The organism is Pseudomonas fluorescens (assembly GCF_000967965.1).
Classification (GTDB): domain Bacteria; phylum Pseudomonadota; class Gammaproteobacteria; order Pseudomonadales; family Pseudomonadaceae; genus Aquipseudomonas; species Aquipseudomonas grandcourensis.
The window spans coordinates 1-115,343 of record NZ_LACC01000017.1 but is presented as its reverse complement, the minus strand read 5'-3'; the positions used below and the strand labels follow the sequence as shown (position 1 = coordinate 115,343).

Here is a 115,343-nt window from a genome sequence, read left to right as displayed (position 1 = left end):
TCACCGATGTGCAGGTGCAGATCGACCAGACCCGCCTGGAGCAGATTCTGGTCAACCTGATTGGCAACGCCCTCGACGCCATGCAAGCGCAGCCGCAACCCGAGCTGTGGCTCGAAGGCGAAGCGTTCGATGGCAAATACCGCCTGCGCGTACGTGACAACGGCCACGGCATCGACGCCGAAGCGCGCAAGCACCTGTTCGAACCGTTCTTCACCACCAAACCCGGCGAACAGGGCCTGGGCCTGGGCCTGACCCTGTCCGCCAGCCTGGCCGCCGCCACCGGCGGTCATCTGGGTGTCGAGCACCCGGCCAGCGGTGGTACCGCATTCGTCCTCAGTTTACCGTTGGTAAGCCCCACTCCCGCCGAGCCAATATGAACAACGACCTTAGTGTATTGATCGTCGAAGACGACCCCCATGTGCTGCTCGGCTGCCAACAGGCGCTGACCCTGGAAGACATTCCCTGCATTGGCGTGGGCAGCGCCGAAGAAGCCCTGGAGCGGGTCGGCGACAACTTCGCCGGCATCGTCGTCAGCGACATCCGCCTGCCGGGCATCGATGGCCTGGAATTGCTGACGCGACTCAAGGAGCGCGACCGCAGCCTGCCGGTGGTACTGATTACCGGGCACGGCGACATTTCCATGGCCGTCGGCGCGATGCAGAAAGGCGCCTACGACTTCATGGAAAAGCCGTTCTCCCCAGAGCGTCTGGTGGATGTCGCCCGCCGCGCCCTGGAGCAACGTAGCCTGGCGCGGGAAGTCTCGTCGTTGCGTCGGCAACTGGCCGAGCGTGATTCCCTCGAAGGACGGATCATCGGTCGCTCGCCGGCCATGCAGAACCTGCGGGAACTGATCGCCAACGTTGCCGATACCTCGGCCAATGTGCTGATCGAAGGCGAGACCGGCACCGGCAAGGAATTGGTTGCGCGTTGCCTGCACGATTTCAGTCGGCGGCACACCAAGCAGTTCGTCGCCTTGAACTGCGGTGGCCTGCCGGAGAACCTGTTCGAAAGTGAAATATTCGGCCACGAAGCCAACGCCTTTACCGGCGCAGGCAAACGGCGGATCGGCAAGATCGAACACGCCGACGGCGGCACGCTGTTCCTCGACGAAGTGGAAAGCATGCCCCTGCCCTTGCAGATCAAATTGTTGCGGGTATTACAGGAACGCACCCTCGAGCGCCTCGGTTCGAACCAGAGCGTAGCGGTGGATTGCCGCGTCATCGCAGCGACCAAATCCGACCTCGCCGAGTCAAGCAAGGCCGGCGAGTTCCGCAGCGACCTGTATTACCGCCTCAACGTGGTGACCCTGGAACTGCCGCCGCTGCGTGAGCGCCGCGAGGACATCCTGCAACTGTTCGAACACTTTTTGCAGCAATCGTCCCTACGCTTCGACCGCACGGTGCCGGAACTGGACAACCAGACCGTTTCGAACCTGATGAGCCACGACTGGCCGGGTAACGTGCGTGAACTGCGCAACGTTGCCGAGCGCTTTGCCCTGGGCCTGCCGGCGTTCAAGAAAACCGGTGCCGGCGCCAGCAATCAGGGCTTGGCCTTTGCCGAAGCGGTGGAAGCGTTCGAGCGCAACCTGCTCAGCGACGCCTTGCAACGCAGCGGCGGCAACCTGACACAGGCCAGCCAGGAACTGGGCATGGCCAAAACCACGCTGTTCGACAAGGTAAAGAAGTACGGGTTGAGCCACTGATGGACCATGCATTCTCCTGTGTGCGAGCTTGCTCGCGATAGCGCCGGGTCAGTCGATATCATCGTTGGCTGAAACACCGCTTTCGCGAGCAGGCTCGCTCCTACAGGTGATCGGGGGTTAGAGGAGATTGCGATCGGCCACAGGCTCGATCTGCGCCCAGTGCGAAGTGTCTTCACGGTGCTCGCGCAAGTACGGCAACACCGCCGCCAGTAATGGCGCCTTGAACGCCTCCTGGAAACGATGGGCCAGGCCCGGAATCAGGATCAACTGACTGCCACGCAGATGCGCCGCCAGATGCACCCCGTGCATCACCGGCAGCAGCGGGTCGGCCGTGCCATGCACCACCAGCGCCGGCACCCGCAACTGGTTGAGCAGGGTCACCCGGCTCGGTTCGGCGAGAATGGCCATGATCTGGCGTTTCACGCCCTCGGGATTGAACGCCCGGTCATAGGACAGTGCCGCCTGATGCAGCAGCGCCTGACGATCATCGGTGACCATCGGGCTGCCCAGCGCCGCCAGCAAGTCGGCCTGTTGCTCCAGGGCCACTTCGCGGTTCGGTGCGCCGCGCCGGGCCAACAACTGCACCAGCGCCGCACTCGGCGCCGGCAAGCCTTCGGCGCCGGAGGAGGTCATGATCAGGGTCAGGCTCTCGACCCTTTGCGGTGCCATGGCCGCCATGTGCTGGGCGATCATCCCGCCCATGCTGGCGCCCAACACGTGGAATTGGTCGATGTGCAAGGCGTCCATCAAGCCCAGGCCATCCTCGGCCATGTCGGTCAGCGAATACGGTGACGACACTGGCAATCCGAGTTTGTAGCGCAGCACTTCGAAGGTCAGGTTGGCTTCAGCCGGTGCTTGCCGCCAGGTCGACAGGCCGACATCGCGGTTGTCATAGCGGATCACCCGGAACCCCTGCTGGCATAGGGCAACCACCACCTCGTCCGGCCAGTGAATCAACTGCCCGCCCAGGCCCATCACCAGCAGCAATGCCGGATCCGACGCACGGCCGATGCTCTGGTACGCCAGGCTTACCTGGGCCAGATCCACCCGTTCGGTAGGAACATTGACGTCACAACGCGAAGCCGCCAGGGACGGCAGGCCGAACAACAGCGCGGCCAACAATACGATTCGTGAAAGGAATGAAGCACCCATGAAAAAACACCAAAACGCAGAACCCCAGTAGAGCGCGAGTCTGATGAAGTTTGTTCAAGCGCGCTGCCACAGTTCCATGACAGTTTGATGAAGAGTGCCGAGCGGTCATCAGGCGTCAAATTCGGCCTCGCGATAACTATGTACCACCCGCCCTTTTGACGACTGCCTCCTAATGCCCGTACCGCCGGCACGGCCCGGCCTTCTGGAGATTCATCGTCATGGTTGACGAAACCACCCCCCTAACGGCCGATTTCGGCCTTGTCTTTCCTTTGCCCGCAAACCCGGATCAAAGCCTGACCCTGAGCGCCTCGGAACGCTGGAATGAATGCTGTGAACAGTGGCGGGCGCTTATGGCGCAAAACCCGCAGTCGCCGCTCGCCAGCACTTGGTGGAATGCCCGTGCGCGCGGTACGGATCAGTCGCGCAAGGCACAGGCCAACCGCTTGTACCGTCAGCATTTCGAGGCATCGAGCCAATGGGCTTTTGCCCAGGGCATTCTGCAAACCGAACAGATCGAGACATTACAGGCGATCCTCGACCCACCCGTGCAGACAGCAACGCCTGCCACTCCACGGGTTTACGTCGAGCAAATGCAGTTCATGGATGACATAGGCCTGTCAGTCAAGCTATCGGGCGCCTTGGTCATCACCCGGGACACGAAGCAACCGGTCGCTCAACTGCTGTACTTGCCTTCCCGGCCATCCGCCTGGATGACCTTTGAGAACCGTGTCGATATGGAAAGCTGGCTGATCGAACATCAGCCGCAGATGTTCGATCAGCCCCGGCTACCGCCAGGCACCCTCAGGGTCGAGTACACAGCGCTTGAGCAGAAGGTGCTGCAGACCAGCGCCGAATCCCTGTGGTCGCGCTTGCACGTCGCACCTGAGGACCGGTCGCGTAACGAATCGATCCTGGCCCTGCCCGCCGACCCGCCAGACGTGGAGACCAACGACGACGGTGTCCTGTTCGGCCAGTTGAGCCCCGATATTCCACTGGGCATCCGTCACCAGGCACTGGCGCAACAGCGCACGGCACTGGATACCTTGTTGGGCGAGAACTTTCAGGGTGACCACACTGACCCGCGCCTGCAACGCCTGCAACAGCAAATGGACGCCCTCACGACGGCCGAGCAGGCCAGCACCCGCGCTGCAACCGCGCTGCTGCACAGCGACAGTGCGCAGAAAATGCTGGAATTGCGCCACAAAAACCGTCCGCACTACGCCACCCTTTACCAGGCACGCCTGGACGGCCTGCGCGCCGAAGCCGAGCTGCAATTGAGCCTGAGCCAGATCAGCCACGAGGAACATCAATGGCTGACCAGCGTGCTGGATGCACCGGATCAACCACCCCCGGACGGAGTGGTGGTAGCGCGCCTGGTGTTGTCGATGACGGACACTGAAGGTGACACCACCGGCACACAATCCCGGGAACTGGACGGTGTATTGCTGTTTTCCCGGCCGTCGGCCTTGCTGCCGACCTCGACCGAAAGCCTGTTGCTCTACTGGCCCGGACGCTTCGGTGGCCTGCAACGGTTCGCGTCTCGACAGGCTCTGGAACAGACGCTGTTCAAACTTTCGGCCAATGTCGGCAGTCAAGCGCTGCATATCCTGCCACTGACTGCGAACCCGTTCGAATACGCCTTGCAGAATCAGCTTCACAGCTGTGAACAACAAGTGGCCCGGCTGCTGACCGCCAACCCGGTTCCATCTCGCGCCAGTCAACGCGAGACGGAACTGGAAAAGCTGCGCGAACAGACCCTCGCCTGCCTGACGGTTCCTGTCCCCGCAGCCCGTGAACTGGCTCATCAGCACATTGTCGAGCAAGTTCACAGCAGTGCGCTGGCCGCACGTTTGCCGGCGTGGCACAGCGCCTTGCCCGCCGCACAACGTGAGCGGATCAAGACGCTGTTCAAGTCCTACATCAAGGCCATGAATCGCTCCCATGAATGGCTGGAGCGCGAGTTGCCGCCCCGCGACACCTTCAGCAAAAAGGCCATCGATGCCCACCTGCGCCAGGCGTTCGGCCTGACCCGCAACGTTGACGTGCTACTGGACGTGCCGGACTCAACCACCTGGTGCAAGGTCGTCACCGAAGGTGCGGCACCGGGAACCCCCCAGGAAAATGTGCTGGTCGCCAGCGAGCAGCGCAGCAAGCTATCCCTCGGCGACCTGGCGCAAAGCAACATTGATCAGGCGATGTCGTGGCGACTGTCGTTCATGCAAGTGGAGATCAGCGGCAGCGACGCGACGGATCAACAGAAGCTGAAAACCGGCATCACCCCGGCCTGGCTGCGCAAGATGGTCACCGAACTGGACCTGGCCGGACAGTATGAAACGTTGATTCGTGAAACCTTCCTCGGCACCTCGACCGCTCCGGCCTTCAGCAATGAATACCGCCACGAATGCCTGAGCGAACCCTGGCGCCTGATGCTGCGCCTGCAAGGCGAGTTCGCCGTGCTCGCCAAAGACATCAATGCCGATGGCCAACAGGTCCTGGAGATCGCCATCGATGCCAGCAGCCGTGAAGCCTTCAGCGCCCATGGCCAACGCATCGAACTGCTGCCGACGCACCTGACAGTAGGCGGCATCGACACCCCTGGCCAGGGGTCGAGCACCCTGTCCGGTGTGACCTTCATTGTCGAGCGGATCAGTGGCCTGACCCTGCTCTACCTGCCGGACAGCCCGGACGGTGTGTTTATGCGCCAGTTCGACAGCCTTGAGCAGGCGCGGATACGGCTATTCAACGATTGCCTGCGCAGCTCGATGGTCACCTATCTCGCCGGACGGGCCTTGACCGGAGAGTTCGCCCATCACGTCAGCCGAATCAACGAGGCGAGAGTGAGAAACTTCGACGGCCTGATCGGCGTCGGTACGCCTTGGCCATCCAGCACCTCCCTGGCGGCGCATCTGCTGAACGTGCACATGGGCCGCTTGCTCGAAGCCCATCGGATGACATCGCGCTCCAACGATGCCTTGTACCTGGAGCAAGTCGCCCTGAAGTCCGGCGCGATGTTCAACTACCTGAAAATGGCCGTGGGCATGCTGCCTTTCGTCGGTGCGACCATTGCCCTGTACGACGCCTGGAACAGCGCCAACCTGGCGGTGGCGGCCTTCCTGCGCGGTGATGTCGGTCATGGCCTGGCCGAGGTGGAAGCGGTGCTGTTGTCGCTGATCGATGCGGCCATGGACATTCTCCCGGGTGCCAGCGCTGCGCCCGTTGCGGCCCGCGCCGTCACGCGCAATCGTCAGTGGCGGGCGCTGGGCAAAAGCCCGCGCGCCTTGCAGGTATCGACGCGACATCAGGCACGACGTGCCCTGGAACGCTTCAACGGTTACGAATATGAAAAGCCGATTTCCCTCGCGGGCCTGCAACCGGGCACCGAAGGCATTTATCGCAACGTGTATCGCCACACTGACGGCCATTTTATGGTCAGCCAGGGGCGAATCTATCGCATCGAGCTGGAAGGCAAACCACCCCGCTGGCGCTTGAGCGGCACCAGCAGCCGGACCTACAAACAGCCGGTTGCCCTGGATGAGTCCGGCCACTGGAACACCCACTACGCGGTGTACGGCGCCGTGATCGAAGGCGGCGGCGTGGGGGGTGGCGCGGTGCTTGGGCACATGGCCGATGGATTGGACCCGCTCTGGCCGGTCGCCATTCGCCGCTGGCTGCCACGCTGGTGGACGGATCGGGCCTTGCGTCGGCAGTTGACCCTGACTAATAGCGCCGACGCCTACTCGCGACGGCTTGATACCCAGACCCGCAGCAGCAACGTCACGCTGGAGCACTACTTCGGCCTCGAACCCCGGCAGCGCCCGACCCTTCGCGCCCGTGCCGATATCACCTGCGCGAACGATATCGACCTTGCCCAGGCCCAATACCTGAATCTCGATGAGCTGATGCTGTACAGCCATGGCCGCAAACGCGTGCAGATCGAGGATATTCAAAGCCGCTGCGCCTGGATCATCGTCGACCGTTCGTTACGGCGGATCGCCCTGGTCAAGGAACGGCTGCTGGAGCACCTCGACCGTATCGATCAGTTGATCGCCCGTTCAGACACCACACCGGTCACCGATACCGCCGCGCACTTGCAGCTCATGGCGCAGCGCAAGGAAGTCCGCAAAGGCTTTCTCAAAGACTTCGATCAGCTCCATACGACGGTCGAGGAAGCCAATCGATGGAACCGCCGGATCACCAACCGGATGCAAAAATCGAAGATGGCGCAGGACATGACGACCGTGAATGAAAAATTCAGCGACGCCAATCACTTCTACCTGAAAACGGCACATACCCTGGAAATCATCACCCATTATGACGCGGTAACCGACCTGTCCTGGATGTACTTCCACACGCAATTGAAAACAGCCCGCAACAAGGTCGGCCGCGTGTTACTGACACAACATCACCTGCCCCAGGTGAGCGCCACCGTCAGTCAGCGCAACAAAGTCCTCGAAGACTGCCTGGCCGCCTATAGCGAGTTCCGCCGTCAGTTGGGCGCCTGGACCATCGGCTATTCGCAGCACCTGGATCTGGAGCAAGTCAGCGCATTTCTGGACAATCTGGACAGGGTCGAAGACTTCGCGCGCAATGCCATCAAGACCCGCCCGTCAGTGGTTCCCAAGGAAGGACGGCCCGGACAGCAGTTGTTCGAGACCGAAGACAACCAGTTGTTGATCGGCATCGCCAGCACCGACGCAGTCACCCGGCAAAAGCGCTTCACCATTGAAGGTGTCGATGGCCGTACGGAAACCTGGCTGCCCCGCTCCACCGGTAAATATCACCTCAGTGAACCAGCTGTCTCCGCGCAACCGATGCTGCCGACCGATGTCAGGCCGCTGCTGACAGAGGCCGGAAAAAGGCTGGGGGCTGCGGACGCCTATACCAACAAAGTCAAAGGCTATGCGCAGCAAAACATGCTGCCCCTCGACCTTGAACACATGATGAGCAGCGAGGCCACAGAGTTGATCACGCGCGCCCAGGCCATCGAACGGTTGTCCCCCGCCGAGACCGTAGCGCCGCAATTGCGCAATCGGGCGGATGAGATGTTGCGCACGGGGCGCACCCTGCGCATCGATCAAAGCATGAACAGCAAAACCCCGACCGAAGGTTATCTGGACTATCTGCTAGAACAGCACGTGGTGGATATCCGCAAGGAAGGCGGTTTGCGCGACCTGGGCAAACGCGCAGACGGACGACGGGATTTCCTCCAGGAGTACGAGGTGCGCGACCTGCGCAGCGAACCGGCGCAAACCCTATGGTACGCACACTTCCATTACACCTCGGCCAAGCCTCAGTTCAGCGACTTCGTCAAAGGCCATCTGAAACGGCCGGAACAACGCAACCTGGGCCTGCAATGGCAGAAGGACGTGGCCGCCAGTGGCGGTACGATCGAGGCGATCTGGCGCGGCGACATCGGCAAACCGCTGGGCAACAAACACTTTTCCACACTGTGAAGCAGCAACGGCGGGGCACGCAATGTGCTCCGCCGTGCTGGTGGTCGACAGCGGCACCAACATGAGACAAACTCAACCTTTTCGATTTATCGACAAGTTTTCCTCATGGAGCCCCCGGTGCTTGAAATCCGTCATCTCAAGACCCTGCACGCCCTGCGCGAAGCCGACAGCCTGGTGGATGCGGCCGATCGCCTGCACCTGACACAGTCAGCCCTGTCCCACCAGTTCAAAGAGCTGGAGGAGCGCATGGGCATGCAGCTGTTCGTGCGCAAGACCAAACCGGTGCGTTTCACCAGCGCCGGTTTGCGCCTGCTGCAACTGGCCGACGCCACCCTGCCGCTGCTGCGCGCCGCCGAGCGCGACATCAGTCGCCTGGCCGGGGGCACCGCCGGTCGCTTGCACATGGCCATCGAATGCCACAGTTGCTTCCAGTGGCTGATGCCGACCATCGACCAGTTCCGCGACGCCTGGCCAGAGGTCGAGCTGGACCTGGCCTCGGGGTTCTCCTTCGCACCGCTGCCGGCCCTGGCCCGTGGCGATCTGGACCTGGTGGTGACCTCCGATCCGGTGGATCTGGCCGGGATCACCTATGTCCCGCTGTTCACTTATGAAGCGATGCTCGCGGTGGCCAACCAGCACCGCCTGGCCAGCAAGGCCTATATCGTCCCCGAAGACTTGCTCCCGGAAACCCTGATCACCTACCCGGTGGAACGGGACCGACTGGACATCTTCACCCGCTTCCTCGAACCCGCCGACATCGAGCCGGCCCAGGTCCGCACCTCGGAACTGACGGTGATGATGATGCAACTGGTGGCCAGCGGTCGCGGCGTGTGCGGCATGCCCCATTGGGCACTGCATGAATACAGCTCGCGGGGCTATGTGAAAGCCAAGCGGCTGGGGGAGAAAGGTTTGTTCGCCACACTGTATGCGGCAATCCGCGCCGACATGCTTGATGCGCCGTACATGCGCGACTTCTTGCTGACGGCCAAGGACACGTCGTTTTCGACGCTGGATGGGGTTAGTGCAGTTCGCTGAGAAGTCAGATGCTGTCCACTGTGGCGAGGGAGCTTGCTCCCGCTCGGCTGCGCAGCAGTCGTAAATGTTCTTGAGTGTTGACTGAAAGTCCGTGGCGGATGGTATCGGGACTGCTTCGAAGTCCAACGGGAGCAAGCTCCCTCGCCACAAATACCGGCTCCTACAGGGGGATCTGCGGTGATTTCAGAGCTCGCGCCACATGTGGATCTTGTCGAAGTAATCCTCTTCCACCCGCACGGCCATCGGTTCCAGGCCGAACTGGACGAAACCGCAGCGCTGGTAGAGGTTGAACGCGGCATCGTTGCCGGCGGTGACGGTCAACTGGATCAGGCGCAAACCCCCATGGTTCCGCGCCTCGGCCAATGCCGCCTGAATCAGTTGATGGCCGAGCCCGCGCTGGCGGACCGTCGGTGAAACATACATGCCAAACAGCGTCACCTTGTGCCGGGCCTTTTCCCGAGGCTCGAGCGCAAGGCCGACGATGCCGGCCAACCGGCCTTCTTCGAACGCCCCGAGTACCACGTCCAGCTTGCCGCTCAGGCGCGACTCCCACCAGCTCAGCGGCATCGCCGCCCGCTCACGCACGCTCGATGTGAAGGCCTGCGGGTGCAGGTCGTAGGCTTCGAGCATCAGCGCCCGGTAGTCCAGGGCATGGCTGGCATCCAGTCGTTCGATCCACATCCTCAGACCATCCGTTTTTGCTCAAGCATCAGCCGCAGCGCCAGCGCCGACAACACGAAGCCCATGAAATAGCGCTGCATCGCCAGCCAGGTCGGATTGCTGACGAACCACGAGGCGATGCCCGCGGCAAACATGGCGATCAGCAGGTTGACGCAGAAACTGACGCTGATCTGGGTCAGGCCGAGGATGATGCTCTGGCTGAACACCGAACCGTGCTCCGGCGTGATGAACTGCGGAAACACCGACAGATAGAACACCGCGATTTTCGGGTTCAGGGCGCTGGTCAGAAAGCCCATGGTGATCAGCTTGCGCGACGAATCCGGGGGCAACTGCTGCGCCTCGAACGGCGAACGCGCACCGGGTTTGACCGCCTGCCAGGCCAGCCACAACAGGTACAGCGCACCGGCCCACTTCAACAGCTCATAGGCCATCGGCACCGCCAGGAACACCGCGGTCAAACCGGCGGCGGCAGCAAACAGGTGCACGAAAAAACCCGCAACCACCCCGAGCAGCGAGATCACCCCGGCCTTGCGGCCCTGGCAGATCGAACGGGAGATCAGGTAGATCATGTTCGGCCCCGGCGTCAGTACCATCAGCAACGCGGCAGCAGCAAAAATCAGCAGGTCTTGAAGCGGGATCATGGGCGAAGTCCTTTGCGTGATGATCAGGCGATCGCGGTCAGCGATGCTCGATAAAACGGCAGGATCAGGTCCCGTGTCAATGGCGCCAAGGTGACATCGCCGTCGGTGGCCGGGTCGATCCAGATCACTTCTTCGATCTCTGCCTCCGGGGTGACATCTGAATCTATGTTCAGCTGAAAAAGCTCGGCATGTACGACAAAACCCGGCTCGTTGGCGGCCGGTGCCGAGAAGTGACCGAGGTAAACGGCCTGCGCCGGGTCGATGTCCAGACCCAGCTCTTCTTCCAGCTCCCGGGCCAGGGCGTGGACCGGCAATTCATGGGGCTCGATCTTGCCACCCGGCTGCATGAACGCCGTGGTGCCGCGCTTGCGCACCAGCAGCGTGCGGCCGTCGGGGCCGATCAACAGGGCGGCGGCGATGCGGATAATCCCGGAGGCTGGCGAGGAGTACGTCGACATAAACAAAAGGCCTTTGACTCAAAAACGCTAAGGATCACATGTCCGCCGCTCGTGAGCAAAGGCCTCAGGTTCAGGCAGAAAGACTTATGCAGCTTCCTGGAAATCCATCTCTGGCGGCTGCCGACGGAAACCGCCGGTCAACACTGCCAGGTACACCACGCCAATCGCCAGCCAGCTCAACCCCAGGTACACCGCCAGATGATCGAGGCTGACCATCAGCCACAAATCCGCTGCCAGGCCGATGAACGGGAACAGCAGGAACAGCACGAACTCACGCGGGCCTTTTTTCTCGCCACCGATCCAGTAATGGAAAATCACCGACAGGTTGACCAGGCTGAAGGCCAGGAACGCGCCGAAGTTGATGAACGAGGTCGAGGTGGTGACGTCCAGTTTCAGTGCCAGCAACGCCACCACCGCGCACAGCAGGATGCTGTTGATCGGCGTGCCGAAGCGTTCGTGCAAGGTGCCGAAAAACGCTTTCGGCAACACGCCGTCGCGACCCATGGCGTACAGCAGCCGCGAACCGCTGGCCTGGGCCGACAACCCCGAGGCGAATTGGCCGACGATCAGGCCGATCAGGAAGATCGACACGAACAGGTCGCCACCGATGTTGCGGGCAATTTCATAGGCCGCCGAGTCGACGTTGTCGAACTGGAACGACGGATGAGCAATCTGCACGAAGTACGACACGCCGACGAAAATCAGCCCGCCGATCAAGGTGATCAGCATGATCGCCCGGGGAATGGTGCGGCGTGGATCGCGGGTTTCTTCGGTCAGGGTGCTGACCGCGTCGAAGCCCAGGAACGAGTAGCAGGCGATGGCCGCGCCACTCATGATCAGCGGCATCTGCATGTCGCCGTTGAAGAACGGTTTGATCGACCACAACGGCGTGCTCGCATCGCCGCCGACGTAATGCACGCACAACGCGACGAAGGCGATCAGCACCAGGAACTGCACCAGCATCAGCAAGGCGTTGATGCCATTGGCCAGTTTCAGGCCGACGATGTTGATCGCGCTGGTGATACCGATGAACGCCAGCACCCAGATCCACTGTGGCACTGCCGGGAATGCGGAGTTGAGGTAAGCCGCGCCGATCAGCCAGATCGCCATGGGCAGGAACAGGTAATCGAGCAGCACCGCCCAACCGGCGATGAACCCGAGTTTCGGGCTGATGGCCTTGCGCACATAGCTGTAGGCCGAGCCGGCCACCGGGAACGCCGAGGCCATGCGCCCGTAGCTCATGGCGGTGAAAAACATCGCCACCAGCGCCGCGAGGTACGCGGCCGGCACCATGCCGGCGGTGGATTGGGCGAGGATGCCAAAGGTGCCGAGCACAATGATCGGCGTCATGTAGGCGATGCCAAACAGCACCACCGACCCCAGTGACAGGGTGCGTTGCAAACGAGCCATGAGCGACTACTCCGGATTTTATTGGATTTATGGCAGAGCCGAGTTCGGCGCAAATTACGGGTGTTGCGTTGTTGTTCTTGGGTCAGGCAGGTGTGTTGTCCGGGAGGACCTCATCGCGAGCAGGCTCGCTCCTACAGGGTTTTGTGTCGGTTACAAAATCTGAATCCACTGCAGATCCCTGTGGGAGCGAGCCTGCTCGCGATGGCGTCATCCTGGTCGACAAGAAATCAGGATCAGCGCACAGGAATCAGCAGCTCCCGCAATCCGGACGCATGCTCAACTACCTCCCCCGGCAACTTCAGCCGCTGATCATCCAGATAGCGATAATCCTGGCGCGCCGTCGTCAGTTGGTTCAGGTCCAGTTCAACGGCAAACTGCCCTTCCTCGCGTCCGGCTTCGAATAACAGGGTGCCCAGCGGATCAACCAGTGCACTGCCGCCGGCGAACAGCAGATTGTCATCGCCGGTTTCCACACGGTTGACCATCAGCGCAAACGCCTGGTTTTCCTGGGCCCGGGCCATGATCGCGGTGCGATGGGTCGGGCCGTACGGGTCCATGTTGCCGTTGGTGACGATCAGCAGCTCGGCGCCCAGTTGGGCCAGGGCGCGGGCGCTTTCGGGGAATTCGATGTCGTAGCAAATCAGCAGGCCCACGCGCACGCCGTTCCACAGGCAGGTGGCGTAGCGATCGCCCGCCTCGTAGACACCGCGATCCGAGGCCCACAAGTGAGTCTTGCGGTACTTCAGCGCGATGCCTTCAGGAGTGATCAGCAACGTGGTGTTGTAGAAACGGCCGTTGTCGTTCTCGGCCATGCCGATGGCCACGGCAATATTGCGCTGGCGGGCGGCGGCGATTACCGCACTAACGGACGGGCCGTCCAGCGCCTCGGCCACCTCGGCCACGGACTCGGCCGAAGGGAAGCCCATCAAGTGGCCTTCGGGGAACAGGATCAGCTGCGTGTCGGCTGCGCACGCAGCCATCGCCGCCAGGGTGCGTTCGAGGTTGTAAGCCGTATCGTTGTCACGGCCTGCCAGTTGGGCGAGTTCGACCTTCATGGGTATTCCTTGTTATGGGCCGGACGGCAGAAAGATTGCCCGGTCGGTGTCTGTGCGCCAGTATGCGCAGCAAGCAACCGGGCGGGGAATTACGCCGCTGGGGTAACACGATAGGGGTAGATGCATGACACTCTCGTTGGACGACATCGCCTGGCACCGCTCGGTGGGGCAACTGATCGACGCCCTGGACAAGCCCAACTTCTGGACCCAGCTTGTGCGCTTGCTGGACCAGTACGTGCCCTTCGACAGCTGGGTGGCGCTGCTTTTCAGCGCCGATCAGCGCCCCCAGGTGTTCGCCGAATGCCCCGGCGAGGACGGCAGCCCCGACCAGTTGTTCCAGGATTACCTGCGCGGCCTGTACCTGCTCGACCCCTTCTACATCGCCTGCCGCGAGCAGTCGCGCACCGGGCTGTATCGCCTGTCGGAGGTGGCCCCGGAGCACTTCGAGCTGACCGAGTATTACCAGCGCTACTTTCGTCTGAATGTGGTGGCCGACGAAATCCAGTTCAATTGTCAGCTCGAAGGCGACCGCACGCTGTGCCTGTCCCTGGGCAGCACCCAGCGCTTCAGCGGCCAGCAGATCGCCTTGTTGTCGTTGATCCAGCCGTGGGTGCTCGGTTTGTTGCGCCAGCGTCTACCCTATGAAATCAACGAAGTCGTGGCCCTGGCCCCCGCACCGCCGCAAGCCGACTGGCGGGTACAGCTGGAGGCCTCTGTGCAGCAACTCAAAGGCGCGCAGTTGACCGCCCGGGAGCTGGATGTCGGGCGCTTGATGCTTAGCGGTTGCTCCAGTAAAGAAATCGCCCGTAAGCTGGAAATCTCTGCCGAAACCGTGAAAGTCCACAAGAAACACATGTACAGCAAGCTGGGGATCAAATCCCAGTCCGAGCTGTTTTCGATTTTTCTCCAGGCACAAAATGCCTGACAGCTTTTCTGTAGGAGCGAGCCTGCTCGCGATAGCGGTATGTCAGCCAACATCGATGTCGACTGCACCGCCGCCTTCGCGAGCAGGCTCGCTCCTACAGTGTTTTGTGTTTTAGCCACAATATTGAGTCCGAACCCAAGGAAACCGTATGAGCCTGTCACTCCTGAGCCGCTACGCCTTCTTTGCCGTCTGCGTGATCTTCTCCCTCGCCAGCCTGCCTTTTCTTGACTATGACTGGCTCTGGCCGATCACCGCCGTCACGGCTGTCCTCAGCCTGATCGGTGTGTTCGATCTGCTGCAAAGCCCCCACGCGGTGCGCCGCAATTACCCGATCCTCGGCAATATCCGTTACCTGGTCGAAGGCATCCGCCCGGAAATCCGCCAGTACCTGCTCGAATCCGACAGCGACGCCCTGCCCTTCTCCCGGGCCCAGCGCTCGTTGGTCTATTCCCGGGCCAAGAATGAAACCGCCGACAAACCCTTCGGCACACTGATTGACGTGTATCAGTCGGGTTTCGAATTCATCGGCCACTCCATGCGCCCCGCGCCGTTGAGCGACCCGAGCAGTTTCCGGGTCACCGTCGGCGGCCCGCAGTGCACCCAGCCGTATTCGGCGTCGGTGTTCAACATTTCGGCCATGAGTTTCGGTTCCCTCAGCGCCAACGCCATCCGCGCGTTGAACCAGGGTGCCAAGCTCGGCAACTTCGCCCATGACACCGGCGAAGGCAGCATCAGCCCCTATCACCGGGAGAACGGCGGCGACCTGACCTGGGAACTGGGCAGCGGCTACTTTGGCTGCCGCACCAGCGACGGTCTCTTCGACCCGGAACGCTTCGCGGCGCAAGCCCGGACGCCGCAGGTGCGGATGATCGAAATCAAGATGAGCCAGGGCGCCAAGCCCGGCCACGGCGGCATCCTGCCCAAACACAAGGTCACCCGGGAAATCGCCGAAACCCGCGGCATCCTGATGGGCGAGGACTGCGTGTCACCGTCGCGCCACACTGCGTTTTCCACGCCGATCGAAATGATGCATTTCATCGCACAGTTGCGTGAGTTGTCCGGCGGTAAACCGGTGGGCTTCAAGTTCTGCCTCGGCCATCCGTGGGAGTTCATGGGCATCGCCAAAGCCATGCTGGAAACGGGCATCCTCCCGGACTTCATCGTCGTCGACGGCAAGGAAGGCGGCACTGGCGCCGCGCCCGTGGAGTTCACCGACCACATCGGTGTGCCGATGCGCGAAGGCCTGCTGTTCGTGCACAACACCCTGGTGGGCCTGAACCTGCGGGACAAGATCAAACTCGGCGCCAGCGGCAAGATCGTCAGCGCCTTCGACATCGCCAGCGTGCTGGCCATCGGCGCCGACTGGGCCAACTCGGCACGCGGCTTCATGTTCGCCATCGGCTGCATCCAGTCGCAGAGTTGCCACACCAACAAATGCCCGACCGGCGTCGCCACCCAGGACACCCTGCGCCAGCGCGCGCTGGTGGTGCCGGACAAGGCCCAGCGTGTATTCAACTTCCACCGCAACACCCTCAAGGCCCTGGCGGAAATGCTCGCCGCCGCCGGCCTCGAACACCCGTCGCAGTTGTCGGCCAAGCATCTGGTGCGACGCATGTCGGCGACCGAGATCAAGCTGTTCTCGCAGTTGCACGTATTCCTCAAACCGGGGGAGTTGCTGACCGGCGAGGTGAACGGCGAGTTCTACTCGCGGATGTGGCAGATGGCCCGGGCCGACAGTTTCGAGCCCCATGACATAGCGGCGGCATGACCTCGCCACCCCGATCAAAATCGCGCCTCACCAACGCAGTGTTTTGCTCGGGGTCGGTTCCTTCATCACGATGAAACCGTAATCACCGATCAGGTAAATCCGGTAGTACTGGCTGTCCACCAGTGCCGGATAACCCTGATAACCCACCCGTGTCGCGTTGCGCCGCTCCCGCTCCGCCACCACGTTGGTGATCCCCGCTTTCGGCAGATTCTCGGCCAGCATGTAAAAGTCGGTATTGAGCAGGTAGTGCAGCACCGGCAGCTGCTTGAATGAGCCTGACGCCGCCACTAACCAATAGTCGGAATAACTCACCGAGATGTAGATCCGCCTGGCCTCGCGCAGCGACTGGTGGCTGGCGATGTCGTACGCAAGACCGGCCAGCGCCGTGGACGCAAAGGTTTTCTGCACCGTCAGCACCCGGCCGTAGGCGAACGACAGCGACAACATGGCCAGCAGGGGAATCATCAACAACAGTGGCAGGCGCTCATGGATCGACGCCAGCGCCAGATGACCCAGGTAGAACAGCAATACCAGCAGCACGGCGAAGCCCATCAAGGTGCGAGCGCCTTCGTTGAAGTCGCGGAAAAACAGAGCCACACCGGACACCAGCAGCGTCACCACCGGAAAAGTCAGCAAACACATCAGGCCGATCAACAGCTTCTTCGGCCCGCTGTCCTGGCGCGCCGCTACGTTCAATCCCAACCGCACCGCCCCGGCTATCGCGAGCAACAGCAACCCGCCGAACACCCAGAGCCATCCGCCATGGAACAGCAGCACGACCTTTTCCAGGACCCGGCCAATGTTGATCTGGATCTGCAATGAAGGATGCGCCGTCCAATCGAGCATCGATGTGCGATTGGAGTCCATGAACGGACCCGCACTGACGCTGTAGATCAACCCGCCGAGGATGACCTGGGCGGCTTTCCAGCCCAGCAGGTCGCGCCATGGCACCGGGGCCGTTTTATCGTTGGCGGCCCTGAGCAACTCCAGGCAACACAGGCCCAGGAACACATTCAGGCTGATCTGATACAACCCCAGCGCCAGTGCTATCAGGAACGCCGGCACCAGCCATTGCACGCCGCGCCACGGGTGACGAAAGGTTATGGCGTAGATCACCGTCACCAGGCTCAGGGCCGTGGCGGGACCGTCGTATTGATAGGACAGGTTTTGCAGGAAGAACGGGTTGTACCAGAGCGGCAACAGCACCAGGCAACAAGCGACGGTGGGCTGGCGGAAGTAATGGAACGTCAGGCTGGTCAGCGCCGACGCCATGGCCAGCGTGGCAATCAACAAGGGCAAGGGAAAGATGTTCGGCGCGGCATGGCTGAAGGACAGCGCGTTGTAGAACAGCTGGGCGAAGAGTCGGCCCTGTTCGGCCCAGGCCATACCCGCCGACAGCGAGCGCCAGTTGTCATCGATGTAGGGAAAATCCGCGAGGATCAACGGCAGGACATACACCAAGGTGGCGAACAGAAAAAACTTCCAGACCTGATGCCGGCTGAGCTCGCGAACGAAGAAGTCGCTGAACCGGCCCATGCTAGCGCCCGCCCCGGTTTTTACCGCCGACGATGTCCTTGATCACATAGCGCGGCCGGTGCTTGGCCTCGATGTAGATGCGCCCGATGTACTCGCCGAGGATGCCGATGCCGATCAGTTGCACGCCGCCGAGAAACAGGATCGCGGTCATCAGCGACGGATAACCGGGGACGCTGTTGCCGAAGAAAATCTTGTCCAGCACCATGTACACCGCATAGAGCACCGCGAAAATCGATATGCCGCCACCGACGTAAGTCCACAAGCGCAGCGGCACGGTGCTGAACGAGGTCACGCCTTCCAGTGCCAGGTTCCACAGCTTCCAGCCGTTGAACTTGCTGCTCCCCGCCACTCGCCCCGCCCGCTCGAACTCCACCACCACGGTATTGAACCCGGCCCACGACAACACGCCTTTCATGAACAACTGGTGCTCGGGCAGGGAACGGATCACATCGACCACCTTGCGATCCATCAGCCGGAAGTCCCCGACGTTTTCCTCGATGCGGGTGTAGGCGATGCGATTGAGCACATGGTAGAAAATCGACGCGCTGTGGCGCCTGAGGTAGCCGTCGGCGGCCCGGCTGCGGCGCTTGGCGAGCACCACGTCGGCACCCTTTTGCCATTGCTCGACCAATAACGGAATGACGTTGATCGGGTCCTGCAGGTCGACATCCATCGGGATCACGGCATCGCCGCTGGCGTGTTCCAGGCCGGCAAACAATGCCGGCTCCTTGCCGAAGTTTCGCGAAAAATTGATCAGCATGACCTGATCATCCGCCAGGGCCAGTGCCGTAGCCTGTTCGGCCGTGCGGTCGGAGCTGCCGTCGTTGATGAACACGATCTCGACGTCGGTGCCGCTGAGCTTCAATTCCCGTCGTACCGCCTGATAAAACAGGTCGATCGCCTGTTCTTCGTTGAACACAGGGACAATGAGCGACACTTTCATTGATCACGCTCGCGAAACACCACGTATTTGGAATATAGGAAGCCGAATACCAGGCTCAACGCCGAGAACAAGGCCACGGTGAGCAAACCATGCAATCGCCAGACATCGCCGAGATGACCGACCCCCAGGCTCAATGCCCCCATGCCCAAAAGAAACAGCAGGTAACCTGCGACCGTCGCATTGGCGGCAAAGGTAAATTGCGCGTTCATGTAGAAAGAAAACGACGCAGCCACGCAGAAGGCCGCCAGGTTGCTGATTGCCTGGCTGAGGCCGGCCGCCACGCTCAGCAGGAAAAAGATCTGCCAGTGGATCAGGGTGTTGGCGACCCCGATCACCGTGTAACTGGACAGCCCTTTCCACAACAGTCTCATTGGAGGCTCCCGTTTCAAGAACGTTGCACTCATTAGTATTTGATGACTGTCTGCTGTCAGAAATCGCAGGTTGACGGACCTTTCAGACCAGCGGTTGAGCCTTGGGGCAACCCCCGAGACATCCGGCAATATCCCGACTTTGCAATTGCCCGCGAATCAGTCCACCCTGCGCGCCGCCGATCGGGCGCGTGGCCTTCGCGCCCGCGGCCAATCCCATTTTTACCCGCTGTTACGAGCCTGCTGTCATGACGTTAGCACGCGATCACCGGATCGACTTTTTTCGTGGTCTGGCACTGATCTTCATCTTTTGGGATCACGTGCCCCACAACCCCTTGGGGCAAATCACCCTGCGTAACTTCGGTTTCAGCGATGCGGCCGAGGTTTTCGTGTTTCTGGCAGGTTACGCGGCCGTACTGGCGTACGGCAAAGTCCTGGCGCGCGAAGGCTTTCTGATCGCCTGCGTGAAAATCCTGCGCCGGGCCTGGGTGCTCTACGTGGTGCATATCTTCCTGCTGGCGATGCTGATGGGCATTGTGTTTTTCGCCAACAGCCACGTGGAAACACGGGACCTGGTGGAGGAAATGGGCATGCATCACTTCATCAGCAACCCGCAGCAGGCGCTGATCGATGAACTGCTGTTGCGCTTCAAGCCGAACCTGATGGACCCGTTGCCGCTGTACATCGTGCTGTTGGCGGGCTTGCCCCTGGTGCTGCCGCTGCTGGTGCGCAAGGCCTGGGTGGTGGTCGCGATGTCCTTGGCGCTGTACCTGATGGTGCCGCTGGCTGGCTGGAACCTGACGGCCATCAAGGACGGCGTGTGGTATTTCAACCCGGTCGCCTGGCAGTTGCTGTTCGTACTCGGCGGTGCCGCTGCGATTCACAGCCAGCGCCCGCGCTTGCCCGAGTCCCGCCCATTGCTACGCCAGCCGCTGTTTGTCAGTGCGGCGCTGTATGTAGTAGCCGCCGGTGTGTTGACCGTTCTGTGGCGTTGGCCGGACATTCACGATGCCGTGGTGCCGGCGAGCCTGCGAAACTTCCTGTACCCCATCAGCAAGACCGATCTGTCCCCCGTGCGCCTGCTGCACTTCCTGGCACTGGCCTATGTCACGGCGAAACTGATTCCCGACAGTGGATGGACGCAAAACTGGCTCGCGCAGCAAAGTTGCCGCATGGGCCGTTTCTCGCTGGAGATTTTCTGTCTGGGCGTGCTGCTGGCGCCATTGGCGGACATGGTCAATGCGTTGACCAACGATGCTTTTGCCATGCAGATCTTCACGGCGCTGGTGGGTGCCGGGTTGATGGCGTTGCTGGCGGCGTGGCTGGAGTTCAACAAGTGGTTGACCCGGTCACCGCAAACCGTCGCCGTCCGTTGACTGCTTCTGTGGCGAGGGAGCTTGCTCCCGCTCGGCTGCGAAGCAGACGTAAACCGGATAGCGTGGTGCACCTGAAGGATCACGATTGCAGCGTTCAGGGCCGCTACGCGCCCCAGCGCGAGCAAGCTCGCTCGCCACAAAAGCCCCTGCTCACAGATAAATGTCCTTCAACAAAAAGCCCCGATCATTTCGACCGGGGCTTTTGTCTTTCAGGCATTACGACTTACGAAGCCGAACGCGCCGCACCTTGCGAAACATTGGTCGGTTGCAACTTGAACACGTAGAACAACACCGTCAGCAGCACCAGGAACGCAGGGCCCACATACAGCGCCACGCGGGTGTCCGGGAAGTACGCCATCAGGCCGACCACCAGCACCAGGAACGCCAGCGCCAGATAAGAGCTGATCGGGTACAGCCACATGCGGTATTTCAGGCCGGCCGCTTCGCTGGCGCTCAGGCCCTTGCGGAATTTCAGCTGGGCCAGCAGGATCATCGCCCAGGTCCAGATCGCGCCGAAGGTGGCAATCGCCGTCACCCAGACAAACACCTTTTCCGGCACCAGATAGTTGAGCAGTACGCCCAGCAGCAACGCGCCAATCGACAGCAGCAATGCACGACGCGGCACGCCATTGTTCGAGGTCTTGGCAAAGCCCGCCGGGGCCTGGCCGTTCTGCGCCAGGCTGTAGAGCATGCGCCCGGTACTGAAGATGCCGCCGTTGCAGGACGACAGCGCAGCGGTAATCACCACGAAGTTGATGATGCCCGCCGCTGTCTTGATGCCCAGCCGCTCGAAAGTCATCACGAACGGACTGCCCTGAGTACCGATTTCGTTCCACGGGTAGATCGACAGGATCACGAACAACGCGCCGACGTAGAACAGCAGAATCCGCCAGAACACCGAGCCGATGGCGTTGGGGATGGTCTTTTGCGGGTTCTTCGCTTCACCGGCGGTCAGGCCGATCATCTCCACGCCAAGGTAGGCGAACATCACCATTTGCAGGGACATCAACACGCCTTGCACGCCGTTGGGCATGAAGCCGCCGTGGGTCCACAGGTTGGAAATCCCCAGGGCCACGCCGTCGTTGCCGAAACCGAAGGCGATGATGCCGATGCCGCCGAACACCATCGCAATGATGGTGACGATCTTGATCAGGGCAAACCAGAACTCGAACTCACCGAAGGCCTTGACCGCGATCAGGTTGATCGAGCCCATGCTGATCAACGCGGCGAGCGCCCAGATCCAGCGCGGCACATCGGGGAACCAGATCCCCATGTACACCGCCACGGCCGTGATTTCCGCGACGCAGGTCACCAGCCACAGGAACCAGTAGTTCCAGCCGGTCAGGAAGCCCGCCAGCGGGCCGAGGTAGTCTTGGGCGTAACGGCTGAACGAGCCAGCGACCGGATTGTGCACGGCCATCTCGCCGAGGGCGCGCATGATCACCAGGATCGCCAGACCGCCGATGATGTAAGACAGCATGATGGCCGGGCCGGCCATTTCGATGGCCTTGGCCGAGCCCAGGAACAGGCCGACACCGATACAGGCACCGAGTGCCATCAGGCGAATATGCCGCTCGCCGAGTTCACGTTTAAGCGGACCACCCTGAGCGGTCTCGCCTTGGGGCAGGTGATTGCCTACGGGCATGGGGACATCCTCGTCTTGTTATTGGATATGACCACCGAGTGGCGAAGCGCTGACCGATAAGCCATCGCCTCCCGAACCGGTTCTGCTTCGTGGGCAGAGTCGTCTTGTAGGAAATACCCGCAAGATCAGTGGGAAAACGGCGCCGAGTATTGCACAACAATGGTGCATCGTCATGCCCAGACAAAAGCCTATAAAGCTCTAGCTCAAGTGTTTCAGCCCACCGTCCTACTGTGGCGAGGGAGCTTGCTCCCGCTCGACTGCGCAGCAGTCGCAAAACCAAAAAACCAGATATTCCAGACAGAGCAGAGTTGCTGATAAGGGGACCGCTTCGCAGTCCAGCGGGAGCAAGCTCCCTCGCCACAAAGGCGCTGCGTGGATCCGAATCTTTCAATTCGCAGGGAAGTTTCATTCAGCAATCGCAGCCACGAGTAGGAAAACAAGGCGCTAGCGTTTAACCAAACGCTAAAGGGAGCAACGGAATGCCTCCACATCCAAATTCGCAACTATTGCGCCGCGGACGTTACTCAGAATCAGGACGGGGATATTTAATAACCGCAGTCGTACATCAGCGCCGCCGATTATTCGCGGATTGGCGGCTTGGACGCCTGTTGGTTGAGGAGCTCAGGCGAGCCCATGATCAAAAATGGGTCAACTCAATGGCCTGGGTCATCATGCCGGACCACTTCCACTGGTTAATACAGCTTGAGCGGCACACGCTGCCGCAACTCATGCAGGCCATAAAATCTCGCAGCACTCTCACGATCAACCGGGAATTGAACGAAAGAGGAGCCTTCTGGCAAACCGGCTACCACGACCGGGCCATCCGCGACGGAGAAGATCTTCTACCGTTCGCTCGCTACATCGTTGCCAATCCACTCAGGGCGGGGCTTGTGGATAAAATTGGCGACTACCCGCTCTGGGATGCGTGCTGGCCCTGAGTACAAATGGCTGGCTGATCCTCTTGTGGCGAGGGAGCTTGCTCCCGCTAGACTGCGCAGCAGTCGTAAAGCCGGTGAAACATATCATCCAGACAAATCGCATTTGCCTGCCTGGGGGCCGCTGCGCAGCCCAGCGGGAGCAAGCTCCCTCGCCACAAAAAGAGGCCATTACCCGACATTTTGCCCTTCACATTTTTTTCACCTTCGCCAACCACCGTCTAAGCTTCAGTGAAGTCCGATCAATCTGCGTGAATGGATCAGTCGACTATGGGCGCTTTGTGGCAAACCGATTCGAGTAAAACCGTGGTTCCGAATGAACGTGAGGATGAAGCGCCTATTCCTGAAAAACCCCGTCGCTCCAGGCACGGATGGGGAGCGTTCTGGCTATTGCTGTTGATAATCGCGATTGTTGTGGGGCTGGCGGCTGCGAGGGAAATGCGTACCTCGAAGTTCCAGGCTCGGGAAGTCAGCAAATACGCCGCGTCCCTGAACTATGAACTCAAGCCCGGCCCCAGCGATGCTATTCGCTATCCGGGGGACGGCCCGTTCGATCGGCGCCTGGGCTACAGCTCGCTGGATGAGTTCCTGCCGCGCCTGATCAAGCGCGATTTCGTCGTCGAAGCACAAACCCGCTTTTCCCCGGCGCTGTTGAAGTACAGCGACAAGGGCCTGTTCGTGCCTTATGCCGAGAAAATCCAGGCCGGGCTGTCGATCACCGATTGCCGTGCAGCGCCGCTGTACCAGTACAACTATCCACAGCAGCTTTACTCGACCTTTGCCTCGATCCCGCCGGTGGTGGTCAACAGCCTTCTGTTCATCGAAAACCGCTTCCTGCTGGATCCAAAAGAACCGCTGGCCAACCCGGCGGTGGACTGGCCGCGGTTCGGCATGGCGGCATGGTCCCAGGTGGCCAAGCTGTTGCACGTTCCCGGCCAATCCGCCGGTGGCAGTACCCTGGCCACGCAGTTGGAGAAGTACCGGCATTCCCCCGATGGCTTGACGGTCAATGGCGCGGAAAAGATTCGCCAGATGATTTCCGCCACCGTACGCGCCTACCAGGCCGGGCCACAAACCCTCGAAGCCCGGCAGAACGTGGTTCGCGACTACCTCAACAGCGTGCCGCTGTCAGCCGTACCGGGCCACGGTGAAGTGCACGGCATGGCTGAAGGGTTGCGAGTGTGGTACGGCTCCGACTTCAATCAGGCCAACGAAGCGCTGTCCAGCACCGCGACGGATCCAAAAACCATGGCGGAAAAAGGCCTGGCCCTGCGCGAAATGCTGTCGTTGATGATTGCCCAGCGCCGCCCGTCGCATTACCTGACCAAGGGTCACGATGAACTGGCCGACCTCACCGACAGCCATATTCGCCTGCTGGCGCAAAACAATGTGATCGACGCCGAGTTCGCCGCCGCCGCCCTGGCCAGCAAAGTGACCTACCGCGACTGGGCCACCCAGCCGACCATTCAACCGATTGAAACCAACAAGGGCATCAGTGTTGCGCGCAGCCGTCTGGCCGGCATGCTCAATCGCCCGCTGTATGACCTCGACCGCCTTGACCTCTCCGCCACCAGCACCCTGCAAGGCGAGTTGCAAACCCAAGCCACCGCGTACCTGAAAAAACTCGCCGACCCGGAGTTTGCCACGCAAATCGGCCTGATCGGCGAACGCCTCCTGACCACCACCAGCACCACCCAGGTGCGCTACAGCTTCACCTTGTTCGAACTGACCCCGGACGGTTCGCGGGTTCGGGTACAGACCGACAGCACCGACCAGCCATTCGACATCAACGAAGGCAGCAAACTGGAACTGGGCTCCACCGCGAAAATGCGCGTGCTGACCACCTACCTGCAAATCATCGCCGAGCTGCACGACAAATACGCCGGCATGACCGTTCCGGAACTGAAGAAAGTCGACGTGCCGGACCAGGACCGCCTGAGCCGCTGGGCGGTCGATTACCTGATCGAGAACAAGGACCGCGACCTGCAAAAAATGCTCGGTGCCGCTCTGGACCGTAAATACTCCGCCAGCCCTGGCGAGGCATTCTTCACCGGGGGCGGCCTGCACGTGTTCCACAACTTCCGCAAGGAAGACAACGGCCGGATACCGCCCATACGCGACGCCCTGCGCGAATCGATCAACCTGCCGTTCATTCGCCTGATGCGAGACCTGGTGCGCTACACCATCTACTCCGGCCCGAACAGCAGTGCCGAACTGCTCAAGGACGACCGAGACCCACGGCGTCAGGAGTACCTGGCCGATTTCGCCGACCGCGAGGGCACTTCGTTCCTGCTCAAGTTCTGGAAGAGGTACAAGAACAAGGACACCCAGGACCGCCTCGATACCTTCCTCGACAGCATGCGCCCCACCCCGATCCGCATGGCCGCCGTGCACCGCTACCTGCTGCCGCAGGCCAGCCAGGAAAGCTTCAACGCCTTCGTGCGCTCACACCTCAAGGGCGCCACGCTCACGGAAAAACTCACTGACGAACGTCTTGTGCGGCTCTACGAGGCCTACGCTCCCGGCTCCTACGACTTGCCGGATCAAGGCTTCATCGCCAAGGTCCACCCGCTGGACCTGTGGCTGATGGGCTACCTGCTCAATCACCCCGACGCCAAGTGGAGCGAGATCGTCAAAGCCAGCCAGTTCGAGCGCCAGGAGGTCTACAGCTGGCTGTTCAAAAGCCGGCACAAGGGTGCCCGCGACAGTCGCATCCGCACCATGCTGGAGATCGAAGCGTTCCTCGATATTCACCAGCGCTGGCAGAAAGTCGGCTATCCGTTCGACCACCTGGTGCCGTCGCTGGCCACCGCCATCGGCAGCTCCGGCGACCGCCCCGCCGCCCTGGCCGAATTGATCGGTACCATCCTCAACGATGGCGTACGCATGCCGACCCTGCGTATCGACAGCCTGCATTTCGCTGCGAACACACCCTATGAAACCCAACTGATCAATGACCCGGACGTCGGCAAACGGGTGATGCCATCCGAGGTGGCGACCGCCATGCGCGAAGCCCTTTCACAGGTGGTGGATGCCGGTACGGCCAAGCGCGTGGCCGGCAGTTTCAAACTGCCGGATGGCAGCCCACTGGCCATGGGCGGCAAGACCGGTACTGGCGACAACCGTATCGAAGCCATTGGTTCCGGCGGACGGATCCTGAGTTCGAAATCGCTCAACCGCACGGCCACGTTCGTGTTCTACATTGGCGATTCCCACTTCGGCACCCTGACGGCGTTCGTGCCGGGCCGCTCGGCGGAAAACTTCACCTTCACTTCAGCGTTGCCGGTGCAGGTGCTCAAGGGCATGGCACCGATTCTGACGCCGTACCTGCAACCGGGCACCCACACGATGTGCCAGCCAACCCAGGCAACGGCTGTGCGCTAACCAGTACCAAAACCGGGGCCGGGGTGGCGGTAACTATGTATTTTTCACTCTTTGATTTTGGGAAGATCGGGGCAAAACAGGCATCCTTTCAAACCAGTTTTTGAGCTTTTTTCGGGGGCCACGCGTACCTAGTCTGTCCGTTCCATTATTGATCAACGGACGATCAGACAATGCCCAATCCGTATATTCCAGACTCGCTCGCCAATGATCTGGCCGATAAAAGTATCCATTTTGAACGGGTCAAACAGGCTATCCCTTACTGGCTGAAAGACACCTCCATCGCTCGTGTCAACGAACTGAAAGCCGACAGAGTGATCCTTCCAGACCCGTTGCGGAAAGCCACCCAGGTGCTGCAGCAACGACTGAAGCACGGCATCAAGCTCAGCTGGACGGCGCAAAACGAGGTAGATCGCGCACTGAGCGAACTGCAGGATGTCTACGCATTTGCCCGGCCCATCCTGCAACAGGCGCTGAAGGACCGCTTCGGCGTCGATGACGATGTCGAGCAGACCTGGCTACATTTGTATGCACCGGTGAAAACATCCTGGTGGGTGCATGACTTTTCAGACGGTACCACCAGCCGAACTGTTTCGCTGCTGGACGCCGCCCTGCATAATTTTTCGCTCGACGAGTCGTTTCACCAAGACTCCGAGTTCATCACCCGCCCCGACGCTCGTGGGCATTTTGGGGTCAAACACCTCAAGCACAAACTGAGCATCGATCAGTTCAAATCACTGTGCCGCGAACTGAACATCGGTGCCAGATACCAACAGCATCTGAACGATTTTTTGCTGTCGACCAACAGAGTGGCGAGCAATTACCTGCGCTACATCGTTATCCGCAGTCAGAAAAGTGCGTTGAACGTTGCGGCGCAAATGGCCCTGATGAAAAAGGACATCGACCAGGAGGCCTATGACGTCGTGCAAGGTATGCTCGACGATCGCTCAAAAATGCAATGGCGCGGGCAGCCCGTCGGTTATTACAACCTGTCGATGATGGACACGCGCCTGGTTGGCATTGTGCTGATCGCCCCTGATGTATCCACCGCCACAGGCACCGTCCCGGTCATGGCGTATGTTCCCCATGACCCGGAGCATCCGCTCAAACTGTACCCGTCGACGCTCGATTTCATGGCGCAACTGACACGCCAGCTGCGCGGTGGCACCTCCAGCAAAAGTTATCAACAGTACTTCAGCCAGTTCGTGCCCCATCAGCAACGCGGGCATTTCTTTGCCGGCCTCAATGACCGCCTGAGCACAATCGAATGGCAGCCGGTCCCACCTGGCTCCAACTTGCCCAGTTGGCGTGAAACACCCGTGGCCAACCCTGACTTGAAGTTCAGCCTGTCGAGCGTCAAGACCGACCGAGAGACGGTGTTCAAGAATGATCTTTGGGGCTACTACTACCGCCAGAAGCTCAACAAGATTCTCAACGATGGGCGGGAAATCGCGATTTCCACCGAGTACGCCGATCGCATGGCCCGCTGGGCCTGGTGGGATAACCTGGAAAAAATGCTGTCGGACATTCTCAACGTCGCGCTGCTGGTGGCGACGCCACTTGTCCCTGGCCTTGGCGAGCTGATGCTGGCGTACACCGCCTATCAACTGACCGATGAAGTGGTCGAGGGTATCGTCGACCTGGCCGAAGGTCATTTTGCCGAGGCGGCAGAACAGACCATCAGCGTGCTGGAAAGCGTCGTCCAACTGGGCGCATTTGCGGCGGGCGGCGCAATCGGTAATGTCGCGCGGGCGAAGCTCTCGCCGTTTTTCGAAAGTCTGAAACCGGTGCAGTTGGCAAATGGTGAGACACGGCTGTGGAACCCTGACCTAAGCCCTTATCAACGAGCCGACGTGGTTTTGCCGGCGGATGCACGGCCTGATCGACAGGGTATTCACCAGCATAACGGCCGGCGAATTTTGCACCTGAACAATCAACACTTCGAAGTGCTGGACGACCCGGTTACCGGGCAACAGCGCATTCGCCATCCGCAGCGGTTCGATGCCTATGCACCGACCCTGCGACACAACGGCCAGGGTGCCTGGGTCTGCGAAACGGAGAACCCGCGCGAGTGGGAAGGCACGACCCTGATGCGCCGCCTGGGCCATACGACCGATGCCTTCAGCGACACGCAACTGGAGCAGATCCGTCAAATCAGCGGCACTGAAGAGGCCGCGCTGCGCAGGATGCACGTCGAGCACGCCCCACCGCCGCCTTTGCTAACCGACACCCTGCAACGCCTGGGGGCACCGGTGAATCCGCCTCCTGTGTTGTCCCCCGAAATGGCTGCTCTATTCAGCGGTTTTCCCGAACTGCCCGACCCCGTCGCGGAAAAAATCTTCGCCGGCGCCACCCATTCGGAACGACAGCAGACTACCCGGCACAAGCGCCTGCCCTTGCGCCTGAAAAGCCAGGCCAGGGAACTTCAGTTCGAAACCCAGGCGGTGCGCGCCGCCCACGGTCTGTACGACAACGCGCTGGTCAGTGGCGATACCGAACGCCTGGTGCTGGGCACCTTGCGGATGCAAACCGATACCTTCGGCAACCTGCGCATCGAAATTCGCCAGGGCGTGCTCGACGGCGAACTGCGATGCAGCGCCGGGCCGGAAGATGCAGCACAAGTAAGGATCATGATTCGCGACGAATCTGGAAAATACGAAGTGCGTGACGCCGAGGATCAGCAGATCCACGCAGCCGATGATTTTCTTCCTGCCCTGCTCCAGGCCATGGGCCGGGATGGGCGCAGAGCGGTGGGATATCGAGCGGGGGATGTCGGGTTCTTCAAGCACTGGATCATTGCCAAAACCGAAACACCGAGCGAGCGCCGCGCGGTTCTGGCCACTCCACCTATTCGTGCTGTGGCCGAGCACGAAACCATGCTGTTGGTACGTGGTCCCGTTATCAGCAGGTCCGGCGAAACACTGCACGAGCGGATTCACGACCTGCATCCTCACTTTAGCGACAACGAGGTCGACACCTTTGCCCAGGCTCTGATCGAAAAGGGCGAACCGATGACACGTCTGGAGGAACAGAAAAATGAACTCGACGAACTACGCAGGACTGTCGAACTCTGGGAGCACCAATTCGCCGGGCTGGATGCCGATAATCCGATTCCTTTGCGTGGCGTCCGGCAACACATTGCCCTGGGCTTGCTCGACTGTTTTGAGCGAAAAAACACCAATCTCGGTAGCCGTACCGATCCGCACTGTTATGCGCTGGATCTGTCAGAGGACCTGCTGCCACTGGACCTGGAATCCGGGTGGCCGGAACGACCGCAGCTAGAAAGGTTTCTGGACAAGGTCACGATCCTGAAACTCGACAACACGCGCTTTTCCGGCAAGGCGAACGGTTTGTTGAAAGACTTCCCCAACCTTCGTGAACTCAGCGCCAGCCGGTGCGAGCTGACAAGCCTGCCGGAACACATTGGCACCATGCATCGGCTGGAACGCCTGCGCTTGAGTGACAACGAGATCGTTCTGGACGCCCCCGCAGTGGAGAAGCTAAAGCACCTGACCTATCTGGAAATACTCAAGCTCGATGAAAATCCGTTGGGACGATCTGTGGACATCTCACTTATGCCCCGGCTGAAAGTCGTAGGGTTGAGAGACACCGTGATCATGACCTGGCCCAAAGGCGTTTTGAGCAATCCCAGACCCCGCGGCTTACTGCTGGACCTTCGAGACAACCCGATCAGCCTCATTCCCAACGTGGTCCCCGGCACCCCACAAGCCTGGGTAGTGGGGCGTACACGGCTGGATGTCGGCAATCTGTCGGAACCGAACCAGTTGCTCTACCAGGAAATCCGCCGCTCAATGGCGCTGCCTCCGGAGCCTATCGTGCCCTCTAACACTCAGGCAGAGCTGATGATCAGCTCGAACTACAGCGCTGACCACTGGAATGATGTGCCTGGCTGGGGCGTCGATCGGGCCAACCTTTGGTCTGAACTGATCGACGAGCCCAAGGCCGAGCGGTTCATGACTGTACTGCTCAACACCAAAGACACTGCCGACTACCGGGCCGGCGGCCGGGCTCAGGATCAATTGCTACAAAGGGTCTGGCGCATGCTTGATGCCGTGCATGTCGACACCCGCTTGCGGGAAAAGCTGTTCACCATGGCAATCGCACCCGTGGACTGTGCTGATGCCGGCGCACAGCTGTTCAACCACATGGGCATCAACGTGCTCGCCTCCGAGGCCTACTCGTACTCCATCGATGCGGCAGAGCTTGAGCAGAAACTGGTGACCCTGGCCAAAGGTGCGGCACGACTGGAACAAGTGAACGACATTGCCCGGGCCGACGTCGCCAGCCGTGGCGGCAATCCTGACGAGGTCGAAATCTATCTGGCTTATCAGACCGGGTTGGCACAACGCCTGGGCTTGCCCTGGCAATCGGAAGGCATGCTCTACCGGCCAGTCTCGGGCGTCACCGACAGCATGATCGATCAAGCCTATGACACGGTGCTGGCCCTGGGCGAAGTCGATGGTCTGGTGAACAGAATGCTCGAGCAAGACTTTTGGGAAAACTACCTGGTTGAACGCTACTCGGTTGAAGTGGAGGCGAACAAACGCCACTATCAGAGCCTGTTCGACCAGTTGGAAACCTTGCGCACCACGCAGCGCGAATGGCTCGAATCGACGTCGGACATTGAGAAAGCCGACCTGCGCAACCGGCTCAGGGAACTCATCAACGATCTTCCCGTTCCAGAGACCGTGGTCTTTGCCGATGAGCCCATCAGCGAAACTGACTTCGATCGTTTTCTCGTCGACCTGGGTGACGAGGAGAAACAGATGGCGAGACAACTGACCCGAGAGGCTCTGCGCAAAGCCGGCCAATAAAGTCCACAAAGCAAGTCAAAGGCAGCCTGACGCATCAGGCTGCCGCACATCAAGGCGCAGCGGCGATGAATATCAGTTGCACATTGCCGTAATAAACACCCGGTTTGTATCCGCCGACAGGCACTTTCGGCACGATCTCCAAGGGAAAGCGGCCACCGGCGATTGCTTGCGCGGCGGTCAGTACTTCCCGCGGTTGTGGGTCATGGCTCAACTCCTTGCCATTGAAGCTGACGCGCAAATAAATGTTCTGATCGTCACGCCCGTTGGACAGATAAGGTTCTGCCTCCAACCGTGCTTCGATTGCGCTGGTGTCGTGCTTGACGTCGAAATTCTTGCGCAGCCCCTCCAATGTCTTGGTATGGATGTTCCACGCTAACGTCTGTTCAAGGTGTATCCAGTTCGACTCGGCCGGAATGATGTAAAACCCCAACGTCGGGATATTCACCGACACTTCGAACGTGCGCTCTTCCCGGGCCGCAAAAGCCTGGGTACTTATCAGCGCCATCACGCTCATCCACACGGCGATGGTCGATTGCTTGATCATGTCAGGTACCTGTTGCGACAAAAAATACCGCGAGCCAGCCAAGGTGACTCGCCCCTCCCGGTATTACTGGCTGGCGATGCGCAGCGTTTTTTTCGATGCGCCTTCCACCAGATTGAAGCGATATTCGCGGCCGGGCTTCTTCTCGAACTCAAAGGTTTTACCGGCCAGAACGTGGTGTTTGGTGGTCGGCTCACACTCGGTTTCGTTTTTCAGCGAGCAGTTGCGAAACTCATCGATCAGCACCACGGTATTGCCGTTGTTGCGCAGCCGGTAAACGCCGGGACTGTCATCGATCACACTGTCGAAGCGACTGTTTTTCGGTCGGACAAAAAACACCGTGCCAAACCCGGTCATCACGTTGACCCCCGCCGACAGGTTCTGTTTGTAGGCATCGCGCTCTTCACTCGACACCGCGAATTCGTCTTCTTTCTCCGGCACCACCGGCACGAAGCGCACGCGGAAATAACGCTCGGTGTCACGTTCGCCCATGTGCAACAAGCGCGTGCCCTGCATACCTTTGGCCGGCACGATCAGTCGCGCGGGGCTGGCCATCAAGCCATCCCGACCACTGCCGTCCGCCTGGGTCTTGACCGGAATTTCACGATGGCTGCCATCGGCGTCGTAGACGATTTCCAGGATGTTGACCTTGACGAACGCCGTGCTGTCTCCACTGTTGAACACGCGCTTGAGGTAGGTGCTCTTGTCGCTGTCGAGGTAGTCGTAAACCGTTCCGACATTGATTTGTGGTCCGGCCTGAATACCCAAGGAAAACCCGCTCAAAACCAACAGTGCCCATAGACGTTTCATACCCTTGAATCTCCTGACATTGAATACAACCCCGGACCGAACCATCGATACGAGGCCCATCAGACTTCCGAATCCCAGATCACGGTAACTTTGCCGCGATAGGTGGACGCCACACCGGGTTGAATCATGAATTCCATCTGATGTGGCGGGATCTCGAAGTGCAGAATTCCCGGTGCTCGATCTACATAAAAACCAGGTTGAAATTGCTGCGCATTGGCAGCCCCTGTTCTGAGTCGCTGGCGCTTGACCGGTTGCCCCGCGAGATTGGTCAACCCGTTTGGCAGACTGACGCTGACTTGCAATTCGACCGAGCGTTTCGACACCGGATCAAGAATCAGGCAGTCATAGGGGAAACCAGTGATTTCACACTCCAGCAGCATCTTGAACCGCGAAGACGCGGAGATATTGAACGTCTGGTCCCGAAACAAACGCACAGGTCTACGCCCCGCCTGCAACCAGCTTTGCCAGCCCCCCGCCGGGACCAGTTGGACTTTTTCGCCGCCAGGGGGGATGTCGACCTTGAGGGTGTGTTGCACATCCAGATTGAAGTTCAGGGTCAACGCCGAATCGCTCGGCAACATGACGTCGCCGAAATCGAAATCGCCGTTGGGTCCGATGCTGTAGGTCAACGAGCCTCTGTATTGCCCTGAAGACATGCCCAAGGGGTTGGGGGTTTCCAGTTCGTAGGCAAAATCCAGATACTCAAGGCGTAACCACGGCACATCAAACTTTGCCTGTTTGGAACACACGGCCTCTATCGGGGTTTTCCAGAAAAAGCTGTAGCTCGTATTCGTGAACCAGCCTACCCCGCTGTAGTGACAAGGTAGCGGCGCATATACCCAACTAGCCCCCCATAACAAGTTATGCGCAATCCTGTAGTCATCAGCCTCGCCCACCAACTGCATTACGTCGTCGGTCCTGTAACGCGATCCAATGCCGGCAATCCGGACCCTGACCGTTTCTGGCTCACCGGTAGTTTCGTGAATGACCGTCAGTGGTCGCCATTGGGCCGGTGCTTTCAACATAGCGCCTTGGCGTTCGGAAGCATGATTGGCCCGAATAGGAGCACGGGAGTCGAACTGGATCGGCACCTGCAGGCTGAACATCTCCTGCTGTTCACACTGTTCCGGGTAACTCGCGCAGTAACCGCTGGGCGGCGTGGTGTTCAGAAACTTGTTGCGATGTGGGAAGGCCGAATCCGGCTTGAATACAGCGGTAATTGAGACCTCTTCAGCCTTGACTGGATAAGCCACTGCGCAGGTGATCAAAGCGCCGGCCAACCACCAATGCCGACGTGTAACGAAAGAACGCGAGACGTTCATTTAGACATAACCTCCTATTAGCCCTGGCCGATGTCAGCCCGCCGTTTCAACCTTGTGGGTGGCATCCGCCAACGTGTCCGGCGAACAACGCAGATCACCGATCATCAGCACGTTGTTTTCACTGCGGTGCTTGTCGATATCAAGGCGGAACTGACACAACAACTGGTCCGCGTAACGCACTTCCAGGGTTGGCGAGCCGGCATTCATTTCCATGGAGAAGAAGCCATCGACTTCGCTGACCCCACGGCTGGCGTGGTTGATCACGTGATGGCCCTTGAGCGGCTGTCCTTGCGGGTCGAGCAAGCGGCCGAGCACGGTCAGGGTTTTCATGACCCGGATCTTGCGGTACTCCACCCCCCCCTTGTTCAGGTGATAGCGCGTGCGTGCCGGCTCAATGCTCGCCGCCGGGACGTCGTTGCCTTCGAAATCGAAGCTCACCGAGCTGTTTTTGTAAGCAGTGAGCGGTATGAAATTGCGTCCGGGACGCAAGGCCGCGCTGCCGCCGCTGAGGTCGTCGGCACGCAGGGCGATGCCGTCGATGTCGGACTCGACATCGACAATCATCCCGGCGCCGCGGCCTTGATGCTGACTGGTCAACGCCATGCGCTGCGCTCCAACGACAAGCGTGCTGTCGAGGTTCAAACCACCGGTGAAATTGTCGTTGAAGGACGAACGCTGGATGAACCCGTCACCATTGATGGCATCGGTGCGAAAGTTCGCCAGACTCGACAATCCGACACCGTAGGTATCGGTCAACGCGGTCACCGATACGCTCTGCAACACATGGTCTTGCAGGTCCTTGCGCCAACCCAGGGAGGCGTTGTTGTCACGGCTGCCATCACGGGCGGTGCGGCTGCCAATGCTGCCGGAAACCTGCTGCCCCGGGCCACCGAGCGCCATGTTGATGCTCAGATCGACCCCGCGATTACGCGCATCACCACTGCTGTAACTGCCCGGACGATCAAACAGCGAGAGCCGCCAGTTGGCATCGCTGCCGAACAGAACGGTGCGTTGCGTCCAGCCCAGGTCCACCCCCATGCCTTCGACGTTGCCCTCGCTGTGGGACACCCGTGCGTTGAGCGAGCTTTTGCGGCTGATCCGGTGGTTCAGCGCCAATGAAGAATTGCTGGTCTGGCCGGTGAACACATTGCGCTGACGCACTCGGGTACCGTCGGGCAATGTGTCGAAGGTGTTGGTGGTGTCGAGCCAGCTGCGGTTGTGGCTGACCACCAGACTGCCGGCGCCATAGTTGTACAGGCCTTGAAAATCGGCACCGGTGCCGTGGTCTTCGGTCTGGTACAGGTTGGCGTAGAGGCTGACGCTGTTGGCCAGGCTCCAGTCGATGGAGCTGCCGTACTGCAGCTTGTCACTGACCTGGCGTGCCGACAGCCCGAAAATCACCCGTGGGTGCAGCAAGTAGTTGAATGACGCCCCCAGCGTCGCATCGCCGCTCTCTTGATCATTCCAATTACTCAGCAACTTGCTTTCCTGTCCGGCAAACAGGTTGTAGCGCCAACGCTCATCGTGGTTGCGCCAATTGTTCGGCTTGTAAATCAACTCCTGGGTGGTCGATGTGATTTGACCGTCTTCGATCAACCGCACTTCCACCTCGTAAATGCCACCAGGCAACGGACGGGTGTCGAGGGTTTGCAAACCGGCCGGGACCGACTGGGTATTGATCAGCAAGCCATCGCGGTAAATTTCCACGGAACCCTGTCGGTTGGCCGTGACATAGACCGGATAGACGCTGGGTTTCGGGCTGTCGATCGCCAGGCTGTCGGAACTGCCGAACATCACGCCCACCGCCGTATCGGGGCTGTTGCCGAACGAACGGGGTTCGCGCGTCAGGCCTTCGGAGTTGGGGGTGAAGTAGCCCAGGCGGAAAAAACGGCCCTCCAGTTCGCGCTGGCTATAGAGCTCGTGCACCGCGTGGTAGGTCTTGTTGTCCGGACCGCCAAGACGGGACAGTTGCATGTTGAAGGTCTGGCTCCAGTTGCCCAGGCTGCCGCTGGCCTCCAGACCGAAACGACCGCCCAGGTCCTGACCCTGGCCGCCATTGAGATTGAGCTGGTTACGTACCATCAGGCCGTTGCTGCCGCCTTCGGGCTGATCGTAGAAACGCTTGGCTTCGCTGTCGCGCTCGGCATTTTCAGTGACGATCGACAGCAATGAATTTTCGAGGTTGTAGTGAACCGCCAGCATCTGCTCCGGGCATTGGCTTGTGCAGGTGCCCAGTGTCACACCGGGTTTGAGAATATCGGCCCAGGTATCACGCTCACTTGCGCTGAAGCGGCTTTCGCTGGTGTCAGTGAAATCGAGCAGCGTTACCCGGTCATCCCGGGACAACACAATCATCGCCTCCCCCAGCGGTTGTTGATCGAGTTCGACCCGAACCGCCAAGGGAACATCGAAAAAATGCTCCTCGAACTCGGCCGGCAAGCCCTTGGCCTGTGCCAGCAAACTTCGCGGCGAGTTATCAACGGAAGTGGGCGCCGCAAATGCACTGCTACATAACAGCAGCGCAAGCGCCGCCGCGATGGGCGTCATCGGGAACATGAACGAGTTCTCTAATTACGAAGGAGTTCAAGCACGGCCGACAAACCGGAAAGTTTGCCGACCGAGAACGTTACTTAAAACAAGTAAACGGTTTGCCGTCGCCGATACTACTTAGACGGAAGGCTCGACAACCAACATCACGACGCCGGTGTAATCGCCTGCATCAGGTTTTTGCGTGGTGACCGCACTGATTTTGAATGGCGCGCGATAACGGGTATTGGACTCTTCATCTCCAACAACTTCCTGTGAAGTGGTTGTCAGCGTCTTGCCATTGAGTTCGACTTTCAAGTCGATGCTTTTGTTACCGGCAATCAGCTTGGGGACGCCTTCAAGTCGTGCGTTTACCTTGCCGGCGGTATGAAGCACATCAAAGTGCCCATCGACAGATCTCATGGAGTCGGTAGAAGGGTTGTAGCTCATGTCCTGATCCTTGTTGACCAGATCAAAGTCAACCGGCACCGCATAGAAGTCGTCAGCATTGACAGTAGCAACCAGACTGATGGTGTGCCTGGCTTCGGTAGCGGCAAACGCCATCGAAGAACTCAGAGCCAGAACAGCCAGGGGAGCAGCGAACGCGATTTTCTTGAACATCTTTCAGTACCTGTGTTTTTAAAAGGATGAAGGGCTGAAAGTTCATGCCGAGCAAAAACTGTCACGAGCAGCTATTGGCTCAGCCGAACTTTCAACGCCGAAAGATGATCGATCAATTGTTCTTGAAAGTAAGCAAGAAAGTTCCTGCAAGTGCGTAGCCGGAGTGCCATGACAGCAGAAAGAAAAAAACGGAAATAACTACAGAAGCGATGTTTGGCTGTAAGAGACAGACTACAAGCAGCTCCTGCTCGCCATGACACTCGAGAGATTAACAAAGTAACTTCTGTAAGACCAATACCACAACCCAAGTAAACAAAGGTGCAAACTAACCTATTAGAGAGTTAACACTAATTCTGGAGATTTTACCTGTCCTAACAAGCACTATTTTTTCGATATGACCCTCAAGCCAGGGCCGATATGGGGAGTGCCGTTGGTCGGGAGTCATTGCCATCTCATTAAGATATATCTTAAGTTGTATCTAAAGACGACGAGAGAAAGCAGAAAATGAGAGACCATCATTCCCCCCACCGCGAGCACGGCGATGGCCGCGACGGCTTCGAAAAACGTCCCGCCCGCGAACGCGGAAGCCGTGGGCCCCGGGTCTTTGCCCCCGGCGATCTGAAGTTGTTGCTGCCGGCATTGATCGCCGAGCAGCCGTGCCATGGCTACGACCTGATCCGCCAGATCGAAGGCATGTTCGAGGGCGCCTACTGCCCCAGCCCCGGTGTGATCTACCCGACCCTGACATTCCTGGAAGAAAGCGAACTGATCCTGGGCGACGCCGAAGGCGGAAAAAAACGCTACACCATCACCGATGCCGGACGTCTGTTCCTGCAAGAGCAAGCCGTTGCACTGGATGGCGTGCGGATGCGCATCGACGTCAGCAAGCGTTCGCTGCGCGGCCATGATCGCCCGGCGGAAATCCATGAGGCTGTGCATAACCTGCGCCACGCCCTGCAAATGCACCATGGACGCTGGAGCCCGGACGAAATCCTGCGGGTACGTGACCTGCTCAATGACACCGCCAAAGCCATCGTCGACGGCCCTGCCGTTCAACCCGTTCAGGAGAACGCCGAATGACTGAAGTCATCGCCTCAACCATTCACCGTGTCATGCACGAAATCAAACGCCGTCGCCTGGAAGTGTTGCGCGTGGTCGACCTGACCCCGCGCATGCGCCGAATTACCCTGGGCGGCCCTGAATTGGCGGGTTTCGTCAGCCAGGGCACGGACGATCACGTCAAGTTGTTGTTCCCGCAGAATGCCGAACAGGCCGCGGCGCTGGAAACCCTGGTACTGGGCGCCGGCAAGGACAACGGTCCGCTGCCTGAGATGCGTGACTACACCCCGCGCCGCTATGACCTCGATACCCTGGAGTTGGACATCGACTTCGTACTGCACGGCGACGGCCCTGCCTCGACCTGGGCGGCGCAGGCCCAGCCCGGGCAGTTCCTGCACATCGGCGGGCCACGGGGCTCGATGATCGTGCCGGACATCTTCGACAGCTATTTGCTGATCGGCGACGAAACCGCCCTGCCCGCCATCGCCCGGCGTCTGGAAGGCCTGGCGGCCAACCGCCGTGCGCTGGTGATCGTCGAAGTGGAAAACGGCAAGGAGCAGCAGGTGCTGCACAGTGCGGCCGAGGTCAATGTGATCTGGGTGCTGCGCGAAGGTGGCAAGGACAATCTGCTGGCTACCGTGCGCCAGATCCAGATGCCATCCGGCAGCCTGTATGCGTGGGTGGCGACCGAGAGCAAAGTGTCGCGGCAGATTCGTCGGGTATTGCTCGATGAGCATGGGCTGGATGAGCAGTTCGTCAAGGTGGTTGGGTACTGGAAATTGGGGGACAGCGGCGAGGAGTGACCGGAATCACCATGTGGCGAGGGGGCTTGCCCCCTCACCACATAAAGCATTCCAAACCGCCATATCCGCGCTCACCTTCGAGCCCGCCACCGATCCAGCCCGATCACCAGCAACGCAATCACCACAAACCCCGCCAACAACCCACCGGCATTGATGAACACCTGTGGATAACCCAGTTTGTCCACATCCACGAAGGGATACGGGTAAACCGCCAGCAGATGCCCGCGCAACAGCGCATAGGCGAAATACAGCAGTGGATAAATCACCCACAGCGCGATATGCCACACGCGCAATGTGCCCTTGGGCACACACCACCACCAATACCCCAGGAACAGCAACGGCATGATGTCGTGCAACAGTTCATCGGCCAGCCATTGCCAGCCCTCGGGATGCCACAAGTGGCGCAGCAGCAGGTTGTAGGCGAGGCTCACCACGGCGATGCTCACGGCAATCGCACTGCTGACCCAAGGCTGCAGGAACCAGCGGCGCGCGGCTGACTCGCGGGATGTCCATTCACAGGTCAGCACGGTCGCCACCAAGGTGTTGCTCAGCACGGTGAAATAGCTGAAAAAACTCATCAGCCCGCCGATCAGGCTCGCGCCCAGCGTCCAGCGTGAATGGAGAATCAGGTACATCTGGATGCTCAATCCCGCCCAGCCAAGCATGGCAGCCATGGCCACCAAACGACGGCGTAACGCAGACGGGTCGGCCATGTTCAAAGCGGTCGTTTGGTGCGCATCAACTTCACATACAGGCGTTCGACCTTCTCCCGCGCCCACGGGGTCTTGCGCAGGAACGTCAGGCTCGACTTGATGCTCGGCTCGCTCTTGAAGCAGCGGATATCGATGCGCTCGGCCAGCCCCGACCACTCGTAGTGTTCAACCAGTGCGTTGAGGATCTGTTCCAGCGTCACGCCATGCAGCGGATCGGTGTTGTGTTCGGTCATGCCGGGCCTTCGAGCAGAGTGGGAATTGGAAGCCGCGCACCTTACGTTAAATGTAGGTGAAACGGAAAAGATCGTCCGGACAAGTCCCGTGCCTGTGCAGGAACACGCGCGGATGGAGTCACTCAAGACTGCGATCTTTTGTCACTGTTACCAAATCCGAAACGATGCATGTCAGCAAAAGCACTTTCTCTATTTGTAACAGAACATTATCCTTGCGCCCCGCTGCCTGCTGAAACGCTTCTGCTTTCGCTTCACGCCTGCTGCTTTCCGTTTATCCCCCAGAAAAAGATCAAGAACTCCGTCTCTATGCCTGACTTTAAATCTTTGCAAGACAGCGCTGTCTTTGCAACTGCTGCCCACCGAAACATCCTGCCCCTGATTGGTGGCCTCACCGCGCTGGGCCTTGCCTCCTGCGTTCAGGCGGCGCCGGCCTTCGATAGCGATTCACCGTGGATGCTCGGTGACTGGAACGGCACTCGCACAGAGCTCGCGGAAAAAGGCTACGACTTCAAAGTCGATTACACCGGTGAAATGGGCAGCAATCTGCACGGTGGCTACGACCACGACCGCACCGCGCGCTACAGCGACCAGTTCGGCCTGGGCACCCACCTGGACTTGCAGAAGATCCTCGGCTGGGACGATGCCGAATTCCAGTTGACCATCACCGAACGCAACGGCAACAACATCAGCAACGACCGCATCAACGACCCGCGTGTCGGCGGCTTCACCTCGGCCCAGGAAGTCTGGGGCCGCGGCCAGACCTGGCGTCTGACGCAGATGTGGTATCAGCAGAAGTTCTTCGATGAAAAACTCGACATCAAGGTCGGCCGATTCGGCGAAGGCGAAGATTTCAACAGCTTCCCCTGCGACTTCCAGAACCTGGCGTTCTGCGGTTCCCAGGTCGGCAACTGGGCGGGCGACATCTGGTACAACTGGCCGGTCAGCCAGTGGGCGATGCGGGTCAAATATCACCTGACGCCAGAGCTTTATGCACAGGTCGGCGCGTACGAGCAGAACCCGTCAAACCTTGACCGCAACAACGGCTTCAAGCTCAGCGGCAGCGGCACCCAGGGCGCGGTCCTGCCGGTGGAGCTGGTGTGGACGCCAAAACTCAACGGCCTGCCGGGTGAATACCGCGCCGGTTACTACTACAGCAGCGCCAGCGCCACCGATGTCTACAAGGACAGCAATGGCCAACCTGCCGCCCTGAGCGGCGAAGCCTACCGCAGCGCCTCGAGCAAACACGGCGTGTGGCTGGGCCTTCAGCAGCAAGTCACCAGCCTGGCCAGCGACCACTCCCGGGGCCTGAGCCTGTTCGCCAACGGCACGATGCACGACAAGAAGACCAACGCCATCGACAACTATGTCCAGGCCGGTCTCGTCTACAAAGGCCCGTTCGACGCGCGCGCCCGGGACGACATTGGGTTCGCCATGGCCCGCGTCCACGTCAACCCGGCCTTTCGCAAGAATGCCGAGGCGACCAACCAGGCCAACGCCGTCTTCGACTTCGACAATCAGTCCTTCCTGCCGCCCCAGGACACCGAATACAGCGCCGAGCTCTATTACGGCGTGCACGTGACCAACTGGCTGACCGTGCGCCCGAACCTGCAATACATCCGCCATCCCGGTGGCGTGAACGAGGTCGATGACGCGCTGATCGGCGGGATCAAGGTCCAGTCCTCGTTCTGACAAACACCACAAAGCCTTTGTAGGAGCGACATGTGGCGAGGGGGCTTGTCGGATCGCCGCACCGCCCCGTTGGGTTGCGAAGCGACCCCAATACTTGCAACCGCGACGTGTCAGGCACAACGAGTGCAATGCTTTGCGACTGCTTCGCAGCCGAACGGGGGCAAGCCCCCTCGCCACACTGCTCGCTCCTACAGGGACTGCGTCAACCACACCCGTTTTATCTGAACCATGCCCGCACAAGATCGTCATCTACAGTGAACTTGCGCAGGACTACTTGAAACGTCACGGAGAATCACACTATGAGCACTGATAGTGCCTTGGGTCGAAGCCGTCTATGGCCGACCCTGCTCGGCATACTGCTTCTGCTAATGGGCCTGGCCATGCTGGCCGGGGGGATCAAGCTGAGCATGCTCGGCGGCTCGCTGTATTACCTGCTGGCCGGTATCGGCATCGCGCTGAGCGGCGTGCTGTTGATCGCCGCCCGCCGCGCGGCCCTGGGCCTGTACGCACTGGTGCTGTTCGCCAGTACCGTTTGGGCGCTGTGGGAAGTGGGCCTCGACTGGTGGCAACTGGTGCCGCGCCTGGCGCTGTGGTTCGCCCTCGGTGTGGTGATGCTGCTGCCGTGGTTCCGTCGTCCATTGCTGATCAACGGCCCTGCCCCTATGGGCACTGGCGCCTTGAGCGTGGCCGTGGTCCTGGCCGGCGCCACCGCCGTAGCCAGCCAGTTCACCCATCCGGGCGAGACCCTCGGCGAGTTGGGTCGTGTCTCGGCTGACATGACCAGCACCGCGCCGCAGATGCCCGAAGGAGACTGGCAGGCCTATGGCCGCAGCGAATTCGGTGATCGCTACTCGCCGCTCAAGCAGATCACCCCGGCCAACGTCGGCAAGCTGCAAGAAGCCTGGCGTATCCAGACCGGCGATCTGCCAACTGCCGATGACCCGGTGGAACTGACCAACGAAAATACCCCGCTCAAGGCCAACGGCATGCTCTATGCCTGCACCGCCCATAGCAAGGTGCTGGCGCTGGACCCGGACACCGGCAAGGAACTGTGGCGTTTCGACCCGCATATCAAGAGCCCGGTGGGCTTCAAGGGCTTCGCCCACATGACCTGCCGTGGCGTGTCGTACTACGACGAAGCGGCCTACGCCAAGTCTGAAAACGCTGCCTCTGCAGTGATTTCCGAGTCCGGCAAAGCCGTTGCCCAGGCCTGCCCGCGTCGTCTGTACCTGCCAACCGCCGATGCACGCCTGATCGCACTCAACGCCGACACCGGCAAGGTCTGCGAAGGTTTCGGTAAAAACGGTGTGGTTGACCTGACTCAAGGCATCGGACCGTTCACCCCCGGTGGCTACTACTCCACCTCGCCAGCAGCGATCACCCGTGACCTGGTGATCATGGGCGGCCACGTCACCGACAACGAGTCGACCAACGAGCCATCCGGCGTGATCCGTGCCTTTGATGTACACGACGGTCATCTGGTGTGGAACTGGGACAGCAACAATCCAGACGCGACTGAACCGCTGCCAGAGGGCGAACACTACAGCCGCAACTCGGCCAACATGTGGTCGCTGGCCAGCGTCGACGAAAAACTCGGCATGGTCTACCTGCCACTGGGCAACCAGACCCCTGACCAGTGGGGCGCAGACCGTACCCCGGGCGCCGAGAAGTTCAGTGCCGGCCTGGTCGCGCTGGATCTGGCCACCGGCAAGGTGCGCTGGAACTACCAATTCACTCACCACGACTTGTGGGACATGGACGTTGGCAGCCAGCCAACCCTGCTGGACATGAAAACCGCCGACGGCATCAAGCCGGCTGTGATCCAACCGACCAAGCAAGGCAGCCTGTACGTACTCGACCGTCGTGACGGCACGCCGATCATCCCGATCAAGGAAATCCCGGTTCCGCAAGGCGCCGTGAAAGGTGACCACACCGCGCCGACCCAGGCCCGTTCGGACCTGAACCTGCTGGCCCCGGAACTGACCGAAAAAGCCATGTGGGGCGCCAGCCCGTTCGACCAGATGCTGTGCCGCATCCAGTTCAAGGAGTTGCGTTACGAAGGCCAGTACACCCCGCCGTCGGAACAGGGCAGCCTGATCTATCCGGGTAACGTCGGCGTCTTCAACTGGGGCGGAGTTTCGGTCGACCCGGTTCGCCAGATGCTCTTCACCAGCCCGAACTACATGGCCTTCGTCTCGAAAATGGTGCCACGCGCCGAAGTCGCGGCCGGCAGCAAGCGCGAGAGCGAAACGGCGGGCGTGCAACCGAACACGGGCGCACCGTACGCGGTGATCATGCACCCGTTCATGTCGCCGTTCGGCGTACCGTGCCAGGCTCCGGCCTGGGGCTACGTGGCCGGCATCGACCTGACCACAAGCAAAGTCGTGTGGAAACGCAAGAACGGCACCAGCCGCGACAGCTCGCCATTGCCTATCGGCCTGACACTCGGCGTGCCAAGCATGGGCGGCTCGATGGTCACCGCCGGCGGCGTCGGCTTCCTCAGCGGCACGCTGGATCAATACCTGCGCGCCTATGACGTCAACACCGGCAACGAGCTTTGGAAATCGCGCCTGCCGGCTGGCGGTCAGGCTACGCCGATGACCTACACCGGCAAGGACGGCAAGCAGTACGTGCTGTTGGTCGTCGGTGGCCATGGCTCACTGGGCACCAAAATGGGTGACTATGTGATTGCGTACAAACTGTCTGAGTAAGTTTTAGCGGCAGTAAAACGAAAGGCGACGTCCGTGAGGACGTCGCCTTTTTTTGTGACCGCAGATTTCAAAACACCCCCGCCCCCCCTGTGGGAGCGAGCCTGCTCGCGAAGAGGCCATACCAGTCGATATAAATGTGTCTGATACATCGCTTTCGCGAGCAGGCTCGCTCCCACAATTGAACGTGTCGTGCCGAAATCCAGCTAACCTGTCTCTGCGCTGATCACGCCTGCGAAACACCGTTTCGCAGAAAATGACCGTTGAAACCACCGCCAACCTGCCCCATCTAAGACCCATACCCATTGCGCAGGTGCCCCCCATGAGCGACCAGCAGGAATTCCCCGAAGACCCGAGCGAATACGCCGATCCGGAAAACGCCCCGCAGCACAAACCTGGCAAAGGCCTGGCCTTGCCTGGCCAGAACCTGCCGGACAAGGTCTACATCATCCCGATTCACAACCGCCCGTTTTTCCCGGCCCAAGTGTTGCCGGTCATCGTCAACGAAGAGCCATGGGCCGAGACCCTGGACCTGGTGGCCAAGTCCGAACACCACTCCCTGGCCCTGTTCTACATGGACAGCCCCCAGGAAGACCCGCGCCACTTCGACACCTCGGCCCTGCCGCTCTACGGCACCCTGGTGAAGGTGCACCACGCCAGCCGCGAAAACGGCAAGCTGCAATTCGTCGCCCAAGGCCTGACCCGCGTCCGCCTCAAGACCTGGCTCAAGCATCACCGCCCGCCATACCTGGTGGAAGTCGAGTACCCGCACCAGCCCACCGAGCCGACCGACGAGGTCAAGGCCTACGGCATGGCGCTGATCAATGCGATCAAGGAACTGCTGCCGCTCAACCCGCTGTACAGCGAAGAACTGAAGAACTACCTCAACCGCTTCAGCCCCAACGATCCGTCGCCGCTGACCGATTTCGCCGCCGCGCTCACATCGGCCACCGGTAGCGAGCTGCAGGAAGTGCTCGACTGCGTGCCGATGCTCAAGCGCATGGAAAAAGTCCTGCCGATGTTGCGCAAGGAAGTCGAAGTCGCGCGCCTGCAAAAAGAGATTTCCGCCGAAGTTAACCGCAAGATCGGTGAACATCAGCGCGAATTCTTCCTCAAGGAGCAACTCAAGGTCATCCAGCAGGAGCTGGGACTGACCAAGGACGACCGCAGCTCCGACCTCGAACAGTTCGAACAGCGGCTAGTGGGCAAAGTCCTGCCGGCGCCGGTGCAGAAACGCCTCGAAGAGGAAATGAACAAGCTTTCGATCCTCGAAACCGGCTCGCCGGAATATGCGGTCACCCGCAATTACATCGACTGGGCGACCTCGGTGCCGTGGGGCGTGTACGGCGAGGACAAACTCGACCTCAAGCACGCGCGCAAGGTGCTGGACAAACACCACGCCGGCCTCGATGACATCAAGGACCGCATCCTCGAATTCCTCGCGGTCGGCGCCTATAAGGGCGAGATCAGCGGTTCTATCGTATTGCTGGTTGGGCCGCCGGGCGTGGGCAAGACCAGCGTCGGCAAATCCATCGCCGAATCCCTGGGCCGGCCGTTCTACCGCTTCAGCCTCGGCGGCATGCGCGACGAAGCCGAGATCAAGGGCCATCGCCGCACCTACATCGGCGCGCAGCCGGGCAAACTGGTGCAGGCGTTAAAAGACGTCGAAGTGATGAACCCGGTGATCATGCTCGACGAGATCGACAAGATGGGCCAGAGCTACCAGGGCGACCCGGCCTCGGCGCTGCTGGAAACCCTCGATCCGGAGCAGAACGTCGAATTCCTCGACCATTATCTGGACCTGCGTCTGGACCTGTCGAAAGTGCTGTTCGTGTGCACCGCCAACACCCTCGATTCGATCCCTGGCCCGTTGCTCGACCGCATGGAAGTGATTCGCCTGTCGGGCTACATCACCGAGGAAAAAGTCGCCATCGCCAAGCGTCACCTGTGGCCCAAGCAGCTTGAGAAAGCCGGCGTGTCCAAGGGCAACCTGAGCATCAGCGACAGCGCGCTCAAGGCGCTGGTCGACGGTTATGCCCGTGAAGCCGGCGTGCGCCAGCTGGAAAAAAACCTCGGCAAACTGGTGCGCAAAGCAGTGATGAAACTGCTCGACGAGCCGAAGGCGGTGATCAAACTCGGCCCGAAAGACCTGGAGGCGTCCCTCGGCAAACCGGTGTTCCGCAACGAGCAGGTGCTGTCGGGTGTCGGCGTGATCACTGGCCTTGCCTGGACCAGCATGGGCGGCGCGACCCTGCCGATCGAAGCCACGCGCATCCACACCCTCAACCGTGGGTTCAAGCTCACCGGACAGTTGGGTGACGTGATGAAAGAGTCGGCGGAAATCGCCTACAGCTACGTCAGCTCGCACCTGAAGTCCTATGGCGGCGATCCGAAATTCTTCGACGAGGCCTTCGTCCACCTGCACGTGCCGGAAGGCGCCACCCCGAAAGACGGCCCGAGTGCCGGTGTGACCATGGCCAGCGCCCTGCTTTCGCTGGCGCGCAACCAGCCGCCGAAAAAAGGCGTGGCCATGACCGGTGAATTGACGTTGACCGGGCATGTACTGCCGATTGGCGGAGTGCGGGAAAAGGTGATTGCGGCGCGGCGGCAGAAGATTTTCGAGCTGATTCTGCCGGAGGCGAATCAGGGCAATTTCGAGGAGCTGCCGGAGTATCTGAAGGAAGGCATTACCGTGCACTTTGCCAAACGCTTTGCGGATGTGGCGAAGGTGTTGTTCTGACAACCAAGTAGGCTTCATCACCTTCATCAATGACAAACACAGTTTGCTCGTGATGAAGGTAGTGAAGACACTTTTCAATCGCCTTCGACGCATTAAAATATAATATTTATCGCGATTCGTTTTTAAAACCTGACAAAATTGACAGTATCGGACCACCCCCTTACTCTTATACATTCCCCATTCGATTTATCTTTTAATCCTTTAGGGAAATATCACCATGACATCTCAAAAGTTTTCCACGAAACCTAAAACCTCATATTACTTCACAGTAAAACAAAACTGCGATGAGCTCTTCAATGCCGACACAATTACTGTAAATCACCATGAAGGAGAAATAACAATCGAGGGTTCCAAAAACCTGTTTTCTCCAAATGGACGTGCGATCAACTTGATCATCGACTCATCCACTCCGAACGGAGAACAGGTGTTTGTACGTGGACAACGACTGAAAGATGTTTTCTACCTCAATGGGGGAGAAAAAAACTACGCCAACGAAGGAACTTTCAAATCCTATCTCGACATTCCCACTAAAAAATACTGGCTAAGTTTCAAGCTGAAATTCCACAATCAAGTCGACGAGATTGAAGGTGAACTCGAAGTTACCGGATAAGTAGCTAATAGCCTCGTTTTCTCACCCTCGCATCAGAGCCTGACGCGTTCGCCACTCATCTTCACGGCTCTGGTCACACTTTGTCTCATCTTCAGTTATGCTCGCCGTTCGTCGTGAACGCCGGAGCCACCGAAGCCTATGTCCCCCATTCGCCTGTTTGTCCCCCTCGCCCTCGCCTTGCTGGCCGCGTGCGCCACGCAACCTGCGCACAACGTGACCGTGGAAAAACAAAGCGAATGTCCGGTGCAGCTCAGCAACGGGCAAAACCTGATCCTGACCCTGCCGAGCAATCCGACCACGGGCTATCGCTGGGCGATCCAGGATTCGGCCGGCGGCGTGTTGCACGCCCTGGGGCCAGAGGTTTATCGAAATCCGGAAGATGCCGGCATCGTCGGCGCGGCCGGGGTCTCGACCTGGCGCTTTCAGGCTTTTGCGCCCGGCACCGGGCGTTTGCGCCTGACCTCGCAACAACCATGGGCGCCGGAAGTGCTGCCGGTGGATTCGTTCGACTGCGCGATCTCGGTCAACTGACCGTGGGCTGGCTGATACTGGCGCTGATGGGCGCGGTAACCTTTCTGTATGGCGTGAGCGTGCAAGCATCTCTGCTGTGCCTGCTGGTCAAGCCGCTGCCGGTACTGGCCCTGCTGGGCTGGCTGCATGACGCACCGCCCGGCGAATATCGGCGCTGGATCAGCCTGGGCCTGATTTTCTCTCTGGTCGGCGACGTGTTGCTGGCATGGCCGGGGGATTTATTTGTGTTTGGCCTTGGCGCGTTTCTGGTCGCGCACCTGGCTTATCTCAAGGCTTATCTGAGTGATTGCCGACGACCGGCCGTGCTGCCGCTAGTGCTGGCCCTCGGTGTCGGTGCCGTCCTGCTGGGGATTCTGATTTCCAACGGCCTAGGCCCATTGCTGGTGCCCGTGATTGTCTATGGCACGGCCATCAGCGCCATGCTCTGGCGCGCCCTGGCCCGACTCGGGACCGACGTACCCAAACGCTCGGCGCTGCTGGCGGCAGCGGGCGCAGTGGCGTTCGTGTTCTCCGACAGCGTGATTGGCATCAGCCGGTTTGTGGTGCCGTTCGACGCGGCGCCTTATGTGATCATCCTCAGTTACTGGCTGGGACAATGGGGGATCACTGCCTCGGCATTCCCCCAAAGATCACGCTAACCCCTGTGGCGAGGGAGCTTGCTCCCGCTCGGCTGCGCAGCAGTCGCAACCCCGGCCAGTCGGATCCACCTGATTAAACCAGTTTGATTGGTTTTGGGGCCGCTGCGCGGCCCAGCGGGAGCAAGCTCCCTCGCCACAATGGTGTTTCTCTCCACAAATCATGGTGAGCCCACCGCTTTATCAGACAACCCGCGCATCCCCGCGCCAACTTGGCTAAAATGCCGGCCTTTTCCACCTACACCGCTGGAACCGCCGTGAGCAAAGAACCCGATCGCCTTTTCGCCCAGCCTTTGGCCCAGGTGCCTGACTTCGCCTTCAACGAGGACGTGGTGCGGGTGTTCCCGGACATGATCAAGCGTTCGGTGCCGGGTTATCCGACCATCGTCGAAAACCTCGGCGTGCTCGCCGCACAGTTCGCCCAACCCAACAGCGTGCTCTACGACCTGGGCTCGTCGCTGGGGGCCGTAACCCAGGCCCTGCGCCGGCATGTGCACACCGACGGTTGCCGAGTCATCGCTGTGGATAACTCGGCGGCGATGGTCGAACGCTGCCGCGAGTACCTCAACGGGCAGGATTCGATGTTCCAGGAGTTGCTGCCGGTCGAGGTGATCGAGGGCGACATCCTCGCGCTGGAGTTCCAGCCGGCCTCGGTGGTCGCGCTGAACTTCACCCTGCAATTCATCGCCCCTAACCAGCGCACGGCGTTGCTGTCGCGCATCCGTCAGTCGCTGTTGCCCGGCGGTGCCCTGATCCTCTCGGAAAAACTGCGCTTCGAAGACGAGCAGGAACACGCACTGCTCACCGACCTGCACATCGCCTTCAAACGCGCCAACGGCTACAGCGAGCTGGAAATCGCCCAGAAGCGCAGCGCCATCGAAAACGTCATGAAGCCCGACAGCCTCGAAGAACACCGCGAACGCCTGCTGGCCGCCGGGTTCTCGAAAGTCGTGCCGTGGTTCCAGTGTCTTAACTTTGCCTCGTTGATTGCCTTGCCATGATTGATCTGTCCCCCCTCGCCCGCCGTCTGGCCGGCACGCCGCTGGCCGAATGGGCCAACACCCTGCAAGCGCAACTCGACAAGAAAATGGAAAAGGGCCATGGCGACCTGGAACGCTGGCAAAGCGCGCTGGACGCCCTGCCGAAGATCCAGCCGAGCGAAGTCGATTTGCTCAATGGCTTGAAGCTGGACACCGATTGCAACGACGAGACTCGCGCGCAAATGCGCACCGCGCTGATGGGCCTGTCGCCATGGCGCAAGGGGCCGTTCGACCTGTTCGGCGTGCACGTCGATACCGAATGGCGCTCAGACTGGAAATGGTCGCGGGTCGCTCCGCACCTGGACCTCAAAGGCAAGCGCATCCTCGATGTCGGCTGCGGCAACGGCTATTACATGTGGCGCATGCTCGGTGCCGGCGCGGACAGCGTGATCGGTGTCGACCCGAACTGGCTATTCTTCTGCCAGTTCCAGGCAGTGCAGCGTTACTTGTCCGAGCCGAATGCCTGGCACCTGCCCTTCCCGTTCGAAGACCTGCCGCCGAACCTTGAAGGCTTCGACACGGTGTTTTCCATGGGCGTGTTCTACCACCGCCGTTCGCCGATCGAGCATTTGCTGGCGCTGAAGGATTGCCTGGTCAAGGGCGGGGAACTGGTGCTGGAAACCCTGGTGGTCGAAGGCGACAAGCATCAGGTGCTGGTGCCGGAAGATCGCTACGCGCAGATGCGCAACGTGTGGTTCCTGCCGTCGGTGCCTGCACTGGAGTTGTGGCTACGTCGGGCCGGGTTCACGGATGTGAAGTGCGTGGATGTGAGCACCACCACGGTCGAGGAACAGCGCGGGACGGAGTGGATGAAGTATCAGTCGCTCAGTGATTTCCTCGATCCCGAGGATCACAGCAAGACCGTTGAAGGGCTTCCGGCGCCGATGCGGGCGGTCATCGTGGCGAAGAAATAATTGGACACCAAGTAACCCTGTAGGAGCGAGCCTGCTCGCGATTGCGAACTGACATTCAGCACAGATGTGACTGTCAGATCGAATCGCGAGCAGGCTCGCTCCTACAATGGGTTTTGTGTTCAGTCTGAAGGTTTGGCGCGGCGCGCCTTGAAAAACTCGCTCAACACCGCCCCGCACTCCTCCGCCAACACCCCGCCCTCATACAGCACCCGGTGATTCAAAAAGCCCTGGGTAAAGAACTGCCCCTGGCTCTGCACGATCCCGGCTTTCGGCTCCAGCGCGCCGTACACCACCCGTGCAATCCGCGAATGCACGATCAGGCCTGCGCACATGCTGCACGGCTCCAGCGTCACATACAGCGTACTGCCCGGCAGGCGGTAGTTGCTCACCGCCTGGGCGGCGGCGCGGATGGCGACCATCTCGGCGTGGGCGCTCGGGTCGCTGCTGCTGATCGGGCAGTTGAAGCCGCGACCGATGATTTCGCCGTCCTGCACCAGTACCGCGCCCACCGGCACTTCGCCGAGGGCCGCGCCTTGGGCCGCCAGGGCCAGGGCCTCACGCATGAATTCGCGATCACGGCTGCGGTCGATGATGGCGGCGGGACGAATCTGACGCATCACGCCACCTCGATGGCGGCCATCAGGCCGGTTTCCATGTGGTCGATCACATGGCAGTGGAACATCCATACACCCGGATTATCCGCCACCAACGCTACCTGCGCGCGCTCGTTCTTGCCCAGCAGGTAGGTGTCAGTGAAGTACGGAATGACCTTGTGCCGGTTCGAGGCGATGACCTTGAAACTCATGCCGTGCAGGTGAATCGGGTGCTGGTACTGAGTCATGTTCTTCAATTCGAAAATGTAGCTCTTGCCCTTCTCGAGTTTGGCAATCGGCCGGTCGGCGCAGGTCTTGTCGGTGATGTCCCAGGCCTTGCCATTAATCTGCCACAGGCTCGGCGGCTTGCCGTTATCAACGTTGACCGACACCGAGCCGACCCATTCGAAATTGAAGTTGAGTTTCTCGGCATTGGCCAGGTCCGGCTCGGCAATCGGGTTGGCCGGCAGGGCCGGCGGCCACTCGGTCGGCGCATCGGTATTGGCCACCGAACGGAACGTGCCCAGGCGCACCGGGCCGTTGCGCAACGACAACTCCTCACCGGCCGGCGGGGCCTTGATCGCCAGGCAAATGCGCATGCCCGGACCGAGCCAGTACTCCTTGCCGAGCGGTCGTGGCTCGACCGGGTTGCCGTCCAGCGCATAGATCTGCGCTTCGACTCCGGGAATGTTCAGGCGATAGGTCAGGGTGTTATCGAGGTTGAGCAGGCGTACACGGGTGATCTGCCCGGCCGGCAAGTCGATCACCGCTTGCGGCACGCCGTTGATGGTCGCCAGGCGCCCCGCTGTACCGCCACGGGCCGCTTCACGGGGAATGCTGAACTCGACGAAATTGCCGACGTCGTCGACATGCCAGCTTTTCAGGCTCAAGGTCTTCTCATACTTGAAACCGGTCGGCTCGCGTTCGTCGATGATCAAAGGGCCGACCAGGCCACGACCGAGCTCTTCACTGCTGTTCACATGCGGGTGATACCAGTAGCTGCCGGCATCCGGCACGCGGAATTTGTAATCGAAGTACTCACCCGGCAACACCGGCAATTGCGACACGTAAGGCACACCGTCCATTTCCAGCGGCAGGCGGATGCCGTGCCAGTGGATGGTGGTCGCGACCGGCAGATGGTTGATGAAGCGCACCCGTAGCCATTCACCCTGGCGCACCCGCAATTCGGTGCCCGGCGCCGACGGGCCGAAGGCCCAAGCCTGGGTCCTGTGCCCGGCTACCAGTTCCACGTCCAGCGGTGCTGCGATCAGCTCGTAGTCGTGGCCCGCCTCGGCGTCAGCCATCTTGCCCAGCCAGTAGCGCGATGCGCCCCCCGCACCGACGCCAACGACAACAAGACCGGCCAGGCCACCGAGGATTTGGCGACGGGTAAACGACATGAACTCAACTACCTCACGTATCAGCGACAGGCCCGGGGCCCGCAAAAGGCGAATACGATACACCCGCAGTTGTGAAAGAAACAGCAAAGTGGGCGTGACGACGGGCCGCAGCGGGGCCGGCAGTCTGTTCGGATCCGCCTCTGACAGCACAGATCCATCAATACCGGACACCGTGCGCCGTCATTCCTACAGATCAGGCTGTAGTCCGCAGGGCATAGTGCCGACTTCAAACCCATCCATTTCTCAAGGAGAGAGAAATGAATTCTTCAGATACAAACTCACAATTCCTACTTCCCAACTCCGACGACGTGCAGGCCCTCAAAGACCTGGTGGTCCCGTTCGTGGAAGCATGCCCCGACATGCACGACATGGCCCATATCGAAGCCCGGGGGATTCTGGACAAGTACGGTATCCAGCACATCGATCCGGACAAAGTCTGGTGGCACCGTTTCGACAACACTTCGGTGACCAGCACCAAGGCCTTCCTGTTCTGGGAACACTACCCCAAGCCCATTGAGTCGCTGACCTTGCCGCAACTGGTGATCCAGCGCTTTCAAGCCCACGATCAGGACAATGCCGACCTGCTGGACAGTGACGGTGGTTTCTACAACGAGGGGGCGAACGCCCGGATCTACAACGAAACCAACGAGGTGAAGATGTACCCAAGCGTGGTCATCAAGGACCTGTGGCGCATCAATTTTCACGACCGCTATTGGGACAAGATGGGCGCCTTCTGGCGCCAGCATTCAGACAATTTCCGCACCCTGGCCAAGCTCAATTTCATTTCCAAGGCGCTGGAGGAACACGACGGCTCACGCCTGAGCAACGAGAACCTCAAGACCGTACTCAAGGCTGTGGCCGGCCACCTCTCCTGGCCCATCACCCTCGACATGCTCCACGCCCATGAGCCACCTGCCGAAGGCCTGCGGGCCACGCCCCTGTACATCGGCAACTACTTCGCCTGCGACATACTGCGCATCATCGACCGCCAGGGTCGGCAGATCCTGTATACCCCTGGCGAAACAGATGCCTTCCATGTATTCGAAACCTCCCACGACCTGCACTGGTGGCTGTTGTGCCAGAACAACCACCCGGATAATCGCGCCCGCTTCATGGCGCACTTTCCCCTGTCGGCCCAACAACAGGATGGCGACAACGTCGGCCTGAATCACACCCTCGACCTGCTGTATTCGACCTGGGGCAAATACGACAGCAGCCTGTTCGATCAGGACGCGCCCGACATCGAGGGTGACGTCTTCAGCTGGATCCGTGACTCGGTCAGGGAACGCATGTTCGACGACGCCGATCTGTCCCTGCGCTCCAATGGCGACCTGCGGGAAAAGCTGTGGATCGGCTACCTGAGCACCTTCAGCCGCCTCTTTGGGGCGATGGCCGTGGTGGGCTGGCCGGTTGCCCTCGCGGCTGTCGGCGCCGGCCTGGCCAACATCGGCCTGAACATCGACCAGGCCGTCAACGGGAAGAATACCCAGGAGCGCAAGGCCGGTGTACTCGGCGCCATCTTCAGCAGCATCGATACCCTCTTCAATGCGCTGGCGCTCGGCGGCTCGGTCGAGGTAGCGGAAGTCGGTGAAGCTAACGATGAGTTCACCCCCCAGGAGAATCTCGCCGCCGAAAACGAACACCCCAATGGCGCCCCGCCGAAAATCACCGTTGCCGCTCCTGGTCGAGCCTATGTCCTGGAAGGTGAAAACCCGCTAGCCCCGTTCGAGACCAATGAGGTACTCGATGGGTTGCAGGTAGCGGCCGAGGAAGGCCAGTACCGCAACATTTATCAGCCGGCGACGGGCGGCAACTACATCAGGATCAATGGCGACTACTACCTGGTGCGCTACGTCAACGAGTTGAAGACCTGGGTCATCATCGATCCCGCCAACCCGTTCTCGTTTTACCGCAACCTGCCGGTTCGCTTGAACGCCGCGGGTGAATGGGAACTCCTGACACGCCCCGGGCTGTATGGCGGCGGTAGCATTTTCGGATGCTGGCCATGGGGAAGGACGCCAGAACCTTTACCCAACGTAGCCAGCCCCACCACTGTCTATGACGTGCCCCTGGCGTTACGGGCCGAGTTGCTGCCTATCGTCACTGACGTTAACAAAGTCAATCACCTCAGTGACGCTTTCGACGACATCTTTAATCCCGGAGGCGCTCTGATGCAGTTCAAGGCCCTGAGAAAAACCTTGTTTCGAGACGCAGAGGCCTACTATCAAAACCTTCCGGAACTCCCTCCCAGGCCGACCATTCCGACCTTTGGCCCGGTAAGCCGAACCAAGGACATCATCGAGACGCTGTTCGAAGAGTCACCCGCCCTTGTAGTCGGCGAAAGCCACTCCAGCATTGGCAGCAAACAGTTCCTGATCGAGAACATGGAAATACTCAGCAAACAAAAGGTTAAAACCTTGTACATGGAACACCTGCTCAACGACTTCCATCAGGCGGACCTGGATGTTTTCAACAAGAGCGGCGTAATGTCGAAAAGCCTGAAAAGTTACCTGAAGAACCTTGATATAGGTCATCACACCGATCCCTCTGGCCGATTCACCTTTATGAAAGTGGTCAAGGCCGCGCAGAAAAACCACATTCGCGTACAGGCGATCGACTGTGCCGCCAGCTATCGCGTCGATAACATGTTCGAGACAGCACACGCCCACCGGCACAAAATGATGAATTACTTTGCCAAGATCATTATCGATGCTGATCAGGCCGCTAGAGGCCCTCATCGCTGGATTGCCTTGGTTGGCAATACCCACTCCAATACCTGGGAAGGCGTCGCGGGCGTCAGTGAACTGGAAGGAGGCATCGGACTGCGGGTAAAAAGTGCCGAGGTCGCCCAGCCCACGAGCATTGAGCAAGATCCGGGAAAATCCGGAACCAGCAGAACAGACAGCACCGTGTTCACCATCAAGAACGACCTGCTCCTGCAAGTGGAATCCCCAGAGCTTGCCAGGGAACTGGTACTCGAGGCTGCACTCAATCAACCGGGCATGTTCAGCATCGAGAAGTACGGCAACCAGCTCGAATTGGTTCACCGCACCCGGGACGGCTCACTGGTGCGCACACTGATCCACTCCGACGCCACAGGCGTGTGCATCGAGCGCCCACAGTGGGGCAGCATCAATAATAAGCAATTTGCCAGCCTGGCCGACCTTTCGGATGCACTGCGCCGCAATGGCTTGAAACCCACACGCGTCCCTTGAAACGCAAAAAGCCCCGGGTCTCTCGACCCGGGGCTTCGCTTGGCACTATCGGTTTGAACCTGGTTTCACAGGTTCAATTCGATCATTCCCACTCAATGGTCGCTGGCGGCTTGCTCGACACGTCATAGGTGACGCGGGAGATGCCTTCGATTTCATTGATGATGCGGCCGCTGACGGTTTCCAGCAGTTCGTAAGGCAGGTGTGCCCAACGCGCGGTCATGAAGTCGATGGTTTCCACGGCACGCAGGGCCACGACCCAGGCGTAACGTCGGCCATCGCCAACCACGCCAACCGATTTCACCGGCTGGAACACTACGAATGCCTGGCTGACCTTGTGGTACCAGTCGGCCTTGCGCAGTTCTTCGATGAAGATGTGGTCGGCGCGACGCAGCAGGTCGGCGTATTCCTTCTTCACTTCACCGAGGATGCGCACGCCCAGGCCCGGGCCCGGGAACGGGTGACGGTAGACCATGTCGTACGGCAGGCCCAGTTCCAGGCCCAGACGACGGACTTCGTCCTTGAACAGCTCGCGCAGGGGTTCAACCAGCTTGAGGTTCATTTCTTCCGGCAGGCCACCCACGTTGTGGTGCGACTTGATCACGTGGGCCTTGCCGCTTTTCGCGCCAGCCGACTCGATCACGTCCGGGTAGATGGTGCCCTGGGCCAGGTACTTGATGTTGTCCAGCTTGCAGGATTCGGCATCGAACACGTCGATGAAGGTACGGCCGATGATCTTGCGCTTCTTCTCCGGGTCGGCTTCGCCGGCCAGGTTGCCGAGGAACTGCTCTTCGGCGTTGGCGCGGATCACCTTGACGCCCATGTTCTCGGCGAACATGGCCATCACTTGCTCGCCTTCGTGCAAGCGCAGCAGGCCGTTGTCGACGAACACGCAGGTCAGCTGGTCGCCAATGGCTTTGTGCAGCAGTGCGGCAACTACCGAGGAGTCAACACCGCCGGACAAGCCGAGCAGGACGTTGTCGGTGCCAACCTGGGCGCGAACCTGGGCGATGGCGTCTTCAGCGATTTTCGACGGGGTCCACAGGGCTTCACACTCGCAGATGTCGAGGATGAAGCGCGACAGGATGCGACCGCCCTGCTTGGTATGGGTCACTTCCGGGTGGAACTGCACGCCGTAGTAGCCGCGAGCATCGTTGAACATACCGGCAATCGGGCAGCTCGGGGTGCTGGCCAGGATGTGGAAGTCTTCCGGCATGCGGGTGACCTTGTCACCGTGGCTCATCCACACGTCGAGGCCAAACAGGCCGTCGGCGTCGATGTGGTCTTCGATGCCGTCGAGCAGGCGGCTCTTGCCGACCACGTCAACGCGGGCATAACCGAACTCACGCAGTTCGGAACCTTCAACCTTGCCACCCAGTTGCTCGGCCATGGTCTGCATGCCGTAGCAGATACCAAAGACCGGCACGCCCAGATCGAAAACCGCTTGTGGGCAGCGCGGGCTGTTGGCTTCGTGAACCGACTCCGGGCCGCCGGCGAGGATGACGCCTTTAGGAGCGAATTCGCGGATCGCATCTTCGTCCATGTCGAACGGGTGCAGTTCGCAGTACACGCCGATTTCACGCACGCGGCGGGCGATCAGCTGGGTGTACTGGGAACCGAAGTCGAGGATCAGGATGCGGTGAGCGTGAATGTCGAGGGCCATGATTCAGTCTCGTCTAAAAAATTCGGAAACAGTCGTGATTCAGAAACAACTCGGGGCTGAATAAAACAGCCCCGGTTGCTTAGCTTGTTGCTTGAAGGCTCAACCTACGCGGTAGTTTGGCGCTTCCTTGGTGATCTGCACGTCGTGAACGTGGGATTCGGCCATGCCGGCGCCGGTGATCCGCACGAACTCAGGCTTGGTGCGCATCTCTTCGATGTCGGCACTGCCGGTGTAGCCCATCGAGGAACGCAGGCCGCCCATCAACTGGTGGATGATCGCGCTCAGGGTGCCCTTGTACGGAACACGCCCTTCGATGCCTTCCGGAACCAGCTTCTCGGCGCCTGCCGAGGAATCCTGGAAGTAACGGTCGGAGGAACCTTGAGCCTGGGACATGGCGCCCAGCGAACCCATGCCGCGATAAGCCTTGTACGACCGGCCCTGGAACAGTTCGATCTCGCCCGGCGCTTCTTCGGTACCGGCGAACATCGAGCCCATCATCACGCAGGAGGCACCGGCCACGATGGCCTTGGACAGGTCACCGGAGAAGCGGATGCCGCCGTCGGCGATCAACGGTACGCCAGTGCCTTCAAGGGCAGCGGCAACGTTGGCGATGGCACTGATTTGCGGGACGCCGACACCGGCGACGATGCGGGTGGTGCAGATCGAGCCAGGGCCGATACCGACCTTGACTGCGTCAGCGCCGGCTTCGGCCAGGGCCTTGGCGGCAGCGCCGGTGGCGATGTTGCCGCCGATGACCTGCACTTCAGGGAAGTTTTGCTTGACCCAGCGAACGCGGTCGATCACGCCTTTGGAGTGACCGTGAGCGGTGTCAACCACCACCACGTCAACGCCGGCAGCAACCAGGGCGGCAACGCGGTCACCGGTGTCTTTACCGGTGCCGACTGCTGCGCCAACACGCAGACGACCTTGATCGTCCTTGCTGGCCAGCGGGTAAGCCTTGGCTTTTTCGATGTCGTTGACGGTCATCATGCCCTTGAGGGCGAATTTGTCGTCGACGATCAGCACGCGTTCGATGCGGTGCTTGTGCAGCAGTTCACGCACATCGTTCTTGTCGGCGCCTTCCTTGACCGTGACCAGACGCTCTTTAGGCGTCATCACTTCACGGACAGTGGCTTCCAGACGGTTCTCGAAACGCACGTCACGGGAGGTGACAATGCCGACCAGGTCGCCATTGTGCAGCACCGGAACGCCGGAGATGTTGTGCATGCGGGTCAGGTCGAACAACTCGCGCACGGTGGCGTCGGCGACGATGGTGATCGGATCCTTGACCACACCGGCTTCGTAACGCTTGACCTTGCGGACTTCGGCAGCTTGCTGCTCGATGGTCATGTTCTTGTGGATGATACCGATACCACCTTCCTGAGCCATGGCAATTGCCAGACGGGCTTCAGTGACGGTGTCCATGGCGGCGGAAACCAGTGGAATATTCAGCTCGATGCCACGGGTAAGGCGGGTCTTGAGACTGACTTCGTTAGGAAGCACCTCGGAATAACCGGGCACTAGGAGAATGTCGTCGAATGTCAGAGCTTCTTGGCTGATACGCAGCATCGCGGGGGCTCCCGAGCGGGAAAATGGAAGCGCGCCATTATAGTCAGACACCCCCTCGGGTTCAATGTAAAACTCTGTCTATTATTGGCATTACTGACATACGGAGATTGGCGCCCCCTACAATTCGACTTTCACCCAACTGACCGGCTGATCGAGCCAATCGGCGAATTCATCGATAAAGCTCTGCTTGAACCCGGCTTCAGCCCAGTTGTTGAAGATGAAACCGAGGTTGGAGAAGCCGCATTCCTGCAGGAACAGGAAGCCGTTGATGTCGTCTTCATGCCCGCATTCGGGGCAGGTGAAGTTGTCGGTACGCCCCGGCATCCAGTCTTCCAGGCTTTCGAACAGGGCTTCACCCACTTCCTTGCGGCACTCGGCGCAGCCCGCCTCTTCAAGGAAACCCTTGGCTGGCGTATAGATGCAGCGCTTGGTGATGATCTCCAGGCCATTGATCGGCTCGCCGAACGGCAGGGCTTCAGGGTGCAGGACCACTGCGCGGGCACCGTCGGCGATGGCATGGGCCATGCGGTTGCCGGTGCGGCCACAGGTGGTCAGTTCTTCCTCGATGATGTTCTTGCGCACCAGCCAACGTACGACGGCCCGGGCCCGGGGTTCGTGCACCGGCAGGGTGGAGATTTTCGGGACGATGATGCTTTGGGAGTTCATGGGTACAGGCCTGAAGCTTTGATGAAGGAACTTGAGCATCCACAAATTATAGGTCGACCCAGACCTGATGCCTGGCACCGACCCTGTAGGAGCGGGCTTGCCCGCGAAGGCGGTGTGTCAGTCGAAAACATTGCTGAATGTCAGATCGCATTCGCGAGCAAGCCCGCTCCCACAGGGGATACAGGCTGGCCCACGAAGTTTTTACAGCTCTACGACAACCGCCTGCGAAGCACGGGTCGCCTTGGCGCGGGCGGCTTCGATCGATTCGTCGCGCGCCAGGGCCACACCCATGCGGCGCTGGCCGTTGACTTCAGGCTTGCCGAACAGGCGCAACGCGGTATCCGGTTCGCTCAGCGCGGCACCCAGGTTGGCGAAAGCGGTCTGGGTCGACTGCCCTTCCACCAGGATCACCGCCGAGGCCGAAGGCCCGAACTGACGGATCAACGGGATCGGCAGACCGAGAATGGCCCGTGCGTGCAGGGCGAACTGCGACAGGTCCTGGGAAATCAGCGTGACCAGGCCGGTGTCGTGCGGGCGCGGCGAGACTTCGCTGAACCACACCTGATCACCTTTGATGAATAGCTCGACGCCAAACAGACCACGGCCACCCAGGGCTTCGGTCACAGCCTTGGCGACGCGTTCGGATTCAGCCAGGGCAACCGGGCTCATGGCTTGGGGCTGCCAGGATTCCTGGTAGTCGCCCTTCTCCTGACGGTGGCCGACCGGCGCGCAGAAGGTGGTGCCGCCGACGTGGCGCACCGTCAGCAGGGTGATTTCGTAGTCGAAATCGATGAAGCCTTCGATGATCACCCTACCTTTACCGGCACGGCCGCCTTCCTGGGCGTAGTCCCAGGCTTTCTGCACGTCATCGACGCTGCGCAGCAGGCTCTGGCCCTTGCCCGAAGAACTCATGACCGGCTTGACCACGCATGGGAACCCGAGGTCTTCAACGGCTTTGCTGTAGTCCTCGAAGGTGTCGGCAAAGTGGTACGGCGAGGTCGGCAGGTCCAGCTCTTCAGCGGCCAGGCGACGGATGCCTTCGCGGTTCATGGTCAGCTGCGCGGCGCGGGCGGTCGGAATCACGGTGAAGCCTTCGGCTTCCAGCTCCACCAGAGTCGCGGTGGCGATGGCTTCGATTTCCGGGACGATGAAGTGCGGCTTCTCGGCTTCGATCACGGCGCGCAGGGCGGCACCATCGAGCATGTTGATCACGTGGCTGCGGTGCGCCACCTGCATGGCCGGCGCGTTGGCGTAGCGGTCCACGGCAATCACTTCAACGCCCAGGCGTTGCAGCTCGATCACCACTTCCTTGCCCAACTCGCCACAGCCACACATCAATACGCGGGTCGCGGTGGGTGACAATGGAGTTCCGATACGGGTCATCTGAAGGTCCTCAAGGAGCGGATCATCGAGGGACGCGTCGCCATGCGCGCTTCCCATGGGGAGAAAGCGCGGCATTTTACATGAACTTCAGCTGACGACAGCCTGTTTGCGCAGGCGCCAGGCCATGATCAGCCACACGGCGGTGACCCCGGCGAACTTCGAACCCAGGGCGGTGAGGATCACCCCCGGCGTCAGGGCGTCGATCATGCCGAAAAAGATAAAGGTATCGAGGGGAATGCTCAGGGCCGAACTTATCCACAGGCGATCATGCAGCGGACGCTTGGTAATGCTGAACACCAGCCAGTCGATGCACTCGGAAACCGCGAACGCCGTGGCGCTGGCCAGGGCGATGGACGGATCGGAGGTGACATAGGACAACACCAGTGCCACCAGCATCGCTGCGAGGGCGCCATGCCCGAATCGGGCTTGCACCATGTCGCGCAACACAAACACCAGCCCGCCCCAGGCCGACCAGATGATGTCCAGGTGCGGCGTGGTGGAAAAGGCGTAGTTGATCAGCACGACGCTGCTGATGTAGGCGATCAGGAAGAGCATGAGGCGTGGGAATACCTGTCAATTTTGTGCACAGGATACTTCATCTTCGGTACACAAATAACCTGTGGCGAGGGAGCTTGCTCCCGTCGGGTCGCGTAGCGGCCCCGAAATCAGCACATTCACTTGAGATTTTTGGGGTTGCTTCGCAACCCAGCGGGAGCAAGCTCCCTCGCCACAGAAGCTCCGCCACTCAGCGATCGGATTTGGAAGGCAGCATCCAGATCAACCCACTGGACTTGGCCCGCTCATGACACAACCCCAGCACCTTGCGCCGCTCGTCGTTGTCCATGCGGCTCCAGCGGGTAATCTCCTCCACCGTGCGTTGGCAACCGGTGCAGATGTCATCGTCATCCAGCGCACAAATGTTCACGCAGGGCGATGCTACCGGACGTTCAGTGGCAGTCATTCTTCCTGCTCGGCCAGGTCGCGGGCATAGCGCTGCGAGTTGTGCACGTAGTGAGCAGCGCTGGCTTCCAGCATCCTGATTTGCGGCTCGGTCAATTCGCGCACCACTTTGCCGGGCGACCCCATGACCAGCGATCCGTCCGGAATCTCCTTGCCTTCGCCGATCAGTGAATTGGCGCCGATGATGCAGTTCTTGCCGATCTTCGCGCCATTGAGAATCACCGCGTTAATGCCGATCAGGCTGTAGTCGCCGACGGTGCAGCCGTGGAGCATGGCGTTGTGGCCGATGGTCACGCCAGTGCCGATGGTCAGCGGGTAGCCCATGTCGGTGTGCATCACGGTGCCGTCCTGGACGTTGCTGTTCTTGCCGATCAGGATCAATTCGTTGTCGCCGCGCAATACGGCGTTGAACCAGACGTTGGCGCCCTCATCCAGCTTGACCTTGCCCACCAGCACGGCATTGGGTGCGACCCAGCTCTGTGGATGGGTTTCGACGCGGGCGTCGCCCAGGCGGTATTTCATTGTGGTATTCCTCAAGGCTCAGGCAGGCTTTTTTCAGCGAAATCAGGATTCAGGCCATTCGAACGATGGCGTCAGATATTGATAAAGCTTTTGGGAGGCTGATGCAGGCTGATTTTGGCGTCATACAGCAGGTTGATCAACTCGACGATCATGATCGCCGTCAGCCCCCAGATCTTGTATTCGCCAAAGCGATAGCTCGGCACGTACCAGCTGCGGCCCTGATAATCGATACGATGGGTATGTTCGCGGGGGTCTTTGCGGAAGAACTCCAGGGGCACGCTGAACACCGCAGCGATCTCGGCATCGTTGGCCCGGTATTCGACAAAATCCGGGATCACCCCGACATAGGGTGTGACCTTGATGCCATGCAGGCTGATCAGCGGGCTGAGCGGGCCGATCACCTCGACCAGCCCCGGCGGCAGGCCGATCTCTTCTTCGGCTTCACGCAGGGCGGTGAAAATCAGGTCGGGGTCTTCGGGGTCACGGCGTCCGCCGGGAAAGGCGACTTCGCCGCCATGGGTCGACAGGCCGCTGGCACGCAGGGTCAACACCAGCTCGGGTTCGTCACTGCGAGTGATGGGCACCAGCACCGCGGCCTCGGGAAAACGACGGTCGGTCTCCAGTGTGCGTGGAGTGTGGTTACTAACCCGATGCAGTAGCTCATCCAGCATGAGTGTTCTCGATCTGTGCCTTACCCGGCATCATGCACCAATCGCTGCGGTCGCCCAACCCCCGCAACCGCCCCATGTCGCGAAACGACAACTTGCCGACCGGCACTGCCGCACGCCAAGATAGGCGCAGCATTCAGGAACCCCAGCATGAAATTTTGCAGCCAGTGCGGTAACCCGGTGACCCAGCGCATTCCCGAAGGCGATTCGCGCCTGCGTTTTGTTTGCGACAGCTGTCACGCCATTCACTACCAGAACCCCAACATCGTCGCCGGCTGCGTGGCGACCTGGGGCACCCAGGTGTTGCTGTGCCGGCGGGCCATCGAGCCACGTCGCGGCTACTGGACCCTGCCCGCCGGTTTCATGGAGAACGGCGAGACCATCGAACAGGCCGCCATTCGCGAAACCGCCGAGGAAGCCTGCGCCCGGGTGCGCAACCTGAGCATCTATACCCTGATCGACGTGCCGCACATCAGCCAGGTGCATGTGTTCTTCCGTGCCGAACTGGCGGACCTGGACTTTTCTGCCGGCCCCGAGAGCCTGGAAGTGCAACTATTCGACGAAGCGGACATTCCATGGGATGAGCTGGCTTTCCGCACGGTGGGCCGTACCTTAGAATGTTTCTTCGCTGACCGGCGGACCGAGGTCTATCCCGTTCGGTCTGAATCGATCCCGCCACTTGCTCAGCCTGCCATTATCTGATGTCATCTCGGCATCACTCAAAGGCGCCGAAAGACCGCCCGAACGCGGCACGAGCCTGCGGCAGCTCCTGCAAAAACTTCTATACATAAATAGTCGCGACACCTCCTGGGGAATCGTTTCAATGCGCTGGTTGCTTGCCCTGTTCTGTTTGTCGTTCGTCACGGTGTCCCAGGCTTCTGCCGTGGAAACCCTGGACGGCAAGGTCATCGAGAAGATCCTGATTCTCAAGTCTTCCCATCAATTGCAATTGATCAATGACGGCAAGCCGCTCAAGACCTATCGCATTTCCCTGGGCAAGCGCCCCAAGGGGCCCAAGCTGATGGAAGGCGACAAGCGCACCCCGGAAGGTTTCTACTGGGTCGACTGGCGCAAGGTCAGCGACCGCTTCAACCTGGCGATGCACATTTCCTATCCGAACATCAGCGACTCTGCCCGCGCCCGTCGTGAAGGCGTCGAACCCGGTGGCATGATCATGATCCACGGCACCCCGGACAGCGAAGACACCCCCGAAGACCTGTTCCATACCCTGGACTGGACTGACGGCTGCATCGCCATGCGCAACATGGACATGCGCGAAGTCTGGAACCTGGTGCCGGACGGCACGATGATCGAAATCCGCCCGTAATTCCCCCACGACCATTGGTCGCCCGCAAAAAATAAATTCAAAAGATCGCAGCCTTCGGCAGCTCCCACAGGGTGAATACCATTTCGCTCTGCAGGCGCTGCCGCAGGCTGCGATCTTTGTCGCTTCAAAGCCCACCGCTAATACCACTTCAAACCAACCCCCATTCCAATCGGCCGACAAGGCAGGCTTTCCTACACAAACAGCAAAACCCTGACGTTGACATGGTATTCAAGTGGTATTAGTTTTCGCCCATTCACGGGCAAAAACATTCCAATATCCGCCCCGGACACCCGCCATGAACGATCTCCAGGCCCTGCGCCCCGACGACACCCAACCCACACCGTTGTACCTGCAACTGGCACGCAACCTGGAAGCGGCGATCCACGCCGGCCAGTGGAAAGCCGAGCAGGCGATGCCATCGGAACGCAATCTGAGCGAGACGCTGGGCATCTCCCGCGTCACCGCCCGCAAGGCGCTGGAAGTGTTGTTCGAACAAGGCCTGATCCGCCGCAACCAGGGTTCCGGCACCTTCATCACGCCGCGCCTCGAACAACCGTTGTCGCGCCTTTCCGGCTTCAGTGAAATGCTCCGCCTCAAGGGTTTCGTGCCCGGCTCGCAATGGCTGGAGCGGGAAATTACCCTGCCGACCCACGAAGAGCTGATCCGCCTCGGCCTGTCGCCCAACGACAAGGTTGCGCGCCTCAAACGCCTGCGCAAGGCCGACGACACGGTGATGGCCATCGAGATGAGCACCCTGCCCGCCTCGATCATTCCCAAACCGCAGGCGGTGGGCGATTCCCTCTACGAGTTCCTCGACGGCATCGGCAAGCCGGTTGTCCGCGCCCTGCAGCACATCCAGGCGATCAACGCCTCGGACGAGTTCGCCGCACTGGTGGGCATCGCCCCCGGCACCGCCATGTTGCTGATGACCCGGGTCGGCTACCTCGAAGACAACACGCCCATCGAAGTCACCGACACCTATTGCCGTAACGACTACTACGACTTTGTCGCAGAGCTTCGAAGATAAAGAGCTTCGTTGATAAAGAGCTGTGTCGCCAAACACCGAGATCCCGATCATGTCCGAAGACAACATCCTCACCGCCCACGGCTGGGTTCGCGGCCGACTGGTGCACGAACACGGCAAAGTCGTGTCGATCGAAGGCCAGCCCTGCGATCCGGCGGACAACGATCTGCCGTACCTGCTGCCGGGTTTCATCGACCTGCACGTTCACGGAGGCGGCGGCAAAGACATCATGGAGGGCACGCCGGCCTTCGAAACCATCACCCGAACCCACGTGCGCTTCGGCACTACGTCGCTGCTGGCCACCACCATGACCGCACCGAACGAAGAGATCTTGCGCGTGCTCAAGGCCGTCGGCGAATTCTGTGAGCAGCGGCCCCAAGGCTGCGCCCGGGTGCTCGGCGTGCACCTCGAAGGCCCCTACATCAACCCCGGCAAACTCGGCGCGCAACCCAACTTCGCCCACACCGCGCTGATGGCCGAAGTCGAAGCGTACCTGGCGCTCGCCCCTATCCGGGTGATCACCATTGCCCCGGAAATCGCCGGTCACGATGCCTTGATTCGCGACCTCAGCAGCCGCGGCGTTCGCATGCAGATCGGCCACACCCTGGGCAGTTACGAGGAAGGCGTGGCCGCGCTGGAGGCCGGTGCCAGCAGTTTCACCCACCTCTACAACGCCATGAGCCCGCTGCATCACCGCGAACCGGGAATCGTCGGCGCCGCGTTGGCCCACGCCAAATTCGCTGAACTGATCCCGGACTTGCTGCACGTGCACCCCGGCGCCATCCGCGTGGCCCTGCGTTCGATTCCGTGCCTGTATTGCGTCACTGACTCGACGGCGGCCGCCGGCATGCCCGATGGCGAGTACAAGCTCGGCAGCCACACCGTGACCAAATGCCTGGGCGGCGTGCGCCTGCCCGACGGCACCCTGGCCGGCAGCACCCTGACCATGGATCAGGCCCTGCGCAACCTGGTGAAGATCGGGCTGCCCATCGCCGAAGCCTCGCAGCGCCTGTCGCAATTCCCCGCCGACTACCTCGGCATCACCGAACGCGGGCGCCTGCAACCGGGGGCCTGGGCCGACTGCGTGCGGCTGGATCGCTCACTGAAACTGACCGCCGTGATGGTCGAAGGAGAAGACATTGACTTCAAAAATGCTTGAAGAGGCGCTGTCCTCGTTCGAGGCCGTGCAGGCCCAGTTGCAAAAACTCGACCCGCAGATGATCGAGATCGCCGGGCGCCTGCGTCGTCAGCCGCCACAAGTGGCCATGACCGTGGCGCGCGGCAGCTCCGACCACGCCGCCAGCTACTTCGCCTACCTGACCATGCAACTGCTGGGCATCCCGGTGGCATCGCTGCCGATGTCGGTGGTGACCATGCAGCAAGCGCCATTGAAGGTCAGCGGCCAGGTGGCATTCGCCTTTTCGCAATCGGGGCAAAGCCCGGACCTGGTCAACAGCCTGCGCCTGTTGCGCAAGCGCGGCGCCCTGAGCATTTCGATGGTCAACGCAGAAGAATCGCCGCTGGAAGCTGCCTGCGAATTCAGCCTGCCGCTGTGTGCCGGCACCGAAAGTAGCGTCGCCGCGACCAAGAGCTTCATCGCCACCCTCAGCGCCAGCGCCCGATTGATTGGCCACTGGAAAGAAGACGCCGAACTGCTCGAGGCCGGTTCTGCCTTGCCCGAGGGTCTGCGCCACGCCGCGCAACAGGACTGGAGCCCGGCCATCGACGCCCTGCGCGATTGCCAGCGACTGATGGTGATCGGCCGTGGCGCCGGTTTCGCTATCGCCCAGGAAGCGGCCCTCAAGTTCAAGGAGACCTCGGCGATCCAGGCCGAAGCCTTCAGCAGCGCCGAAGTCCGTCACGGTCCGATGGCCTTGATCGGCGACAACTACCCGCTGCTGGTGTTTGCCCCACGGGGCGCCGAACAGGCCGGTTTGCTGAGCCTGGCCGCCGACATGCGCCAGCGCGGCGCCCGTGTCCTGCTGGCCGCGCCGGATGACGTGCTTGAACGCGACCTGACCCTGACCCGCGCCGAGCACCCGGCCCTCGACCCGATTCTCGCGATCCAGAGTTTCTACGTGATGGCCGCCGGCCTGGCTGTGGCCCGTGGCATGGACCCGGACCAGCCGCGACACCTGAGCAAAGTGACACGCACCCATTGAGTCCGACTCGAAACGATTTCCTGATGAGACCGAGCCATGCATAACAACAATAAAGAGCTGACCTTAAGCGCCCCGCTCAGCGGCCCGGTGCTCACGCTCGCCAAAGTCCCGGACCCGGTGTTTGCCAGCGGCGCCATGGGTGACGGCATCGCCATCGATCCGCTCAACGACACACTCCACGCCCCCTGCGCCGGCGTGGTGGTGCATGTCGCCCGCACCGGTCACGCGGTAACCCTGCGTGCCGACAACGGCGCGGAATTGCTCCTGCACCTGGGGCTCGACACGGTCGAGTTGCAGGGCCAGGGCTTCTCGATGCTGGTCAAGGAAGGCGCGCGTGTCGCCAACGGCCAGCCGCTGCTGCGCTACGACCTCGACAAGGTCGCGCAACAGTGCAAAAGCCTGGTCAGCCTGCTGATCCTCACCAACAGCCAGGACTTTCAGGCACGGCCCATCACCCTCAAGTCAGTCAAGGTCGGCGAGCCGCTGCTGCACATTATTCGTCGACAGACGTCAAGCGCACAGGTGGATACCGAGTTTGCTGGCGCAGAGATTGTCGGTCTGGTGCGCATTGCTCACCGTGGCGGTCTGCACGCGCGGCCGGCTGCGTTGATCCGTCAGACCGCGCAAGGATTCAAAAGCAAATCGCAGCTGCATTTCGCCGGCAAGTCGGCCACCTGCGACAGCCTGATCGGCCTGATGGGGCTGGCCATCGGCGAGCAGGCGGAGGTCCAGGTCAGTTGCCATGGCCCGGATGCCGAAGCTGCGCTGCAAGCCTTGCTGACCGCGTTATCCACAGCCCTGGCCGAAGACCACCACGCTGCCGCGCCAGCAACGATTGCCCAACGCAATCGTCCCGCCGAAGCCGGCGTGTTACACGGCGTCTGCGCGGCACCCGGCCTGGTCGGCGGACCTCTGTTTCGCCTGAATGCGATCAGCCTGCCGCTGGATGCCGGCCAACATGATCGGCTGCAACAACAGCAAGTGCTGGACGCGGCACGGAGCCAGGTGCGCAGCGAAATCGAACACACGCTGGCCTTGGCGAAAAAACACAGGGACACCGCGGAGGAGGCGATTTTCGCCGCACACCTGGCGCTGCTCGAAGACCCGGCCTTGCTGGACGCCGCCAGTCAAACCATTGCCCAGGGCACGGCCGCGACCCACGCCTGGAGCCAGGCCATCGACGCGCAATGCGAAGTCCTCCAGCAAACCGGCAGCACGCTGCTGGCCGAACGCGCCAACGACCTGCGCGACCTCAAGCAACGGGTACTGCGCGCATTGCTCGGCGATACCTGGCATTACGACGTGCCGGCCGGCGCCATCGTCGCGGCCCATGAACTGACGCCTTCCGATTTACTGCAACTGAGCCAGCAAGGCGTCGCCGGGCTGTGCATGGCCGAAGGTGGCGCGACCTCCCACGTCGCGATTCTGGCCCGGGGCAAAGGTCTGCCGTGCATGGTCGCACTGGGTTCGACGCTGCTCGATCAGCAACAGGGGCAACCGGTGGTGCTGGACGCCGACGGCGGCCGCCTCGAACTGACACCCAGCACACAGCGCCTGACCGACGTGCGCCAGCTGCAACAGCAACAGCAACAACGCCGGGCCGAACAGCAGGCCCAGGCCCACACACCTGCGCTGACCAGCGATGGCCTGCGCATCGAAGTCGCCGCCAATGTGGCGTCTAGCACGGAAGCGGCAGACGCATTGGCCAATGGCGCCGACGGCGTCGGCTTGCTGCGTACCGAGTTTCTCTTCGTCGACCGCCACACCGCCCCGGACGAACAGGAACAACTCCACGCCTATCAAGCGGTGCTCGATGCCATGGGCGACAAGTCGGTGATCATCCGCACCATCGATGTCGGCGGCGACAAGCAACTGGACTACCTGCCACTGCCCGCTGAGGCCAACCCGGTGCTCGGTCTGCGCGGCATTCGCCTGGCCCAGGTTCGTCCTGAACTGCTCGACCAGCAACTGCGCGCGCTGTTGCACCTGCGTCCGTTGTCACGCTGCCGGATCCTGCTGCCAATGGTCACTGAAGTCGATGAACTGCTGCACATCCGCCAGCGCCTCGATGCCTTGTACGGCGAACTCGGCCTGGCGCAACGCCCGGAGCTGGGGGTGATGATCGAGGTTCCGGCCGCCGCACTGCTGGCCGAGCAACTGGCCGAACACGCGGACTTCCTGTCCATCGGCACCAACGACCTGTCGCAATACACCCTGGCCATGGACCGCGACCACGCTGGGCTCGCTGCGCGCGTCGATGCGCTGCATCCGGCACTGTTGCGGCTGATCGCCCAGACCTGCGCCGGTGCGGCGCAGCACAACCGTTGGGTGGGCGTGTGCGGCGCACTGGCGTCCGATCCATTGGCCACGCCGGTGCTGATCGGCCTGGGCGTCAGTGAGTTGTCGGTGAGCCCGGTACAGGTCGGTGAAATCAAGGACCGCGTGCGTCATCTCGACGCCAGCGAATGCCGGCGCATCAGCCACGACCTGCTCAAGTTGAGCAGCGCCAGCGCGGTGCGTCACGCCTGTCACCAGCATTGGCCTCTGAGCTAAAGAACAACAAGAATCCACGGAGAACCGCCATGTACCAACTTTTCATCGAAGGCCTGCAACGCCTCGGCCGCGCGCTGATGCTGCCGATCGCGATCCTGCCGATTGCCGGCCTGCTGCTGCGCCTGGGCGATACCGACCTGCTGAACATCGCGATCATCCACGACGCCGGCCAAGTGATCTTCGCCAACCTGGCGATGATCTTCGCCATCGGCATTGCGGTCGGTTTCGCCAAGGACAACAACGGTACGGCGGGGCTTGCCGGGGTGATCGGCTACCTGGTGATGATCTCCACCCTCAAGGTGCTCGACCCGAGCATCAACATGGGCATGCTCGCCGGGATCGTCAGCGGCCTGATGGCCGGCGCGCTGTACAACCGCTTCAAGGACATCAAGCTGCCGGAGTACCTGGCGTTCTTCGGCGGCCGGCGTTTTGTGCCGATTGCCACCGGGTTCGCCGCCGTGGGCCTGGGCGTGGTGTTCGGCTACATCTGGCCGCCGATCCAGCACGGCATCAACAGCTTCGGCACGCTGATGATGGAAAGCGGCAGCTTCGGCGCGTTCGTCTTCGGCGTGTTCAACCGCCTGCTGATCGTCACCGGCCTGCACCACATCCTCAACAACATGGCGTGGTTCGTGTTCGGCAACTTCACCGACCCCACCACCGGCGCGCTGGTGACCGGCGATCTGTCGCGCTACTTCGCCGGCGACCCGAAAGGTGGCCAGTTCATGACCGGCATGTTCCCGATGATGATCTTCGGCCTGCCCGCCGCCTGCCTGGCGATGTACCGCAACGCTCTGCCGGAACGGCGCAAGGTGATGGGCGGGATCTTCCTGTCGATGGCGTTGACCGCGTTCCTGACCGGCGTCACCGAGCCGATCGAATTCGCCTTCATGTTCCTCGCGCCGCTGCTGTATCTGCTGCATGCGTTGTTGACCGGCCTGTCGATGGCGATCACCAATGCCCTGAACATCCACCTGGGTTTCACCTTCTCCGGCGGCTTCATCGACATGATCCTTGGCTGGGGCAAGTCCACCAACGGCTGGATGGTGTTCCCGGTGGGCCTGGCGTATGCCGTGATCTATTACGTAGTGTTTGATTTCTGTATCCGTCGCTTCGACCTGAAAACCCCGGGGCGTGAAGATGCCGCCACCGTCGAGAAGACTGTAGTTGCCGACAACGAGCGCGCCGGGGCTTACATCAAGGCCTTGGGCGGTGCCGAAAACCTGATCACCGTCGGCGCCTGCACTACGCGCTTGCGCCTGGACATGGTGGATCGCAACAAGGCCTCGGATACCGACCTGAAAGCGCTCGGCGCCATGGCCGTGGTGCGTCCGGGCAAGGGCGGGAGTTTGCAGGTGGTGGTGGGGCCAATGGCCGATGCCATTGCCGATGAGATTCGCCTGGCGATGCCGGCGCTGGGTCGGGCCTTGGTGTCGTCACCAGCGGCAGAAATCGACGCACCCAAACCCGCCGCCGTGGTGACACCCGAGGCGCAGCAATGGCTCAGCGCCCTGGGCGGTGGTGACAATGTGCTGCAACTCGATTGCATCGCCATGACCCGAATTCGCCTGCAACTGGCCAATGGCAAAGCGTTGTCGGAGTGTGATTTGAAAGCACTGGGCTGTCAGGGAGTCAGCCAGTTGGAAGGTGGCGTGTGGCATCTGTTGGTTGGCGACAAGGCGCCGAGCTTGAGTGATGCGCTGGAAGCATTGGTCAATCGCAGTGAGGTGAGTGCCAAGGTTTAGATCCTCGGTGCCTGATAGGCCGCCATCGCGAGCAGGCTCACTCCTACATTTGCTCTGCGTACACCGCACCACTGTAGGAGCGAGCCTGCTCGCGATGAGGCCCTCACTGACACCACTGAATCCTGAGCAACAAAAAACCCGCTGAAATCTCTTTCAGCGGGTTTCTCATTTCAGCAGCCAGGAAGATCAGAAATCCTCCAACCGCCACACCTCATAAGCCGGTGTCTCGTAGGGATGGCTCTGTTTCAGAGCCGCCACCACCGAGTGGATCAACTCATCGGCCACCACCAGCTCAACCTTCCATTCCTCGACCTGCTCGACCTGCCCCGCTTCGCCAATGAACGGCTGACTGCCGTCCAGTGGACGAAACTGACCCAGGCCCAACACCTGCCATGCACAGTGGTCGTAAGCACCGATTCGACCGCCACCGGCGGCGAAGACGGCACTCTTCACGTCTTCGACGTGACTGGTTGGAACGAAAAAGCTGAGCTTGTACACGGCGCTTAGTTCACCCGCTTTTAGTTTACCCAGACCCGAGCATTACGGAACATGCGCATCAACGGTGCATCTTCGTTCCAGTCATCCGAACGCCACGAGTTCTGCACGGCACGGAACACACGCTCCGGGTGCGGCATCATGATGGTCACGCGACCGTCGCGGCTGGTCAGGCCGGTGATCCCGCGCGGCGAGCCGTTCGGGTTGGCCGGGTAGCTTTCGGTGACCTTGCCGTGGTTGTCGACGAAACGCATCGCCACGCAACCGGACAGATCGGCTTCCAGCAGTGCTTCTTCGCTGGAGAACTCGGCATGACCTTCGCCGTGAGCAATGGCGATCGGCATGCGCGAACCGGCCATGCCTTGCAGGAAGATCGAGTTCGACTCCTGGATCTGCACCATGGCAACACGCGCTTCGAACTGCTCGGAACGGTTGCGCACGAAGTGCGGCCAGAACTCGCTGCCCGGGATCAGCTCGTGCAGGTTGGACATCATCTGGCAACCGTTGCACACGCCGAGGGTGAAGCTGTCGTTGCGTTCGAAGAAGCCCTGGAACGCATCGCGGGCACGGCTGTTGAACAGCGCCGATTTCGCCCAGCCTTCACCGGCACCCAATACGTCGCCGTAAGAGAAGCCGCCGCAAGCGACCATGCCCTTGAACTCGTTCAGGTCGACACGGCCGGCCAGAATGTCGCTCATGTGCACGTCGATCGCGTTGAACCCGGCGCGGTCGAACGCGGCCGCCATTTCCACCTGACCGTTGACGCCCTGCTCACGCAGTACGGCAACCTGTGGGCGAATGCCTTTCTTGATGTAAGGCGCGGCGATGTCCTGGTTGATGTCGTAGCTCAGCTTGACGCTCAGGCCCGGGTTCTCTTCTTCCAGCAGCACGTCGAACTCTTGCTCGGCGCAGTTGGCGTTGTCACGCAGACGCTGGATCTGGTAGCTGGTCTCGGCCCACTGGCGTTGCAGCAGACGACGCTGGCCTTCGAACACGGTTTCGCCGTTGAAGGTGATGCTGATCTCGCCGTTGTTCATCGGCTGACCGACCACCGATACGCAATCACCCAGACCGGCAGCGCTGAACTGCGCGAGGATGTCCGGGGTGGCGTCCTGGCGAACCTGGATCACGGCGCCCAGTTCTTCGTTGAACAGAATCGCGGCGATGTCGGCCGAAGTTTCTGCCAGACCGTCGAGGTTCAGGCTCAGGCCGCAGTGACCGGCGAACGCCATCTCGACAACGCTGGTCAGCAGACCACCGTCGGAACGGTCGTGGTAAGCCAGCAGGTGACCGTCGGCGTTGAGGCCCTGGATCACCGCGAAGAAGGCTTTGAGGTCTTCGGCGTCATCGACGTCCGGAGCCTGCTTGCCGAGCTTGCCGTGAACCTGTGCCAGGATCGAGGCACCCATGCGGTTCTGGCCGCGGCCCAGGTCGATCAGGATCAGGTCGGTGGTGCCCTTGTCCATGCGCAGTTGCGGGGTCAGGGTCTGACGGATGTCAGTCACTGGCGCGAAACCGGTCACGATCAGGGACATCGGCGAAGTCACGGACTTGTCCACGCCTTCGTCGTTCCAGCGGGTGGCCATGGACATCGAGTCCTTGCCCACCGGAATGGTGATGCCCAGCTCAGGGCACAGTTCCATGCCGACCGCTTTCACGGTGTCGTACAGGCGTGCGTCTTCACCCGGGTGACCGGCAGCGGACATCCAGTTCGCCGACAGCTTGATGTCGGAGATCTTGCCGATGCGCGAAGCGGCGATGTTAGTCAGGGTTTCGCCGATGGCCATGCGGCCCGACGCCGGAGCGTCCAGCAGTGCCAGCGGAGTACGCTCGCCCATGGCCATGGCTTCACCGGTGTAGACGTCGAAGCTGGTGGCGGTGACGGCAACGTCGGCCACCGGAACCTGCCACGGGCCGACCATCTGGTCACGAGCCACGAGGCCGGTGATGGTGCGGTCGCCGATGGTGATCAGGAAGCTCTTGCTGGCCACGGCCGGGTGATGCAGGACGCGCTCGACGCAGTTGGCGATGTCGAGGGTCGACGGATCGAAATCGTCGCCCAGTTCGTTTTCACGAACCACCGAACGGTGCATGCGTGGAGCCTTGCCCAGCAGCACTTCCAGTGGCATGTCCACCGGGCTGTTGCCGAAGTGGCTGTCGGTCACGGTCAGCTGCGGTTCAGCAGTGGCTTCGCCGACTACGGCAAACGGGCAACGCTCACGTTCGCAAATCGCCTTGAAGCGCTCGAAGTCAGCCGGGCCGACCGCCAGAACGTAACGTTCCTGGGATTCGTTGGACCAGATTTCGTGCGGGGCCATGCCCGGCTCGTCGTTTGGAATGTTGCGCAGTTCGAAACGGCCACCACGGTCGCCATCGTTGACCAGCTCCGGGAAGGCGTTGGACAGACCGCCCGCACCCACGTCGTGGATGAAGCTGATCGGGTTCTTGTCGCCTAGTTGCCAGCAACGGTCGATGACTTCCTGGCAGCGACGCTCCATTTCCGGGTTTTCGCGCTGTACCGACGCGAAGTCCAGGTCTGCCGAGCTGGTGCCGGTGGCCATGGAGGAAGCCGCGCCGCCGCCCAGGCCGATCAGCATCGCCGGGCCGCCGAGCACGATCAGCTTGGAGCCGACCAGGATCTCGCCTTTCTTGACGTGTTCTTCACGGATGTTGCCCATGCCGCCAGCCAGCATGATCGGCTTGTGGTAACCGCGAACTTCGTCACCGTGCGGGGTGGTGATCGACTGTTCGAAGGTACGGAAGTAACCGGTCAGGGCCGGACGACCGAATTCGTTGTTGAACGCAGCGCCGCCCAGCGGGCCTTCGATCATGATGTCCAGCGCAGTAACGATGCGCTCAGGCTTGCCGTACGGCACTTCCCACGGCTGTTCGAAGCCCGGGATCTGCAGGTTCGACACGGTGAAACCGGTCAGGCCAGCCTTCGGCTTGGCACCGCGACCGGTCGCGCCTTCGTCGCGGATTTCGCCGCCGGAACCGGTGGATGCGCCCGGGAACGGGGCAATCGCGGTCGGGTGGTTGTGGGTCTCGACCTTCATCAGGATGTGCACCGGTTCCTGCACCGCGCCGTACTGGCGGGTCTCAGGGTCCGGGAAGAAACGACCGGCCACGGAGCCGACGATCACCGAAGCGTTGTCCTTATAAGCGGACAGAACGCCTTCGCTGTGCATCACGTAGGTGTTCTTGATCATGCCGAACAGGCTTTTTTCCTGGCTCTGGCCGTCGATGTCCCAACTGGCGTTGAAGATCTTGTGGCGGCAGTGCTCGGAGTTCGCCTGGGCGAACATCATCAGTTCGATGTCGTGCGGGTTGCGCTTCAAGCCGACGAAGGCGTTGACCAGGTAGTCGATCTCGTCTTCGGCCAGGGCCAGGCCCAGCTCGGTGTTGGCTTTTTCCAGCGCGGCGCGGCCGCCACCCAACACGTCGATCGCGGTCAGGGGTTTTGGCTCGGCGTGGCTGAACAGGCCGGCGGCCTGTTCGAGGTTGCCCAGGACGATCTGGGTCATGCGGTCGTGCAGGCCGTCGGCGATCAGCTGGGCTTCAGCGTCGCTGAACTGGCCGGCCACGTAGAACGCGATACCGCGCTCCAGGCGCTGGATTTTCGCCAGGCCACAGTTACGGGCTATGTCGCTGGCCTTGCTCGACCACGGAGAGATGGTGCCGAAACGCGGCAGCACCAGAAACAGACGACCGGTCGGTTCTTGTACCGGAACGCTTGGACCGTACTTCAGAAGGCGCGCAAGCACCTGCTGTTCGTCGCCGGTCAGGACGCCCGTAACTTCGGCGAAGTGAGCGAATTCAGCATACAGGCCACTGACAGCCGGAACCTTCTGGCTCAGTTGCTCAAGGAGTTTGCTGTGGCGAAAGGCAGAAAGGGCAGGAGCGCCGCGCAGGATCAACATCTTCGGGACAGCCTCGGGAAGGGGTGTGCTTTGAGGCCGTGCATTCTAGCCTAAACAGCCCGCGACATCACCCGAAACGCTACGCACGGTTGCACTCGGGTGTCGTTCTGTGTTTCTGCCTCGAAAGTCAGGTTAATTGGGCGTGTGACGACAGCTTATTTTTACTGTAACAAAATGCAGAAAAGGCCCATTCCTGCGGGGTTTCTGCCGGTTTTGTGATCTCTAGCAGACAACCCCCTCACTGTCGAGATATGGCGCCCGTGGTCCTTTGCGTATACTGCGCAGATGTTTTTCCCAACGGCTTTGCGTCCGCGGTATGCCAAATGGCTGATCGCAACCGGACTCTTCCTGATGCTCGGTGGCTGTGTTGATAAACCCAACACGCTCGAGCGCGTAAAGGAGGATGGTGTGCTGCGGGTGGTTACCCGAAACAGCCCTGCCACCTACTTTCAGGATCGCAACGGTGAAACCGGCTTCGAATACGAGCTGGTGAAGCGCTTCGCCGACGATCTGGGGGTGGAGCTGAAGATCGAGACCGCCGACAACCTCGATGACCTGTTCAACCAGGTCGGCAAGCCCAATGGCCCGGTGCTGGCGGCGGCCGGTCTGGTCAGCAGCGAAGAACGCAAGAAGCAGGTGCGCTTCTCGCACTCCTATCTGGAAGTCACCCCGCAGATCATCTACCGCAACGGTCAGTCACGACCGACCGATGCGAAAGACCTGGTGGGCAAGAAGATCATGGTGCTCAAGGGCAGCACCCACGCCGAACAGCTCGCGCAACTGAAACAGAAATTTCCCGGCATCGAATACGAAGAGTCTGACGCGGTCGAGGTCGTCGATCTCCTGCGCATGGTGGACGAAGGTCAGATCGACCTGACACTGGTCGACTCCAACGAAGTGGCAATGAACCAGGTGTACTTCACCAACATCCGGGTCGCCTTCGACCTCGGTGACGCCAGCAACCAGAGCTGGGCCGTCGCACCGGGCGACGACAACAGCCTGCTCAACGAAATCAACGACTACCTCGACAAGGTCAAGAAGAACGGCACCCTGCAACGCCTCAAGGACCGCTACTACGGGCATGTCGACGTCCTCGGCTACATGGGCGCCACCACGTTTGCCCAACACTTGCAGCAACGCCTGCCCAAGTACGAACAGCACTTCAAGTCGTACGCCAAGAAAGAGAAAGTCGACTGGCGCCTGCTCGCGGCCATCGGGTACCAGGAGTCGTTGTGGCAACCGGCGGTCACATCCAAGACCGGCGTGCGCGGCCTGATGATGCTGACCCAGAACACCGCACAGGCCATGGGCGTGTCCAACCGACTGGACCCCAAGCAGAGCATCATGGGCGGCGCCAAGTACCTGGCCTACATGAAAGACCAGCTCGACGATTCGATTCAGGAACCGGACCGGACCTGGTTTGCCCTGGCAGCCTACAACGTCGGCAGCGGCCACCTGGATGACGCGCGTAAACTGGCGGCCAAGGAAGGCTTGAACCCGGACAAATGGCTGGACGTGAAGAAGATCCTGCCGCGCCTGTCGGAAAAGAAGTGGTACAGCAAAACCCGTTACGGCTACGCCCGTGGCGGCGAACCGGTGCATTTCGTGGCGAACATCCGTCGCTACTACGACATTCTGACCTGGGTCACGCAGCCGCAGCTTGAAGGCGATCAGGTCGCCGAGGGCAAACTGCTTGTTCCGGGGATCGACAAGACCAAGCCTGCTCAAGAGCCTTCACCGCTCTAACAGAACAACCGAGATCAAATGTGGGAGCGGCGGTGCGACGATTCGACTTGCTCGCGAAAGCAGTGTGCCAGCCAACAGAGATGTTGAATGATAAACCGCTTTCGCGAGCAAGCCCGCTCCCACAGGGTTTGGTGTCGTTCTTCAGGCTTTGGCAGCCGCCAGAATCAACGCCTTCATCTCCGAAACAGCCGACTTGAAGCCAACGAACAGCGCATGGGCCACCAGCGCATGGCCGATGTTCAGCTCGTTGATGCCCTTGATCGCCGCCACGGCTTCAACGTTGTGATAGTGCAGGCCATGGCCGGCATTGACGATCAGCCCCTGGGCCAGGCCGAAGGCCACGCCATCGGCCACACGCTTGAGTTCTTCGGCGACTTCGGTCGGTGTCTCGGCATCGGCATAACGCCCGGTGTGCAGCTCGATGGCCGGCGCGCCGACACGGCGGGAGGCTTCGATCTGGCGCTCATCGGCGTCAATGAACAGCGACACTTCGGAGCCGATCTTCGACAGGCGCTCGACCGCGGCCTTGATCCGCGCTTCCTGCCCCGCCACGTTCAGGCCGCCTTCAGTGGTCAGTTCCTGACGGGTTTCCGGCACCAGGCAAATGTGCGCCGGGCGGATGCGCTCGGCGAACTGCATCATTTCTTCGGTGACGCCCATTTCGAAGTTCATGCGGGTTTGCAGCACGTCCTTGAGCACCAGAACGTCGCGCTCCTGAATGTGCCGACGGTCTTCGCGCAGGTGCACGGTGATGCCGTCGGCGCCCGCCTCTTCCGCGTCCAGCGCTGCCTTGACCGGGTCCGGGTAACGGGTGCCCCGGGCCTGACGCAGGGTGGCAACGTGGTCGATGTTCACGCCAAGAAGAATACGGGTGCTGGTGGTCACGGAAAGCGCTCCAGTAGAAGAGAAAGTTCGGTGCACAGCATACGGTGTGATCAGGGCTTGCGAAACAGCTCGCGACTGACAAGTGGACGGCCGCCCAGGTGAACGGCCAACGCCTGGCGCATCAAGCGCTTGGCGGCAGACAGGGCGCCGGGGGCGGACCAGTCGGCTTCGGCCATGGCCAACAGTTCGGTGCCGTTGAACAGGCCCGGTTGCAGCAGATAGACCCGCTCCAGCCCCGCATCCACTTGCAAACGGTAGAGGCCGTCCGGCGCGATGGGCTGATCATGAATATCAGTCGTCAGGGAAAACCCGTAGCCGAGGTCATCGAGCAAGCGCCACTCGAAGGAGCGCAGCAAGGGCTCCAGTGGGCGACCTTCGGCCAGCGCCAGCAAGGTGGCGGCGTAATGATCGAACACCGAGGGGAGCGGATCTTCGGCGGGCAACAGACGAATCAGCAGCTCATTGAGATAAAGCCCACTGAACAGCGCCTCGCCAATGAGCCAGGTGGAAACCCCGGCACTTTCCATGCGCCCGACATTCTTCAGCTCGCCCTTGCCCCGGAACTCGACTTCCAGTGGCACGAACGGCCGCGCCAACGTCCCGGCCTTGCCCCGCGCACTGCGCAACACCGCCCGCAGTCGACCTTGCGGCGTGAGGAAGTCCACCAGCGCGCTGTTTTCACGGTAGGCGCGGGAGTGCAGGACGTAGGCGGGTTGGGGGATGGGTTGGGACATGGAAATCGCAGATCTCGATGAAGAAGCAGATATTACTGGCAACCCCAAAACCACTGTAGGAGCGAGCCTGCTCGCGATGAGGGACTAACATTCAACACACTCGTTGACTGACAGACCGCTATCGCGAGCAGGCTCGCTCCTACAGTTACATCACTTGGGTCCGGCTTTACAGGTCGCCATAACCCAACGAACGCAATGCACGCTCGTCATCGGACCAACCACCCTTAACCTTGACCCACAGGTTGAGCATGATCTTGGAGTCGAACAGCAGCTCCATGTCCTTGCGCGCTTCGGTGCCGATGCGCTTGATGCGCTCGCCCTTGTCGCCAATGATGATTTTCTTCTGGCCATCGCGCTCGACGAGGATCAAGGCATGGATATGCAGGGTCTTGCCCTGCTGCTTGAACTCTTCGATTTCAACGGTGATCTGGTACGGCAGCTCGGCGCCCATCTGGCGCATGATTTTCTCGCGCACCAGTTCGGCGGCAAGGAAACGGCTGCTGCGATCGGTGATCTGGTCTTCCGGGAAGAAGTGATCGTTTTCCGGCAGGTGCTCGGCGATTACGCGTTCCAGTGCATCGAGGTTGTGCCCGTGCTGTGCGGAAATCGGGATGATCTGCGCATTCGGCAACTGCTCCTGCAACCAGCTCAGGTGCGGCATAAGCTCGGCCTTGTCTTCGATGCGATCGGTCTTGTTCAACGCCACGATCAGCGGGCCGGTCACGTACTGGACGCGCTCGAGAACCATCTGGTCCTCTTCGGTCCACTTGGTGCGGTCGACCACGAAAATCACCACGTCGACGTCTTTCAACGCCGCCGAAGCGGTCTTGTTCATGTAGCGGTTCAGGGCCTTCTCGCCACCCTTGTGCATACCGGGGGTGTCGACGTAGATCGCCTGCACATCGCCCTCGGTCTTGATACCGAGCATGTTGTGACGGGTGGTTTGCGGTTTGCGCGAGGTGATCGCCAGCTTCTGACCCAGGATATGGTTCAGCAGCGTGGACTTGCCCACGTTCGGACGGCCGACGATGGCAACATAGCCACAGCGAGTTGCGTTTGTATCAGTCATTGCCATTCTCCACACCCAGGGCAATCAGTGCTGCGGCGGCCGCTACCTGTTCGGCAATACGACGACTCACACCCTGACCTCGGCTTTTTTCATTCAGTAAGATGATTTCGCATTCGACGAAGAACGTCCGGCAATGCGGCTCACCCTGGATATCCACCACTTCGTAACGCGGCAGCTCACAACCACGGGACTGCAGGAACTCTTGCAGGCGGGTCTTTGGATCTTTGTTGGTGTCGACCAGTGTCAGGCCTTCGAACTCGCCGGCCAGCCAGGCAAGCACACGCTCGCGGGCCATTTCCATGCCGGCATCGAGGTAGATCGCACCGATCAACGCTTCGAGGGCATCGGCAAGAATCGACTCGCGACGGAAACCGCCGCTTTTCAGCTCGCCCGAGCCCAGGCGCAGGTATTCGCCCAGATCGAAACCACGGGCCAGTACGGCCAGGGTCTCACCTTTGACCAGTCGCGCGCGCAAACGCGACAACTGGCCTTCGCGAGCCAGCGGGAAGCGCTCGAACAGCGCCTCGCCGGCGACGAAGTTGAGAATGGCGTCACCGAGGAATTCCAGGCGTTCGTTGTTACGCCCGGCAAAGCTGCGGTGAGTCAGGGCCAGGACCATCAGTTCCTGATCCTTGAAGGTGTAGCCGAGCTGACGCTCTAGACGGCTTAAGGAGACGCTCACGGTTTACCCACGCTGAGTTCGTGGCTGGATTCCACCGCCATTGCCAGGAGGCGGCGCAGGCTTGGGACAATTAACGCTGTGTTCAAAAATAACGTCCTGAATATCATTGTTTTCATGCCTCTGGCCCCCGAATCTGCCGGTTCCAGAAATGCATTCGGCGCTGTGTTCAACAGCGCCGTGTTTGATTACTTGATCAGGCCAACCCGCGAGAAATTCGGCAGGTGGCTGAGTTTGGGTTCCGGCCAGCTCATCCAGACCGCGAAGGCCTTGCCGACGATATTCTTGTCGGGAACCATGCCCAGCAGATCCTTGGGAATGTTTGGATCATCCCAGTAGCGACTGTCGTTCGAGTTGTCGCGGTTGTCGCCCATCATGAAGTAGTGCCCGGCCGGCACGGTCCACGAATGGTCCGGCATTGCGCGGTAGCGGCTCATTTCCTTGCGGATCATGTGCTCGGCCGCGCCGAGTTTTTCCTTGTAGAGCTCAGCGCTGCCCAGCGTGCCCGGCTCGGCGCCGACCAGTTGCTCGGCAATCGATTGACCGTTGACGAACAGGCGCTTGTCGGCGGTGTAGCGAACCGTGTCGCCCGGCAAACCAACCACACGCTTGATGTAGTTGACGTTCGGGTCGCTCGGGTAGCGGAACACCATCACATCGCCGCGCTGCGGATCACCGACTTCGATGACTTTCTTGTCGATCACCGGCAAGCGGATCCCGTAGGAAAACTTGCTCACCAGGATAAAGTCGCCGACATCCAGGGTTGGCTTCATCGAACCGGAAGGAATCTGGAACGGTTCCACCAGGAACGAACGCAGCACCAGCACGATGAACAACACCGGGAAGAACGACTTGCCGTATTCAACCAGCAGCGGCTCTTTGTTCAGCTTCTCGACCACGACCATGTCAGGCTGGCTGACGCTGCCCTGATAGGAAGCGATGGCGGCACGCCGACGCGGGGCCAGGATCAACAGATCGAGCAACGCCAACAGGCCGCAGACGAACACGGCGATGACCAGCAACAGCGGGAAATTTAGTGACATAGGACCTAACTATCCAACCTGAGCACTGCAAGGAAGGCTTCCTGTGGAATTTCCACGTTGCCGACCTGCTTCATGCGTTTCTTACCGGCCTTTTGCTTTTCCAGCAGCTTCTTCTTACGGCTGACGTCACCACCGTAGCATTTGGCCAATACGTTCTTTCTGAGCGCCTTGACGGTTGTCCGCGCAACAATCTGCCCGCCAATGGCGGCCTGGATTGCCACGTCGAACATCTGCCGTGGAATCAGTTCTTTCATCTTCTCGGTCAGCTGGCGACCTTTGTAGTGCGAGTTGTCACGGTGCACGATCAGCGCCAGGGCATCGACCTTGTCACCGTTGATCAGCACGTCCAGTTTCACCAGACTAGCCGATTGATAACGATCGAAATGGTAGTCCAGCGAAGCATAGCCGCGGCTGGTGGATTTCAGGCGATCGAAGAAGTCCAGGACCACTTCGTTCATCGGCAGGTCGTAGGTCACTTGTACCTGGGTGCCGAGGAACAGCATGTCGACCTGCACACCACGTTTTTCGATGCACAGGGTAATGACGTTGCCCAGGTGCTCTTGCGGCACAAGAATATTTGCACGCACGATCGGCTCGCGCATGTCTTCGATGGAAGACAGGTCCGGCAGCTTCGACGGGTTATCGACGTAGATCGTCTCGCCGGTCTTGAGCAGCAGCTCGAAGATTACCGTCGGCGCCGTGGTGATCAGGTCCAGGTTGTACTCGCGCTCCAGGCGCTCCTGGATGATTTCCATGTGCAGCATGCCGAGGAAGCCGCAACGGAAGCCGAAGCCCAGTGCGTCGGAGCTTTCCGGCGTGTATTGCAGCGACGAGTCGTTCAGGGTGAGCTTTTGCAGCGCCTCGCGGAAGTCTTCGAAGTCGTCGGAGCTGACCGGGAACAGACCGGCGTAGACCTGCGGCTGAATACGTTTGAAGCCTGGCAGTACATCAACGTCCGGCGTCGAGCTCAAGGTCAGGGTGTCGCCCACTGGCGCACCGTGAATGTCCTTGATGCTGGCGATGATGAAGCCCACTTCACCGGCCTTGAGGTCAGCGGTAGGGGTGTGCTTCGGGTTGAACACACCGACGCTGTCTACCAGGTGGATCTTGCCGGTGGACTTGACCAGGATCTTGTCGCCCTTCTTCACACGACCGTGGCGCACGCGTACCAAGGAAACAACGCCCAGGTAGTTGTCGAACCAGGAGTCGATGATCAACGCTTGCAGCGGATCTTCGTAGTTGCCGGTTGGTGCAGGAATGGTGGCGACCAGGCGCTCGAGCACTTCGTCGACGCCCAGGCCGGTCTTGGCAGAGCACGTGACCGCGTCAGTGGCATCGATGCCGATGATTTTTTCGATTTCTTCTTTGACGCGGTCCGGATCGGCCTGTGGCAGGTCGATCTTGTTCAGCACCGGCATCACTTCCAGGCCCTGTTCGATGGCCGTGTAGCAGTTGGCAACCGACTGCGCTTCAACGCCTTGACCGGCATCGACCACCAACAGCGCGCCTTCACAGGCGGCCAGCGAACGGCTCACCTCATAGGTGAAGTCAACGTGGCCGGGGGTGTCAATGAAGTTCAACTGGTAGTTGATGCCGTCTTTGGCCTTGTAATACAGAGTAACGCTGTGCGCCTTGATGGTGATCCCGCGCTCGCGCTCGAGGTCCATGGAGTCCAGGACCTGGGCTTCCATTTCGCGCTCGGCGAGGCCGCCACACATCTGGATGAAGCGATCGGCCAGCGTCGACTTGCCATGGTCAATGTGGGCGATGATGGAGAAATTGCGGATATGACTCAAATCACTCACGGATCAACACTCAAAAAGGCTGCAGGCATAGCCCGCCGAAAAATAGCCGGGAATTGTACCTGATCCACGGCGCAAGCGTCACGTTCGCAGGTCAGACGGTGCCTACAAAAACGCCCCGGTCTTGCGACAAGGGCGTTTTTTAACGTCAATGCGGTCGGGAAATGCCCGCCGTCAGCCAGCTCGACGCAATAGCCAGAGCCCCGCCACGGCACAAATACCTGCCGGCACCAGCACCGAAAGCAACGGCGGGAAGCCGAATACCTGGCTCGAAGGCCCCAGCAGATCCTGAACGATGCGGAAGGTGAAGCCCACCAGCACGCCGGTGAACACCCGTTGACCCAGGGTCACCGAACGCAGAGGGCCAAAGATGAAGGAAATCGCCATCAATACCAGAGCGGCAGTCACCACCGGCTGCAACACCTTGACCCAAAATGCCAGCCAGTAGCGGCCATTGTTCAGGCCCTGGTCCGCCAGATAGTGGATGTAACTCCACAGGCCGCTGATCGACAGCGACTCGGGCACCATGACCACGGTGTTCAGCAACTGCGGGCTCAACGCAACTTCCCAGCGCTCTTGCGGGGTCGAAACCACTTCGGTGTTGCGCTCGTGGAACAGTGTGGTCGTGACATCCGTCAGCTGCCAGTGATCGGTGTCGAACTCGGCACGCTTGGCGAAGCTAGCCGACAGCATGTGCCGCTCGTTGTCGAAACGATAGCGGGTCACGCCATACAGAATGCCGTTGGGTTGCACCGAGTTGACGTGTATGAATTCATCGCCCTGGCGGTGCCACAAACCGTGCTTGGCGCTCTGTGCATCACCGCTGCCCTGGGCCAGCGAGCGATTGGCCTGCGCGGTGGTTTCGGCAGGTGGCGCGATGTACTCGCCGACCAATACACCGGCGAGCATCAATACCAGCATCGGCTTCATGACCGCCCAGACGATCCGGCCGATCGACACACCAGCGGCACGCATGATGGTCAGTTCACTGTTGCTGGCCAGGCTGCCCAGACCGATCAGGCAGCCGATCAGCGCAGCCATCGGCAGTAGTTCGTACATCCGGCGCGGCGCGGTCAACAATACATAACTCAGCGCATCGACCAAGGTGTAGGTATCGCTGACTTCACCCATCTCGTCGATGAAGGCAAAGAGGGTCGCCAGACCGAGAATGATCCCGAGCACCGCCAGGATCGCCATGAACACACTGCTACCAATGTAGCGATCCAGCTTAACCACGGGCCACCTCCAGCGCGCTGCGGCGACTCGCCCTCTTCAAGCGCAAGGGCTCCCAATAGAGCAAGCCCAGGCCGATGGACAGGAAAATCCCGTGCACCCACCACAAGCCAATCACCGCGGGGATCTTGCCCTTGTCGAGGGCGCCGCGGGCGGCAATCAGAATGGTCAGGTAAGCCATATAAAGAAGAATCGCCGGCAGTAATTTGAGGAATCGGCCCTGACGCGGGTTGACCCGCGACAGCGGCACCGCCATCAAGGTCACGATGAACACCAGCAACGGCAGAGACATACGCCATTGCAGCTCGGCGCGCATGCGAATGTCTTCACTGCCGATCAACGTACTGGTCGGCATCGCGTCGCGGTCGGTGACTTCGTCGCTGACTTCCGGTTTTGGCAGCAACACGCCGTACTCGTCGTACTTGATCGCCCGGTAGTCGGCCTGCCCCGGATTACCGTCATAGCGATAGCCGTTATCAAGGATCAGGTAGCGGTTGCCGTCCGGACGAATTTCCTGGCGCCCCTTTTCCGCCACCAGCACGGAAATACCGCGATCCTTGTTATTGGAACTGATGTTTTTCTGCGAGATGAATACACCACCCAGATTGACGCGGTCATCCGACATGCGCTCGGTATAGGTGACCCGGGTACCGTCACGCAAAGCCTGGAAGCGTCCAGGCTCCAGGGTATCGAATTCGGTCAGGGCATCCTGTTTGTTCAGCAGCAGCTGAAACTGATTGGCCCCCTGTGGCGCCAGGCTCAGGCTCAGCCACGCGACGATGAGTGCAACGAGGGTGGCCGGGAACAGCGTCATGCAAACCAGCCGCTGCTGGCTCATGCCGGTGGCCGAGAGCACGGTCATTTCGCTTTCGAGGTACAGGCGCCCGTAGGACAACAGGATTCCGAGAAACAGCCCCAGCGGCAGGATCAGCTGGAGGAAACCCGGCAGGCGATAGCCCATGATCAGGAACAACGAACCCGGATCCAGCAGGCCCGAAGCCGCCTGGGCGAGGTATTTGATGAAGCGACCGCTCATGATGATGACCAGCAGCACGGCACTTACGGCGCTCAAGGTCAACAGGACTTCGCGGGATAGATAACGGAAGACGATCAAACCAGACACTCCAGGGTTGTCAGGCTAAGGCGGCCAAACAAGCAAACGTATCGGACAGCCCGCGAGGCAGAGCCGCCGAAAAAGATGGCGCATTATCCTGTGATTGGGTGCGCCTGTCACTGCGCAAGCTCAAGCAGCCTGTGAAAGCGCTGAAGATCGTACAACCGAGGGTTGTCAGCCGCCGGTAGCGAGGTTCAAACTGCGGCCTTTGTCGCCGGTCGATCCTGGCGCCTTTCTGTTTATAAGCAATCGACGCATATAAGGTGTCGGGCGCATGCGTGATAACCATCAATTCAGGGACCCGGACATGGAACTGGTTGTAAAAAGCGTCAACCCCGAAACGTTGAAGACCGCCACTCTCGTGGTCTCCGTTGGCGAAGGCCGCAAGCTCGGCGCTGTTGCCAAACAACTCGACGAACTGAGCGGCGGCGCGATCAGCGCAGTGCTCAAGCGCGGCGACCTGGCCGGCAAGGTTGGCCAGAGCCTGCTGCTGCAGAGCCTGCCGAACCTCAAGGCCGAGCGCGTGCTGCTGGTGGGCGTTGGCAAGGATGACGAACTGGGTGACCGCCCGTTCCGCAAGATCATCGCCGGTATCCTCAATACCCTCAAAGGCCTGGGCGGCAGCGATGCGGTGCTGGCCCTGGATGAACTGGTCGTAAAAAGCCGCGACAGCTACGGCAAGACCCGCCTGCTGGCCGAAACCCTGGTGGACGGCGAGTACAGCTTCGACCAGTTCAAGAGCCAGAAAGCCGAACCCCGCGCCCTGAAAAAAATCACCCTGCTGACCATCAAGGCTGCCCAGGCCGAAGTGCAACGCGCCGTGACCCACGCCACCGCCATCGCCAACGGCATGGCTTTCACCCGCAACCTGGGCAACCTGCCGCCGAACATCTGCCACCCGACCTTCCTCGGTGAGCAGGCGAAAGACCTGGGCAAGGAATTCAAGGACCTGAAAGTCGAAGTCCTCGACGAGAAGAAGATCAAGGCCCTGGGCATGGGTTCGTTCTACGCCGTCGGCCAAGGCAGCGCCCAGCCTCCGCGCCTGATCGTCATGCAATACAACGGCGGCAAGAAATCCGAGAAGCCGTACGCGCTGATCGGCAAAGGCATCACCTTCGACACCGGCGGCATCAGCCTCAAGCCGGGCGCCGGCATGGATGAAATGAAGTACGACATGGGCGGCTCTGCCAGCGTGTTCGGTACCCTGCGGGCCGTGCTCGAACTGAAGCTGCCGATCAACCTGGTGTGCATTCTGGCCTGCGCCGAAAACATGCCGAGCGGCAACGCTTCGCGCCCGGGCGACATCGTCACCACCATGAGCGGCCAGACCGTGGAAATCCTCAACACCGACGCCGAAGGCCGTCTGGTGCTGTGCGACGCCCTGACCTACTCCGAGCGCTTCAAGCCGCAAGCAGTCATCGACATCGCGACCCTGACCGGCGCCTGCGTGGTTGCCCTGGGTTCCCACACGTCGGGCCTGCTGGGCAACAACGACGAACTGATCGACCAACTGCTGAGCGCCGGCAAGGCCGCCGACGACCGCGCCTGGCAACTGCCGCTGTTCGATGAGTACCAGGAACAGCTGGACAGCCCGTTCGCCGACATCGCCAACATTGGCGGTCCGAAGGCCGGCACCATCACTGCGGCCTGCTTCCTGTCGCGTTTCACCAAGAACCTGAACTGGGCGCACCTGGACATCGCCGGCACGGCCTGGACCAGCGGCGGCAAGGACAAGGGTGCCACTGGCCGTCCGGTTCCCCTGCTGACCCAATACTTGCTGGACCGCGCCAAAGCCTGAAACCGTTGATGGGCGGCGGCGTCACTTTCCGGTGACGCCGCTTGCCGCTCTGGAACCGCAATGACCAAAGTCGACTTCTATATCCTGCCCAGCGCCGATCCTTCGGCACGCCTGGACTTTGCCTGCAAGCTCACCGAGAAAGCCTGGCGCATGGGCCACCGCATCTACCTGCATTGCAGCGACGCGGCCCAGCGTGACGATCTCGATGCGCGGCTGTGGGCGTTCAAGGGCGAAAGCTTCGTGCCCCACGGCCCCGCCGACAGCGAACCTGAGGGTTTGATTGTCCTGGGGTTGGGCGATGACTGCGGTCAGCATCAGGATTTGCTGGTCAATCTAGACCTGAAAGTCCCGGCCTTCGCCAACAAGTTCGCCCGGGTGGCGGAAGTGGTGGTGGAGGATCCGACGATCAGAGCGGCCGCGCGGGAGAGTTTCCGTTTCTACCGCGAACAGGGCTATCCTCTGCAAGATCACCGTTTACAGCGACTCTGAGCCTTCCAATGGACACTCCAAAACCGCTGCAACAGTCCGCGCACCTGCTGGACGACCTTGAGTCGATCCGACAATTGCTCGGCGATGACAACCTGCAACCGCCCCTGCTGACCGATACGGTCGAGGAAGGTGACCAGGAACAGATTCCGATGTTGTTCGACACCGTGAGCGAGCCTTCGCCACCCGTCGTACCGACAACCCCTGCCCCTATCGTTGAACCCGTCACCGCGGTTGCGTCGGCACCTGCCGCCAGCAAGAACCCGGATGACTTGCTGCACCTGGACAGCGAATTGCGCGCCGCCGCGCAGTTGATCATGCAAGACGTGATCGACGATTTCGCCCCGCACATCGAGACCGAAATCAAACGTCGCCTCAGTGCACGGCTGGAGCGGTTGTTGAGCCAGTACAACGACTAAATAATTGTGGCGAGGGAGCTTGCTCCCGCTGGGCTGCGAAGCGGCCCTGGCCTTTCTGTCAGTTAAACCGGTCTGGATGAATAAGCGTCTGCTGCGCAGCCGGGCGGGAGCAAGCTCCCTCGCCACAAAATAGCTCTCTGACACCAACTCCCCGCCACAGGTTGAATTTTTAAGTGCTCAAGTAACGCCCGATCAACGCAATCCCACTGACCAGCACCAGCCACGTCACCAGCTGCACGAACGCCTCGCGGGATAACCTCATGGTCAGCCGTCGACCGAACCACAGCCCCAGCGCCATCGCCGGCAACAGACAAACCGCCAGCACCAACAGCGGCAAATCGGCATACACACCGGCGATGGCAAACAGGCTCAAACGCACCACCGTACTGCAACTGATCAGCGCACTCTGGGTGGCCCGGGCCGCCTCCTTGGGCAACCGGCTGTTCAAATAGATCGCATAGAGAAAGCCGCCGCTGCCAAACAACGCACCGAACATTCCGCCCAACGTCCCCATCGGCAGCGCCCACGCGGCGGACAACTGCGCCGGACGGACCTTTATCCACAGGCTGTAAATGGCATAGGCGCTGATGAACAGCCCCATCAACAGTAGCAACAGGTCGGACTTGAGGTTCAGCAGGAATATCACGCCGAGGGTGCAGCCCACCGCCATGCACGGCAGCAAGCGCAGCAGTTCCGGTTTCGCCACATCACGCCGCGAGGGCAACAGATTGCCGAATGCCGCGACAAAATCGAGCAACACCAGCAACGGCACGATCTTCGACAGCGGCATGAACAGAATCAGAATCGGCCCCGCCACCAGCGCGGTGCCAAAACCGGCGATGCCGAACACGATGTAGGCCAGGGCGATGCCCGCACCGATTACCAGCCAGTCCAGCGGGCCGAAGGGCCATTGGTTCAACAGTTCGAACACACTCACTCTCCCATCTTCCTTGAATACCGCCGACGACTTTACCTCCTGTAGGAGCGAGCCTGCTCGCGAATGGGCATAACATTCAAAATTGATGTAGCTGACACAACGCATTCGCGAGCAGGCTCGCTCCTACAAGGGAATTGTGCTGACACATGGAGATTGACCACCGAATGCCTTTAAACTGCGCCCCATGATTAAAGATCCCTTTGCAAGACTCGGCCTGGACCGCGAAGTCCTGACCGTCAGCCAGCTCAACGGCCGCGCGCGGGTGTTGCTCGAAGACGTGTTCAGCAACATCTGGGTCGAAGGCGAAATCTCCAACCTCGCCCGCCCGGCGTCCGGCCACGTGTATTTCACCCTCAAGGACAGCGGCGCCCAGGTGCGTTGCGCGCTGTTCCGGCAGAACGCCGCTCGGGTTCGCCAGGCCTTGAAGGACGGCCTGGCGGTCAAGGTTCGTGGCAAGGTCTCGCTGTTCGAGGGGCGCGGTGATTATCAGCTGATCCTCGACACCGTGGAGCCGGCCGGCGATGGCGCCTTGCGCCTGGCCTTCGATGCACTCAAGGAAAAGCTCAGCGCCGAAGGGCTGTTCAGTGCGGAACGCAAGGTGCCGCTGCCGGCGCATCCGCAACGCATCGGCATCATCAGTTCACCCACCGGGGCGGTGATCCGCGACATCATCAGCGTGTTCCGCCGTCGCGCACCGCAGGTGCAGTTGACCCTGATCCCCACCGCCGTACAGGGCCGCGAAGCCACAGTGCAGATTGTCCGCGCCCTGAAACTGGCGGATGCCCGCGGTTTCGACGCACTGATCCTGGCCCGGGGCGGCGGTTCGCTGGAGGACCTCTGGTGCTTCAACGAAGAAGCCGTGGCTCGTGCCGTAGACGCTTGCGTGACACCGATTGTCAGCGCGGTCGGCCATGAAACCGACGTGTCGATCAGCGACTTCGTGGCTGATGTTCGCGCGCCCACCCCTTCCGCGGCCGCCGAATTGCTGGCACCGGACTCCAGCGACCTGATGCGTCGGGTCGAAAGCCTGCACCGACGGCTGGTGATGCGCATGCGTGACCGCTTGATGCGCGACCGCCTGCGCCTGGAAGGCATTTCCCGGCGCCTGCGCCATCCCGGCGAGCGTCTGCGCCAGCAAGCGCAACGCCTGGATGACCTGGACATGCGCATGCGCCGCGCGTTCGAGCGCAGCCTCAACACCCGTCGTGAACGCTTGATCCGCCTGGAAACCCGTCTGGCCGCACAACATCCGGGCCGGCAACTGGCAATGCTGCGCCAGCGCCTCGACAGCCTGGCCGAACGCCTGCCGCGCGCGATCCGCGAAGGGCTGAAGAACCGTCGCCTGCAACTGCACAGCCAGATGCAGACACTGCATGTGGTCAGCCCGCTGGCGACCCTCGGCCGTGGCTACAGCATCTTGCTGGACGAGCGCGGCAACGCGATCCGCAACGCCGCGCAAACCCATACCGGCCAGCGCCTGAAAGCCAAACTGGGCGAAGGCGAACTGCAAGTGCGGGTCGAAGACAATCACCTGACGCCTGTCACCCTTTCTTTACTGGATTGATCCATGCCGCGTTTCTTTGCTCCGTTGCTGTTGCTGCTCCTGACCTTCAACACCCATGCCGACAGCTACATCACCCGCCAGTTGAACAAACCGGTCCCGGGCGGCGTTGCCGTGCTGGACCTGGGCACGTCCGCCCAGGCGCCAAAAGCCACTTATGAAGGCAAACCAGCGCTGGTGGTCAAGGAACAGAACAACTGGCTGGCCATTGTCGGCCTACCGCTGACGGTCAAGCCGGGGGCTCAATCGGTCAGCAGCGGCGGTCGTAATCTGAGTTTTACGGTTGGCGACAAAAAATACCCGGAACAGCGCATCACCCTGAAGAACACCCAACAGGTCAATCCGGACCCGGAAAACCTCAAGCGCATCGAGCGTGAACTGGCCGAGCAGATTGCCGCTTACCGCACGTTCAGCCCCAACACCCCGAGCAACCTGCTACTGGACAAACCGGTGAGCGGGCCGCTATCGAGCAAGTTCGGCGTGCGCCGTTTTTTCAACGGTGAAGAACGTAACCCTCACGCTGGACTGGACTTCGCCGTGCCGGCCGGTACACCGATCAAGACCCCGGCCGCCGGCAAGGTGATCCTGACCGGCAACTACTTCTTCAATGGCAACACGGTGTTCGTCGACCATGGCCAAGGCTTTATCAGTATGTTCTGCCACATGTCGAAAATCGACGTGAAGGTGGGGCAGCCATTGGCCCGCGGTGACGTGGTCGGCAAAGTCGGCGCGACCGGCCGCGCGACCGGACCGCACATGCACTGGAATATCAGCCTGAACGATTCGCGGGTCGATCCGGCTATCTTCATTGGTGCGTTTCAGCCCTGATCCCTGAATAAGGCCTCTGGCCTCATCGCGAGCAAGCTCGCTCCTACAGGGATTGCGCTGACCTGTGGGAGCGATCTTGCTCGCGATGGCAATTTCACAGGCACCGAAAGTCGTCCAGCCACACCCCACACCAATTGCGCACCGCTCAAACCTCGCGCAAACAACACAATCTTCGCAATCATTTGCAGCAATAAAATCTCGATAAATACCCGCTCACGAGTATTCCTCTCAATTTTTTTCGACTGCTTGCCAACCTTCCCCCCCAAGGTTAGGGTTGAAGGCATGAAAACCTCTCACACCCTCATTCAGCTCCGCCAGCACCGCAGCCTGTGCCTCGTCAGTGCACGACTGCCGGGCTGAATCGTGGTGTCTCGTCCCAAGCCGTACCCCAAGAACTTTTGATCCACCGGCAGGCCGCCTTTTTTCGGCCAACACAATAAGGATTTCCTGATGAGCATGCTCAAAGACCCGTCTTCGAAATACCGCGCGTTCCCGACCATCGACATTCCGGACCGCACCTGGCCGTCAAAAACCATCACCGCCGCGCCGATCTGGTGCAGCTCCGACCTGCGTGACGGTAACCAGTCGCTGATCGAACCGATGGACGCCGTCAAGAAGCTGCGCTTCTGGAAAACCCTGGTGCAGGTCGGCGTGAAGGAAATCGAAGCGTCGTTCCCGGCCGCCTCGCAAACCGACTTCGACTTCGTTCGCACCCTGATCGAAGGCAACCACATCCCGGACGACACCACCATCCAGGTGCTGACCCAGGGCCGTGAAGACCTGATCGAGCGCACATTCGAATCCCTGCGCGGCGCGAAGAAAGCCATCGTTCACTTGTACAACGCGACCTCCCCTTCCTTCCGCCGCATTGTCTTCAACCAGGACAAGGACGGGGTCAAGGCCATCGCCGTGAACGCCGCCAAGCTGTTCGTCAAATACGCGGCCATGCAGCCGGACACCGAGTGGACCTTCGAATACTCGCCGGAAACCTTCAGCGCCACCGAAATGGAGTTCGCCAAGGAAGTCTGCGACGCGGTGATCGAAGTCTGGAACCCGACGCCCGAGCACAAGATGATCCTCAACCTGCCGGCCACAGTGGAATGCGCGACCCCGAACATCTATGCCGACCAGATCGAATGGTTCGGCCGTCACATCAACCGTCGTGACAGTGTGATCATCAGCCTGCACACCCACAACGACCGTGGCACCGGCGTTGCGGCCACCGAGCTGGGCCTGATGGCTGGCGCCGACCGTGTCGAAGGCTGCCTGTTCGGCAACGGCGAGCGCACCGGTAACGTCGACCTCGTGACCGTGGCCTTGAACCTTTACACCCAGGGCGTTCACCCTGAGCTGGACTTCTCGGACATCGACGGTGTGCGCAAAGTCGTCGAAGAGTGCAACCAGATCCAGGTACACCCGCGTCATCCGTACGTCGGCGACCTGGTTCACACCGCGTTCTCCGGCTCGCACCAGGACGCAATCCGCAAAGGCTTCGCCCAGCAGAAACCCGATGCAATGTGGGAAGTGCCTTACCTGCCAATCGACCCGGCCGACATCGGTCGCAGCTACGAGGCGGTGATTCGCGTCAACAGCCAATCGGGCAAGGGCGGCATCGCCTACCTGTTGGAACAGGAATACGGCATCAGCCTGCCACGTCGCATGCAGATCGAGTTCAGCCAGGTTGTACAGCGTGAAACCGACCGCCTGGGCCTTGAAATGACCGCCCAGCAGATCCATGCATTGCTGCACAGCGAGTACTTGCAGGCCAACACCCCGTACGCGCTGGTCAGCCATCGCCTGCAGGAAGAAAACGGTCACAGCGCCGTTGAAGTGGAAGTGGCCAGCCAAGGCCAGGGCGAGACCAACCTGCACTGGCGCGGCAAGGGCAACGGCGCCCTGGAAGCACTGGTGGCCGGCCTGCCGGTACCGGTGGAAATCATGGACTACAACGAGCACGCCATCGGCGCGGGCACCAATGCCAAGGCTGCCGCCTACATTGAACTGCGAGTGAACGGCGAACGTGCGGTACATGGCGTCGGCATCGACGAAAACATCACCACCGCCAGCTTCAAGGCCTTGTTCAGCGCACTGAACCGCTCGCTGAGCCAGCCGGAAGCTAAAGCGGCGTAAGCCATCGCTGAAGTGCAAAAGGCCCCGGGGTGTGAACCTCGGGGCCTTTTTTGTTTGTGCGATCTTTTTGGACTCACCGAAATATCAGGTGAACTCGAAGGTATCGGCATCCAGATTCGCCGGAAACCGCTGCCGATACGCCGCCAGCTCTGCCGCATCCAGCACCACCTTGAACACCCCGTCAGCCTCCCCCGCACTGAGCAACGTCTCGCCCTGAAAATCCAGCACCTGGCTGTCACCGGTATACGCAAAACCTTTGCCATCCGTGCCAATGCGATTGACCGCCGCCACATAGCACAGGTTCTCGATCGCCCGCGCCGGCAGCAAGCGGTTCCAGTGCTGGCGCCGTGCGCCGGGCCAGTTGGCGGTGTACAGCAGCAGATCGGTGTCCTGAGCGTCACGGCTCCACACCGGGAAGCGCAGGTCGTAGCAGATCAACGGTCGCACTCGCCAACCCTTGAGCTCGAACTGCACCTGGCGCTCGCCGGGGGTGTAGTGGTTGTGCTCACCGGCCATGCGGAACAGGTGACGCTTGTCGTAATGCAGCACCTCGCCATCCGGGCGTGCCCACAGCAGGCGATTGCGATGACTGCCGTCGGCGGCCTGGACGATCACGCTGCCGGTGATCACCGCATCGAGCTTTGCCGCCTGAACCCGCAGCCATTTGCTGGTGGGCCCGTTTTCCGCTTCGGCGAGGGTCTCGGATTCCATGGAGAACCCGGTGGTGAACATCTCCGGCAGAATGATCAGGTCGGCGCCGCGAGCCTGTTCCAGCAACGGCTCGAAATGCTCGAGGTTGGCCTGGCGGTCGTGCCAGGCCAGGGATGTCTGGATCAGCGCAACGGTCAGCTTCGGCAACGCACTCAGATCACGCATAGTTTTTCCGCTGCTTCACGCAGGGTCTCCTCACGCTTGGCAAAGCACAGCCGCACCAGGCGCTGGCCGACCGGTGGTGTCTGGTAGAACACCGAGATCGGGATACTCGCCACACCATGCTCGCGCGTCATCCACAGGGCCATCTCGACGTCATTGAGGTCCGGACGGATCTGCGAGTAATCGACCAACTGGAAATAGGTGCCGGTCACCCGGGTGAAACTGAAACGCGACGGCGCCAGCAGATCGCAGAACAGATCGCGCTTGGCCTGATAGAAACCCGGCAGCTCTTCCACGTGCTCAGGATGCTCGGCCATAAAATCGGCCAAGGCATATTGCAGCGGTGTCACACCACAGAAATTGACGTACTGGTGCACCTTGCGCAATTCCGCCGTCAGGGCCGGTGGTGCGACCACATAGCCGGTTTTCCAGCCGGTGACGTGGTAGGTCTTGCCGAACGAACTGACCACGAATGCACGCTGATACAGCTCCTCATGGGCCAGCACGCTGACGTGGGGCACACCGTCAAACACCAGATGCTCGTAGACTTCGTCGCTGATCACATAAATGTCGCGATCGCGGATCAAGGCTGCCAACTGGTCGAGTTCGGCACGGCTGATCAACGCACCACTAGGGTTGTGCGGGGTGTTGAGAATGATCATCCGCGTGCGCGGGCTGAGTGCCTGGGCAAGCTTCTCGAAGTCGATACTGAAGTCGTTCAGGCCCAGTTGCACATGCACGCAACGACCGCCGGCCAGCTCTACCGAAGGCTCGTAGCTGTCGTATGCCGGGTCAAACACAATGACTTCGTCACCGCTGTGGATAACCGCCTGAATGGCACAGAAAATCGCCTCGGTCGCGCCGGGGGTGACCGTCACTTCAGTATCGACATCCACCTGTGCGCCATAACTGCGGGCGATCTTCGCCGCGATCTGCTGACGCAACACCGGCAGCCCGGTCATTGGCGAATATTGATTATGGCCGCTGGCGATATGCCGGCCGACCGCATCGCACAGGGCCTGCGGGGCCGCGAAATCGGGAAAGCCCTGGGACAGATTGAGCGCGCCGGTCTGTGCCGCGAGCTGAGACATCTGAGTGAAGATAGTGATGCCGACATTCGGCAGCTTGCTGGTGATCATCGGTGGTTCCCTGCAGGTGAGCAGCTGCAAGTTTCAAGCTGCAAGCCACAAGTGGTCAAGCGTCAAACCGCCAGACGCAAAAAAGGGCCCGGACAGGACCCTTTTCGCTTTGACTTGAAGCTTGAAGCTTGAAGCTTGCAGCTGCTTCTATCGCTTATCGCGACGCTTCTTGTCGGCCTTCTTGTGGTGCGACATCAAACGACGCTTCTTGTTGACCTGACGGTCGGTGAGCGTGTTCTTGTTGCCTTCGTACGGGTTCTCGCCACCCTTGAACTCGATGCGGATCGGCGTACCGACCAGCTTCAGCACACGGCGATACGTGTTTTCCAGGTATCGCACGTAGGACTTCGGCACCTTCTCGATCTGGTTGCCGTGGATCACGATGATCGGCGGGTTCGCGCCACCGAGGTGGGCATAACGCAGCTTGATCCGGCGGCTGTTGACCATCGGCGGCTGGTGCTCGCTGACCGCGTCTTCCAGGATCTGGGTCAGGCGGCTCGTTGGCCAGCGGGTAACCGCGGACTTGAACGAGTTCTGTACCGAGGCGTAGAGGTTGCCCACGCCGGTGCCGTGCAGTGCCGAGATAAAGTGAATATCGGCAAACTCGACGAAGAACAGACGACGCTGCAACTCGATCTTGACGAAGTCGCGCTCGCTCGGCGTCATGCCGTCCCACTTGTTGATCGCGATGACCAACGCACGACCGGCCTCAAGGGCAAAGCCCAGCAGGTTGAGGTCGTGGTCTACCACGCCTTCGCGGGCGTCCATCACGAAGATCACCACGTTGGCGTCTTTGATCGCTTGCAGGGTTTTGACCACGGAGAACTTTTCAACTTCTTCGTGGATCTTGCCGCGCTTGCGCACACCGGCGGTGTCGATCAGCGTGTACTTCTCGTCGTTACGCTCGAACGGGATGTAGATACTGTCGCGGGTGGTGCCGGGTTGGTCGTAGACGATTACCCGGTCTTCCCCGAGCATACGGTTGACCAGAGTCGACTTGCCGACGTTCGGCCGGCCGATGATCGCGATCTTGATCCCGTCTTTTTCGCTTGGGCCAGGAATGCGCTTGGCTTCCTCGCCTTCGGCGACGTCTTCTTCCTCGCCTTCTTCCAACTCGTCGTCGTCTTTCGGGAAGTCACTCAGGGCGATTTCCAGCATCTGGGTGATGCCACGACCGTGAGCACCGGCGATCGGAATCGCATGACCCATGCCCAACGGAGCGAATTCGGCGCGGGCCATTTCAGGGTCGATGTTGTCGACCTTGTTGGCAACCACGTAGGAACGCTTGTTACGTTTGCGCAAATGCTCGGCGATCATCTGGTCGGCGGCGGTGAAACCGGCCTTGGCATCTACCAGGAACAGAACGACATCTGCTTCTTCGATGGCCAGCAGCGACTGCTCGGCCATCTTTTCGTCCATACCGTGCTCGTCACCGGAGATACCGCCGGTGTCGATCAGAATGTAGGAACGCCCTTGCCACTTGGCCTCACCGTACTGGCGATCACGGGTCAGACCGGACAAGTCGCCGACGATGGCGTCACGAGTCCTGGTCAGGCGGTTGAACAAGGTGGACTTGCCGACGTTCGGTCGGCCCACCAGGGCGATTACGGGAACCATGCGGCTCTCCACTTCGTTATTTCAGAAAATACAAAAGCCGCTGCGAGGCAGCGGCTGGTGCTCGGGGCAACGCTTGAAAGCGCTGCAAACCCCAGTAAACCGGGGCCGCTTGGGGGTTAAACCCCAAGCATAGTCGTTACTTGATGGTCAGGGCTTCCAGTTTGCCGCTGTTGCCATACACATAAATCGTGTCACCCATCACCAGCGGACGGGCACGCAGGCCGTCGCTGTCGATGCGCTCGCGGCCGACGAAACGACCGTCCACCTGACTCATCAGGTGCAGGTAACCTTCCAGGTCACCGACTGCAACGTAGCTTGAGAACACTTCCGGAGCCGACAGTTGACGGCGGGCCAGCGAGTCGTTGCTCCACAAGGCTGTGGTGGAACGCTCGTCGACGCCTTCAACGGTGCCCGAAGACAGGCTCACATAAACGGTACCGAAACCCTGGGCAACACCGGCATAGCTGGAAGCATCACGCTGCCAGAGCTGACGGCCGCTTTGCAGGTCCAGAGCGGCAACGCGCCCCTGATAGCTGGCGACATACAGCGTCTCGCCCGACAGCAGCAAGCCACCATCGATATCGACCACACGCTCCAGCTCCGAACGACCTTGCGGGATCGCTACGCGCTGTTCCCACACCGGTACACCGTTGGAGATGTTCACCGCAACCACTTTACCGGTCGACAGGCCAGCCACCGCGAGGCGGTTGGTCACGATCGGCGCACTGGTACCCCGCAGGGTCAGTACCGCCGGCGTGCTGTCATAGATCCAGCGACGGTTACCGGTGGAGGCATCCAGGCCGATCAGACGATCGTCCTGGGTCTGAACCACCACAACGTCACCGTTGTTGGCTGGCGGTGCCAGTACTTCGCTGGACACGCGAGCGCGCCACTTTTCTTCACCGTTGATCGCGTCCAGGGCAACGATTTCACCCTTGATCGTACCAATGGTGACCAGGCCGTAACCAACACCAACGGCGCCGGAGACAGGCAGCTCGAGGTCTTTCTTCCATTTGACGTCGCCGGTGTTGCGGTCCATCGCCATCAACACGCCAGTGACGTCGGCGGCATAGATGGTATCGCCATCGATGGCCGGAACCAGCATGTTGTAGGTTTCGCCCTGACCGTCACCGATCGAACGACTCCACTGCTTGTGCAGAACCACTTCTTCCTTGAAATCGACCAGTTCGGCCGGAGGCAGTTCTTTTTTGCTGTTGCTGCTGCAACCCGCGGCCAAAATGGCCAGAGCCAGCAATGCTGCATGTTTCCAACGAATCACGTCACGCATCCCCTTTGGCCAGGTCGTCCAGCTTGATTTGCAGGCCACCGACCGCCGCTTCATCCGACAGTGCCGCCTTGGCTTTTTGATACGCCGCGCTCGCCTCGTCGGTACGACCCAACTGCACCAGCAGGTCGCCCTTGAGCTCTTCGCGAGTGGCCAGGAATGCCTTGTCGGCATCGCCTTCGAGCAGCTTCAGTGCTTCGTCGGCCTTGTTCTGCGCGCCGAGTACCTGGGCCAGACGCTGACGAGCGATTTCGCCCAGCGCCGGGTTGGCCGGTTTGGCGATAATTGCTTTGAGCTCGGTGGCCGCGTCGTCCAGCTTGCCGCTGTCAACCGCAACCTTGGCCACGAACAGGCTGCCGTACTGCGCGTAGGCGCTGCCGCCGAACTCGCTGTTGAGCTTGCCGGCCAGGTCCGAAACACGGGCCGCATCAGGCTTGCCATCAGGCGTCAGCGTGGTTTCGAGCAATTGCTGATAGAGCATCGAGGCGCCTTGCGACTGATTGCTCTGATACTTGTGGAACGCCTGCCAGCCGAACACGATGACCAGCGCCAACAGGCCGCCAGTAACCAGGGGCTTACCGTTGCGTGACCACCATTCCTTCAATTCCGCCACATGTTCGTCTTCGGTACTCGACACCCCAATACTCCTTAATCGCTAATTCGGCTGTTTAGACAGCTTCAACCCTGCACGACGCAGGTGGCCAGGTGAGCGGCAAGCGCATCCCAGGCAATGCTTTGTTGTTCGCCCTGGCCACGCAGGGGTTTGAAACCTACCACTTGCTGGGCCATTTCGTCGTCACCGAGGATCAGCGCATACAGCGCGCCGCTCTTGTCGGCCTTCTTGAACTGGCTTTTGAAACTGCCGGCACCGGCATTCACTTGCAGGCGCAGGTTGGGCAACTGGTCACGAACGCGCTCCGCCAGGGTCAGGCCGGCCAGTTCGGCGGCTTCACCGAAGGCGCAGAGGTAGACGTCGACCTGACGGGAGATCTCTTGCGGGATCTGCTCCAGGGTTTCCAGCAGCAGGACCAGGCGTTCGATGCCCATGGCAAAACCAACGCCGGCGGTCGGCTTGCCGCCCATCTGCTCCACCAGGCCGTCGTAACGGCCACCGGCACACACGGTGCCCTGGGCGCCGAGTTTGTCGGTGACCCATTCGAAAACGGTCTTGCTGTAGTAATCGAGCCCGCGAACCAGCTTCGGGTTGATCACGTAAGGAATGCCGGCGGCGTCCAGGCGAGCCTTGAGGCCCTCGAAGTGCACGCGGGATTCTTCGTCGAGGTAGTCGGCCATTTTCGGCGCATCGACCAGAATCGCCTGTGTCTCGGCGTTCTTGGTGTCCAGGACGCGCAACGGGTTGGTCTTCAGGCGGCGCTGGCTGTCTTCGTCCAGCTTGTCCAGGTGTTGCGACAAGAACTCGACCAGTGCTTCGCGATAACGACCACGGGATTCGCTGGTGCCCAGGCTGTTCAGTTCGAGCTTGACCGCATCGCGGATGCCCAATTCGCCCCACAGGCGCCAGGTCAGCACGATCAGCTCGGCGTCGATGTCCGGACCGTCGAGGTTGAACACCTCCACACCGATCTGGTGGAACTGGCGATAACGGCCTTTCTGCGGACGCTCGTGGCGGAACATCGGGCCGATGTACCAGAGTTTCTGAACCTGGCCGCCGCCGGTGATGCCGTGTTCCAGCACCGCGCGCACACAGGCCGCCGTGCCTTCAGGGCGCAGGGTCAGAGAGTCGCCGTTGCGATCATCGAAGGTGTACATCTCTTTTTCGACGATGTCGGTCACTTCACCGATGGAACGCTTGAACAGTTCGGTGAACTCGACGATCGGCATGCGGATCTGCTTGTAACCGTAGTTATCCAGCAGACGCGAAACGGTGCCTTCGAAATGACGCCACAGAGGGGTCTGTTCGGGCAGGATGTCGTTCATGCCACGAATGGCTTGCAATGACTTGCTCACTTTAAATCCTTAAATTCGTTCGGCTCTTCAGTCAGGTTCAGCCGCGCGCAATAACGGCAGCGTCAGCTTCGACCTTTTCGGCCGCTTTCTGGCGGATCAAGCGTTCAAGCTCATCCACCAGATTGTCATTCGTCAGCTTCTGCGACGGTTTACCGTCGATGTAAATCAGGTTCGGCGTGCCGCCGGTCAAGCCGATATGGGCTTCCTTGGCTTCACCCGGGCCGTTGACCACGCAACCGATCACCGCGACATCCAGCGGCACCAGCAAATCCTCGAGACGCCCTTCCAGCTCGTTCATGGTCTTGACCACATCGAAGTTCTGCCGCGAGCAGCTCGGGCAGGCGATGAAGTTGATGCCACGGGAACGCAGGTGCAGGGACTTGAGAATGTCGTAGCCGACTTTCACTTCCTCGACCGGGTCGGCCGCCAACGAGATGCGGATAGTATCGCCAATCCCTTCGGCAAGCAGCATACCGAGGCCCACGGCAGATTTCACCGTGCCGGAACGCAAACCACCGGCTTCGGTGATGCCCAGGTGCAGCGGCTGGACGATTTCCTTGGCCAGCAAGCGGTAGGCTTCGACGGCCATGAACACGTCGGAGGCTTTCACGCTGACCTTGAAGTCCTGGAAGTTCAGGCGCTCAAGGTGCTCGACGTGGCGCAAGGCAGACTCGACCAGCGCCGCCGGGGTCGGCTCGCCGTATTTCTTCTGCAGGTCTTTTTCCAGGGAACCGGCGTTCACGCCGATACGGATCGGGATCCCGCGGTCACGTGCGGCATCCACCACCGCACGCACGCGGTCTTCGCGACCGATGTTGCCCGGGTTGATCCGCAGGCAATCGACACCCAGTTCGGCTACGCGCAGAGCGATCCGGTAGTCGAAGTGAATGTCGGCAACCAAAGGTACTTTGACCAACTGCTTGATCTTGCCGAAGGCTTCGGCGGCGTCCATGTCCGGTACGGAAACCCGCACGATATCGACGCCGGCTGCTTCCAGGCGATTGATTTGCGCGACAGTGGCCGCGACATCGTTGGTGTCGCTGTTGGTCATGCTCTGCACAGCGATAGGCGCATCGCCGCCAACAGGCACGTTACCGACCCAGATCTTGCGGGATTCGCGACGTTTGATTGGAGATTCGCCGTGCATGACTTATTGACCCAACTTCAGGCGAGCAGTCTCGCCACGGGTGAACGGAGCGACATCAACCGGCTGGCCGTTGTAGCTGACCTGAGCGCCGCGGGCAAAGCCCAGGCGCACGGAAAACGGTGGTTTGCCATTGACTGCCAGACTGTCGCCTTTGCGTTTGAGACCGCTGAAAAGCACCTTGCCACTACCGTCGGTCACTTGTGTCCAGCAATCGAAGGTGAACTGCACCTGAACCTGGCCTTGACCAGCCAAAGGCGCGGCTGCCATTGGAGCAGGGGCCGGAGCGGCTGCCGGTGCAGTCGCCACCGGAGCCGGAACGACTGGAGCTGCCGGAGCCGGAGTTGCCGGGATAACCGGCGCTGCGACAACAGGCGCGGTAGTGTGCGCGGGTGCGGCTGGCGTGGTCGGCGCTGCCGGGGCCACTGGCGCAGTCGCTTGAGTCTGTTCTGGTGCTTCAGCCGGAGCGTCGGCCTGTGGCAGCGCGAGGGCGGTTCCGCCTTCGGCCTGACCTTCCGCGACGGCCTGGTCTTCCGGCTCGTCCAGCGGATGAATCTGTGTCGTACCGTCGGCGCCTTCGACTTCAACGTGTTCCGGTGCCAGACCGATCAGGTCCTTGGTGCGCATCGAGGTCTGATCCTGCCACCAGACGAAACCGCCACCGATCACCGCGACCAGCAACAACAGGCTGACGATTCGCAAAATGGTGTGGGAAACCCGCACAGGCTCTTCAATACGACCCAGGCTGTGAACATTGCTGCCCTGAGAGTCGGTACCGGTGGATTGATCGAATTGCTGGACCAGAACGGCCTGGTCCATGCCGAGCAATTTGGCATAGGCGCGAATGTAACCGCGGGCAAACGTATGCCCGGGCAGCTTGTCGAAGGCGCCGGCTTCCAGATTGCTCAGGGAAGTGGTGGTGAGGTTGAGCTTGAGGGCCACTTCGGCCAGCGACCAGCCATTGCTTTCGCGGGCCTGGCGCAAAGTCTCACCGGGGTTTACGCGATTCGCTGCTACAACTTCGGGATGCGCCGCTTTCATCATTGCTCCGACAGGTATTGCTGATATTCCGGCGTACCGGGATAGAGTCTTTTTAGTTGCAGGCCTTTGCTTGCGGCCTTGTCGCGGTCTTCGAACACTTTTGCCAGCCGAACGCCGAGCAATAGACTACGTGCATTTTGTTCGGAGAGCTGGCTAAAACGGTCGTAATAGTCACGCGCGGGCACATAATGCCTGTCTTCGTAAGACAACTCAGCCATTTCCAGCAATGCACGTGGTTGTTGATGGTTCAGGCGCAGGGCTTTTTCCAGTTGCTGCTGGGCCAGATCGCGCTGACCGAGCATTGCAGCGGTCATGCCCAGGTTCTCGAACACCCGCGAACGCTCAGGATACAGGGTATCGGCTGCGGCTTGTTCGAAGCGCTCGTAGGCTTCGTTGTAACGTTTCTGCTCGAACAAAAAACTGCCGTAGTTATTGAGGATTCGTGCATCGGCGGGACGGGAAGCCAGCGCCTTTCGAAAATGTTCGTCGGCAAGTTCCGGTTCCATCTCGGCCTGGAACACCAACCCCAGCGCCGCGTTGGCATCAGGGTCGGAGCCATCCAGATCCAACGCTTTCTTCAACGGAACCTTGGCGCGCTCGGTCATGCCTTGTTGCAAATACCCGATACCGAGTTGCACATAGGCCTCACGCGCTTCATCACGGCCCTTGCTGGTCTTCATCGGGTTGTAGTCGCCCGAAAGCACGCAGCCAGCACACAGGCTGGCCAACAGCAAAAGCAGCGCAAAGCGCAGGGACATAGAGATCCTCTCTCGGTTATTTCGCGGCGTCTTGCGCTACATCGTTGTCGGCGTTGAGTTCACGCACGGCGATATAACGTTCGCTGCGACGGGTGCGATCCAGCACCTGCCCTACCAATTGACCACAGGCCGCGTCGATGTCTTCACCACGGGTGGTGCGGACGGTGACGTTGAAGCCGGCATGATGAAGCTGATCCTGGAAACGACGAATGGCGTTGTTGCTCGGGCGCTCGTAACCGGAGTGCGGGAACGGGTTGAACGGGATCAGGTTGATCTTGCACGGGATGTTTTTGAGAAGCTCGATCATTTCCACCGCGTGCTCGACCTTGTCATTGATGTCTTTGAGCAAGGTGTACTCGATGGTCAGCACGCGCTTTTCGCCGAGGTTCGACATGTAGCGCTGGCACGACTCGAGCAGCATCTTAAGCGGATACTTCTTGTTGATCGGCACCAATTGGTTACGCAATGCGTCATTCGGTGCGTGCAGGGACAACGCCAGGGAGACGTCGATGTGCTTGGAGAGCTCATCGATCATCGGCACCACGCCGGAGGTCGACAGGGTCACACGGCGCTTGGAAATGCCGTAGCCCAGGTCGTCCATCATCAGATGCATGGCCGCGACGACGTTGTCGAAGTTCAGCAGCGGCTCACCCATGCCCATCATCACCACGTTGGTGATGGCACGGTCGACGGTTGCCGGGACGCTGCCAAAGGATTTGTTGGCAATCCACACCTGGCCGATGACTTCGGCGGCGGTTAGGTTGCTATTGAAGCCTTGCTTGCCGGTGGAGCAGAAACTGCAATCCAGGGCACAGCCTGCCTGGGACGAAACGCACAAGGTGCCGCGTTTGCCCTGGGGAATGTACACGGTCTCGACGCAGCTGCCGGACGCCACGCGCACCACCCACTTGCGGGTGCCGTCGCTGGAGATGTCCTCGCTGACCACTTCCGGACCACGGACCTCAGCAACTACCTTGAGCTTTTCGCGCAAGGCCTTGCTGACGTTCGTCATGGCATCGAAATCATCGACACCAAAGTGGTGAATCCATTTCATTACCTGACCGGCACGGAAACGCTTCTCCCCGATTGAGTCGAAGAATTTTTCCATTTCCAGCTGAGTCAGACCCAGCAGGTTAGTTTTTACAGTCGATGTAGTCATGGATTCACCTTCACTCTTAAGCCAATGCTTAGCGAGTGGTTACTTCAGTAGCTGCGAAGAAGTACGAGATTTCGCGAGCGGCAGCGGCTTCGGAGTCCGAACCGTGTACAGCGTTGGCGTCGATGGAGTCAGCGAAGTCAGCACGGATGGTGCCGGCAGCAGCTTCTTTAGGGTTGGTAGCGCCCATCAGCTCACGGTTCAGAGCGATAGCGTTTTCGCCTTCCAGAACCTGAACGACAACCGGACCGGAGATCATGAAAGCAACCAGGTCACCGAAGAAACCACGAGCGCTGTGCTCAGCGTAGAAGCCTTCAGCTTCGGCTTTGGACAGTTGCTTCAGTTTCGAGGCTACAACGCGCAGGCCAGCTTTTTCGAAACGAGTGGTGATCTCGCCGATCACGTTTTTAGCAACGGCGTCAGGCTTGATGATGGAGAAAGTACGTTGAACAGCCATGGTGTAACTCCAGAAACGGTAATTTACGAAAAATTAAACCCGCGAATTATACGCGGGTTCTCGGGTATTGCCTAACCTGCGGCGTGGCTCAGTCGCGTTCTTCGATCCAGTGGGCCTGAATGGCCTCCAGGATCTTTTCGCCACAATGCTCAGGCATGTCGTCGAAGTCGGGCAGTTCCATCACCCATTTACGCAGATCGACGAAGTTGACCGACATAGGGTCCACGTCGGGCTTGCTTTCAGCCAGCTGGATCGCGATCTCCAGCACATCAGTCCACTTGAGTTTCATGACAATTCCTTGAATCAGTGCGCTGCTTCGGCTGCGTGGTTGAGCGAGTACTTCGGAATTTCGACGGTCAGGTCTTCGGTACCGACCTTGGCCTGACAACCCAGGCGCGATTGAGCTTCCAGCCCCCAAGCCTTGTCAAGATAGTCCTCTTCCAGCTCGTCAGCCTCTTCCAGCGAGTCGAAACCCTCGCGGATGATGCAGTGGCAGGTGGTGCAGGCGCACACACCGCCACAGGCACTTTCCATCTCGATATGGTGCTCATGGGCCAGCTCGAGGATGGACGTACCGGTCTCAGCCTCTACAACCATGCCTTCGGGGCAGAACTTCTCGTGTGGCAGAAAAATGACCTGCGGCATCGTTATTCCTCAATCTCATTCAGGTTGCGCCCCGCCAGCGCGGCTTTCACCGTCGAGTCCAGGCGGCGGGCAGCAAAGGCGTCGGTCACTTGCGACAGACGCTTGGTCTGCTGCTCGATGGCGTAACCATCGGTACCTTTCATCAGTTCGGTCAGCTCCTGCACCTGCATGTCGATGACCATGCGCTCATCGGCGTCGAGCAAGCGCTCGCCATCCGCCTCCAGAGCGGCCTGCACCGCTTCGATCAGGCGCTGGGCGTCGACCTGCTGCTCGCGCAGTACACGAGCAACCTTGTCGTCATTGGCGTGCTGGAACGAATCCTTGAGCATCCTTGCGATTTCGCCGTCGGTCAGGCCGTAGGACGGCTTGACCTGGATGCTGGCTTCAACGCCCGAACCCAGTTCGCGGGCGGAAACGCTGAGCAGACCGTCGGCATCGACCTGGAAGGTCACGCGAATCTTCGCCGCGCCAGCCACCATTGCCGGAATGCCGCGCAGCTCGAAGCGCGCCAGGGAGCGGCAGTCGCTGATCAGCTCGCGCTCGCCCTGCAATACGTGAATGGCCATGGCCGACTGGCCGTCTTTGTAAGTGGTGAAGTCCTGGGCGCGAGCGACGGGGATGGTGGTGTTGCGCGGAATCACCTTCTCCATCAGGCCGCCCATGGTTTCCAGCCCCAAAGACAACGGAATCACGTCCAGCAGCAACAGTTCGCCGCCATCGCGCTTGTTGCCGGCCAAGGTATCGGCCTGGATCGCAGCACCAATGGCTACAACTTGATCCGGGTCGATTTCAGTCAGCGGCTGACGACCGAAGGCTTCGGCGACGGCGTCACGAACGCGAGGCACGCGAGTCGAACCACCAACCATGACCACGGCATGCACGTCTTCCAGCTCGATACCGGAGTCACGCACGGCGCGGCGACAGGCTTTCAGGCTGCGAGCGACCATCGGCTCGATCAGCGCATTGAAGGCTTCGCGGGTCAGCTCGGCCTTCCAGTCACCATGGGCAACTTCAACGGCTGCAGCGTTAGTCAGAGCTTCCTTGGCTGCACAGGCGGTTTGCAGCAGGTTGCGTTGCGTACCCGGATCGAGGTCGGCGGACAGGCCAGCGTTCTCGATGATCCAGCCGGCGATCGCGTGGTCGAAGTCATCGCCACCCAGGGCGCTATCGCCACCGGTAGCCAAAACTTCGAAGACACCGCCGGTCAGGCGCAGAATCGAAATATCGAAGGTGCCGCCGCCCAGGTCGTAAATCGCGACCAGGCCTTCGGCGTGCTGGTCCAGACCGTAAGCCACGGCTGCCGCGGTCGGCTCGTTGAGCAAGCGCAGCACGTTCAGACCAGCCAGCTTGGCCGCGTCCTTGGTGGCTTGACGCTGAGCGTCGTCGAAATAGGCCGGAACCGTGATGACCGCACCGACCAATTCACCACCCAGGGTCGCTTCGGCGCGTTGACGCAGGACCTTGAGGATGTCGGCAGAGACTTCGACCGGGCTCTTCGGGCCCTGGATCGTGTCGATGAACGGCATGTGCGACTCGCCATCGACAAAGCGGTACGGCAACTGATCGCCCAGCTGCTTGACGTCGGACAGACCACGACCCATCAAGCGCTTGACCGACAGCACCGTATTCAACGGATCGGTGGCGGCAGCCAGCTTGGCGGATTCGCCAACCTCGACGCGATCGGCGTGGTAGCGCACGGCAGACGGCAGGATGACCCGCCCTTCTGCGTCGGCAAGTGGCTCGGAAAGACCACTGCGCAATGCAGCGACCAGCGAATTGGTAGTGCCCAAGTCGATCCCCACAGCCAGACGACGCTGGTGCGGTTGAGGACTTTGGCCGGGTTCGGCGATCTGCAGTAGGGCCATCGTTATCAGGACTTATCTGTATATCAGGCGTGCGACCGGAGCGGCACTGGGTTAATCGTCGAGGCGCTCTTCTAACTGGCGCACTTCGTAGGTGAGCTTGTCGAGGAACTGCATGCGCCGCATCAGGCGTTCGGCCTGTTCACGGTGCGCGGCATCGTTCCAGCAAGCTGCGAAGCTTTGGTTCAGTTCATCCTGGGCAGCCTTCAGGCGACGCTTGAAGACGGCAACGCCATTGAGGTCGGCACTGTCCTGCAGGTCTTCGAGCTCTTCACGCAACTCCATCTGCTGCAGCAGAAACTCCGGATCATGCACCGTGACCTCCAGCGGCAGCTCGCCACCATTCAAGGCGAGCAGGTAACGCGCGCGCTTGGGTGGACTCTTGAGCGTCTGGTAGGCCTCGTTGAGGCTCGCGGATTGCTCCAGCGCCAACCGCTGCTCGCGCTCGGAAGCGTCGGCAAAGCGGTCCGGATGAACACTGCGCGCCAACTCACGGTAGCGCGTAGCCAGCTGATCGAGGTCCAGATCGAAACTCGGTTGCAGCTCAAATAAAGCGAAATGACAAGGAGTACCCACGACAAGCCTCAGATGTTGAAGCTTTCGCCGCAGCCACATTCACCGCGTACGTTGGGGTTGTTGAACTTGAAGCCCTCGTTCAACCCTTCCTTGACGAAATCGAGCTCGGTGCCGTCCAGGTAGGCCAGGCTCTTCGGGTCGATGATCACTTTTTCGCCGTGACTTTCGAACACCTGGTCCTCTGCAACCACCTCGTCGACAAACTCCAGCACGTAGGCAAGGCCGGAACAGCCCGTGGTGCGAACACCCAGACGAATCCCTTCACCTTTGCCGCGCCCGTCGAGGGAGCGCCGCACGTGTCGAGCAGCCGCTTCTGTCATGCTGATAGCCATCGGTGACTCCTTACTCGTCGCCAAAACTCGAAAATCAGATCAAGCCTTTCTTCTGCTTGTAATCGCGAACGGCGGCCTTGATGGCGTCTTCAGCGAGTACCGAGCAGTGAATTTTCACTGGCGGCAGGGCCAGTTCTTCAGCCAGCTGGGTGTTCTTGATGGTTTCCGCTTCGTCCAGGGTCTTGCCCTTCATCCACTCGGTGGCGAGGGAGCTGGAAGCGATAGCCGAACCGCAGCCGTAGGTCTTGAACTTGGCATCTTCGATGATGCCGGCGTCGTTGACCTTGATCTGCAGGCGCATCACGTCGCCGCACGCCGGAGCGCCGACCATGCCGGTGCCGACATCAGGGTCTTCCGCGTCCATCTTGCCGACGTTGCGCGGGTTTTCGTAGTGGTCGATGACCTTTTCGCTGTAAGCCATGATTCTTAATCCTCACTCATCAGAGAGTCGCTCTTGAAGCCCTGAAACCTGAGTTTACAGGGCTGATTGCGGCGACTTGAAATCAGTGTGCCGCCCACTCGATTTTCGAAATGTCGACACCGTCTTTGTACATGTCCCACAGCGGCGACAGAGCGCGCAGCTTGGTAACGGCCTCGCAGACTTTCTGCGCGGCGTAGTCGATTTCTTCTTCGGTAGTGAAACGGCCGAAGGTGAAGCGGATCGAACTGTGTGCCAGTTCGTCGTTGCGGCCCAGGGCGCGCAGTACGTACGAAGGCTCAAGGGACGCCGAGGTGCAGGCCGAACCGGACGAAACCGCCAGATCCTTGAGCGCCATGATCAGCGACTCGCCTTCAACGTAGTTGAAGCTCAGGTTCAGGTTGTGCGGAACGCGGGCGGCCATGCTGCCGTTGACGTACAGCTCTTCCAGATGCTCGACCTGCTTGTAGAAACGGTCGCTCAACGCCTTGATGCGTGCGTTCTCGGCAGCCATGTCTTCCTTGGCTACGCGGAAGGCTTCACCCATGCCGACGATCTGGTGGGTCGCCAGGGTGCCGGAACGCATGCCGCGTTCGTGGCCACCACCGTGCATGGTCGCCTCGATACGTACGCGCGGCTTGCGGCTTACGTACAGGGCGCCGATGCCTTTAGGACCGTAGGTCTTGTGGGCGGAGAACGACATCATGTCGACTTTCAGCTTGGAAAGATCGATCTCGACCTTGCCAGTGGACTGAGCGGCGTCGACGTGGAACAGGATGCCCTTGGAGCGGAGCAGTTCGCCGATCGCTGCGATGTCGTTGATGGTGCCGATTTCGTTGTTCACGTGCATGACCGAAACCAGGATGGTGTCGTCGCGCAGTTCGGCTTCGATCATCTCTGGGGTCACCAGGCCATCGGTACGAGGCTCGATGTAGGTCACTTCGAAACCTTCACGCTCCAGTTGGCGCATGGTGTCCAGGACAGCCTTGTGCTCAATCTTGGTGGTGATCAGGTGCTTGCCTTTGGTGGCATAGAAATGCGCCGCACCCTTGATTGCCAGGTTGTCGGATTCGGTGGCACCGGAGGTCCAGACGATTTCACGCGGGTCGGCGTTGACCAGGTCGGCCACCTGACGACGAGCGTTTTCGACGGACTCTTCGGCTTTCCAGCCAAACACGTGGGAACGGGACGCCGGGTTACCGAAGTTTCCGTCGACCAGCAGGCATTCACTCATCTTTTGCGCGACACGCGGATCAACCGGGGTAGTCGCAGAGTAATCAAGGTAAATCGGCAATTTCATGGACTATCTCCTAAATCAGGCTGGCTGGCGTGCCGCTAGCTCTCTGGCAGTCATTCGACGGCGGACGCTTCAATCTTGTCCAGGCGTGGCGCCTTGCTGTTGCAACGGCGTTGATCCTGGCGCTGGGCTACTTCTTGCACCTCACGGCGAGTCACAAGGTCAGCCAAGCTGATACCGCTCAGAAATTCGTGGATTTGCAGGCTCAGGTCGCACCACAAGTGGTGAGTCAGGCAAGTGTCACCGGAGTGGCAGTCACCCTGGCCCTGGCATTTGGTTGCATCGACCGATTCGTTCACCGCATCGATCACCTGGGCGACCTGGATGCCCTGCATGTCGCGGGACAATTGGTAGCCACCGCCCGGACCGCGCACGCTGGACACCAGGTTGCTGCGGCGCAGCTTGGCGAAAAGCTGTTCGAGGTAGGACAGGGAGATGCCTTGGCGCTCGGAGATATCGGCCAGGGACACGGGCCCGTGCTGCGCGTGCAACGCCAGGTCAAGCATGGCGGTCACGGCGTATCGGCCTTTTGTAGTCAGTCGCATGGACAATTACCACGGAGTTCGGAATGAGGCGAGTATGCAATTCCCGAGTATTTAAGTCAACTATTAGACCTAGTACTTTAGTCAGGTTTACCCGCAAAAGAGCGGGCGCATCATAGCAGGGTCTGCGGCCTAATGGCACACCGGTCAGCGCTCTGCCATTACCTGATTACGACCTGCGCAGGAGACATCAACCGGCCTTGCTTTCGTCTTTGTCTTTTACGCAGGCGAAATCTTCTTCACGCAGCTCAGGCAGATCTTTCGCACAGTAATTGCTGCCCAAATCCTTCAATGCCCCGCACATCCCCTCCAGGCGACCATCGACCGCCTGCAAGTGATCAAGCAGCTGACCAATGGCGCGCGCCACCGGGTCGGGCATGTCTTCACTGAGGCCGTAGGCATCGAAGCCGATCTTCTCGGCCATGGCCTTGCGCTTGGCGTCCTGCTCTTCGTCGGGCTTGACGATAATCCGCCCCGGAATCCCCACCACAGTGGCACCCGGCGGCACTTCCTTGGTCACGACAGCATTGGAACCCACCTTGGCCCCGGCACCAACAGTGAACGGGCCGAGCACCTTCGCGCCCGCCCCGACCACCACGCCATTACCCAAGGTCGGGTGACGTTTGCCCTTATTCCAGCTGGTGCCGCCCAGTGTCACGCCCTGATAAATAGTGACGTCATCACCGATCTCGGCGGTTTCACCGATAACAATGCCCATGCCATGGTCAATAAAGAAGCGTCGACCAACCTTGGCACCCGGATGGATCTCGATCCCGGTCAACCAGCGACCGAAGTTCGATACCAGCCGCGCCAGCCACTTCAGGTCAGCGCGCCACAGCATCGCCGACAAACGGTGAATCCAGATGGCATGCATGCCGGGGTAGCAGGTCAGGACCTCAAAAGCGTTACGCGCCGCCGGGTCTCGGTGGAATACGCTCTGGATATCTTCACGCAAACGCTCGAACATCATTAATCCTTCCGCTTTAGGAGCTCACCACGGGCCGCTTTCTGGGTTTCCGTGAGGATGCCACGCAAAATATTCATTTCCGCCCGGCTGACCGAGCTGCGTCCGTACAACCGGCGCAGGCGCGCCATCAAGTGCCGTGGCTTTTCCGGATCGAGGAATTCGATGGCCACCAGGGTCTGCTCCAGGTGCTCATAGAATCGTTCCAGCTCGTCCATGGTCGCAAGCTCAGCGCTTTTGACCGAAGCCACCTCTTCCTTCTCGACCTTGCTCGGCTGACCTTGGGCCGCCAGCCAGGACATGCGCACTTCATAACCCAACACCTGCACCGCCGCCCCAAGGTTCAGCGAACTGAACTCAGGGTCTGATGGAATGTGCACGTGATAATGACATCGCTGCAGCTCTTCATTGGTCAGGCCGGAATCTTCACGACCGAACACCAGAGCGATTTCCGCACCCTGCCCGGCTTCCTCGACCACCTTCATTCCGCATTCGCGGGGATCGAGCAACGGCCAGGGAATGCGCCGGTCGCGGGCACTGGTACCAAGCACCAGGTTGCAGCCGACCAGGGCATCTTCCAAGGTGGCGACGACTTGCGCGTTTTCAAGGATGTCCCCGGCACCGGAGGCACGGGCATCGGCTTCGTGATGCGGGAACACACGAGGCTCGACCAGCACCAGCCGCGACAGCCCCATGTTCTTCATTGCACGCGCAGCCCCGCCGATATTGCCCGGATGGCTGGTATTGACCAGGACGACACGAATGTTTTGCAGCAAGGGAGGCGCTCTCGAACACAATAATCGGGAGCGGAATCTTACAGCTCATCAGGGTGTCCCGCCTCAAAAATAGCTGTTCAAATTTGGCGGCGTTCAATGTCGGCATGCTGCGTTGCCACTTCTCCCCATAGCAAGCTATGAGTCGGCGCGGCGCCTTGCCTGCCAACATTGACCACTCGCCAAATTTGAACGTATTTCCGAGGCGGGACACACCGTTCAGCCATGAAAGCGAACGTCGTCCTTCTCCTGTAGAAACTTTCTGATAGAATGCTCGGCTTTCTTTAACAACCTTAGGTGACACATCCATGCAGCCCATGCTGAATATCGCGCTGCGCGCCGCCCGCAGCGCCAGTGAATTGATCTTCCGCTCCATCGAGCGCCTGGATACCATCAAGGTCGACGAAAAAGACGCCAAGGATTACGTATCCGAGGTGGATCGTGCCGCCGAACAAAAAATCATCGACGCCCTGCGCAAAGCCTATCCGAATCACTCGATCATGGGTGAAGAGACCGGCATGCACGCCGGCACCGGCATCGAAGGCGAAGAGTACCTGTGGATCATCGACCCACTGGACGGCACCACCAACTTCCTGCGCGGCATTCCTCACTTCGCTGTCAGCATCGCCTGCAAATACCGCGGTCGCCTGGAACACGCTGTTGTTCTGGACCCGGTTCGCCAGGAAGAATTCACCGCCAGCCGTGGTCGCGGCGCTCAACTGAACGGTCGTCGCCTGCGCGTCAGCGGTCGCACCAGCCTGGACGGCGCCCTGCTGGGTACCGGCTTCCCGTTCCGTGACGACCAGATGGACAACCTCGACAACTACCTGGGCATGTTCCGCGCCCTGGTTGGCCAGACCGCCGGCATCCGCCGCGCAGGTTCGGCGAGCCTGGACCTGGCCTACGTGGCCGCCGGCCGTTTCGACGCGTTCTGGGAATCGGGCCTGTCCGAGTGGGACATGGCTGCAGGCGCCCTGCTGATCCAGGAAGCTGGCGGCTTGGTGAGCGACTTCACCGGCGGTCACGACTTCCTTGAAAAAGGCCACGTCGTTGCCGGCAACACCAAATGCTTCAAGGCAGTTTTGACGGCGATCCAGCCGCACCTGCCGGCCTCGCTGAAGCGCTAAGCTTCCAGCGACAGAGAAAGCACCCTTCGGGGTGCTTTTTTTATGCCTGGAATTTGCCCTTAAAAACACCGCAACCCCCTGTAGGAGCGAGCCTGCTCGCGAAGAACTCAAAAACGCCGCGTTAATCCTGAATGCGCGCGTAATCGTTGACGACCATCGCGAGCAGGCTCGCTCCTACATTGGGATTGCGGTGGTACATAAATCGCGGGCACAAAAAAAGCACCCCGCAGGGTAATGCCAGTCAGTTAA

At 60.4% G+C, this 115,343-nt stretch carries 96 protein-coding genes (1 of these 96 running past the window's edge); 36 read left to right on the top strand and 60 right to left on the bottom strand.

Going from position 1 to position 115,343, the window contains the following annotated elements; all coding sequences use genetic code 11:
- A protein-coding gene (gene aauS / locus VC35_RS14735) for a two-component sensor histidine kinase AauS (protein ID WP_046041038.1) crosses the window boundary here: on the top strand, positions 1-377 show its final stretch. Its footprint begins 1,525 nt before the window's first position; 377 of the gene's 1,902 nt are visible here — the last part of the coding sequence; its start codon lies beyond the left edge, outside the window; the stop codon is at positions 375-377.
- Complete coding sequence (gene aauR / locus VC35_RS14730) at positions 374-1,702, top strand: two-component response regulator AauR (protein WP_046041037.1); 1,329 nt, start codon at positions 374-376, stop codon at positions 1,700-1,702. The genes aauS and aauR overlap by 4 nt, the downstream gene beginning before the upstream one ends.
- A 117-nt stretch (positions 1,703-1,819) precedes the next feature.
- Here the strand turns inward: aauR and VC35_RS14725 are convergent, their stop codons facing one another.
- Positions 1,820-2,854: an alpha/beta fold hydrolase gene (locus tag VC35_RS14725; RefSeq protein WP_046041035.1), complete on the bottom strand. Its 1,035-nt coding sequence runs from the start codon at positions 2,852-2,854 to the stop codon at positions 1,820-1,822.
- 218 nt (positions 2,855-3,072) lie between these two features.
- Here VC35_RS14725 and VC35_RS14720 point away from each other — a divergent pair, with 218 nt between their 5' ends.
- Entirely contained in the window at positions 3,073-8,307 is a 5,235-nt protein-coding gene (locus VC35_RS14720; RefSeq protein WP_046041034.1) for a dermonecrotic toxin domain-containing protein, read from the top strand.
- A gap of 117 nt (positions 8,308-8,424) precedes the next feature.
- The gene (gene metR / locus VC35_RS14715; protein ID WP_046041032.1) at positions 8,425-9,342 is read left to right on the top strand and encodes a transcriptional regulator MetR; all 918 of its coding nucleotides are present in this window, start codon (positions 8,425-8,427) and stop codon (positions 9,340-9,342) included.
- 183 nt (positions 9,343-9,525) lie between these two features.
- On the opposite strand, the gene VC35_RS14710 is transcribed toward metR, so the two are convergent.
- The 5 genes from VC35_RS14710 to VC35_RS14690 all read right to left on the bottom strand — a co-directional run bounded on the left by VC35_RS14710 (position 9,526) and on the right by VC35_RS14690 (position 13,587).
- Positions 9,526-10,023, bottom strand: coding sequence for a GNAT family N-acetyltransferase (locus VC35_RS14710; RefSeq protein WP_046041030.1), 498 nt, complete (start codon positions 10,021-10,023; stop codon positions 9,526-9,528).
- Positions 10,024-10,025: 2 nt separating this feature from the next.
- Positions 10,026-10,664 carry a LysE family translocator gene (locus tag VC35_RS14705; protein ID WP_046041029.1) on the bottom strand — a complete coding sequence of 213 codons (639 nt, stop codon included), beginning with the start codon at positions 10,662-10,664 and terminating at the stop codon, positions 10,026-10,028.
- Between the two features lie 23 nt (positions 10,665-10,687).
- A complete protein-coding gene (locus tag VC35_RS14700; protein ID WP_046041028.1) occupies positions 10,688-11,122 on the bottom strand; it encodes an NUDIX hydrolase in 435 nt (144 codons plus the stop codon).
- Between the two features lie 84 nt (positions 11,123-11,206).
- The gene (locus VC35_RS14695) at positions 11,207-12,532 is read right to left on the bottom strand and encodes an APC family permease (RefSeq protein ID WP_046041027.1); all 1,326 of its coding nucleotides are present in this window, start codon (positions 12,530-12,532) and stop codon (positions 11,207-11,209) included.
- A gap of 233 nt (positions 12,533-12,765) precedes the next feature.
- On the bottom strand, positions 12,766-13,587 hold the full coding sequence (locus VC35_RS14690) for a carbon-nitrogen hydrolase family protein (protein ID WP_046041025.1): 822 nt from the start codon (positions 13,585-13,587) through the stop codon (positions 12,766-12,768).
- Between the two features lie 124 nt (positions 13,588-13,711).
- On the opposite strand from VC35_RS14690, the gene VC35_RS14685 reads away from it, so the two are divergent.
- Entirely contained in the window at positions 13,712-14,512 is an 801-nt protein-coding gene (locus tag VC35_RS14685) for a helix-turn-helix transcriptional regulator (RefSeq protein ID WP_046041024.1), read from the top strand.
- 148 nt (positions 14,513-14,660) lie between these two features.
- A complete protein-coding gene (locus VC35_RS14680; RefSeq protein WP_046041023.1) occupies positions 14,661-16,280 on the top strand; it encodes an FMN-binding glutamate synthase family protein in 1,620 nt (539 codons plus the stop codon).
- 27 nt (positions 16,281-16,307) lie between these two features.
- On the opposite strand, the gene VC35_RS14675 is transcribed toward VC35_RS14680, so the two are convergent.
- From VC35_RS14675 to VC35_RS14665, 3 genes are read right to left on the bottom strand one after another with little or no spacing between them, the layout of a single operon-like run.
- Positions 16,308-17,816: a glucosyltransferase domain-containing protein gene (locus tag VC35_RS14675; RefSeq protein WP_046041022.1), complete on the bottom strand. Its 1,509-nt coding sequence runs from the start codon at positions 17,814-17,816 to the stop codon at positions 16,308-16,310.
- A gap of 1 nt (position 17,817) precedes the next feature.
- Positions 17,818-18,759, bottom strand: coding sequence for a glycosyltransferase family 2 protein (locus VC35_RS14670; RefSeq protein WP_046041021.1), 942 nt, complete (start codon positions 18,757-18,759; stop codon positions 17,818-17,820).
- A complete protein-coding gene (locus VC35_RS14665; RefSeq protein ID WP_046041020.1) occupies positions 18,756-19,130 on the bottom strand; it encodes a GtrA family protein in 375 nt (124 codons plus the stop codon). The genes VC35_RS14670 and VC35_RS14665 overlap by 4 nt, the downstream gene beginning before the upstream one ends.
- A 245-nt stretch (positions 19,131-19,375) precedes the next feature.
- Between VC35_RS14665 and VC35_RS14660 the strand changes: the two genes are divergently transcribed.
- Positions 19,376-20,503, top strand: coding sequence for an OpgC family protein (locus VC35_RS14660; protein ID WP_046041019.1), 1,128 nt, complete (start codon positions 19,376-19,378; stop codon positions 20,501-20,503).
- A 223-nt stretch (positions 20,504-20,726) separates the two neighbouring features.
- Here VC35_RS14660 and VC35_RS14655 read toward each other — a convergent pair whose 3' ends face one another.
- Positions 20,727-22,148: an amino acid permease gene (locus VC35_RS14655; protein WP_046041018.1), complete on the bottom strand. Its 1,422-nt coding sequence runs from the start codon at positions 22,146-22,148 to the stop codon at positions 20,727-20,729.
- 479 nt (positions 22,149-22,627) lie between these two features.
- On the opposite strand from VC35_RS14655, the gene VC35_RS14650 reads away from it, so the two are divergent.
- From VC35_RS14650 to VC35_RS14640, 3 genes are all read left to right on the top strand, one after another.
- Positions 22,628-23,086, top strand: a complete 459-nt coding sequence (locus VC35_RS14650) for an REP-associated tyrosine transposase (protein ID WP_046041016.1) — start codon at positions 22,628-22,630, stop codon at positions 23,084-23,086.
- A 267-nt stretch (positions 23,087-23,353) separates the two neighbouring features.
- Positions 23,354-26,467 (top strand): transglycosylase domain-containing protein, encoded by a 3,114-nt coding sequence (locus VC35_RS14645; RefSeq protein WP_046041015.1) that lies wholly within the window; start codon positions 23,354-23,356, stop codon positions 26,465-26,467.
- A gap of 170 nt (positions 26,468-26,637) precedes the next feature.
- On the top strand, positions 26,638-31,299 hold the full coding sequence (locus tag VC35_RS14640) for an NEL-type E3 ubiquitin ligase domain-containing protein (RefSeq protein WP_046041014.1): 4,662 nt from the start codon (positions 26,638-26,640) through the stop codon (positions 31,297-31,299).
- 49 nt (positions 31,300-31,348) lie between these two features.
- Here the strand turns inward: VC35_RS14640 and VC35_RS14635 are convergent, their stop codons facing one another.
- From VC35_RS14635 to VC35_RS14615, 5 genes are all read right to left on the bottom strand, one after another.
- The gene (locus VC35_RS14635; RefSeq protein ID WP_046041012.1) at positions 31,349-31,843 is read right to left on the bottom strand and encodes a CS1 type fimbrial major subunit; all 495 of its coding nucleotides are present in this window, start codon (positions 31,841-31,843) and stop codon (positions 31,349-31,351) included.
- A gap of 63 nt (positions 31,844-31,906) precedes the next feature.
- Complete coding sequence (locus VC35_RS14630; protein ID WP_046041011.1) at positions 31,907-32,650, bottom strand: pilus assembly protein; 744 nt, start codon at positions 32,648-32,650, stop codon at positions 31,907-31,909.
- A 59-nt stretch (positions 32,651-32,709) separates the two neighbouring features.
- The gene (locus VC35_RS14625) at positions 32,710-33,972 is read right to left on the bottom strand and encodes a hypothetical protein (RefSeq protein WP_046041010.1); all 1,263 of its coding nucleotides are present in this window, start codon (positions 33,970-33,972) and stop codon (positions 32,710-32,712) included.
- A 33-nt stretch (positions 33,973-34,005) separates the two neighbouring features.
- A complete protein-coding gene (locus VC35_RS14620; protein ID WP_046041009.1) occupies positions 34,006-36,528 on the bottom strand; it encodes a CS1-pili formation C-terminal domain-containing protein in 2,523 nt (840 codons plus the stop codon).
- A 111-nt stretch (positions 36,529-36,639) separates the two neighbouring features.
- On the bottom strand, positions 36,640-37,119 hold the full coding sequence (locus VC35_RS14615; protein WP_046041008.1) for a CS1 type fimbrial major subunit: 480 nt from the start codon (positions 37,117-37,119) through the stop codon (positions 36,640-36,642).
- 504 nt (positions 37,120-37,623) lie between these two features.
- Here VC35_RS14615 and VC35_RS14610 point away from each other — a divergent pair.
- Positions 37,624-38,199 carry a PadR family transcriptional regulator gene (locus VC35_RS14610; protein WP_046041007.1) on the top strand — a complete coding sequence of 192 codons (576 nt, stop codon included), beginning with the start codon at positions 37,624-37,626 and terminating at the stop codon, positions 38,197-38,199.
- Positions 38,196-38,981: a siderophore-interacting protein gene (locus VC35_RS14605; RefSeq protein WP_046041006.1), complete on the top strand. Its 786-nt coding sequence runs from the start codon at positions 38,196-38,198 to the stop codon at positions 38,979-38,981. Before VC35_RS14610 ends, VC35_RS14605 begins: the two co-directional genes overlap by 4 nt.
- Before the next feature lie 71 nt (positions 38,982-39,052).
- Here the strand turns inward: VC35_RS14605 and VC35_RS14600 are convergent, their stop codons facing one another.
- Positions 39,053-39,694, bottom strand: coding sequence for a Pr6Pr family membrane protein (locus VC35_RS14600; RefSeq protein ID WP_046041005.1), 642 nt, complete (start codon positions 39,692-39,694; stop codon positions 39,053-39,055).
- 2 nt (positions 39,695-39,696) lie between these two features.
- Entirely contained in the window at positions 39,697-39,927 is a 231-nt protein-coding gene (locus VC35_RS14595) for a VF530 family protein (protein WP_046041003.1), read from the bottom strand.
- Between the two features lie 306 nt (positions 39,928-40,233).
- Between VC35_RS14595 and VC35_RS14590 the strand changes: the two genes are divergently transcribed.
- The 8 genes from VC35_RS14590 (at position 40,234) to cmoB (ending at position 50,794) form a co-directional block, all read left to right on the top strand.
- On the top strand, positions 40,234-41,616 hold the full coding sequence (locus tag VC35_RS14590) for a carbohydrate porin (protein ID WP_046041002.1): 1,383 nt from the start codon (positions 40,234-40,236) through the stop codon (positions 41,614-41,616).
- A gap of 299 nt (positions 41,617-41,915) precedes the next feature.
- Positions 41,916-44,327, top strand: a complete 2,412-nt coding sequence (locus VC35_RS14585) for a glucose/quinate/shikimate family membrane-bound PQQ-dependent dehydrogenase (protein WP_046041001.1) — start codon at positions 41,916-41,918, stop codon at positions 44,325-44,327.
- Positions 44,328-44,646: 319 nt separating this feature from the next.
- Positions 44,647-47,064: an endopeptidase La gene (gene lon, locus VC35_RS14580; protein WP_046040999.1), complete on the top strand. Its 2,418-nt coding sequence runs from the start codon at positions 44,647-44,649 to the stop codon at positions 47,062-47,064.
- Between the two features lie 217 nt (positions 47,065-47,281).
- Positions 47,282-47,674 (top strand): hypothetical protein, encoded by a 393-nt coding sequence (locus VC35_RS14575; protein ID WP_046040998.1) that lies wholly within the window; start codon positions 47,282-47,284, stop codon positions 47,672-47,674.
- A gap of 138 nt (positions 47,675-47,812) precedes the next feature.
- Entirely contained in the window at positions 47,813-48,205 is a 393-nt protein-coding gene (locus tag VC35_RS14570; protein WP_046040996.1) for a protease inhibitor I42 family protein, read from the top strand.
- Positions 48,206-48,207: 2 nt separating this feature from the next.
- On the top strand, positions 48,208-48,843 hold the full coding sequence (locus VC35_RS14565; protein ID WP_046040995.1) for a lysoplasmalogenase: 636 nt from the start codon (positions 48,208-48,210) through the stop codon (positions 48,841-48,843).
- 218 nt (positions 48,844-49,061) lie between these two features.
- Positions 49,062-49,841, top strand: coding sequence for a carboxy-S-adenosyl-L-methionine synthase CmoA (gene cmoA, locus VC35_RS14560; RefSeq protein WP_185754789.1), 780 nt, complete (start codon positions 49,062-49,064; stop codon positions 49,839-49,841).
- Positions 49,838-50,794, top strand: a complete 957-nt coding sequence (gene cmoB / locus VC35_RS14555; RefSeq protein ID WP_046040993.1) for a tRNA 5-methoxyuridine(34)/uridine 5-oxyacetic acid(34) synthase CmoB — start codon at positions 49,838-49,840, stop codon at positions 50,792-50,794. The genes cmoA and cmoB overlap by 4 nt, the downstream gene beginning before the upstream one ends.
- A gap of 119 nt (positions 50,795-50,913) precedes the next feature.
- Here the strand turns inward: cmoB and tadA are convergent, their stop codons facing one another.
- Positions 50,914-51,411, bottom strand: a complete 498-nt coding sequence (tadA, locus tag VC35_RS14550; protein WP_046040992.1) for a tRNA adenosine(34) deaminase TadA — start codon at positions 51,409-51,411, stop codon at positions 50,914-50,916.
- The gene (locus VC35_RS14545) at positions 51,411-52,787 is read right to left on the bottom strand and encodes a multicopper oxidase family protein (protein ID WP_046041275.1); all 1,377 of its coding nucleotides are present in this window, start codon (positions 52,785-52,787) and stop codon (positions 51,411-51,413) included. The genes tadA and VC35_RS14545 overlap by 1 nt, the downstream gene beginning before the upstream one ends.
- A gap of 257 nt (positions 52,788-53,044) precedes the next feature.
- On the opposite strand from VC35_RS14545, the gene VC35_RS14540 reads away from it, so the two are divergent.
- A complete protein-coding gene (locus VC35_RS14540) occupies positions 53,045-56,002 on the top strand; it encodes a membrane-targeted effector domain-containing toxin (protein WP_052960563.1) in 2,958 nt (985 codons plus the stop codon).
- An 82-nt stretch (positions 56,003-56,084) separates the two neighbouring features.
- Here the strand turns inward: VC35_RS14540 and guaA are convergent, their stop codons facing one another.
- From guaA to VC35_RS29535, 9 genes are all read right to left on the bottom strand, one after another.
- Complete coding sequence (guaA, locus tag VC35_RS14535) at positions 56,085-57,662, bottom strand: glutamine-hydrolyzing GMP synthase (RefSeq protein ID WP_046040991.1); 1,578 nt, start codon at positions 57,660-57,662, stop codon at positions 56,085-56,087.
- Positions 57,663-57,761: 99 nt separating this feature from the next.
- Complete coding sequence (gene guaB / locus VC35_RS14530; RefSeq protein ID WP_046040990.1) at positions 57,762-59,231, bottom strand: IMP dehydrogenase; 1,470 nt, start codon at positions 59,229-59,231, stop codon at positions 57,762-57,764.
- A gap of 117 nt (positions 59,232-59,348) precedes the next feature.
- On the bottom strand, positions 59,349-59,897 hold the full coding sequence (locus VC35_RS14525; RefSeq protein WP_046040989.1) for a hypothetical protein: 549 nt from the start codon (positions 59,895-59,897) through the stop codon (positions 59,349-59,351).
- Between the two features lie 201 nt (positions 59,898-60,098).
- The gene (gene purT, locus VC35_RS14520; protein ID WP_046040988.1) at positions 60,099-61,280 is read right to left on the bottom strand and encodes a formate-dependent phosphoribosylglycinamide formyltransferase; all 1,182 of its coding nucleotides are present in this window, start codon (positions 61,278-61,280) and stop codon (positions 60,099-60,101) included.
- Positions 61,281-61,367: 87 nt separating this feature from the next.
- A complete protein-coding gene (locus tag VC35_RS14515) occupies positions 61,368-61,835 on the bottom strand; it encodes a VUT family protein (RefSeq protein WP_046040986.1) in 468 nt (155 codons plus the stop codon).
- A 190-nt stretch (positions 61,836-62,025) separates the two neighbouring features.
- Entirely contained in the window at positions 62,026-62,241 is a 216-nt protein-coding gene (locus VC35_RS14510) for a DUF1289 domain-containing protein (RefSeq protein ID WP_046040984.1), read from the bottom strand.
- A complete protein-coding gene (locus VC35_RS14505; protein ID WP_046040982.1) occupies positions 62,238-62,762 on the bottom strand; it encodes a gamma carbonic anhydrase family protein in 525 nt (174 codons plus the stop codon). Before VC35_RS14505 ends, VC35_RS14510 begins: the two co-directional genes overlap by 4 nt.
- A gap of 71 nt (positions 62,763-62,833) precedes the next feature.
- Complete coding sequence (locus VC35_RS14500) at positions 62,834-63,433, bottom strand: CoA pyrophosphatase (RefSeq protein WP_046040980.1); 600 nt, start codon at positions 63,431-63,433, stop codon at positions 62,834-62,836.
- Positions 63,423-63,566, bottom strand: a complete 144-nt coding sequence (locus VC35_RS29535) for a hypothetical protein (protein WP_185754788.1) — start codon at positions 63,564-63,566, stop codon at positions 63,423-63,425. Before VC35_RS29535 ends, VC35_RS14500 begins: the two co-directional genes overlap by 11 nt.
- Before the next feature lie 14 nt (positions 63,567-63,580).
- Here VC35_RS29535 and VC35_RS14495 point away from each other — a divergent pair, with 14 nt between their 5' ends.
- The 7 genes from VC35_RS14495 to nagE all read left to right on the top strand — a co-directional run bounded on the left by VC35_RS14495 (position 63,581) and on the right by nagE (position 72,241).
- A complete protein-coding gene (locus VC35_RS14495) occupies positions 63,581-64,132 on the top strand; it encodes an NUDIX hydrolase (protein ID WP_046040979.1) in 552 nt (183 codons plus the stop codon).
- Between the two features lie 121 nt (positions 64,133-64,253).
- Positions 64,254-64,757: a L,D-transpeptidase family protein gene (locus VC35_RS14490; RefSeq protein ID WP_046040978.1), complete on the top strand. Its 504-nt coding sequence runs from the start codon at positions 64,254-64,256 to the stop codon at positions 64,755-64,757.
- Positions 64,758-65,052: 295 nt separating this feature from the next.
- Positions 65,053-65,784, top strand: a complete 732-nt coding sequence (locus VC35_RS14485) for a GntR family transcriptional regulator (protein WP_046040977.1) — start codon at positions 65,053-65,055, stop codon at positions 65,782-65,784.
- Between the two features lie 49 nt (positions 65,785-65,833).
- Positions 65,834-66,940 (top strand): N-acetylglucosamine-6-phosphate deacetylase, encoded by a 1,107-nt coding sequence (gene nagA / locus VC35_RS14480; protein WP_046040976.1) that lies wholly within the window; start codon positions 65,834-65,836, stop codon positions 66,938-66,940.
- Entirely contained in the window at positions 66,921-67,943 is a 1,023-nt protein-coding gene (locus VC35_RS14475) for an SIS domain-containing protein (RefSeq protein ID WP_185754787.1), read from the top strand. Before nagA ends, VC35_RS14475 begins: the two co-directional genes overlap by 20 nt.
- A 36-nt stretch (positions 67,944-67,979) precedes the next feature.
- Positions 67,980-70,496, top strand: a complete 2,517-nt coding sequence (gene ptsP / locus VC35_RS14470) for a phosphoenolpyruvate--protein phosphotransferase (protein ID WP_046040972.1) — start codon at positions 67,980-67,982, stop codon at positions 70,494-70,496.
- A 29-nt stretch (positions 70,497-70,525) separates the two neighbouring features.
- Entirely contained in the window at positions 70,526-72,241 is a 1,716-nt protein-coding gene (gene nagE, locus VC35_RS14465; protein ID WP_046040971.1) for an N-acetylglucosamine-specific PTS transporter subunit IIBC, read from the top strand.
- Positions 72,242-72,427: 186 nt separating this feature from the next.
- On the opposite strand, the gene VC35_RS14460 is transcribed toward nagE, so the two are convergent.
- Both VC35_RS14460 and purL read right to left on the bottom strand, forming a co-directional pair.
- On the bottom strand, positions 72,428-72,739 hold the full coding sequence (locus tag VC35_RS14460; protein WP_046040968.1) for a YqfO family protein: 312 nt from the start codon (positions 72,737-72,739) through the stop codon (positions 72,428-72,430).
- A gap of 20 nt (positions 72,740-72,759) precedes the next feature.
- Entirely contained in the window at positions 72,760-76,656 is a 3,897-nt protein-coding gene (gene purL / locus VC35_RS14455; protein WP_046040966.1) for a phosphoribosylformylglycinamidine synthase, read from the bottom strand.
- 285 nt (positions 76,657-76,941) lie between these two features.
- Between purL and mltF the strand changes: the two genes are divergently transcribed.
- Positions 76,942-78,402 (top strand): membrane-bound lytic murein transglycosylase MltF, encoded by a 1,461-nt coding sequence (gene mltF / locus VC35_RS14450; RefSeq protein ID WP_046040963.1) that lies wholly within the window; start codon positions 76,942-76,944, stop codon positions 78,400-78,402.
- 141 nt (positions 78,403-78,543) lie between these two features.
- Here the strand turns inward: mltF and pdxJ are convergent, their stop codons facing one another.
- The 8 genes from pdxJ to lptF all read right to left on the bottom strand — a co-directional run bounded on the left by pdxJ (position 78,544) and on the right by lptF (position 86,961).
- The gene (gene pdxJ / locus VC35_RS14445) at positions 78,544-79,287 is read right to left on the bottom strand and encodes a pyridoxine 5'-phosphate synthase (RefSeq protein ID WP_046040960.1); all 744 of its coding nucleotides are present in this window, start codon (positions 79,285-79,287) and stop codon (positions 78,544-78,546) included.
- A 50-nt stretch (positions 79,288-79,337) separates the two neighbouring features.
- On the bottom strand, positions 79,338-80,021 hold the full coding sequence (gene recO / locus VC35_RS14440) for a DNA repair protein RecO (protein ID WP_046040959.1): 684 nt from the start codon (positions 80,019-80,021) through the stop codon (positions 79,338-79,340).
- A 166-nt stretch (positions 80,022-80,187) separates the two neighbouring features.
- Positions 80,188-81,090, bottom strand: a complete 903-nt coding sequence (gene era, locus VC35_RS14435) for a GTPase Era (protein ID WP_007973959.1) — start codon at positions 81,088-81,090, stop codon at positions 80,188-80,190.
- On the bottom strand, positions 81,083-81,772 hold the full coding sequence (gene rnc / locus VC35_RS14430; protein ID WP_008053221.1) for a ribonuclease III: 690 nt from the start codon (positions 81,770-81,772) through the stop codon (positions 81,083-81,085). Before rnc ends, era begins: the two co-directional genes overlap by 8 nt.
- Before the next feature lie 185 nt (positions 81,773-81,957).
- Complete coding sequence (gene lepB, locus VC35_RS14425; RefSeq protein ID WP_046040956.1) at positions 81,958-82,812, bottom strand: signal peptidase I; 855 nt, start codon at positions 82,810-82,812, stop codon at positions 81,958-81,960.
- A 5-nt stretch (positions 82,813-82,817) separates the two neighbouring features.
- Complete coding sequence (gene lepA / locus VC35_RS14420) at positions 82,818-84,617, bottom strand: translation elongation factor 4 (protein ID WP_046040954.1); 1,800 nt, start codon at positions 84,615-84,617, stop codon at positions 82,818-82,820.
- 171 nt (positions 84,618-84,788) lie between these two features.
- Entirely contained in the window at positions 84,789-85,850 is a 1,062-nt protein-coding gene (gene lptG, locus VC35_RS14415) for an LPS export ABC transporter permease LptG (protein ID WP_046040952.1), read from the bottom strand.
- Positions 85,843-86,961: an LPS export ABC transporter permease LptF gene (lptF, locus tag VC35_RS14410; RefSeq protein ID WP_046040950.1), complete on the bottom strand. Its 1,119-nt coding sequence runs from the start codon at positions 86,959-86,961 to the stop codon at positions 85,843-85,845. The genes lptG and lptF overlap by 8 nt, the downstream gene beginning before the upstream one ends.
- 307 nt (positions 86,962-87,268) lie before the next feature.
- On the opposite strand from lptF, the gene VC35_RS14405 reads away from it, so the two are divergent.
- Genes VC35_RS14405 through VC35_RS14395 form a run of 3 tightly spaced genes read left to right on the top strand, consistent with a single transcriptional unit; the run spans position 87,269 to position 89,664 of the window.
- Positions 87,269-88,759, top strand: a complete 1,491-nt coding sequence (locus VC35_RS14405; RefSeq protein ID WP_046041271.1) for a leucyl aminopeptidase — start codon at positions 87,269-87,271, stop codon at positions 88,757-88,759.
- A 60-nt stretch (positions 88,760-88,819) separates the two neighbouring features.
- Positions 88,820-89,248 carry a DNA polymerase III subunit chi gene (locus VC35_RS14400; protein ID WP_046040948.1) on the top strand — a complete coding sequence of 143 codons (429 nt, stop codon included), beginning with the start codon at positions 88,820-88,822 and terminating at the stop codon, positions 89,246-89,248.
- 8 nt (positions 89,249-89,256) lie between these two features.
- The gene (locus VC35_RS14395; protein WP_046040947.1) at positions 89,257-89,664 is read left to right on the top strand and encodes a hypothetical protein; all 408 of its coding nucleotides are present in this window, start codon (positions 89,257-89,259) and stop codon (positions 89,662-89,664) included.
- A 169-nt stretch (positions 89,665-89,833) separates the two neighbouring features.
- Here the strand turns inward: VC35_RS14395 and VC35_RS14390 are convergent, their stop codons facing one another.
- On the bottom strand, positions 89,834-90,601 hold the full coding sequence (locus VC35_RS14390) for a sulfite exporter TauE/SafE family protein (RefSeq protein WP_046040946.1): 768 nt from the start codon (positions 90,599-90,601) through the stop codon (positions 89,834-89,836).
- A 184-nt stretch (positions 90,602-90,785) separates the two neighbouring features.
- Here VC35_RS14390 and xseA point away from each other — a divergent pair, with 184 nt between their 5' ends.
- The 3 genes from xseA (at position 90,786) to leuA (ending at position 95,120) form a co-directional block, all read left to right on the top strand.
- Complete coding sequence (xseA, locus tag VC35_RS14385) at positions 90,786-92,165, top strand: exodeoxyribonuclease VII large subunit (protein WP_046040945.1); 1,380 nt, start codon at positions 90,786-90,788, stop codon at positions 92,163-92,165.
- Between the two features lie 3 nt (positions 92,166-92,168).
- Positions 92,169-92,990, top strand: a complete 822-nt coding sequence (locus VC35_RS14380; RefSeq protein ID WP_046040944.1) for a peptidoglycan DD-metalloendopeptidase family protein — start codon at positions 92,169-92,171, stop codon at positions 92,988-92,990.
- A gap of 450 nt (positions 92,991-93,440) precedes the next feature.
- Positions 93,441-95,120, top strand: coding sequence for a 2-isopropylmalate synthase (gene leuA, locus VC35_RS14370; protein ID WP_046040940.1), 1,680 nt, complete (start codon positions 93,441-93,443; stop codon positions 95,118-95,120).
- A gap of 84 nt (positions 95,121-95,204) precedes the next feature.
- Here leuA and VC35_RS14365 read toward each other — a convergent pair whose 3' ends face one another.
- The 21 genes from VC35_RS14365 to trmJ form a co-directional block, all read right to left on the bottom strand.
- A complete protein-coding gene (locus VC35_RS14365; RefSeq protein WP_046040937.1) occupies positions 95,205-95,996 on the bottom strand; it encodes an amidohydrolase in 792 nt (263 codons plus the stop codon).
- On the bottom strand, positions 95,984-97,132 hold the full coding sequence (locus VC35_RS14360) for a pyridoxal phosphate-dependent aminotransferase (RefSeq protein WP_046041269.1): 1,149 nt from the start codon (positions 97,130-97,132) through the stop codon (positions 95,984-95,986). The genes VC35_RS14365 and VC35_RS14360 overlap by 13 nt, the downstream gene beginning before the upstream one ends.
- Before the next feature lie 147 nt (positions 97,133-97,279).
- The gene (der, locus tag VC35_RS14355; RefSeq protein WP_046040936.1) at positions 97,280-98,749 is read right to left on the bottom strand and encodes a ribosome biogenesis GTPase Der; all 1,470 of its coding nucleotides are present in this window, start codon (positions 98,747-98,749) and stop codon (positions 97,280-97,282) included.
- Positions 98,750-98,885: 136 nt separating this feature from the next.
- Complete coding sequence (gene bamB / locus VC35_RS14350; RefSeq protein WP_046040934.1) at positions 98,886-100,037, bottom strand: outer membrane protein assembly factor BamB; 1,152 nt, start codon at positions 100,035-100,037, stop codon at positions 98,886-98,888.
- Entirely contained in the window at positions 100,030-100,671 is a 642-nt protein-coding gene (locus VC35_RS14345; RefSeq protein WP_046040932.1) for a tetratricopeptide repeat protein, read from the bottom strand. The genes bamB and VC35_RS14345 overlap by 8 nt, the downstream gene beginning before the upstream one ends.
- 41 nt (positions 100,672-100,712) lie before the next feature.
- Positions 100,713-102,002, bottom strand: a complete 1,290-nt coding sequence (hisS, locus tag VC35_RS14340; RefSeq protein WP_046040930.1) for a histidine--tRNA ligase — start codon at positions 102,000-102,002, stop codon at positions 100,713-100,715.
- A gap of 37 nt (positions 102,003-102,039) precedes the next feature.
- Complete coding sequence (ispG, locus tag VC35_RS14335; protein WP_003185136.1) at positions 102,040-103,149, bottom strand: flavodoxin-dependent (E)-4-hydroxy-3-methylbut-2-enyl-diphosphate synthase; 1,110 nt, start codon at positions 103,147-103,149, stop codon at positions 102,040-102,042.
- Between the two features lie 3 nt (positions 103,150-103,152).
- The gene (locus VC35_RS14330; RefSeq protein ID WP_046040923.1) at positions 103,153-104,187 is read right to left on the bottom strand and encodes a RodZ domain-containing protein; all 1,035 of its coding nucleotides are present in this window, start codon (positions 104,185-104,187) and stop codon (positions 103,153-103,155) included.
- A complete protein-coding gene (gene pilW / locus VC35_RS14325) occupies positions 104,187-104,945 on the bottom strand; it encodes a type IV pilus biogenesis/stability protein PilW (RefSeq protein ID WP_046040920.1) in 759 nt (252 codons plus the stop codon). Before pilW ends, VC35_RS14330 begins: the two co-directional genes overlap by 1 nt.
- Positions 104,946-104,961: 16 nt before the next feature.
- Entirely contained in the window at positions 104,962-106,104 is a 1,143-nt protein-coding gene (gene rlmN, locus VC35_RS14320) for a dual-specificity RNA methyltransferase RlmN (RefSeq protein ID WP_046040918.1), read from the bottom strand.
- A 28-nt stretch (positions 106,105-106,132) separates the two neighbouring features.
- Positions 106,133-106,558 carry a nucleoside-diphosphate kinase gene (ndk, locus tag VC35_RS14315; RefSeq protein WP_007916882.1) on the bottom strand — a complete coding sequence of 142 codons (426 nt, stop codon included), beginning with the start codon at positions 106,556-106,558 and terminating at the stop codon, positions 106,133-106,135.
- 88 nt (positions 106,559-106,646) lie between these two features.
- Positions 106,647-106,847, bottom strand: a complete 201-nt coding sequence (gene iscX / locus VC35_RS14310) for a Fe-S cluster assembly protein IscX (RefSeq protein ID WP_007973999.1) — start codon at positions 106,845-106,847, stop codon at positions 106,647-106,649.
- A gap of 14 nt (positions 106,848-106,861) precedes the next feature.
- On the bottom strand, positions 106,862-107,203 hold the full coding sequence (gene fdx / locus VC35_RS14305; RefSeq protein ID WP_007982752.1) for an ISC system 2Fe-2S type ferredoxin: 342 nt from the start codon (positions 107,201-107,203) through the stop codon (positions 106,862-106,864).
- A gap of 2 nt (positions 107,204-107,205) precedes the next feature.
- Positions 107,206-109,068: a Fe-S protein assembly chaperone HscA gene (gene hscA, locus VC35_RS14300; protein ID WP_046040915.1), complete on the bottom strand. Its 1,863-nt coding sequence runs from the start codon at positions 109,066-109,068 to the stop codon at positions 107,206-107,208.
- 51 nt (positions 109,069-109,119) lie between these two features.
- A complete protein-coding gene (gene hscB / locus VC35_RS14295) occupies positions 109,120-109,641 on the bottom strand; it encodes a co-chaperone HscB (protein ID WP_046040913.1) in 522 nt (173 codons plus the stop codon).
- 8 nt (positions 109,642-109,649) lie between these two features.
- On the bottom strand, positions 109,650-109,973 hold the full coding sequence (gene iscA, locus VC35_RS14290) for an iron-sulfur cluster assembly protein IscA (protein WP_003227904.1): 324 nt from the start codon (positions 109,971-109,973) through the stop codon (positions 109,650-109,652).
- A 34-nt stretch (positions 109,974-110,007) separates the two neighbouring features.
- Complete coding sequence (iscU, locus tag VC35_RS14285) at positions 110,008-110,394, bottom strand: Fe-S cluster assembly scaffold IscU (protein ID WP_007974006.1); 387 nt, start codon at positions 110,392-110,394, stop codon at positions 110,008-110,010.
- Positions 110,395-110,476: 82 nt separating this feature from the next.
- A complete protein-coding gene (locus VC35_RS14280) occupies positions 110,477-111,691 on the bottom strand; it encodes an IscS subfamily cysteine desulfurase (protein ID WP_046040910.1) in 1,215 nt (404 codons plus the stop codon).
- 50 nt (positions 111,692-111,741) lie between these two features.
- Positions 111,742-112,233, bottom strand: coding sequence for a Fe-S cluster assembly transcriptional regulator IscR (gene iscR / locus VC35_RS14275; RefSeq protein WP_003227911.1), 492 nt, complete (start codon positions 112,231-112,233; stop codon positions 111,742-111,744).
- Between the two features lie 187 nt (positions 112,234-112,420).
- Positions 112,421-113,197, bottom strand: a complete 777-nt coding sequence (gene cysE / locus VC35_RS14270; RefSeq protein ID WP_046040908.1) for a serine O-acetyltransferase — start codon at positions 113,195-113,197, stop codon at positions 112,421-112,423.
- Between the two features lie 2 nt (positions 113,198-113,199).
- The gene (gene trmJ, locus VC35_RS14265) at positions 113,200-113,970 is read right to left on the bottom strand and encodes a tRNA (cytosine(32)/uridine(32)-2'-O)-methyltransferase TrmJ (protein WP_046040907.1); all 771 of its coding nucleotides are present in this window, start codon (positions 113,968-113,970) and stop codon (positions 113,200-113,202) included.
- A gap of 305 nt (positions 113,971-114,275) precedes the next feature.
- Between trmJ and suhB the strand changes: the two genes are divergently transcribed.
- Positions 114,276-115,094 (top strand): type III secretion system regulator SuhB, encoded by an 819-nt coding sequence (gene suhB / locus VC35_RS14260; protein ID WP_007982736.1) that lies wholly within the window; start codon positions 114,276-114,278, stop codon positions 115,092-115,094.
- The last annotated feature ends 249 nt before the right edge of the window (positions 115,095-115,343 follow it).

Bases quoted from the DNA above. Each gene is read 5' to 3' on its own strand.
- VC35_RS14710 (WP_046041030.1), bottom strand. From the start codon at position 10,023: ATGTGGATCGAACGACTGGATGCCAGCCATGCCCTGGACTACCGGGCG.
- VC35_RS14630 (WP_046041011.1), bottom strand. From the start codon at position 32,650: ATGAAACGTCTATGGGCACTGTTGGTTTTGAGCGGGTTTTCCTTGGGT.
- VC35_RS14405 (WP_046041271.1), top strand. From the start codon at position 87,269: ATGGAACTGGTTGTAAAAAGCGTCAACCCCGAAACGTTGAAGACCGCC.
- purT (WP_046040988.1), bottom strand. From the start codon at position 61,280: ATGACCCGTATCGGAACTCCATTGTCACCCACCGCGACCCGCGTATTG.
- nagA (WP_046040976.1), top strand. From the start codon at position 65,834: ATGTCCGAAGACAACATCCTCACCGCCCACGGCTGGGTTCGCGGCCGA.
- VC35_RS14515 (WP_046040986.1), bottom strand. From the start codon at position 61,835: ATGCTCTTCCTGATCGCCTACATCAGCAGCGTCGTGCTGATCAACTAC.
- cmoA (WP_185754789.1), top strand. From the start codon at position 49,062: ATGCCGGCCTTTTCCACCTACACCGCTGGAACCGCCGTGAGCAAAGAA.
- iscA (WP_003227904.1), bottom strand. From the start codon at position 109,973: ATGGCTATCAGCATGACAGAAGCGGCTGCTCGACACGTGCGGCGCTCC.
- aauR (WP_046041037.1), top strand. From the start codon at position 374: ATGAACAACGACCTTAGTGTATTGATCGTCGAAGACGACCCCCATGTG.
- VC35_RS14670 (WP_046041021.1), bottom strand. From the start codon at position 18,759: ATGAAAGTGTCGCTCATTGTCCCTGTGTTCAACGAAGAACAGGCGATC.
- VC35_RS14620 (WP_046041009.1), bottom strand. From the start codon at position 36,528: ATGTTCCCGATGACGCCCATCGCGGCGGCGCTTGCGCTGCTGTTATGT.
- VC35_RS14590 (WP_046041002.1), top strand. From the start codon at position 40,234: ATGCCTGACTTTAAATCTTTGCAAGACAGCGCTGTCTTTGCAACTGCT.
- VC35_RS14500 (WP_046040980.1), bottom strand. From the start codon at position 63,433: ATGCTGGATGAGCTACTGCATCGGGTTAGTAACCACACTCCACGCACA.
- VC35_RS14395 (WP_046040947.1), top strand. From the start codon at position 89,257: ATGGACACTCCAAAACCGCTGCAACAGTCCGCGCACCTGCTGGACGAC.
- VC35_RS14690 (WP_046041025.1), bottom strand. From the start codon at position 13,587: ATGAAGGTCGAACTCGCCCAACTGGCAGGCCGTGACAACGATACGGCT.
- VC35_RS14545 (WP_046041275.1), bottom strand. From the start codon at position 52,787: ATGTCGTTTACCCGTCGCCAAATCCTCGGTGGCCTGGCCGGTCTTGTT.
- VC35_RS14585 (WP_046041001.1), top strand. From the start codon at position 41,916: ATGAGCACTGATAGTGCCTTGGGTCGAAGCCGTCTATGGCCGACCCTG.
- cmoB (WP_046040993.1), top strand. From the start codon at position 49,838: ATGATTGATCTGTCCCCCCTCGCCCGCCGTCTGGCCGGCACGCCGCTG.
- cysE (WP_046040908.1), bottom strand. From the start codon at position 113,197: ATGTTCGAGCGTTTGCGTGAAGATATCCAGAGCGTATTCCACCGAGAC.
- der (WP_046040936.1), bottom strand. From the start codon at position 98,749: ATGGTTCCCGTAATCGCCCTGGTGGGCCGACCGAACGTCGGCAAGTCC.
- bamB (WP_046040934.1), bottom strand. From the start codon at position 100,037: ATGCGTGACGTGATTCGTTGGAAACATGCAGCATTGCTGGCTCTGGCC.
- VC35_RS14625 (WP_046041010.1), bottom strand. From the start codon at position 33,972: ATGAACGTCTCGCGTTCTTTCGTTACACGTCGGCATTGGTGGTTGGCC.
- iscR (WP_003227911.1), bottom strand. From the start codon at position 112,233: ATGCGACTGACTACAAAAGGCCGATACGCCGTGACCGCCATGCTTGAC.
- VC35_RS14495 (WP_046040979.1), top strand. From the start codon at position 63,581: ATGAAATTTTGCAGCCAGTGCGGTAACCCGGTGACCCAGCGCATTCCC.
- recO (WP_046040959.1), bottom strand. From the start codon at position 80,021: ATGTCCCAACCCATCCCCCAACCCGCCTACGTCCTGCACTCCCGCGCC.
- guaB (WP_046040990.1), bottom strand. From the start codon at position 59,231: ATGCTGCGTATCAGCCAAGAAGCTCTGACATTCGACGACATTCTCCTA.
- hscA (WP_046040915.1), bottom strand. From the start codon at position 109,068: ATGGCCCTACTGCAGATCGCCGAACCCGGCCAAAGTCCTCAACCGCAC.
- VC35_RS14575 (WP_046040998.1), top strand. From the start codon at position 47,282: ATGACATCTCAAAAGTTTTCCACGAAACCTAAAACCTCATATTACTTC.
- VC35_RS14360 (WP_046041269.1), bottom strand. From the start codon at position 97,132: ATGATCACCAGCAAGCTGCCGAATGTCGGCATCACTATCTTCACTCAG.
- VC35_RS14705 (WP_046041029.1), bottom strand. From the start codon at position 10,664: ATGATCCCGCTTCAAGACCTGCTGATTTTTGCTGCTGCCGCGTTGCTG.
- VC35_RS14485 (WP_046040977.1), top strand. From the start codon at position 65,053: ATGAACGATCTCCAGGCCCTGCGCCCCGACGACACCCAACCCACACCG.
- VC35_RS14685 (WP_046041024.1), top strand. From the start codon at position 13,712: ATGACACTCTCGTTGGACGACATCGCCTGGCACCGCTCGGTGGGGCAA.
- ndk (WP_007916882.1), bottom strand. From the start codon at position 106,558: ATGGCTGTTCAACGTACTTTCTCCATCATCAAGCCTGACGCCGTTGCT.
- VC35_RS14380 (WP_046040944.1), top strand. From the start codon at position 92,169: ATGCCGCGTTTCTTTGCTCCGTTGCTGTTGCTGCTCCTGACCTTCAAC.
- VC35_RS14645 (WP_046041015.1), top strand. From the start codon at position 23,354: ATGGGCGCTTTGTGGCAAACCGATTCGAGTAAAACCGTGGTTCCGAAT.
- VC35_RS14280 (WP_046040910.1), bottom strand. From the start codon at position 111,691: ATGAAATTGCCGATTTACCTTGATTACTCTGCGACTACCCCGGTTGAT.
- VC35_RS14695 (WP_046041027.1), bottom strand. From the start codon at position 12,532: ATGGCTCGTTTGCAACGCACCCTGTCACTGGGGTCGGTGGTGCTGTTT.
- VC35_RS14660 (WP_046041019.1), top strand. From the start codon at position 19,376: ATGACGTTAGCACGCGATCACCGGATCGACTTTTTTCGTGGTCTGGCA.
- VC35_RS14600 (WP_046041005.1), bottom strand. From the start codon at position 39,694: ATGGCCGACCCGTCTGCGTTACGCCGTCGTTTGGTGGCCATGGCTGCC.
- VC35_RS14640 (WP_046041014.1), top strand. From the start codon at position 26,638: ATGCCCAATCCGTATATTCCAGACTCGCTCGCCAATGATCTGGCCGAT.
- VC35_RS14605 (WP_046041006.1), top strand. From the start codon at position 38,196: ATGACTGAAGTCATCGCCTCAACCATTCACCGTGTCATGCACGAAATC.
- xseA (WP_046040945.1), top strand. From the start codon at position 90,786: ATGATTAAAGATCCCTTTGCAAGACTCGGCCTGGACCGCGAAGTCCTG.
- VC35_RS14510 (WP_046040984.1), bottom strand. From the start codon at position 62,241: ATGACTGCCACTGAACGTCCGGTAGCATCGCCCTGCGTGAACATTTGT.
- VC35_RS14330 (WP_046040923.1), bottom strand. From the start codon at position 104,187: ATGAAAGCGGCGCATCCCGAAGTTGTAGCAGCGAATCGCGTAAACCCC.
- iscX (WP_007973999.1), bottom strand. From the start codon at position 106,847: ATGAAACTCAAGTGGACTGATGTGCTGGAGATCGCGATCCAGCTGGCT.
- era (WP_007973959.1), bottom strand. From the start codon at position 81,090: ATGACTGATACAAACGCAACTCGCTGTGGCTATGTTGCCATCGTCGGC.
- VC35_RS14675 (WP_046041022.1), bottom strand. From the start codon at position 17,816: ATGGGCCGGTTCAGCGACTTCTTCGTTCGCGAGCTCAGCCGGCATCAG.
- VC35_RS14610 (WP_046041007.1), top strand. From the start codon at position 37,624: ATGAGAGACCATCATTCCCCCCACCGCGAGCACGGCGATGGCCGCGAC.
- VC35_RS14680 (WP_046041023.1), top strand. From the start codon at position 14,661: ATGAGCCTGTCACTCCTGAGCCGCTACGCCTTCTTTGCCGTCTGCGTG.
- fdx (WP_007982752.1), bottom strand. From the start codon at position 107,203: ATGCCGCAGGTCATTTTTCTGCCACACGAGAAGTTCTGCCCCGAAGGC.
- VC35_RS14505 (WP_046040982.1), bottom strand. From the start codon at position 62,762: ATGAAATACCGCCTGGGCGACGCCCGCGTCGAAACCCATCCACAGAGC.
- suhB (WP_007982736.1), top strand. From the start codon at position 114,276: ATGCAGCCCATGCTGAATATCGCGCTGCGCGCCGCCCGCAGCGCCAGT.
- VC35_RS14700 (WP_046041028.1), bottom strand. From the start codon at position 11,122: ATGTCGACGTACTCCTCGCCAGCCTCCGGGATTATCCGCATCGCCGCC.
- lon (WP_046040999.1), top strand. From the start codon at position 44,647: ATGAGCGACCAGCAGGAATTCCCCGAAGACCCGAGCGAATACGCCGAT.
- purL (WP_046040966.1), bottom strand. From the start codon at position 76,656: ATGTTGATCCTGCGCGGCGCTCCTGCCCTTTCTGCCTTTCGCCACAGC.
- VC35_RS29535 (WP_185754788.1), bottom strand. From the start codon at position 63,566: ATGCTGCGCCTATCTTGGCGTGCGGCAGTGCCGGTCGGCAAGTTGTCG.
- VC35_RS14400 (WP_046040948.1), top strand. From the start codon at position 88,820: ATGACCAAAGTCGACTTCTATATCCTGCCCAGCGCCGATCCTTCGGCA.
- guaA (WP_046040991.1), bottom strand. From the start codon at position 57,662: ATGGCCCTCGACATTCACGCTCACCGCATCCTGATCCTCGACTTCGGT.
- ptsP (WP_046040972.1), top strand. From the start codon at position 67,980: ATGCATAACAACAATAAAGAGCTGACCTTAAGCGCCCCGCTCAGCGGC.
- VC35_RS14650 (WP_046041016.1), top strand. From the start codon at position 22,628: ATGCCTCCACATCCAAATTCGCAACTATTGCGCCGCGGACGTTACTCA.
- VC35_RS14595 (WP_046041003.1), bottom strand. From the start codon at position 39,927: ATGACCGAACACAACACCGATCCGCTGCATGGCGTGACGCTGGAACAG.
- tadA (WP_046040992.1), bottom strand. From the start codon at position 51,411: ATGCGTCAGATTCGTCCCGCCGCCATCATCGACCGCAGCCGTGATCGC.
- VC35_RS14570 (WP_046040996.1), top strand. From the start codon at position 47,813: ATGTCCCCCATTCGCCTGTTTGTCCCCCTCGCCCTCGCCTTGCTGGCC.
- VC35_RS14540 (WP_052960563.1), top strand. From the start codon at position 53,045: ATGAATTCTTCAGATACAAACTCACAATTCCTACTTCCCAACTCCGAC.
- VC35_RS14725 (WP_046041035.1), bottom strand. From the start codon at position 2,854: ATGGGTGCTTCATTCCTTTCACGAATCGTATTGTTGGCCGCGCTGTTG.
- VC35_RS14635 (WP_046041012.1), bottom strand. From the start codon at position 31,843: ATGATCAAGCAATCGACCATCGCCGTGTGGATGAGCGTGATGGCGCTG.
- VC35_RS14665 (WP_046041020.1), bottom strand. From the start codon at position 19,130: ATGAGACTGTTGTGGAAAGGGCTGTCCAGTTACACGGTGATCGGGGTC.
- nagE (WP_046040971.1), top strand. From the start codon at position 70,526: ATGTACCAACTTTTCATCGAAGGCCTGCAACGCCTCGGCCGCGCGCTG.
- VC35_RS14525 (WP_046040989.1), bottom strand. From the start codon at position 59,897: ATGAACTCCCAAAGCATCATCGTCCCGAAAATCTCCACCCTGCCGGTG.
- mltF (WP_046040963.1), top strand. From the start codon at position 76,942: ATGTTTTTCCCAACGGCTTTGCGTCCGCGGTATGCCAAATGGCTGATC.
- VC35_RS14655 (WP_046041018.1), bottom strand. From the start codon at position 22,148: ATGCCCGTAGGCAATCACCTGCCCCAAGGCGAGACCGCTCAGGGTGGT.
- pilW (WP_046040920.1), bottom strand. From the start codon at position 104,945: ATGTCCCTGCGCTTTGCGCTGCTTTTGCTGTTGGCCAGCCTGTGTGCT.
- VC35_RS14365 (WP_046040937.1), bottom strand. From the start codon at position 95,996: ATGCGTGATCTGAGTGCGTTGCCGAAGCTGACCGTTGCGCTGATCCAG.
- VC35_RS14615 (WP_046041008.1), bottom strand. From the start codon at position 37,119: ATGTTCAAGAAAATCGCGTTCGCTGCTCCCCTGGCTGTTCTGGCTCTG.
- ispG (WP_003185136.1), bottom strand. From the start codon at position 103,149: ATGCACGGCGAATCTCCAATCAAACGTCGCGAATCCCGCAAGATCTGG.
- VC35_RS14490 (WP_046040978.1), top strand. From the start codon at position 64,254: ATGCGCTGGTTGCTTGCCCTGTTCTGTTTGTCGTTCGTCACGGTGTCC.
- rlmN (WP_046040918.1), bottom strand. From the start codon at position 106,104: ATGACTACATCGACTGTAAAAACTAACCTGCTGGGTCTGACTCAGCTG.
- leuA (WP_046040940.1), top strand. From the start codon at position 93,441: ATGAGCATGCTCAAAGACCCGTCTTCGAAATACCGCGCGTTCCCGACC.
- VC35_RS14720 (WP_046041034.1), top strand. From the start codon at position 3,073: ATGGTTGACGAAACCACCCCCCTAACGGCCGATTTCGGCCTTGTCTTT.
- iscU (WP_007974006.1), bottom strand. From the start codon at position 110,394: ATGGCTTACAGCGAAAAGGTCATCGACCACTACGAAAACCCGCGCAAC.
- lepB (WP_046040956.1), bottom strand. From the start codon at position 82,812: ATGTCACTAAATTTCCCGCTGTTGCTGGTCATCGCCGTGTTCGTCTGC.